The sequence below is a fragment of the Micromonospora sp. NPDC005205 genome, from assembly GCF_040608275.1.
Taxonomy (GTDB): Bacteria; Actinomycetota; Actinomycetes; order Mycobacteriales; family Micromonosporaceae; genus Micromonospora.
The window spans coordinates 200,788-286,567 of sequence record NZ_JBEXHV010000009.1 but is presented as its reverse complement, the minus strand read 5'-3'; the positions used below and the strand labels follow the sequence as shown (position 1 = coordinate 286,567).

Here is an 85,780-nt window from a genome sequence, read left to right as displayed (position 1 = left end):
CGGACCTACACCACCCTCACCCGAGCAGCCTGATCAACAACACATGACACATCTATCGGGACTTCCCCTTGACACATGTCTCGGGACACGACAGTCACGACCTGACGGAAAGTGTCCAAGATCTCTGGCCGGTGGGCCGCTCGCGTCTGCGGTCAGTCGCCGCGGGCGTCGTACCTCGGCCGTAGCGTGCCGGGTATGAACCGCACCGATCGCCTCTACGCGCTGGTCGAGGAGCTGCGGGCGGTGTCACCACGGCCGCGTAGCGCCCGCTGGCTGGCCGCGCGTTTCGAGGTGAGCAGCCGGACCATCGAACGGGACCTCGCCGCGTTGCAGGAGGCCGGGGTGCCGATCTGGGCTGAGCCCGGGCGCACCGGCGGCTACGTCCTGGACCGCGCCCGCACCCTGCCGCCGGTCAACCTGACCGCCGCCGAGGCGGTGGCGATGGCCGTGGCGCTGCACCGGCTTGCCGGCTCGCCGTTCGCCGGGCCGGCCGCCACCGCGCTGCGCAAGCTGGTGGCGGTGCTGCCGGCTGCCGATGCCGCCGAGGCACACCGCCTCGCCGACCGGGTGCACCTGATCGGCGACGGGCCGGCCGCGCCCGTCCCGGCCACCGTCGCCGACGCGGTCACCGCGCGGCGGGTGCTGCGCATCCGGTACGCCGACCGCGCCGGCGCCGACTCGACCCGTGACGTCGAGCCACTCGGCTACCTCGGCAACTCCCGACACTGGTACCTGGTCGCCTGGTGCCGTCTGCGCGACGAGCTGCGGTGCTTTCGTACCGACCGGATCCGGAGCGTCTGGGCGCTGCCCGACGTGGTGGCCCGGGAGCTACGCCTGACGGATCTCGACATCCCGCACGAGCGGGTCCGCCCGCTGAGCCTGGTCTGAAGGGGGCTCGGCGCTTCGGCCTGGTCTGGAACCGGCTCGGCGCTCGGCGGCCTGGTCTGAAGCGGGCTCGGCGTGGCGGCCTGGTCTGGAATGGGCTCGGCGTGGCGGCTGGTCCGAGACCCGTCCGCAGCGCGGCGGGCTGGGTGGGTCTCGTCACCGAGAAACCCGCCGGGTGATCCGGAAACACCGACAGGACGCTGTCGCCAACGGCCCTGAGACTGCTCCAGACGGCGGCAGAGCGGCCGGCACGAATCATTCTGGAGGCAGTAGATGTCCAGTTCCACCACGCCCATCACCTGGTTTGAGATCGGCACCGACCGGCCCGAGGACGCGGAGCGGTTCTACGGAGAGCTGTTCGGCTGGACCTTCGAGGAGCAGGGCTCGCCCAACGGCGGGTCCTACCGCGTGACCGGGGCCGGCGGGGACACCGGGATCGGTGGAGCGATCCGGGCGACCGACGGAACGTCGCCGAACTACGCGGTGTTCTACGCCGAAGTCGCCGACGTGGCAGAGACCTGCCGACAGGCCGAAGCTGCCGGCGGCCGGGTCCTGGTACCAGCCCGTACGGCACCGAGCGGTCTCCGGTTGGCCCACCTACTCGACCCGGCCGGCAACCACCTGGGCGTTTTCACGCCCCCGCCCCCGCAGCCCTGACCCCTTCCAAGGTCCCGCTGATGCCCCGGGGTTGGCCTTGTCCCCGGGTTTGGCCTTCCTCCCGGGCGGGTGCGATGGCCGGGCCAGCCTGGCAGCACCCACGCGCGTGATCCGCACGACAGGGTGGCGGGTCGGGCCGGGCACGGCAGGTCGGACCGGGGCCAGACCGGCCTGCCAGTGGCGTACCGAGCCCGGCCCCGGCCGCTGATGCCTGCCGGGGCCGGGCTCTTCGGACTACTTGCCGGGCGTACCAGCGCCGTGGTGGCCGCCCATGCCGCGGTGCCCGCCGGGGCCGGGGAAGACGCCGGCCTCGACGGCCTTGGTGATGGCGTCGGCCTGCTCCTGGGTGAGCTTGCCGTCCTTGACCGCCTGGTCCAGGCGCTGCTTGATCGCGGCCTGACGGTCCTCGGCGGACGGGCGCTGCGGTCGGTCGGCCGGCCGGTGCTGCTCGCGGATCTTCTCCAGTGCGGCGGTCACCTTGTCGGTGGGCACGCCAAGCTCCTTGGCGAGCTCCTCGGCGAACGCGCCCTGCCGGTCGGCCTTCGCACCTGGAGCCGTGTCGGGAGCCGGGGCGGTGCTGGCGCTCGGTGTCGGTGTGGGGGTGTCGGCGGCGAACGCGATCGTCGGGGCCGCGATCCCGACGCCGAGGACGCCGGCGGTGGCCAGGCCGGCCAGCAGGTGCTTCCTGCGGATGGTGCGGGACATGCTGTCCTCCAGAGGTTCGGTCATCCTGCGCTGTCATCACCGACAGTGACCGGGCCGTCTGGGCGGAAGCCGTGGCGAACCTGTCAGCGAGCTGAAAATCCCGGGCGGCGGTGGGCGAAATCGGTTGTGTGGTCGCTGGCCGAGCGGTCAGGGTGGACGATCCACCGACGGAAAGGACACTGCGGCATGACCGTCGAAATGCGGGAGATTCCACTCGTCGGGCCGGACGCCGGGCCGTACGGCATCACGCCTGGCCCGGACGGCGCGTTGTGGCTGACGTTGGCCCATGCCGGTGGCATCGCCCGGTTGTCGCCCGACGGCGCGGTCCGGACCTACCCGCTGGATCCGGCCGGCGGTCGTCCGTTGATCATTACGGCAGGGCCGGACGGGGCGCTCTGGTTCACCCGCTCAGGGGACGACCGGATCGGTCGGATCACCGTCGACGGTGAGCAGCGCACCATCGCCCTGCCGGCCGGCACCGGGCCGGGCGGCATCGCGGCTGGGCCTGATGGCGGGCTCTGGTACGCCGGGATGACCTCCGACACCATCGGCCGGGTGGGGATCGACGGCAGCCACACCGCCTTCCCGCTGCCGGTGACCGGCGGGTTCGCCTCGATGATCACTGCGGGCGCGGACCAGGCTCTCTGGTTCACCCTCAACCAGGCGAACGCTGTCGGCCGGATCGATCTCGATGGCAGGGTGACGCTGCATCCGCTGCCCACAGTGAAGGCGGGCCCGGTCGGCATCACCGTGGGCGTTGACGGCGCCATCTGGTTCGTGGAGATCGCCGCCGGTCAGCTCGGTCGCCTCGACCCGGATGGCGAGATCGTCGAGTTTCCGCTGCCGGACCGGGCGGCCCGCCCGCACGCGATCGTCGGCGACCCGGACGGCGGCGTGTGGTTCACCGAGTGGGGTGCCAACCGGATCGGTCACCTCGATCCCACCGGACGGTTCGAGGGCTACGCCCTACCTACCCCCAACGCCGAACCGCACGGCATCACCCGCACCCCCACCGGCATCTGGGCCGCCCTGGAAATCGGAGCAGTAGCCTACCTACCCCTCTGACCCCCGGTGATCATGAAGTTATCGCCGCGACACGCCGTGGCGAGTGACAACAACTTCATGATCACCGGGGAGTGCACCGGGGAGTGCACCAGGGAGTGCGCCGGTGAGTGCACCGGGGAGTGCACCGGGGAGTGCCCTGGGAGCGTCCCGGCCGCGCCCCGGGGTTAGTGGACTGCGGGGGTTGCGGTGAGGGTGGCTGTGGTGGTGTCGAGGGTTGCCTCGGTGCCGATGGGGACTGTGAGTTGGTTGGGGCCGTGGCCGATGGGGAGGCCGCCGAGGACCGGTACGCCCAGGTCGCCGAGGCGTTCGGTGAGTACGTCGACGATTGTGGTGTCCCACCCGTCGCCGCAGTCGGTGAACTGTCCGACCGCCACCCCGGCCAGTCCGTTCAGTGCGCCGGCCCGGCGCAGGTGGGTGAGCATCCGGTCGACCTTGTACGGGGGTTCCTGCACGTCCTCGATCAGCAGCACCGCACCGGTCAGGTCGGGCAGGTCGGGCGTGCCGATCGACGCGGCGATCATGCACAGGTTGCCGCCGAGCAGGGTGCCGGTGGCGCGACCCGGGACGCGTACGCCGAAGGTCTCCTCGGTGGGCACCGCGGTGATCGACACTGGTTCGGTGGTCATCAGCGCCGCGTGCAGGGATTCGGCGGAGCGCAGCGGCGTCCGCTCGTCGCGCCAGGCCGCCCCGGGGCCGTGCACCCCGGCCAGGCGGGCGCCCCGCCACAGTGCGAACTGCAACGCGGTGATGTCCGAGAAGCCGGCCACCACCTTCGGGTCGCGGCGGACGGCTGCCATGTCGATGGCGTCCACGATCCGTTGGGCCCCGTAGCCGCCGCGCGTGCAGATCACTCCCCGCACGTCAGGGTCGGCGAAGGCTGCGTTCAGGTCGGCGGCACGCAGGTCGTCGGTGCCGGCGAGATAGCCGTGACGGGCGTACGCGTTCGGTGCCGGCACCGGGCGCAGGCCCCAGCCGGTGAGCAGTTCCATGCCCCTGGCCACCCGCTCCGGCGAGGTCGGCCCGGACGGCGACACCAGCAGCACCGTGTCACCCGGGCGCAGCACGGGCGGGCGTACGGCGGCGGTGTCCTCGCTGATCACAACCGCAGAGCCTAACGACCCGGCCGAGGCGGGAACGCCACCCGGCCGCGCGGCCCGTGCCGGGGCGTGATGCCGTGCGGCGTACCGGCTAGCCTCGACGGGTGGCAACCGCGCTGGTGATCGAGAACGACCCGACGGACGACGCGCGCCGGCTGGGTGAGTGGCTGACCGAGGCTGGGCTGGAGCTGTGGGTGGTGCGTCCGCACGCCGGCGACGAACTCCCCGCCGACCTGGAGGGGTACGCGGCGCTGGTGGTGCTCGGCGGCGACCAACAGGCGTACCCGTTGCCGGACGGCTCGCCCGGCGCGCAGTGGTTTCCCGCGGTGGAGGGCCTGCTGCGCAAGGCGGTCCGGTACCGGGTGCCGACCCTGGCGGTCTGCCTGGGCGCGCAGCTGCTCGCCACCGCACACGCCGGGTTGGTGGAGCGCAGCCCGTCCGGGCCGGAGATCGGCCCCGGCGTGGTCGGGCGGCGCGACGCCGCCGAGAACGACCCGTTGTTCCGGTACGTGCCGTTGATCCCGGACGTGCTCCAGTGGCACGCCGACGAGATCACCGAGCTGCCTCGGGGCGCTACCCTGCTGGCCGCCTCCACCCGCTACCCGCATCAGGCGTTCCGCCTCGGTGACCGGGCGTGGGGGTTGCAGTTCCACATCGAGTGCGACGCCGCGATGATCGCCGGATGGGCCACCGACTCGGTCCAACTCGCCGAGCTGGGCTACGACCCGGAGCTGGTCGTCGCGGCCTGCGCCTCGGTGCTGGCCGACGTCGAGGAGGTCTGGCAGCCGTTCGCCGCGCGGTTCGCCGCGCTGGCCCTCGGCGAGTTGGACGACAGCACGACGCGGCGCGGCCTGCCGCTGCTCGGGCACTGATGAGCCGGCCGACCAGGGCATCGGGCCGACTGGCCCGGTACGGCTTCGGCACCGCCGAAGGCGATGGTGGCGCGCGCGCCGCGGACCTGCTCGGCCCGGAAGGGCTGCGACTGTGGCGGCCGGTCGAGCAGGAGCCGGTCGACGAGGCCGCAGCGGAGCTGCTCTCCGCGCTGTCCCGGGCCGCCGACCCGGACCTGGCGCTGCGCCAACTGCACCGCATCGTGGAGGCCGAGGGCCGTACACCCGCAGGCGGCGCCGACCGCCCCACGCCCGCAGGGGGCACCGACCGCCGCACGCCCGCAGGCGGTGCCGCAGGCCGCACGCCAGCAGGCAGCGCCGAGGGCCGCACGCCCGCAGGCGGTGCCGAGGCCAGTACCACCGAAGGCGGCACTGAATCGCCGCTGCTCGCGGACGTGCACGCCGATCCCGGGCTGCGGCGGCGGCTGATCGCGGTGCTCGGCGCGTCGGCGGCGCTCGGCGACCACCTGGTGGCCCACCCCGAGCACTACCGGGCCCTGCGGACCGCAGCGGACGGGCTCGCCCCGATCGCCGAGGGGCGGCTGGAGCCGGCCGACGGCGGTAACCCGGTGGCGGCGCTGCGGACCGCGTACCGCCTGGCGTTGTTGCGGATCGCGGCGGCCGACCTGACCGGCGGTCGCGGCCTGGAGCAGACGATGGCCGCGCTCTCCGCGCTGGCCGACGCGACGCTGTCCGCGGCGTACGAGATCGCGGTCGCGGAGCTGGCGGAGGGGACCGAGCGGCCCCGACTCGCGGTAGTGGCGATGGGCAAGTGCGGCGGCGGCGAACTGAACTACGTCTCCGACGTGGACGTCATCTTCGTGGCCGCCGAGGACGCCGACCTGCCCGCCGCGACCCAGGTGGCGACCCGACTGATCTACATCTGCGGGCTGGTCGCCTGGCCGGTGGACGCCGCGCTGCGCCCCGAGGGCAGCCGCGGCCCGCTGGTGCGGACCCTCGCCAGCCACCTGGCCTACTACCGGCGGTGGGCGCGCACCTGGGAGTTCCAGGCGCTGCTCAAGGCCCGCCCGGCCGCCGGGGACCTGCCGCTGGCCCAGGAGTGGATCGACCAGCTCGCGCCGCTGGTCTGGCGGGCGGCCGAGCGGCCCGAGGCGGTCGAGGACGTCCGCGCCATGCGCCGCCGGATCATCGACCACATCCCGCCAAAGGAGCTGGAGCGCGAGATCAAGCGCGGTCCGGGCGGGCTGCGCGACATCGAGTTCGCCGTCCAGTTGCTGCAACTCGTGCACGGTCGCGGCGACGAGACGCTGCGTCCGCCCGGCACCATCCCGGCGTTGCGCGCGCTCGTCGCCGGCGGCTACGTCGGGCGGGCCGACGGCGAGGCCCTGCTGCGCGGCTACCGCTTCCTGCGCAGCGTCGAGCACCGGTTGCAACTCCAGGGCCTGCGCCGTACGCACACGGTGCCCGCCGAGCCGGGCGCGCTGCGCTGGCTCGCCGCCGCGCTGGGTTTCACTGCCGCGCCGGGGCGCAGCGCCGTGGAGAGCTTCCGGGCGGAGTGGGTCACCCACGCCACCGAGGTACGCCGACTGCACGCCAAACTGCTCTACCGGCCGCTGCTGGAGTCGGTGGCCCGGGTGCCGGCCGACGGGTTGCGGCTCACCCCGGAGGCGGCCAGGAACCGCCTGGAGATCCTCGGCTTCGCCGACCCGGCCGGGGCGTTGCGCCACCTCCAGGCGCTCACCGGCGGGGTGAGCCGTACGGCGGCCATCCAGCGCACACTGCTGCCGGTGCTGCTCAGCGAGTTCGCCGACGCGCCGGAGCCGGACCGGGGGCTGCTGAACTACCGCAAGGTCTCCGACAAGCTGGGCAGCACCCCCTGGTATCTGCGGCTGCTGCGCGACGGCGGCCCGGTCGCCCGTCGGCTGGCCCGGGTCCTCGCCCTGTCCCGGTACGTCGCCGACCTGCTCGCCCGCGACCCGGAGGCGCTGCGGCTGCTGGCCGAGGAGAACGAGCTGGCGCCCCGCGCGTCCGAGGTGCTGCGGGAGGGGTTCCTGGCGGCGGCGGCCCGGCACACCGATCCAGTCGAGGCCACCAGCGCGGTGCGCGCGCTGCGACGTCGCGAGCTGGTCCGGGTGGCCTGCGCCGATCTGCTCTGCCGGGCCGGCGCGCTCGCGCCCAGCCCCACCCGGGCGGACGGCGCGAACCGGCCCGCCCGCAAACTGTCCGACATCACCGAGGTGGGTACGGCGCTCGCCGACGTCACCGACGCCACCCTGGCCGCCGCGCTGCGGGCCGCTCAGGCAAGTCAGCCGGCACCAGCGGGGCTGCGGTTCGCGGTGATCGGCATGGGTCGGCTCGGCGGGTACGAGTCGAACTACCTCTCCGACGCCGACGTGCTCTTCGTCTACGACCCCCCGCCGGGCACCAGCGAGAGCGCCGCCAGCGCTGCCGCGCACGCCGTCGCCGAGGAGCTGCGCCGGCTGCTCGGCGTACCCGCCCCCGACCCGCCGCTGGGCGTCGACGCCGACCTGCGCCCGGAGGGCCGCCAGGGCCCGCTGGTCCGCAGCCTCGCCGCGTACGCCGCGTACTACGCCCGCTGGTCGCGGGTGTGGGAGGCGCAGGCACTGCTGCGCGCCCGGTTCGTCTGCGGCGACGCCGACCTGGGCGCCGAGTTCGAGGCGATGATCGAGCCGGTGCGCTACCCGGCCGACGGGCTGACCCGCGAGCAGGTCGTCGAGATCCGGCGGATCAAGGCCCGGGTGGAGACCGAACGGCTGCCCCGTGGCGCCGACCCGGCCACCCACACCAAGCTGGGGCGCGGTGGGCTCGCCGACGTGGAGTGGGCTGTGCAACTCGTCCAGCTCCGGCACGCCGGCGCGATCCCGGAGCTGCGCGGCACGCGTACCCTCGACGCCCTCGCGGCGGCCGAGCGGGCCGGCCTGATCGACCCGGCGGAGGCCGCGGAGATGGCCGCCGGTTGGGCCCTTGCCGCGCAGGTCCGCAACGCGTTGATGCTGGTCCGGGGTCGGGCCGGCGACCAACTGCCCCGGCACGGGGTGGAGTTGGCCGGGGTGGCCCGGCTGCTCGGCCGCGACGACCCGGGGGAGTTCCTCGACGAGTACCTGCGCACCGGCCGCCGCTCCCGCGCCGCTGCCGAACGGGTCCTCGATGCCTGACGCGTCGCCGCCCCCGACCGGGCGGAGCGTCGCGGGCTGGGCGGCGGCGACCGGGGTGGCGGTGCTGCTCGCCGTCGCGTTCCTCCTCGCTCCACCGATGGGCACCGACCTCGCCGCCCAGGTGGCGCGTGCCGGGTTCACCGAGCGGTACGGGGCCGCGCCGGTCGATTTCGGCTGGTACGGCGGCGTCAACCAGTACGGCTACAGCCTCTTCACGGCCAGGTTGGGCACGCTGATCGGGGTGCGTCCGCTGGGGGCGGTCGCCGCCGTGGTCGGCGCGGCCGCGCTGGGTTGGCTGTTCAGCCGCAACCGGGCCCGACGACCGCTGCTGGCCGGCGTCCTCGGCGCGGTGGTGCTGGTCGGCAACCTGGCCAGCGGCCGGATCACCTTCGCGGTCGGGCTGGCGTTCGGGCTGCTGGCGCTCTGCGCGGTCAGCGCGGAACGCCCACCGCGCTGGCTCCGGCTGACGCTTGCCGCCGTCTGCGCCGCCCTGGCGACGGCGGCCAGCCCGGTCGCCGGCCTGTTCACCGGGCTGGCCGGCGCGGCGCTGCTGCTCAGCGCCCTGCGCACCGGTGACGGGCCGGGCCGCCCGCTGCCCGGAGGCTGGCGAGCCGACCGACCACTGGTCGAGGGGTTCGTCCTGGCTGTAGCGCCCGCCGTCACGCTCGCCCCGATGGCGTTCCTCTTCGGCAACGGCGGCACCCAGCCGTACTCGGCCGAGTCGATGCGCATCAACGTCGCGCTCGCGGTGCTGGTGGCGGTCGTGCTGCCGCGTCGCCGTCGGGTGCTGCGCATCGGCGCGGCGCTCACCGTGCTGCTGCTGATCGGGGCGTACTACGTGCCCAGCCCGATCGGTTCCAACGCGCTGCGACTGCCGATGCTGTTCGCCCTGCCCGTGCTGGCCGGGTACGCCGCCCTGCCGGGGCCGTGGCTGGCCGGTTTGCTCGCCGCGACCGTGTGGTGGCAGTCGCCGGTGATGATCAGCGACGTGACCCGGGCCGGCGCCCCGGAGAGCGCCGAGAGTTTCTACCAACCGCTCGTCGCCGAACTCGACAGGCGGCAGCCGGCCGGGCGGGTCGAGGTGGTGCCGCTGCGCGACCACTGGGAGTCCGCGTACCTGCCGCCGACCGTGCCACTGGCCCGGGGTTGGGAACGCCAGGTCGACAGCGACCGCAACGCGCTGTTCTACGACGGCAGCCTGAGCGCGCAGACGTACGAGAAATGGCTACGGCACGAGGCGGTGAGCTACGTGGTGCTCGCCCCGGACGCACCCGCCGACCGGTGGGGCCGCGACGAGGCCGCGCTGATCCGTGCCGGCCTGCCGTACCTGCGGGAGGTCTGGCGTGACCCGACCTGGCGGATGTACGCAGTGGTCGATCCGACCCCGCTGGTCGGTGCCCCGGGTCGACTCGTCACCGCCGACCGTGGCGCGGTCCGGCTGACCGCCACACCCGGGGACGTGCCGGTCCGGGTGCGCTGGTCGCGCTGGCTCACACTGAGCGGCCCGGACGGCTGTCTGCGACCGGGCGCGGACGGGTGGACCGAGGTGCGAATCCGCGCCGCCGGCGACTACTCGATCTCCAGTGGGCTGGCACCGACGCGCCACTGCTGACCGTGCCTGCCGTCGGCCTCCCACCGACGGGCTGGCAGCATGTCCGGCGTGCCTTCCCACCTCGCGCGCTGGACCGGCCTGGCCGGCTCGATGCTGCTCGCGCTGTCCGCCTTCCTCGGCGGCGCGTTTCCCGGCGGCCCCCTGCGCAGCACCCCGGTCAGCATCTGGCAGGGGCCCAACGGCCCGCTGATCCTCGCCGCCTGGCTGGTCGGCACCGGCCTGATGGCGTACGCCTGGTGGGCGCTACGTGACGGGGGACCCTCGACGCGCTGGGCCCTGGTCACCGTCGGGCTCTGGCTGCTGCCGTTGCTGATCGCACCGCCTTTCGGCAGCCGGGACGTGTACGCGTACGCCTGCCAGGGCGCCAGCTTCGTCGGCGGCATCAGCCCGTACGAGCAGGGTGTCTCCGCGCTGCCGTGCCCCTGGCTGGACACGGTCTCGGTCATCTGGCGCGACACCCCGGCGCCGTACGGGCCGCTGTTCGTGCTCGTGGCGGGCGCCGTGGTGAAGGCCACCGGGTCGCTGACCGCCAGCATCGTGCTGTTCCGTGCCCTGTCGCTGGTCGGCGTCGTCCTCACCGCGTGGGCACTGCCGGCGCTGGCGCGTCGGGCCGGTGTGCCGGCGAAGCGGGCGGTGTGGCTGGCGTTGGGTTCCCCGCTGGTCGCCGCGCACCTGATCGGTGGCCCGCACAACGACGTGCTGATGCTCGCCGCGTTGGTCGGTGGGCTGGCCGTGGTGGCGGCGCACCCGGGCCGGCGCGGAATGCTGCTGGTCGGCGGGTTGCTCCTCGGGGTCGCGGTGGCGATCAAGGTGACCGCCGTGGTGGTGGTGCCGTTCGCCGCGCTGGCGGCCACCGCCGGGCCGTACCGGATCCGCACGCTGATCCGCGACGGCGGCTGGGTGGTCGGCGGCACCCTCGCCACAGTGGTCGGCGTGACAGTCGTCGGTGGGCTGGACTTCGGTTGGATCGGCGGGCTGTCCCAGGGTGGCGCCGCCATCGCCTGGACGTCCCCGTCGACCGCCGTGGGACAGACTGTCGGCTACGTCGCGGCGCTGTTCGGTGGTCACATCGACGCGCTTCCGGTCACCCGCGGAATCGCCGTGGTCCTCCTGGCGGTACTACTCGTCTGGCTCTGGTGGCGGGCCCGCACCCGCGACCCGCTGTACCACGCCGGCCTCGCGCTCGCCCTCACCGTCGCGCTCGCCCCCGTCGTGCACCCCTGGTACTGGACCTGGCCGCTGTTCGTGCTCGCGGCCACCGCCCAGCGGACCAGATGGTTCACAGTGGTCGCACTGGTCGCGTCCTTCCTGGTGCTGCCCGACGGCACCGGGCTGCCCCGGTACACCAAGACGGTCGGGGCGCCGCTGATGACGCTGTTGGTGATCGTGCTGGTCATCCGGTTGGTACGGTCGGCTCGGGCGGCCCGCCAGCCGGTCGCCGCCGACTGAGGGAAGGTGCGCCGGTGACCGCTCCCGGTGCCTCTCTCTCCCGGTACGCCGGCCTGGTCGGGGCGGTTCTGCTCGCCGTGGCCGGATACCTCGGCGGGGCACTGCCCGACGCCCCGCTGGGCGTGACACCCGCGTCGATCTGGCGGACCCCGGACGGCCCGGCGACGCTCACCTGCTGGCTGATCGGCACCGTGCTGCTGGTCGGGGCATGGTGGTCACTGCGCGAGGGTGCGCCGTCGACCCGTTGGGCGTACGTCACCGCCGGGCTGTGGGCGCTACCGCTGCTGCTCGCGCCACCGCTGGGCAGCCGGGACGTCTACTCGTACGCCTGCCAGGGCTGGACGTACGCGCACGGCGTCGACCCGTACACAGTGGGGGTGGCGGCGGCGGGCTGCCCCTGGCTGGACACCGTGGCACCGATCTGGCGGGACACCCCGGCACCGTACGGTCCGGTCTTCGTCCTGCTCGCGGCCCTCGCCGTCGGCCTCGGCGGCGGGCTCACCGGAACCATCGTGGCGCTGCGCGTGATCGCCGTGGCAGGGCTGCTGCTGGCCGCGCTCTGCCTGCCCAAACTGGCCCGGGCGGCCGGGGTGCCGGCCCGGCGGGCGGTCTGGTTGGCGCTGGCCGGTCCGCTGGTCGGCGTGCACCTGGTGGCCGGCGCGCACAACGACGCCGTGATGCTGGGCCTGCTGCTGTGTGGACTGCTGGTAGTGGTCCGGCGACCAGGTCGGCCGGCGGCGCTGCTGCTGGCCGGAGCGCTGCTCGGGCTGGCCGTCACGGTGAAGGCCAGCGCCGCGGTGGTGGTGCCGTTCGCGGTGCTGGCCGGAATGCCCGACCAGCACACCGTTCGGGCACTGCTGCGCCACGCTGGATGGCTGGCCGGAGGGCTGCTCGCCGCACTGCTCGTCACCTCCGCGGTGTCCGGCCTCGGCTTCGGCTGGGTGGGCGGGCTGACCCACAGTGGCGACTCGGAACAGTGGACGTCGCCACCCACTGCCGTGGGCTTCGTGGTCGACTACGCCGGCGCGCTGGTCGGCCGGGACCCGCAGGCGGTGCCGGTGGTCCGAGCGGTCGCGCTGCTGCTGCTCGTCGGGGTGCTGCTGGTGCTCTGGTGGCGGGCCTGGCAGACCCTGCGCGGACTGAACGACGTCGCAGCTCATCGGGGTGGTTCCGTCGACGAGTTCCAGTGTCCCGAGGCGGGACGTTCCGGGGTCGCGGGTCACGAGGTGGCTGCTGGCATGGGGGCGTCTCCCGCTGGCACACCCTCGGGGCTCGCGCGCCCTGAGGTCGGGTGTCCTCCGGTGGTGCGGTCCCGGGTGGCGCTGCACGGCGCGGCGTTGGCACTGGTCGCCACCGTCGTCCTGTCCCCGGTCTTCCACCCCTGGTATGCGACCTGGCCGCTGGCGCTGCTCGCGCTCACCGCGGCCCGCACGACGTGGTTCGTGCTGCCCACCGCTGCGGCAGCCTTCCTCGCCCTGCCCGACGGCACCAACCTGGCCCGCGTCACGAAGGCACCCGGTGCCCTGGCGATGACCGCCCTGCTCCTGACCGTGCTCATCCGCACCCTCCGCGCCCGCCGTCAGCGGGGGCGGGGCGGGGCGGGCTGAGAAGGTGGGGGTTAGGCTCGCGCGCCGCAGGTGGGGCAGGGCTGGGTTGAGGGCTGGGGGTGGAGGCCCAGCGGGAGCGGAGCAGGACGGTCAGGAACAGTACGGCGGGACCGGCGAACGCGACGACGACAGCGGTCACTGCCAGCTCCGCGAAGGTGATGGCGCCCTGTGCCGCGCCGAAGTTGTCAGCCAGGCCGGGCACCGCCAGGAAGCCGGCGGGAGTGAGCAGTGTGACGAGCGCCCAGCCGCCGCGGGTGTCCCCGCCCAGTGCCAGCCCCATGGCCAACAGGGCCCCGACGACCAGCAACAGTCCGCCGACGGTGGGCAGGAAAACTTCCATGGTGTCGCCGTAGTAGATGAAGCTCGGGTCCAAGCCCACGAGGAATTGCGTCGCCAGCACCGCCAACAGTGCGGACAGCGCCGGCGCGAGGCGAATCGCCCGCGAGGGTCGATCGGGCAGGGCGAGCCCCAGCAGGCCCAGGACCACCTGCGGCAGCAGCACCATCAGCGGCGGTCGCAGTGTGTCGAGCGCCGCGGCCACCGGTGGCAGCGCGATCGTGAGCACCAGCGCGAAGGTGATGGCCGGCCGGGCGACCCGACTCGGCGCGACGGCGATCACCACCGCCGCCAGCAGCCATGCCGCCCACGCGACGACACCGAGCGAGACGAACGGGCCGACGTGGGGGACGCCCCACTCGGCGGGCGGTGGGTGCAGCTCTGCCGTACCCCAGACTCCGGCGAGCGCGCTCGCGGTGACCAGGGCCAGCAGCGCCGCGAGGCGTACCCCGGGGATCAGGCCGGTGACGCCCGCGGCCCGCAACCGCTGGCGGAGGCCGCCGCGCACCAGGTCCGCGGCGTCCGCCGGCGTCGGCCAGCGTTGGTCAAGGGCGGCCAGGTCGAGGTAGGTGCCGACGATTTCGGCGCTGCGGGCACGCCGGTAGTCGGCGGGGTACGCGCGCAGCAGCCGGAGGTAGCGGCGTTCCAGGTCGTTCATGCCAAGCCTCCGGCCGTGCGTGGGGTGGTCGGGAGGGCGGCGCGAGTCCGCTTGGACAGCCGAGCGGTGGCGGCTTCGACGTTGCGGCGCAGCCGCTCGGTCTCGGTGCTCAACGTGGTCTCACCGCCGGGGGAGAGGCGGTAGTAGCGGCGCAGTCGGCCGTCCACCACCTCCTCCCGGTCGACCTCGACGAGGCCGGCGTCGACCAGCCGGTCGAGCGCCCCGTAGAGCGTCCCGGGGCGTAGCGACACGCGGTTGTCGGAGAGGGCGGCGACCTCACCGATCAGCCCGTATCCGTGCATCGGCTGGGCGGCCAGCGCGGTCAGGATCAGGAAGGTCGGTTCGCGTAGAGGTGTGTCCACCGGAGCAATATATCGGACGCGAAGGTATGCCGGGGGTGGCGCACAGCGAGCCGGGCCGGCTCCGCGGTGAGCGGAGCCGGCCCGGCCGGTGTTTCGAGCGACTGCTCAGCAGTCGTAGTACATGGCGAACTCGTGCGGGGTCGGGCGCAGACGCACCGGGTCGACCTCGTTGGCGCGCTTCCAGTCGACCCAGGTGGAGATCAGGTCGGGGGTGAAGACGCCGCCGTCGAGCAGGTAGTCGTGGTCGGCCTCCAGCGAGTCGAGCACTGCCGACAGCGAGCCCGGCACCTGCTTGACGTCGCCCCACTCCTCCGGCGGGAGGTCGTAGAGGTCCTTGTCGATCGGCGTCGGCGGCTCCATCTTGCTCTTGATGCCGTCCAGGCCGGCCATCATCATGGCCGAGAAGGCCAGGTAGACGTTGGCCGACGGGTCCGGGACGCGGAACTCGACGCGCTTGGCCTTGGCGTTGCTGCCGGTCACCGGGATGCGGGTGCAGGCGGAGCGGTTGCGCTGCGAGTAGACCAGGTTGACCGGCGCCTCGTAGCCCGGCACCAGGCGACGGTACGAGTTGATCGTCGGGTTGGTGAAGGCCAGCAGCGACGGCGCGTGGTGCAGCAGACCGCCGATGTACCAGCGGGCCATGTCGGACAGGCCGGCGTAGCCGGTCTCGTCGTAGAACAGCGGCTCACCGTTGAGCCAGAGGCTCTGGTGGGTGTGCATGCCGGAGCCGTTGTCGCCGAACAGCGGCTTGGGCATGAACGTCGCGGTCTTGCCGTTGGCCCAGGCCTCGTTCTTCACGATGTACTTGAAGAGCTGAAGCTGGTCACCGGCGTGCAGCAGGGTGGAGAACCGGTAGTTGATCTCGGACTGGCCGGCGGTGCCCACCTCGTGGTGCGAGCGCTCCACGTTGAAGCCGGTGTCGACCAGGCGGCGCACGATCGAGTCACGCAGGTCGGCGTAGTGGTCGACCGGCGGGACGGGGAAGTAGCCGCCCTTGTACGCGGTCTTGTAACCGCGGTTGCCGCCCGGCTCTTCGCGACCGGTGTTCCAGGCGCCCTCGATCGAGTCGATGTAGTAGAACGACTGGTGCGCCGAGGTCTCGTGGCGGATCGAGTCGAAGATGTAGAACTCCGCCTCGGCGCCGAAGTAGGCGGTGTCGGCGATGCCGCTCGCCGCCAGGTACGCCTCGGCCTTCTTCGCCACGTTGCGCGGGTCGCGGCTGTAGGCCTCGCGGGTGAACGGGTCGTGGATGAAGAAGTTGAGCGCGAGCGTCTTCTGCGCGCGGAACGGGTCGATGAACGCGGTGGCGACATCCGGGAGCAGGAGCATGTCCGACTCGTGGATCGCCTGGAAACCGCGGATCGACGAACCGTCGAACGCGAGGCCGTCGGTGAAGAGGTCGTCGTTGACGGACTCGACCGGCAGGTTGAAGTGCTGCATCACGCCGGGCAGGTCACAGAAACGAACGTCGACGAACTTCACGTCCTCGTTCTTGAGGTATCGCAGCAGTTCCTCGGGATTGGCGAACACACATCCTCCTGGCACGTCCACGGGGTGGCTAGGCTTCTGGCGACGCTAGGGCCGGGGGGTTGCCCGGCCGTGTCTCCGTTGTTTCTGCCGTGTTACGTCCCTCGCGGAGCGTCAGTGGCGCCCCGTCCACGCCTCCGGCCCGCCAGGGACGCCGTACCGACTGTGCCAGTGTAATGACATCTGATCGCTTTGGCCTGAATCGGCACGCAGTGGCGGCGGCGCCCGGCAAGCCCCCATCCCGGCGCGGATACCCTTGACCGCTGTGACCAATCCGCACCTCCCGGCAGCGCCGGCCACCGACCCCACCTTCACCCCGCCGAGCCTCGGTCGGCGGTTCGGGGCGCTGATCATCGACTGGGTGCTCTGCCTGCTGGTGTCCAACTTCTTCGCCGACCCGGTACGCGACGGCTGGGCCCCGGTGCTGGTGTTGGTCCTGGTGTACGGCATCTTCCTCGGCCTGTTCGCCCAGACTCCGGGCATGTTCATCACCAAGATTCGCTGTGTGAGCTGGAACGACGGCGGCCGGATCGGCGTGCTCCGGGGGCTGATCCGTGGCCTCCTACTGGCCCTCGTCGTCCCCGCGCTGATCATGGACGAGCACCGACGCGGCCTGCACGACCGGATCGCCGGCTCGGTCATCGTCGACGCCCCCCGCGCCTGACCCAACCCTCTGCGCCCCCGAAGGTGGCTGAGCCCGCCTCAGCGATCCCAAGATCGTGCTCGATCATTGATGTAGTGGCATCGACGCGCCCGGAGACCACTACATCCAGGTTCGAGCACGATCTTGGCGCTGCTCGAGCCCGAGCCGCCCGCGCCAGGCGCGTCGTCGCCAAGATCGGCGCAACATCGGGGATGTTGGTGTCTCCCCGCATGGCGGAGGCAGCAACATCGGGGATGTTGTGAAGCTCTTGGGCGCGGGGCGCGGGGCGCGGGGCGCGGGGCGCGGGGCGCGGGGCGCGGGGCGCGGGGCGCGGGGCGCGTTCGACGCCACGACGCGAAAGAGCCGGGCCCGTGCGAGCCCGGCTCTTGTCGGCGTACGTCGAAGGGGGTCAGCGGCCCCGCGACTGGCGGAAGGCGCCTGGCGGCCGCATGTTCTTCGGGATCGCGCCCTTGGGCATCTGTGGCCGGGCGGTGAGCGCCTTGAGTCGCTTGTCCAGCGAGTTGACGTCCTTGCCGGAGAGGGCGCGGGGCAGGCGCAGCAGCGTGGTCCGCAGCTTGCGGATCGGCAGCTCGCCCTCCTCCTGCCCGATCACGTAGTCGTGCAGGGGAGCGGAGCCGATCACCTTGGACAGCCGCCGCTTCTCCTGGCCGAGCAGGCCGCGCACCCGCTGCGGGTTGCCCTCGGCCAGCAGGATCACGCCCGGGCGGCCGATCACCAGGTGGACCATGTCCATCTGGGTGGTCGAGCTGACCGCCGGGGTGACCCGCCAGTCGCCGCGCATGTTCTCCATGATCTGCGCCGCCGCGCCGGGTTGCCCCTCGGCGGCGTTCATCATCGCCTTGTTGGACCGCAGGTTGAGCACGATCAGCACCGCGAGCAGGATGAACAGGATGCCCAGCGGCAGCCAGATCCAGCCCCAGAGGATGACCGCGACCACGGTGAGCGCGAGCGGGAGCAGCACCGCTGCGGCGACCAACGGCGCGAACCACCGGTCCTGCTTGGCGGTGAACTGGAACACCATCCCGATCTGCTTCAGCCGCTGGCCGAACGAGACCTTCTCCTGGGGCTTTGCCATGCCGCAGAGTCTAGTGGTCGCCGCCGGCCCGGTTGATCCGCGTCCGGGTGCCGGGGCAGCTGAGTACCTTACGTCGCCGTGAGCGCCCTGAGTGGCCGGGTAAGGAGGCTGTGGGCGCGGAAGATGAGGCACCGTGCCCATGCCCGGGTGGGGCCTTCGCGCGAAGAGTCGTCAGCAGAAGACGACGACGCCACGAAGGAGCCCGACATGTTCGGCAACGACGCAGATTTCCTGCTCACCCTGCACCGTACCCACGCCGCCGAGCTGCGCGCCGACGCTGCCGCGGACCGGCTCGCCCGGTCCCTGTCCCGTCCGGTCAGCCGCGGGTGGTTGGGCCGGCGCAGGCAGGCCGGTCGCACCGGCGACGCCCGCCGGTGACCGCGCTCAGCGTGGCCGCCACGTCCACCGCGCCCGTAGTGGCCGCCACGTCCATGGCGCCCGTAGTGGCCGCCACGTCCACCGCGCCCGGCGGGGCTGCCACGTCCACCGCACCCGGTGTGGCCCTCACGGCTACCGCGCCCGGCGGGCTGGCCGCTCGACCCGATCCGACCCCGCCGCCCGGCCGCCGGCCGATCGGCGGGGCCGGCGGGGTGGGCCGCCATGGCATGCTCGAACACGTGACCGTACGCGCCGCCAGCTCCGTCCTCGTCGGGCGCCACCGCGAGACCGTGGCACTACGGGACGCGCTGGGTCGGGCGCGGGCCGGGGAGCCGACCGCCGTGCTGGTCGGCGGCGAGGCGGGGGTGGGTAAGACCCGGCTGCTGGAGGAGTTCGCGGGCTGGGCCACCGAGGGCGCGGCGCGGGTGCTCGTCGGCCAGTGTCTGGAGCTGGGCGAGGCGGGTCTGCCGTTCGCGCCGTTCGCCGCCGCGTTGCGGTCGGTGCTCCGCGCCGACGGCCCCGAGGTCTTCGCCGGTTACGAGGCGGAGTTCGCTCCGCTCCTGCCGGAGCTGGGCCGCGCCTCCGCGGCGCTGACCACCCCCCGCGCGGTCCTGCTCAGCGACGCCCCGCGCGGCTACCTGTTCGACCTGGTCGCCGAGCTGTTCCAGCGGCTGGCTGATGCCCGCCCGCTGGTCCTGATCATCGAGGACCTGCACTGGGCCGACCGTTCCACCCGCGACCTCATCGGTTTCCTCGTCCGGGCGGCGAGGCCGGGCCGGCTGCTGCTGGTCTGCACCTACCGCACCGACGAGTTGCAGCGCGGGCACCCGCTGCGCCCGTTCCTCGCCGAGCTGGATCGGGCCCGGGGTGTGGAGCGGGTCGAGCTGGCTCGTCTGGACCGCGACGGCACCGCCGCGATCCTCACCGACCTGCTCGGCGCCGAGCCGCCCGCCCGCGCCGTCGACGATGTCCATGGCCGTACCCAGGGCAACCCATTCTTCATCGAGGAGCTGGCCGTCGCCGGTGACCCGATCGGCTGCGCGGCGCTGCCCGAGACGCTGCGTGACCTGCTGCTGGCCCGGGTGGACCGGCTTCCGGAGCCGGCGCAGCGGGTGTTGCGGATCGCGGCCGCCGGCGGCACCCGGTTCGCCCACGACCTGCTCGCCGAGGTCGCCGGGCTGCCCGAAACCGAGCTGGAGGACGCCTTACGCGCCGCCGTCGCCGCCCAGTTGGTGGTGGCCGACCGGGACGGTGACTACGAGTTCCGACACGCGCTGGTCCGCGAGGCCGTCCACGACGAGTTGTTGCCCGGTGAGCACGCCCGGATGCACGCCCGCTTCGCCGCCGCCATCGAGGCCCAGCCGCATCTGGTCGCCGCCGGCCGGGCCCCGGCCGAGATCGCCCACCACTGGTACGCCGCGCACGACCACCCGCGCGCCCTCGTCGCCGCGCGAGCCGCCGCGTGCGCCGCCGCCGACCGCTACGCGTACGCCGAGCAGCGTCGACTGCTGGAGCGGGCGCTGGAGTTGTGGGAACTGGTGCCGGACGCCGCCGACCTGCTCGGCATGGACCATCTGGCGTTGCTGGAGCAGACTTTGGCCGCGGCGGTCACGGCCGGCGACTTCAGCCGGGCCATCACGTTGACCCGGGCCGGCCTGGCCGAGGTGGACACCGACGCCGCACCGCTGCGCGCCGCCCGCCTGCTCAACCAGCGGGGTCGCCTGATGGCCCTGCTCGGCAAGAGTGACGGCCGCCGGGAGCTGGATGAGGCGTACCGGCTGGCCGCCGGCGGCCCCCGTGACGTGGCGCGGGTCCGGCTGCTCGCCGACATCGCCGCGCACATGGTCAAGATCGACCCCGGACAGGCGGCCCGGGTGGCTGCCGAGGCTGCCGTGGACGGCAAGGCACTCGGTGAGGACCTGGCGCTGCTGCACACGCGGATCGCCCTGCTCTGCCACGGCGAGCGGGACCTGGAGCGGGGGTTGGCCGAGCTGAGCCAGGCTGAGGCCGTCGTCCGCGAGTCCGGGGACTCCACGGCCCTGGTGCTCGCCCGGGTGTACCAGTCGGACGTGCTCTGCGAGTTGGGCCGCTACGCCGAGTCCGCGGAGGCCGCCGAGGCCGGCGTGGCCGAGGCGCGACGGGTGGGGATCAGCCGCTCCACCGGGGCGTACCTGCTCTCCAACCGGGCCGAGGCGCTCATCGCGTTGGGTCGGTGGGACGAGGCCGAGGCGGTCTGCGGGGAGGCCGCCCGGATCGACCTGTCCGGTGTCACCAGTCTGCACTGGATCCAGTTGGGCGCCGGGCTGCGGCTGGCCCGCGCCCACCCGGGCGCCGACGAGCTGGTCGACCGGGCGCTCACCTTCCTCAACCGACCGTACCTGTGGCCGAACCACCGCCTGCCCCTGCACGAGCTGGCGATCGAGGCGGCGCTGGCCGCCGACGACAAGGTCGAGGCGGTACGGGCGGCCCGCGTCGCGGTGGCCGACGAGAGCCTGCCGCGCCTGCCCCGGGAGGGTTGGCCGGTGCTCAGCGCCGCCGCGCGTACCGCGGCGAGGGTGGGTGACCGGGAGTTGGCCACAGCGGTGGCGGCGCTCGCCACCGACCTGCCGGCGCGGCACCCGGCGGCCCGCGCGCACGCCGCCCAGGTCACCGCGCTGCTCGCGGTCGGCGACCAGGCGCTGCCGGCGTGGCGTGCGGCGGTCGACGCGTGGCGGGCCGACGGGCAGCCCTACCCGTTGGGCAGGGCACTGCTGGCGCTGGGCGAGGCGACGGCCGCAGCCGGGGAACGCGACGAGGCGGCGACGGCGGTCACCGAGGCCACCGAGATCGGCCGGCGGCTGGGCGCGACCCCGCTGGTCGAGGCGGCCGCCACCCTTGCGCGGCGGGTCGGCCTGCGCGCCGGGGGCGGGGCCGGAGCGGACCTCTTGACCGCCCGGGAGCGGGAGGTGCTGCGCCTGGTCGCTGAGGGGCACAGCAACAGCCGGATCGCCGAGCGGCTGTTCATCTCGCCGAAGACGGCGAGCGTGCACGTCTCCCGTATCATCGCGAAGCTGGGTGTGACCAACCGGGTGGAGGCCGCCGCCCTGGCCCACCGCCTCGGCCTGCTCACCGAGGCCGCCGGGCCGCGCTGACGCGCATCGAGGCCGCCGGGCCGCGCTGACGCGCATCGAGGCCGCCGGGCCGCACACCGGCGGCCCCGGTCGGCCGCGCTGGCGCGCACCGAGGCCGCCGGGCTGACGTGGGCAGCTGAGGTCAGCGCGGCAGGTAGATGCGCCAGCCCTCGATGGTGACCAGGTCGAGGCTGCCCGGCGTGACTCGCTGCCGCTCGTCAAGCACCTCCGCCAGGGGTGAGCCGGCCGGCGCGACCCAGGCCGGTGCCGCCGCTCTGTCCACCTCCCGCCGGTACGCGGGGTAGCGGTCGAAACCGGGGCGCAGGGTGTCGTCGACGACCGCGCAGACCACCTGCTCCGCGCTGGCGAAGGTGAGCCGGTTGCAGGTCCAGTAGCCGGCGCGCACGTGCCGTACGCCGAGCTGGCGCAGGGTGCTCACCAGCTCGGTCTGCCGGGCCTCGTCGGCCCGGGTGGCCGGGACGGTCTCCGCTGCCCGCCAGGTGGCGTGGGCCGCGGTGCCCAGCGTGGCAGCGAGCACCGCCACAGCGACCGACCGGGCCAGCGTCGACCCGACGCCGCGTCGGCCGGTCGCCGCCCGACGCAGCCCGTGCCGGGCCACCGTCCACACCGGCCAGAGCAGCGCCGGCAGGGAGATGAGCAGGCAGGACAGGTAGCGGGAGCTCTCCACGGGGGTGAGCCCGGCGGAACTGCTTACCGTGTACGCCCCGAGGGTGGCCACCGCGGCCAGCACGAGCGCCAGCCGTGCCGCCGCGGCCACCCGAGGCGACACCGCGTCGTTGCCCGCAGCGGCAGAGCCAGCAGGATCGGGTTCGCAGGTGCCCAGGGCCCGCCAGGCGGTCGCGGCGGCGATGGCCAGCAGCAGCGGCAGGGCGAGCGCCCACCACAGTTGCCAGGTGGCGCACTGCCCGGGAGCGCAGAAGCCCATGCCCAGCCCGGGGCCGAGCACCAGGCCACCGTGCAGCCGGTCCGGCCAGCCCGCGCTGGCGTTCGTACCGCTGGCCGCGAGCACGGCGTGCAGCGGGTTACGCCCGGTCAGCAGGCTGTGCAGCAGCAGTGGGGCCGCTCCCAGCACGGCCGCCGCTCCGAGCAGCGTCCCGGCGGCACCCCACAGCTCCCGGCGGCAGAACCCGACGAGGACCGCGCCGGTCGCCGCGACGTACGGCAGCACGAGCGGGTCGACCCAGACCATCAGCCCGGCCAGGAACCCCCACGCTGCCCAGCGCGCCAGCCGCCAACCGGGTCGCCCGGCGTCGGCCGTCCGCCCGTCGGGCCGCCAGGTGTCGGCCGTCCGCCGCCCCGGTCGACCGGTGGCGAGATCCACTGCGAGCAGGGCCAGCGCCGCCCCGGCCGTGTTCATCTCGGGGTAACCGCCGCCGGCGATCAGCTGGTTCTTGACGATCCGGTCGGAGCCGAGGGCCAGCAGCGCCACCATCAGCAACCCGAACCACCGGTCCCCGGTCAGCCGCAGCGTCAACCGCCAGGCCAGCAGCAGGAACAGCGCGTACAGGGCCAGCGTGGGCAACCGCAGACCGAGCAGCGACGGCCCACCGGCAAGGGCGAACACCGGCGCGGCCAGGTACGCCTCCAGCGTGCCCATGTACTGCTGGCCGTAGAACCAGACCGGGAAGCCCTCGCCCCGGGCGATGTGCAGCGCGGCCAGCCCCATGGTGGCCTCGTCGCTGTTCGTCGGCGGGGCGGCGTGCAGCAGAAGCCAGAGCCGGTAACCCACCCCGGCGAGCACCGCCAACCCGGTGAGCCACCCGACCAGGCCGGGACGCGCGCCGGATCGCGGGCGCGGCGAGTCCGCGCCGCGCGGCTGCTCGCGTACGCCGACGGTCATCACAGGATCATGACACCCGGACGCCGAACGGCCGTGCGGCGCTGCCGGCGGAGTCAGCTGGCGGTGGCGACCGAGGCGGCGGCGCGGGCGTCGATGGCCTGCTTGTAGAGCCGGCCGGCCCGGTACGACGAACGCACCAGCGGCCCGCTCATCACCCCGGCGAAGCCGATCTCCTCGGCCTCCTCGCGCAGCTCCACGAACTCCTCCGGCTTGACCCAGCGGGTCACCGGGTGGTGCCGGGGCGAGGGGCGCAGGTACTGGGTGATGGTGATCAGCTCGCAGCCGGACTCGTGCAGGTCACGCAGCGCCTGCGAAACCTCGGCCCGCTCCTCGCCCATGCCCAGGATCAGGTTGCTCTTGGTGACCAGGCCGTCGGCGCGGGCCTGCCGGATCACGTCCAGCGAGCGGTCGTAGCGGAACGCCGGCCTGATGCGCTTGAAGATGCGCGGCACCGTCTCCACGTTGTGGGCCAGCACCTCGGGACGGGAGCTGAAGACCTCGGCCAACTGCTCGGGGACGGCGTTGAAGTCCGGGATCAGCAGCTCGACGCCGCAGCCGGGCTGCAGGGCGTGGATCTGTCGGACGGTCTCGGCGTACAGCCAGGCACCGCCGTCTGGCAGGTCGTCACGGGCGACACCGGTGATGGTGGCGTAACGCAGCCCCATCGAGACCACCGACTCGGCGACCCGACGCGGCTCGTCGGCGTCGAACTCGGCCGGCTTGCCGGTGTCGATCTGGCAGAAGTCGCAGCGCCGGGTGCACTGGTCACCACCGATGAGGAAGGTGGCCTCCCGGTCTTCCCAACATTCGTAGATGTTGGGGCAGCCGGCCTCCTGGCAGACGGTGTGCAGCCCTTCGCGCGAGACGAGCCCGCGCAACTGGGTGTACTCCGGGCCCATCTTGGCCTTGACCTTGATCCATGGCGGTTTGCGCTCGATCGGCGTCTCGGCGTTACGCGCCTCGATCCGCAGCAGGCGCCGCCCCTCGGGGGCCGCCGTTGCGGTGCGCGCTGCCTGGCCGGTCGTCGGCGCGGAGTGCTCGATCGTCACGAAAATGAGCCTACGCCGGACGGCGGGTGTCTATGTGCGTCAGGCGACCGGCGTCACGCCCCGAACGTTGTGACGCCGGACACCGGGGTGTCGAAAATGTGCGTCACACGAGCGGGATTCGGGTGCTACGGTCACCGCCAACAGCGACGACGGAGCCGAGTAGCCCCCGGCCCGCCAGTGCAGAGAGCCGCCGGTGCTGAGAGGCGGTCTGGCACCGGGGCGCGAAGACCCTCCCGAGCTGCGGGAAGAACGGCCGCGGGTCCCCCGCGCCCAGTAGAGCCCGCCCGGCTGGCCCCGGTCATCAGGCGACGAACGAGGCCCCCGCTCCGGCGGGGGCGAAGGTGTGGTGGCACCGCGAGGTTCCCGCTCGCCCACACCTCCCTGGGGCTGATGCGACGCTTTCGCCACCCCAGGCGGCGACAGCGTGGCGATCGACCGAGGAGCAGCCCGCCATGCAACGAACCCTGTCCCAGCAACTGCCCGCCAGGATCGGCACGACAGTGCGGATCGCCGGCTGGGTGCACCGCCGCCGACTGCTCAAGTCGGTGGCCTTTCTGATCGTGCGGGACGCCACCGGCCTGGCCCAGGTGGTCGTCACCGACCCGGCCGTCCGCGCCGAGCTGGAGAAACTCACCGAAGAGACGGTCGTCGAGGTCACCGCGACGGCCACCGCGAACGGCACGGCGTCCGCCGGGGTCGAGCTGACCGACCCGACGGTACGTCTCCTCGGGTCGCCCGCCGAGTCCCCGCCGTTCGACCTGTACCGGCCGGCACTCACCGCGAGCCTGCCCACCCAGCTCGACAACGCGCCCACCGCGCTGCGGCACCCCACCCGTTCGGCCGCTCTGCGGATCTCGGCGGCCGCGGTGGCCGGGTTCCGGGCGGCACTCGACGCCCAGCACTTCGTGGAGGTCCACACGCCGAAGGTGGTCAGCTCCAGCACCGAGAGCGGTGCGAACGTGTTCGCGCTGGACTGGTTCGGTCGACCCGCCTACCTGGCCCAGTCACCGCAGTTCTACAAGCAGTTGATGGTCGGTGTCTTCGAACGTGTCTACGAGGTCGGGCCGGTCTTCCGGGCCGAGCCCCACGACACGGTCCGGCACCTCGCCCAGTACACGTCGCTCGACGCGGAGCTGGGCTTCATCGCCGACCACCGGGACGTGATGCGCGTACTACGCGACACGGTGGCCGGGATGCTCGGCACCGTGGACGAGCGGGCCGCCGGCGCACTGGCGACGCTCGGCGTCACGCCGCCGCAGGTGCCGGCGGAGATCCCGGCGGTGCACTTCACCGAGGCGCTGACGATCGCCGGCGCGCCCGCCGACGAGCCGGACCTCGCGCCCGCCCACGAACGGGCGCTGGGGGAGTGGGCCCGGCGCGAACACGGGTCGGACTTCCTCTTCGTCACCGGCTACCCGATGGCGAAGCGACCCTTCTACACCCACCCGGACCCGGCGCGGCCCGCGTACTCGAACGGGTTTGACCTGCTTTTTCGGGGTCTGGAGCTGGTCACCGGCGGGCAGCGGTTGCACCGGCACGCCGACTACCTGGCGGCGTTGGCGGCCCGGGGTGAGCCGGTCGAGCCGTACGCCGGCTACCTGGATGCGTTCCGGCACGGCATGCCGCCGCACGGTGGCTTCGCCATCGGCCTGGAACGGTTCGTGGCCCGGCTGGTCGGCGCGGCGAACGTCCGCGAGGTCACCGCGTTCCCCCGTGACCTGCACCGGCTGACCCCGTAGGTGGGAGTTCTGCCGGCCCACTCGATCCGTGGAGCGGGCCGGCAGCGCTCAGGCGGGGCCGAGGAGGTCCCAGAGGTTGCCGGCGACGTCGCGGAAGACGGCGACCCGACCGTACGGTTCGGTGCGCGGCGGTTTGACGAACTCGACGCGCTTTTCGACCATCCGGCGGTAGGTGGCGTCGAAGTCGTCGACCTGGAGGAAGAACCCCACCCGGCCGTGGGTCTGGTCGCCCACCGCGGCCTCCTGCCGCTCGCCGTCGGCACGGGCCAGCAGCAAGCCGGTTCCACCGCCCGGCGGACGGACCACCACCCAACGCTTCGGCCGCCCGTCATTGGTCAGCGACGGGGCGTCCTCGGCCAGTTCGAAGCCGAGCACCCCGGTGAAGAAGGCGATGGCCGGGTCGTACTCGGTGACGACGACGGTGACGAGATCAATCTGCACCGACCGAGGGTAAGCCGTCCGCCGGTCACCCGACGCGCGGCCGACTCTCAGATCGTGACAAGGGTGGAGAGCCGGCGCTCGACCACCGGCAGCACGTCGGCGACGCTGATCGGCCGACCAAGCTCGGCGGTGAGCGAGGTGACGCCCGCGTCCCGGATGCCGCACGGCACGATCCGGTCGAAGTACGTCAGGTCGCAGTCGCAGTTGATCGAGAAGCCGTGCAGGGTGACGCCCCGCGCCACCCGGATGCCGATGGCCGCCACCTTGCGGGCCGGCCCCCGGTCGTCCTCGGGCACCCAGACCCCGCTGCGCCCCTCGACCCGGCCGGCGGTCAGCCCGAACTCTGCGCACACGTCGATGAGCAGCTCTTCGGTCCGGCGCACGTAGGCGACCACGTCCACCGGGTCGGGCAGGCGCAGGATCGGGTAACCGACGAGCTGCCCCGGCCCATGCCAGGTGATCTTGCCGCCACGGTCCACGTCGACGACCGGGGTGCCGTCCATGGGCCGGTCCCACGGTTCGGTGCGCTTGCCCGCCGTGTAGACGCTCGGGTGCTCCAGCAGCAGCACTGTGTCGCCGCGCTCGCCAGCCACCACCGACTCGTGCAGGCTCCGCTGCTCGTCCCAGGCGGCCTGGTAGTCGAGCAGACCGGCACGGACGGCCGTTAGGCCGGGGGTCGTCGTTGTCACGGCAACAAGCCTAGTCCCGTCCGGGGCGATCATCCCTGGTGAGCCGCCTCACGAGGACCACGTCGGTGCCGCTCGGCGGCTCGTTGTCACGCCGGAGCAGGGCCCGTCGCAGCGCGGTGGCGGCGGACCCGGCGGACGACGAGAGCGATCACGAGCAGCGCCGGCACGGCCAGCGTCAGGTAGACCCAGAGCGGGGCGGCGAACGGTGACGGCCGGGGCTCTGACCCACCGAACGCGGCCCGGGTCAGCAGGTCGCCCGGCACCATCAGGTCGGTCGACCCGACCGGCGTGGTCACCAGCACCTCCCGACCGCCCTCGGGCGACAGCGCGGCGAGAGTGGCCTGCCGGTCCGTGTCCGCCTCCGTTCTGCTGACATAGCGCAGGAGCGGGTCGTCGCCGCGCCAGCCGACGATCCCGCTGACCGAGGTGCCGGCCGGCAGGGCCTGGCCGACCGCCTGACCGGTGGCCGCGTCCAGGAACTCGATTCGCCAGCTGCGCGCCGCCAGCTGCTCGGACGTGCACCTGGGCCCGGCGCAGCCGTCGAAGGCGAGCAGCGCGAGCCGCCGGCCGTCGGGATGCCAGGCGGCGGGGCCGGCCAGCATCCGCCGGTCGCCCAGGTCGACCTGCCAGCGAGGACCGCCGCCGGTCGGGTCCAGGACCACAAGTCGCTGGCGCTCGGCGAGCAGGGCAGGCACGTCCGGCGAGCCGGTGACCGCCACCAGGTCGCCACCGGGTGACCAGGCCGCCCCGGTGTGGGCGGCGAAAGTGCCCACGTCGAGCGTCCGCTCGGTGCCCCGGAACGGGTCGACGACGAGCAGGTCGTCGGGCTTCTCCGGATCGTTGAGCTGCTGATTGTCCGGTCCGTAACTGATCACACTGTCATCGTTGCTGCGGGTGCCCAGCACCTGCTGCCCGTCCGAAGACCAGGCCATCGGGTAGACGCCGGTGCTCATCGTGCGGCGCTGCCGTCCGGTGGTGAGGTCCAGCAGCTCGCCGGAGTCCGGCCGCAGGTAGTGCCGTCCATCCGGGGAGAGCAGTCCGTGCCCCTCCGCGATCCCGATCGGAATGAGCCGGTAGGCGCCGTCCCGGGCGACCAGCACGCCGGTCGACTCGAAATAGCGGGTGCGGTCGGTGAAGAACACCAACGCGGCCGGACCGGCCGGGCGTTGCCCCACGGTGGCCTGCCACAGCCACGGATCGCGCACCCGGCTCGGCACCACCCCGGCCGTGCCGTCGGTGACAGCGCCTCCGCCAGCCGTGCTGTCGGTGAGAGCGCTGCTCGCGGCCGTGGCGGCCGGCGCGCCGAGCGCCACGCTGTCAGCGGCCGTGGCCGCTGGCGCGCTGAGCGCGACGAGCCCCAGCGCGAGCCCGACAACGGTGGCACGCCGCAGTCGCCCGCCGGTCGATTCCATCGGCCCATTACACGCGATGACGGCCGGTCGTGATGCCCCGACCGGCCGTGTCGGGGACTACCGATCGGTGGGCGGGATGCGCCAGAGCCAGACGTCGTCGACCCGTTCCGGCTCGCCGAACAGGGCGGTGCCGGTACGCCGCAGCGCCTCCTCGTCGACCTCGAACTTCGCGCCGTGCACCTGGTCGGCGAGCACCACCGTCTCGATGCGCCAGTGCCGCAGGTCCGACCGGACCTCCCGGATCGTGCCGTCGGTGATGATGGGGACCAGCCCGGTGCGGCCGGCCTGGTCCATCAACGCGCTGAGCGTGCGCGGCACCGGACCGATCCGGCCCCTCCCGTCCGGCCCACCGGGGCCGAGAAAGAAGCCGCCGGGGATCTCGAACTCGCCCTGCCGGTGCGACAGCGCGTACGCCTGCCACCGCTGACCGTCCGGGTAGATGTCCACGGTCAGCGGCACCGGGGTCAGCACCCCGTCGGGCGAGACGTAGTCCCGCCAGGTGCCGGAGGTGATGAAACGCGGGATCGGCTCCCGCTCGTCGGTCAGCAGCGGGGTGGGCAGCAGCGGCACCAGGGCCGCCGCGAAGCCGAGCACCCAGGCCAGCTCCGTGGGGCGGTACCGGGGTGGCGCGGCGCGCAACTGGTCGACGGTGTACGCCAGCACCAGCCCGATCACCGGCGCGACCACCAGCGCCAGCCGGGCGGGCAGCGCGGCGTTCACCACCGGCAGTTGTCCGAGCAGGTCGAACGGCATGGGGAGGTCGGTGCGTCGCCCGTCGACCTTGGCGATCGGGCCGAAGGAGAGCACCGAGAAGATCAGCGCGAGGGCGCCCAGCGCCCAGAGGGTGGCCCGGCGGTGCGGGTCGGCCCGCCGCCAGAGCACGACGAAACAGACCACAGTGAGCACCAGCAGCGGAATGCCGAAGAACGAGTTCTCCTCGGTCGGGTTCGGCGCCAACGAGGTGCCCAACCCGGCCTCGCCGGCCAGCGAGCGGCGTGGGAAGGCGGCGAACGCCGCGATGTCCTCGGAGTGAATCGCCGGGTCGAAGCCGGTGCCGTGGAACCGCTGCGGCCCGGCGAAGTGCAACCACAGGGGGTACGACAGCAGCACGCCGGCGACCACGGCGGTCACCCCGAGCCCGCGCAGGAAATTGGGCAGCGCGGCGCGTGCCTCCGACCGGTTGGCCGGGTGCAGCGCCCAGATGGCGACGAACACCCCCAGCGCCAGCGCGGTGAAGAAGAGCCCTTCGGCGGCGATCGAGAAGGCCACCGCCACCAGCACGCCGAGGATCACCCCGTCGCGGAGCCAGTGCCCGGCTCGGCGCAGCGCGAACAGCCGCCAGATCAGCAACGGCACCAGCCAGCCGGCGGTCCAGTTCAGGTGCGCGTTGGCGTGCGAGACCATGCCGGGGGAGTAGGCGATGAACAGGGCGCCGATCCCGGCGGCCAGGCGGCTGCGGACCAGGTGGCGGGAGAGCAGCCAGTACCAGACCAGCGCGGTGGCGAGCAGGTTCAGGGTGAGGATCACCAGGAACGTCGCCGGTGGCCCGATCAGGTACGTGAGGGGGGCGAAGGCCACCGCGTACACAGTGATCGAGGTGTTGACCGCGAGGTTCACGCCGTCCGGGACGTTGATCAGGTACGTGAAGAGCGGGTTGTCCCAGTGGGTGACCGCGTGCCCGCCGAAGGCCAGCAGCCACTCGAACAGCGCCTGGTCACTGGAGTTGACGGTGATGGTCCGGGTGTTCGGGTCCCGCCACAGCCCACTGGTCACCCAGACGGCGAGCGCGAGCGCCACCAGCACGACGATCAGGTCGGCCCGGCGGTCCCGGACGGTGCGCTGCGGTGACGCGGGAGCGGGCCCGGTGGCCAGCGACGGGGAGGACGGCACGCAGCGGACGTTACCAACCGGACCTGGACGGTCCGGTCAGACCGGCGGTTGTCGTCGGTTCCGGTACGGCGGCGGCGGACGGGGTTCGGCGTACACAGCGTCCGTCGTGAATGTGTGAGTCCGCCCCATGTCATAGCGGCGACACATCGTCGTAACGTCTCGGCAACTCGACAGTGACCCAGTTCACAGTCTGCCCCTTCCAGGAGGCCGCCGTGCGCCGCTCCTCGTCCACCCTCACCAGGCTGCTCGGTGCGGTCGCCGGGCTCGCCCTCGCCGTCACGGGCGCGGTCGCCGTCGCCGCACCCGCCCAGGCCGCCACCCTCACCCAGGTCACCGGGTTCGGCTCCAACCCCGGCAACCTCGCCATGTACGCCTACCGGCCGGACAACCTGCCGGCCAACTCCCCGGCGGTCGTCCTCCTGCACGGGTGCACCCAGAACGCGTCCGGCTACTTCGCCAACTCCGGTTGGCAGAAGTACGCCGACCAGTGGAAGTTCTCCCTGATCGTCGCCCAGCAGCCGTCCGGCAACAACGCCAACTCCTGCTTCAACTTCTTCGAGTCGGGCGACACCACCCGCGGTCAGGGTGAGGCGCTGTCGATCAAGCAGATGGTCGACCACGCCAAGGCGAACTTCGGGGTTAACGGCTCCCGGGTCTACGTCAGCGGGCTCTCCGCGGGCGGGGCGATGAGCGCGGTCATGCTGGCCACCTACCCGGACGTCTTCGCCGCCGGATCGATCATCGCGGGGATCCCGTACCGCTGCGCCACCAGCATGGTCAACGCGTTCAGCTGCATGAACCCGGGTGCGGACAAGACCCCGGCCGCGTGGGGCGACCTGGTGCGGGGCGCGTACTCCGGTTACACCGGCCCGCGCCCCCGGGTGGCGATCTGGCACGGGACCTCGGACACCACAGTCACCCCGCTCAACGGCACCGAGTCCCGCGACCAGTGGACCAACGTGCGAGGCGTGTCGCAGACCCCGACCAGCACCTCGTCGCTGCCCGGCAACACCAGCCTGGAGGTGTACGGCAACGACGACGTACGCCTCTACCGGATCTCCGGTATGGGCCACGGCACCCCGGTCGACCCGGGCTCGGCGGCCGAGCAGTGCGGCACCGCGGGCGCGTACTTCCTGGACACCATCTGCTCGACGTACCGTGACGCGCTCTTCTTCGGTCTGAACGGCGGCGGGACCAACCCGACCCCGACCCCGACGGCCACCCCCACGCCGACGCCGACCGCCACGCCCACGCCGACCCCGACGGCCACCCCGACCACGCCGCCGACCTGCGTGACGGCCAGCAACTACGCGCACGTGGCGGCCGGTCGGGCGTACCAGTCCGGCGGCTACGCCTACGCCAACGGCTCCAACCAGCGGATGGGCCTCTACAACACGTTCTACACCAGCACCCTCAAGCAGACCGCCCCCAACCACTGGGTAATCGGCTGCTGACCCCACCCACCCACCCGCCTCTGTTGATCAAGAGGTTTGCGTCATCCGGAAGCCGGATCCTGACGCAAACCTCTTGATCAACATTGCGGTGGGCGAGGGCTCAGGTCAGGCGGGCCAGGACTGGCACAAGCGGATCCAGCGCGTCGCTGCGGACCACGAACCGGGTCACTCCCCAGCGCCGTTCGTGCTCGGCTACCGCCGTGATGATCTCGTCCACCGTGCCGATCAGCACGAACGGGGTGGCCAGGAGTTCGGCGGCGGTCATGCCGTTGCGCCGGGCCTGTTCCGCGGCGGCAGACTCGGCGTCGTCGGTGACCGCCACCGTCTGCACCAGCGCCTCCAGCGCCGGCGGGTCGGTCCGGCCGGCCGCGCCGGCGGCCACGCAGGCCAGTTGCGCCTCGATCTGGTCGGCCCGCCAGCGGGCCTCGTGCTGGTGGCCGTCGGCGAGGGTACGTCCGAACCCGGTCAGCCCGACCACGTCGGCGTGCGCGCCGGCCCAGCGCAGCAGCGTCGAGTTCGCCGTACCCATCGTCAGCGGGATCCGGTCCTGCACCGGCCGGGGTTCGTGCAGCACCGCCTCGCGCATCGTCAGCTCGGCCGAGTCGACAGTGACCGAGGCGCCGTCGAGCAGGGCGCGGACCGCCTCGGCGACGGCCACGCAACGGCGGACCCGGCCGGCCACGTCGGGGCGTTCCCGGCCGATCGCGCGCCACTCCGCCGGGGTGTGACCGGCGCCGACACCGAGCCGGGCCCGTCCACCGGAGATCAGGTCGAGGGTGGCCACGTCGGCCGCGAGCAGCATCGGTTCTCGAACACCGAGGTTCGACACGTACGAACCGAGCCCGATCGTCGAGGTGACCGGGGCGGCGGCGGCCAGCGCCACGAACGGTGACGTCACGTCGCCGGGATGGTCGGCGGCGAGCAGGGCGTCGAAGCCGGCGGTCTCGGCCCGCCGGGCGAGCTCGGCCCAGCTCGCCGCGTCGGTCGGGGTGGCCTGAAGGGAGAAGGTCGCCATCGGTCCAGCATCGGCCCACGCTGGTCCACCGACGACCCGCCGACCGCCGATTCTGCCAACGGCCGAACCGCGAGGAAGGGGGGTCAGGGGGTTAGGGCCGCTTTCAGGGCAGTGTCGAGGGTGGGGTGCTGGTAGGGGTAGGCGGCTCTGGTCAGGACTCCGGGGAGGACCCGGGTGCTGGTGAGGGCCTCGTGGGAGAAGCCGCCGAGGGCCACCTTGAGCGCCAGCGCGGGAATCGGGATGACCGCCGGCCGGTGCAGTTGCCGGGCCAGCTCGCGGGTGAACTCGGCGTTGGTGACCGGGTTCGGCCCCACCACGTTGACCGGGCCGGCGATGTCGTCGCTGTCGAGCAGGAAGCGGATCGCGTCCAGCCAGTCGGCCATCGAGATCCACGGCAGCCACTGCCGGCCACTGCCCAGCCGGCCGGCGATGCCGAGCTTGAACGGCAGCAGCTGCGGCTTGAGCAGGCCGCCATCGCGGTGCAGCGGCAGTCCGGTACGCAGCCGGACCACGCGTACGCCGGCGTCCTCGGCCGGACGGGTCGCGGCCTCCCACACCCGGCAGACGTCGGCCAGGAAACCTTCGCCGGCCGGGGCGTCCTCCTCGACCGCCCGGTCGCCCGTGTTGCCGTACCAGCCGACGGCGGACGAGTTGAGCAGCACCCGGGGTCGGCCCGTGGCGGGCAGCCCGGCGATTGTGGTCGCCAGCGTGGTGGTGGTGTCCACCCGGCTGGTGCGGATCAACCGCCGGTAGTCGTCGTTCCAGCGTTTGTCGCCGACGCCCGCGCCGGCCAGGTTGACCACGGCGTCGGCCTCGGCGACCACGGCCGGGTCGAGTTGCCCGGCGGCCGGGTCCCATCGCTGCTCCTGCGGCCCGCCCGGCGCTCGACGGACCAGCCGGGTGACCTCGTGTCCGTCGCGGACGAGCAGGTCGGCCAGCCGGGTGCCAAGGAAGCCGGACGCGCCGGCCAGAAGGATCCGCATACCCCCATCTTCGCCCAAACCCCCGCCCTCGGACGCACCTGCCGTCCCCCACCCCTCGCCGATCTTGCACTTCCGGTCGCCGTTCTACCCCGCTACGCCCCTTTTGTCGGGACAGGAAGTGCAAGATCGACGGGGCGAGGGCGGGCCGGGGGCGAGGGCGGGGTTAGGGGGTGCGGAGGTCGGTTAGGAGGCGCTCCACCTCGGCGTAGGACTCGGGGCTCAGGGGTCCCAGCTCCAGGGTGGCCAGGTTCTCGTCGGCCTGGGCGACCGTGCGCAGGCCGGGGATCGGCACGGTACGGGGGCTGCGCGCCAGCAGCCAGCCCAGCGCGCCCTGGGCCAGGGTGCGCCCATCGGCGGTGAGCGCCGCGCGGACCTGGTCGACCCGGGCCGCCCAGCGTGGCGTCGGCCGGCCGTCGGTGAACCATTCCAGCCACTCCGGTGCCCGTCCGCGCACATCGTCCGCCCCGACCGCCCGGGTCGACCCGGTGAGCAGCCCCATCGCCAGCGGGCCGCGGTTGAGGCTGGCCAGGTCGTGCTTGTCGCAGACCGCCAGCACCGCCGCGTTGTCGCGCAGCACCGACTCGTCGTGCTGGATCGCGGCGCAGTGCGGTCCGGCGGCCGCGAACGCCTCCGCCGAGGCTGGGTCGTCGGTGCTCCAGCCGTACGCCCGGATCTTGCCCTGGTCGACCAGGGCCTCCAGGGTGTCGACCAGATCGAGCGCGGCGGGCACCGGCAGTGCGTTGATGTGCAGTTGATAGAGGTCGACGTGGTCGGTGCCGAGCCGGCGCAGCGAGTCTTCCAGGCTGCGCACCGCGAAGGCCGGGCTGGCGTCGGTGCCGAGCGCCCGCCGGGTGCTCTCCTCGCTGACGTTGCCGAACTTGGTGGCGATCACCACGCTGTCCCGCCGCCCGTCCAGGGCTCGACCGAGGATCCGCTCGCTGTGCCCGGCGCCGTAGTTGCTGGCGGTGTCGAACAGGGTCACCCCGAGATCGAGCGCCCGGTGGATGGTGCGGATCGACTCGTCGTCGTCCACCTCGCCCCAGCCGAACGGCTGCCCGTCGTCACCCCAGAGCGGGCCGCCGATGGCCCAGCACCCCATTCCGATCGCGCTCACCGCGATGCCGCTGCGTCCCAGCGTCCGTGTCGTCGTCATGGTCACCAGCCTCCAACCTGGAGCGCGCTCCAGGTCAAGCGCTACCATCTCGCGAGATGAGCGGTTACGCCCCTTCGGAGGCCGCCCGCCGCAGCGGCTTCAGCCTGGACACCCTGCGGTACTACGAGAAGATCGGCCTGCTCGCGGACGTTGAGCGCACGGCGGGCGGGCAGCGGGTCTTCACCGACGACGACCTCGGCTGGCTGGTGCTGTTCCGCTGCCTGCGGGACACCGGGATGCCGATCGCGCAGATGCGCCGCTACGCGCAACTGGCCCGCGACGGCGAGCACACCACCGACGAGCGGCACGAGTTGCTGTGCCACCACGCGGCGCGGGTCGAGGAGCAGATGCGCCTGCTCCAGCGCCAGTACGACCACCTCCGGGAGAAGATCCGCTTCTACGAGCGACTACCCCCTGACGCCCCGGGCTCGGAGGCCGAGCAGGCCGGCTAGGGGGAACCGTGCGCGCTCAGGCCGAGCGGGCCGGAACCGTGCGCGCTCGACCTGAGCGGGCCGGTTAGGGGGGACCGGGCGCGGACAGGCCGAGCAGGTCCTCTGTCGTTCCGGGTCGACCGGTGAGCGCGTTCAGGGCGGTGACCAGCCGCTTCTCCTCGTAGCGGAAGTGCGACTCCAGCAGGGCGGCGAGCCCGGCCAGCTCGGCGCGTACCTCGGCGACCGGCACCGCCGCGTCGCCGCCCAGCAGTGCCTCGACCCGTTCCAGGATCCCCGCCACCACCTCGTGATCGGTGATCAGGTTGTCGATGACTGGGCGCAGCTCGGGGGCCTCCTCGGCCAGCAGCCGGAACGCGCCAGCGTCCTCACCGGTGTGGTGTCGGCCGAGCGCGGCGCAGAAGGTGAGGCAGTGTGCCCGCAGGTCCCGCGACGGGGTGTCGAGGCTTGCCTGCAGCCGGGCCAGCTCCGCGCTGAGCCAGAGGTGGATCTCGATCATCTGATTGCCGACGGCGGCGAGCCGGCCGGCCGGTGAACCGGTTGGGTGCACGTGTCGTCCCATGCTGTCCCCGCGCCTCCATGCCCACGGCGGCCTTCGGGCCGGGTGCACTGCGACGCTGGGCCGAAGTCTAGGGCCGGCCGGTCGCGCCCCCAAACGCGGGAATCACGGAGTGGTCGGTTCGTCGGTCTCCCGGACGTCGTGCCAGCGCGCCCGCCAGGCGGCCTCATGGGCCTCGTGGCTGGTCCGCTCCTGGAAGACGGCGGCCCGCAGGGCGTGCCGGGACTGTGCCATCACCACCACCTCCACGGCCACCAGCGCCACGCAGATCACTGTCGCGAGGATGAGCGCGCCCAGCGCCGGCAGGTGCTGGCCGACCGGAAGGGCCGCTGTGAGAACCACTATGACGCCGATGCGGGTCCAGGTGACGGTGTGCAGGGTGCGCAACTGGAAGAGCAGGTTGACGGCGAAGTAGCAGATCAGACCGCCGAAGAACATCGGTATCGCCGGTCCCTCGATCTTCTCGGCGATCCCGCCGGCCGGGTCGGTGATCTTGTGGAGGATCTCCTCGTTGCCGATCGAGAAGAGGATCACCCCGGCGATCATCGGCAGGTACGCGTACGCGTACGCGTCGCGGGCCATCGCCACCCGGGGGCCGCCCTCCGCCGCGTGCAGGGCGATCCGGGCGGCCGGCCCGATGAAGTCGAAGTGCGCCCACCAGAGGGCTGCGGTGACCACGATGCCGAGCGCGGCGGCGGCCACCGCCGGCCAGGTGACCGGCTTGCCGAGCAGGTTGCCGCCCACCCCCGTCGAAATGATCGACTCGCCCAGAGCGATGATCAGGATGAGGTCGTAGCGCTCGGTCCAGTGCTCGGCGCTGGTCACCCCCCAGCCCCAGGTCCCAACGATGAAGCCGGTGGCGTACTGCACCACCACCACGGCGATCCACAGCCCGTCGCGGACCAGGGCGGCCCGGTCGGGGTCGGTGATCTGCGGCGGGATGAGCGCGGCGGCCAGCAGCAGCACGATGCTCACCGCCAGCTCCGGAGCGAAGCGCCGCAGTTGCCGCCGCTCCTGCGGGCTGTCCCGCACCACGTGCTGATAGAGGATCCAGTGGATGCCGCGGACCACGACGTAACTGATCGCCACCAGCATCGGGCCGGCAGCGCTCCCCTTCGGGTCGGTGAACGCCTGTGGCAGCGCCAGCGCGAACGCGAACAGGGCGACCATCGCGATCACCATGAGCACCGGGACGTAACCCTCGCCCAGCCGGACCCGGGTGGCGACCAGGCTGTGTACCACCCAGATCCACCAGAGCACGGCGAGCACCAGGCCGGCGTGCAGCAGTTGCCGGCTGGAGATGTTCGCGGCGGTGGCCCGGGTGATGATGAAGAACGAGAAGACGAAGACCAGGTCGAAGAAGACCTCGAACTTGTCCACCCGGGCGCCCGGGGCGATCGGGACGGCCGGTCCCAGCTGTCCACCCCGCCGGTAGCCGCCCACGATCCCACTCTGGCAGCGTCCGGGCTGGTCGGAGGCCCGAACGGCGATGGCGACGGGCTCGGCGTTACCTCCGGCCCGGGTCGGGGAAACACCGGGGCCACGGCCTCCCGCAGCGGGCCGGTCGGTCCGCCCACCCCGGACAAGGATGGACAATGACGACCAACAACCCGATCACCACTTCGTTTGCCCATCACTCCACCGCGATGGACGTGATCCGGGGCGTGGACCTCGCCGGGCGGCGGGCAATCGTCACCGGCGGGTCCTCCGGAATCGGCGTGGAGACCGCCCGCGCCCTGGCCAGCGCAGGCGCGGAGGTCACAGTGGCCGTCCGGAACCCGGACGCGGGTCAGCAGGCCGCCAACGACATCACCGGCACCACCGGCAACGACCGGGTCCTGGTCGCCCCGCTCGACCTCGCCGACCAGGGTTCGATCGCCGACTTCGTGGCCAACTGGGACGGCCCCCTGCACATCCTGGTCAACAACGCCGGGATCATGGCGGCACCGCTGTCCCGCACACCGCAGGGCTGGGAGATGCAGTTCGCCACCAACCACCTGGGGCACTTCGCGCTCGCCAACGGGCTCCGCCCGGCACTCGCCGCCGGCGACGGGGCCAGGATCGTCTCGGTCAGCTCCGCCGCCCACCTGCGCTCGCCGGTGGTCTTCGAGGACATCCAGTACGACAAGCGGGAGTACGAGCCGTGGCAGGCGTACGGGCAGTCCAAGACGGCAAACGTGCTGTTCGCCGTGGAAGCGACCCGGCGCTGGTCCGACGACGGCATCTACACCAACTCGCTGATGCCCGGCGCGATCCAGACCAACCTGCAGCGCTACGTGAGCAAGGAGGAGCTGGACCGGATGCGGTCGGGCAACGCGGCGGCCTGGAAGACCGTCGAGCAGGGCGCCGCCACCTCCGTGCTGGTCGCCGCGTCACCGCTGCTCGACGAGGTGGGTGGGCGCTACTTCGAGGACTGCCAGGAGGCCGCCCCCGCCCAACCGGGCCAGCGGACCGGGGTCGCCGACTACGCGCTGGACCCGGAGGCCGCCGAGCGACTCTGGCAGGTCTCCACCGCCCTGCTCAAGAGCTGAGTACCAGAACGGGAAGGGCGCCCCGGTCGATGACCGGGGCGCCCTCTCGTCGTTCAGCGGATCAGGCCAGGCCCAGCTCCGACTCGAAGTTGCCGCCCTCCAGCCGCTCCTTGACCGCGGTCAGGAAGCGGGCCGCGTCGGCACCGTCGATCAGCCGGTGGTCGTACGACATGGCCAGGTAGACCATCGACCGAACCGCGATGACCTCGCCCAGCTCCGGGTCGTTCACCACGACCGGACGCTTCACCACGGCACCCGTGCCGAGCATCGCCGACTGCGGCGACGGCACGATCGGGGTGTCGAAGAGGGCACCACGGCTGCCGGTGTTGGTCAGCGTGAAGGTCGCCCCGGCCATCTCGTCCGGGGTGATCTTGTTGGCCCGGGTGCGCTCGGCAAGGTCGGCGATCCGCTTGGCGATGCCGCCCATGTTGAGGTCACCGGCGTTGTGGATGACCGGCACGAGCAGACCGCGCTCGGTGTCCACAGCGATGCCGAGGTGCTCGGCAGCCGGGTAGGTGATCGTGCCGCCCTCCAGGTCCATGCTGGCCTGGATGATCGGGTGGGTCTGCAGCGCCTCGATGGCGGCGAGGGCGAAGAACGGCAGGAAGGACAGCTTCACGCCGTGCTTGGCCAGGAACGAGTCCTTGGCCTTCGTCCGCAGCTTGGCGACCTTGGTGACGTCGACCTCGACGACAGTGGTCAGCTGCGCCGTCTCGTGCAGCGACTGCTGCATCCGCTTGGCGATGGTCGCCCGGATCCGCGGCAGCTTCTCCGTGGTGCCCCGCTTCGCGCTGGGCTCCGGCTTGACGGCCGGCTTCGCCGCAGCGGCCGACGGCGCGGCACTCGGCTGAGCAGCCTGGGCCGGCGCGGCCTTGGCGGCCTTCACCTTCTCGGCCGCCTCCAGCACGTCCTGCTTGCGGATCCGACCTCCCACGCCGGTGCCGTTGAGCGCGGCCAGGTCGACGCCGTGCTCACTGGCCAGCTTGCGCACCAGCGGGGTCACGTACCCGGCGGCCTCCTCGCCGGCACCCGGCGCCGGAGCGGACGGACGTGCCGGCGCCGAGGTCGACGCGGCAGGCTGCGCGGCCTGCTCGGTCTTCGCCGGCTGCGCCGAGCTCTCGGTCTCCGCGGCGGGCTCGCTGTACGAGGCGCCCTGCGTCGGCTCCTCGACCTTCGGCTCCGGCTTCGGCTCGGCCTTCGGCGCCGGCTTGGCCTCCGCCTTCGGCTCGGGCTTCGGCTCGGGCTGCGCCTGGGCGGGGGCCCCGCCGGCAGCGCCGATGATCGCCAGGTCGGCGCCGACCGCTGCGGTCTCGTCCTCGGCGACCTTGATCTCCAGCACCGTGCCGGCGACCGGCGACGGGATCTCGGTGTCCACCTTGTCGGTGGAGACCTCCAGCAGCGGCTCGTCGACGTCGATGGTCTCGCCGACCTGCTTCAGCCAGCGGGTGACCGTACCCTCGGTGACGCTCTCGCCCAGGGCGGGCATCTTCACCGCGGTGCCCTCGCCCGACGAGGCGGCGGCCGGAGCCGGCGCCTCGGCCGGGGCCTCGTCCTGGGCCACCTCGTCGGCGGTGCCCTCGGCGGCGGCCGTCGGCTCGGCGGCCGGCTCGACCGACTCGGCCGGGGCCTGCTCCTGCGGGGCCGCCTCGCCGCCGCCGGTCGACTCGCCCTCACCGGCGATGACGGCCAGCTCGCTGCCGACCTCGGCGGTCTCGTCCTCGCCGACCACGATCCGGCTCAGCACGCCGGCAGCGGGTGACGGGATCTCGGTGTCGACCTTGTCGGTGGAGACCTCAAGCAGGGGCTCGTCGACCTCGACCGTGTCGCCCTCCTGCTTGAGCCAGCGAGTGACGGTGCCCTCGGTGACGCTCTCGCCGAGCCGGGGCATGGTGACCGATACCGGCATGTTCTGAGACTCCTTCATTCCCCTGGTGGGATCTTCGCCCGTCGCCGGACGCCGCGGTTTTGGATGATCAGGCGTGCGCGTGCAGCGGCTTGCCGGCGAGGGCCAGGTGCGCCTCGCCCAGGGCCTCGTTCTGGGTCGGGTGGGCGTGCACGAGCTGGGCGACCTCCGCCGGGTACGCCTCCCAGTTGTAGATGAGCTGCGCCTCACCGATCAGCTCACCCACCCGGGCGCCGATCATGTGTACGCCGACGACCGGGCCGTCCTCGACCCGGACCAGCTTCACGAAGCCGGTGGTCTTGAGGATCTGGCTCTTTCCGTTGCCACCCAGGTTGTAGTTGTACGTCTTGACCTTGTCAGCGCCGTACTGCTCCTTGGCCTTGGCCTCGGTGAGGCCCACCGACGCCAGCTCCGGGTCGCAGTACGTGACGCGCGGGATGCCGACCTCGTCGATCACGGCGGGGTTCTGGCCGGCGATCTCCTCGGCGACGAAGATGCCCTGCTGGAAGCCGCGGTGCGCGAGCTGGAGGCCGGGCACGATGTCGCCGACCGCGTAGACGTTCGGCACGCTGGTGCGCAGCCGCTCGTCGGTCAGCACGAAGCCGCGGTCCATCTTGACGCCCTGCTCCTCGTACCCGAGGTTGGCGGTGTTCGGGCCGCGACCCACGGCGACCAGCAGCAGCTCCGCCTCGACGGTCTCGCCGCCCTGGATGGTCAGCTTGACGCCGCCCTCGGTCTTCTCGACCTTCTCGAACGGCTTGCCGACCTTGAAGTTGATCTTCCGCTTGCGGAACGCCCGCTCCAGCGCCTTGGACGACTCCTCGTCCTCGGCGGCGACCAGCCGGGGCAGCGCCTCGACGATCGTCACGTCCACGCCGAAGGACTTCCACACGCTGGCGAACTCGACGCCGATCACGCCGCCACCGAGCACGATCACCGACGACGGCACCCGGTCCATCGTGAGGGCGTGGTCGCTGGTGATGATCCGCTCGCCGTCGACCTCCAGGCCGGGCAGGCTCTTCGCGTACGAGCCGGAGGCCAGGACGATGTTGCGGCCGGTGTAGCGCTTGCCGTCCACCTCGACCACGTTCTTGCCGACCAGCTTGCCGGCACCCTCGACGATCGTGATGCCCTTGTTGCCCTTCAACATGCCCTGCAGGCCCTTGTACAGGCGGGCGATCACGCCGTCCTTGTACGAGTTGACCCCGGCCATGTCGATGCCGATCAGCTCGGCCTTGACCCCGAACTGCTCCGACTCGCGGGCCTGGTCGGCGATCTCGGCGGCGTGCAGCAGAGCCTTCGTCGGGATGCAGCCGTTGTGCAGGCAGGTGCCGCCGAGTTTGCCCTTCTCGACCAGCGCGACCTTCAGGCCCAGCTGGACGGCGCGCAGCGCGGTCGCGTAGCCGCCGCTGCCACCTCCGAGAATGACAATGTCGAAGGTCGCTTCGTTCGGCTCGCTCACGTCCAACTCCCAGGTCGCGTCGCTGCATCGGGGGTCACAGAGGTGTAACACGGACACACCCCACCTCGGTCATCTTGTCACCACTGGGCACAGGGTGCGTACCGAGGTGCCCAACGACACGTCATCGACACGTACCCTTGGCACCGTTGTCGATGACGCTCGGTGGGGGAGAGAACCGGTGGGCTTGTTCCGGCGCCGCAAACAGGCGGCTGTGCCGAGCCATGACCGTGCTGCCAGTCGTGGGGATCTGGACCATTTGGAGAACTTCATCCGGAGTCGGCGCGGCGTCGAGGCGTACATCGAACCCCGTACGACGGTGACCGAGACCACCGTCATCCTGATCGCCGACGACGGGGAGTGGACCCGTCGGCGCATCGACGGCCCGGACGGAGCCCGGCGCTTCGCGTACCGGATGGGCATCCCGGTCTACGACGTCCGGCTGATGGGCTACCCGCAGCGGATGCGCGACTTCAACGAACGCCGCAAACGTCGCCCCGAGCGGTAGTGAGCAACGCGAAAGGGGCCCCCGGCGGCGACCGGGGGCCCCTCGCTTTCCGTTCCGTCAGCCGTTGGCGGCGACATCCTCGACGAGCTGCACCAGCGTGCGGACCGGAACGCCGGTGCCGCCCTTGGTCCAGTAGCCGGTCGGCTCGCCCGAGTGGTAGCCCGGCCCAGCGATGTCGATGTGCGCCCACGCCACGTCGTCGGTCACGAACTCGCGCAGGAACACGCCGCCCTGCAGCATGTGACCGGCCCGGTCCATCCCGGCGTTGACCTGCGAGATGTCCGCCACATCCGACTCCATGCCCTTACGGACGTCGTCGGGCAGCGGCATCGGCCAGGCCGGCTCGCCGACGGCGTCGCCGGCCACCTTCACCCGGTCGCACAGCTGCGGGGTGCCCATCACGCCGGCCATCCGCTTGCCCAGCGAGATGACCTGGCCGCCGGTCAGGGTGGAGGTCTCGAACAGGTAGTCGGTGCCGTCCGCGCAGGCACGGGCCATGGCGTCGCCCAGGATCATCCGGCCCTCGGCGTCGGTGTTGAGCACCTCGACCCGCTTGCCGTTGAACATGGTGATCACGTCACCCGGCCGGTAGCTGGTGCCCGACGGCATGTTCTCCGCCATCGGCAGGTACGCGCTGACCGCCACCGTCGGCTTCAGCGCGGCGATCGCCAGCATGGCCGCGCCCACCGCGGCGGCGCCCGCCATGTCGGACTTCATCTCCCACATGCCCTGCGCCGGCTTGATCGAGATGCCGCCGGTGTCGAAGGTGATGCCCTTACCGACTAGCGCGACCCGCTTGCCGTTGCCGCCGCCCTGCGGGGTGTAGGTCAGCTTCACCAGCCGCGGCGGGGCCTCCGAGCCCTGCCCGACCGCGACGATGCCGCCGTACCCGCCAGCGGCCAGCGCCGCCTCGTCGAGCACCTCGACGCCGAGGCCCGCCTCGCGCGCCGCGCTGGCGACCGCGTCGGCGAACGACGGCGGACGCAGCTCGTTCGGCGCGGTGTTCACCCAGTCCCGGCTGAGCCGGACCGCGCCCGCCACCGCCTGCGCCCGGACGACCTCCGCCTGGGCTGCCGCGTCGGTGGCGTCCGGCACCGCGATGAGCACCTCGGCCACCGGCTCGCGCCGGGTCGGCTGGGGCCGGGTCTTGTAACCGGGGAACCGGTACCCACCCAGCAGCGCGCCCTCGGCGACCGCGCGCAGCTCGGCCGACGCGTCCGCGTCGTCCGGCAGCGGCAGCGCCAGCGCGACAGTGGGTGCGCCCGCCAGGGCACGGATCGCCGCACCCGCGGCCCGGCGCAGCGTCTCCGGGGCCGGGGCGGCACCCGACGGCTCCGGGCCGAGCCCGACCGCGGTGACCAGCGGGGCGGTCACGGTGCCCAGCGTGGCCAGCTTGATCACCTCACCCGGCCCGCCGGTCGCGCCGAGCAGCGCGAGGGTCTCGGTCAGCTTGCCGTCGAACGCGGCAGCGATGCTCTCGGCGCCGCTGGCGAGCAGCAGGGTGCCGGCGAGGCCGCTGGTGGCGCCCTGCTCTCCGGTCTGGCTGTGCACGCCGATCACGATCGCGTCGACGGCGAGCTCCGCCGGGTCGGTGTCGACCAGGCTCAGGTTGGTGGTGCGGGGTGAAGTCACTGAAGCTACTCCGGGCGGGCCGGGCCGGTCGCGGCGTCGCGTACCAGCGGTGAAGGTCTCCGGCGGAACCTACCCGCCGGACGTCATGGCTGTCCCGCCGACAGCGCCAGCGGGCTCCCGCCGATGCTAACCAGCGACGTTGCCCCCGGTAAGTTGCCACCCATGACCGACGTGACCTCCGACGCTGCCGCGACCCGGCTGCGCCGTTCCCCGCTGCACGAGCGGCACACCGCCGCCGGAGCCAAGTTCGCCCCCTTCGGGGGCTGGGAAATGCCCCTGGAGTACGCCGGCGGCGGGGTGCTCAAGGAGCACACCGCTGTGCGTACGGCGGTCGGGGTCTTCGACGTGTCACACCTGGGCAAGGCCCGGGTGAGCGGCCCCGGAGCGGCCGACTTCGTCAACTCCTGCCTCAGCAACGACCTGGGCCGGATCGGCCCGGGCCGGGCGCAGTACACGCTCTGCTGCGACGACGCCACCGGCGGTGTGGTGGACGACATCATCGCCTACCTCTACGCCGACGACCACGTCTTCCTCATTCCGAACGCGGCGAACACCGCCGAGGTGGTGCGCCGGTTGCGCGCCGCCGCTCCCGCACAGGTGACAGTCACCGACGAGCACGAGGCGTACGCGGTGCTGGCCGTGCAGGGTCCCCGCTCGGCCGAGTTGCTGGCCGCCCTGGACCTGCCCACCGAGCACGGCTACATGAGCTTCTCCGCCGCGACCCTCGCCGGGGTGGAGCTGACCGTCTGCCGCACCGGCTACACGGGTGAGCTGGGCTACGAACTGGTGGTGCCGGCGGAGGACGCGGTCAGCGTCTGGGATGCGCTCTTCGCCGCCGGTGCGGCGTTCGAGCTGCGGGCCTGCGGGCTGGCCGCCCGGGACACGCTGCGGACCGAGATGGGGTACCCGCTGCACGGGCAGGACCTCTCCCTGGACATCAGCCCGGTGCAGGCCCGCTCCGGCTGGGCGGTCGGCTGGGACAAGCCGGCCTTCTGGGGCCGCGACGCGCTGCTCGCCGAGAAGGCCGCCGGCCCCCGGCGTACGCTGCGCGGCCTGGTGGCCGTCGACCGGGCGATCCCGCGGCCCGGCATGACCCTGCACGTGGGCGACACCCAGGTCGGCACCGTGACCAGCGGCACCTTCAGCCCGACGAGGAAGCAGGGCATCGCGCTGGCCCTGCTGAACACCGACGCCAACCTGACCGACGGCGACGAGGTCGAGATCGACATCCGAGGCCGCCGAGCCCCCCTGACCCTGACCAAACCCCCCTTCGTAACCCCCTCAGTGAAGTAACCCCCCGCCCGGGGCCCCAGCCCTGGTTGATCATGAAGTTATTGCCACGACACGCCGACGGCGGTGGCAATAACTTCATGATCAACGCGCCCGGAGGGGCCCGGAGGGGGGTTGGGGTTAGGGGGTTTTGGGGGTTGGGGGTTCGCCGGAGTCCAGGACTGCCTGGGTCCAGCCGCCTTCGATGACGCCTGTGGCGTCCAGGACGGCCCAGTCGACCACGTCGGACGTCTCCACGACCACGGGGGCGCCGATGCGGACGCTCTGGTCGGTGTTGGCGTCGCTGGCGCTCACGCCGACGATGCGTTCCGGGGTCTCCCACGAGGTGACGCCCGCCCAGACGTACTCCGGGCCGTCGTCTCCGGGCAGGCCGTACTTCACCACCAGTTGCGACTCGGTGGGGAGTTGCCCTGCGACGAACCGGGCCCGAGCGTCATCCAGCGCGGCCCGGGCGGTGGCGACCGCACGGCTCATCGCGTCACCGGAGCGGGCGTAACGCACGTCCGGCTGGATGCCGGAGAACAGGGTCGCGCAGGCGGCGGCGTAGTAGCGCCCGTCCGGGCCGGGGTGCCCGGCCGGCGGGCGCAGGCTGAGGAACGAGTCGGCCTCCGGGTCGGTCGCCGGGTCCAGTTCGAGGCGCAGCAGCACCGGGGCGGTGGCGCCGTGCTGCTCCGGGTTGCCGTACGCCACAGCGATGTCGTGCCCGGTGACCGTGGCCAGCACCGGGAGCTGCACGAACGCCGGCACCTCCTCGCCGGTGAGCCCGTCGGTCCAGTCCCGCAGCAGTCGGCGGGCCGCCCCGGTCATCACCGCACCCCAGGCCCGGGTGAGGTGGTCGGGCACCCCCTGGGTCTGCAACTCCAGCAGACCGAAGCGGCGCAGCCCCTTGGTGGTGAACCACAGGCCCTCGGTGTCCGACGAGTACGGCACCAGCACCCAGTCGACAAGTCGGATCCGGCCCTGCTCGTCGGGGAGGGAGCGCAGCGCGGTCGCCGGGTCGAGGAACTGGAGGCCGAAGACGTCCACCACGTCGCTGTCGACGGATTCCGCCACGGCTGCCGCGACCGCCCGCGCGGCCCACTCGTGCGCGGGTGGCCAACCGGGCCGGTACTCGGCCTGTACGACCACCAGGTGCGTCGCCGCCGCCAGCCGGTCCAGTTGCTCCTTGGTGGCACCGAACGCGGTGAGCAGGTCCGGTGGCAGTTCGGGGAACTCGGCGATCGGCCGGGTGTCGACGCTCATCAGCGGGCTGTCGAGCATCTGCCGGGCCAGCCCGTGCACCGGCTCGGCCAGCCGGCCGGTCAGGGCCGCCACCGCGGTCTTCGCACTGACCTTCGGTAGCCCCGCCATCGGCACCAGGTAGGTCGCGCTGAGCGACTCCGGCACCGGAACGGGCAGGAAGTCGTCCGTGATGAGCATTGTGGGTTCCCCCGGTGGCCGCGCCGGTGTTGTCGAGCCGAACGCTACCCGGCCCGCCGGGCCCGGTTCAGCCGGACAGCACCAGACCCAGGTAGACCAGCGTGGTGACCACCTCGACGGTCGCGCCGAGGACGTCGCCGGTGATCCCGCCGAGGCGGCGTACCACGTGGTTGAGCAGCGGTAGCGCGACGGCGGTCGCGGCGACGACGGCCAGCGGCCCCTGCCATGGACGGCCCGGCACCGCGGGCACCGCCAGCAGCACGACGGCGACCGCGCCGGCGGCCAACGCCACCGGGCCGACTGTGCCGGCGACCAGCGCGCCCAGCCCGTCGGGCCGGGCCGCCGGCACGCCCCGCCGGCAAGCCATCGTGACACCGAGCCGCCCGGCCGCGGTCGCCGCGACCACCGCCGCGAGGCAAGCCGGCCAGGACCGCCCGGCGAGGTCGGCGAGCGCCGCCGCCTGCACCAGGAGTACGACCACCAGGGCGACCACCCCGAACGGGCCGACGTCCGGCTTCTTCATGATCTCCAGGGCCGCCGCGCCCCGCCGGTAGGAGCCGAGCGCGTCAACTGTGTCGGCCAGCCCGTCCAGGTGCAGTCCTCGGGTGAGCAGCGCGGCGACGCCGACGGTCACACCGGCCGCCACCAGCGGCGGTGCGAGCGCCCCGGCCAGCAGCAGCACACCGGCCAGCAGGGCGCCGAGCAGCGCACCGACCACCGGGGCGAGGGCCATCGCCGTGCCCGCGACGGGTCGGTCGATGCGCCCGGCCCGCACCGGCAGCGTGGTGAACGTGGTGACCGCCAGCCGGACTCCCGCGAGCAGCCGTGGCTCAGCCGGCACGCCAGCCCGACGCCGGCTGCTCGTCCACCCCGGTGCTGGCCGGGCCCGGCCCGGCCGGCACCGGCTCGGCGAAGTCGGGCTCGGTCGAGTCGGGCTCGGTGAGATCCGGGTCCGCGTAGCTCGGGTCGGTGGACTCCGGCTCGTCGGCGGGCGGGTCGGTGTCGTCGGTGCCGCCCAGCGACGGGTGCACCGGCAACGCGGCGGACAACGCCAGCACCGAGCGCAGCAGCGGCAGCGCGACCAGCGCGTTGGCGCCCTCGCCGAGATCCATCCGCAGGTCGAGCAGCGGGGTGAGGCCCAGCACGTCGGCGGCGAGCCGCACGGCCGGGTGCCCACCGTGGTCGGCCAGCAGGCACCAGTGCCGGGCCTGCCCGGCCAGGTCACGGCTCACCATGGCGGCGGCCAACCCGACCGGACCGTCGAGCAGCACCGGCACCCGGCGGGCGGTGGCGCCGAGCAGCACGCCGGTGGCCACCGCCACGTCGCCGCCGCCCAGCTCGGCCAGGATGTCCTTGGCGCCGCGAGACGAGCGTCGGGTGCGGTGCAGCGCGTCGCGCACCGCCGCGCAGCGGATCATCCACGCCGCGTCGTCGATCTCGCCGGAGTCGGTGATCACCCGACCCAGCACGGCGGGCGGCTCAGCGCCCGCGGTCGCCGCGAGCACCGCCGCGGCCGCCGCCTCGGTGCCGGCACCGCACGCGGCGAGCACCAGCAGTTGTACGCCGGCGTCGGCGGCCTGCTCGGCCAACCGCCAGCCGTAACGCAGCGCGGACTCCACCTGCTCAGGCGCGAGGGCCTGCTGGTCTTCGATCGGCGCGGAGGCCGGGGTGTCCACCACCTGGAGACTCGCGCCGCTCTCGGCGGCCAGCCGTGCCAACGCGCCCTGACCGGCGCGGGCCTGTGCGGCGCGGCGTGCCGACTCACCGGCGACGGTGCCGGCCGCCGCCCCGCCGGCGTGGTCGCCGTGCAGCAGCAGCACCCGCGCTGAGCCCCAGGCGGCGGGGGTCGAGGTGCCCTGGGTGGCGGCGGCGAAGCCCACCACCCGGTCCAACACGCCCAGCCCGGCGCCCGGTACGTCCAGCGTGGCCAGCCGGTCGACCGCCTGTGGGCCGGCGTACTCGTCGGGCATCGGCAGCTCCATGCCGGGCTGGATGACCAGCCCGGTGGACACCATCGGCAGCGCCATTGTCGGCGCGGCCCACGGGTTGCCCGGTTCCGCGGTCGGGGCGGCCGGCGGCGTGGGGGTCAGCACGTCGGGGAGCTGCACCTCGGGGGTGGGCTCGGTGTCGGCCAGGCTCGCCACGACCGGTGCTGCGGCGGCGGCCGGCGACGCGGTCACGGGGGCGGGAGCGGACGGTTCGGTGACGGGCGACTTGAGCCAGACCGGCTGACCGGCGACGACCAGTACGACCGCGTCGCAGGCGTCCGCGACCGCACGGTTGGCCGCGCCCAACGCGTCGGTGAACGCCCGGCCCAGCGGGGTGGTCGGCACCAGCGACAGCCCCACCTCGGGGCTCACCAGCACCACCCGCGCGGCACACCCGCGGATCGCCTCGGCCAGCTCGGCGATGGTCGCCACGTCGTCGGCGGGCTGGTGGTCCGGGTCGAGCAGCACCGTCACCCAGCCGCCCAGGTCGTCGACCAGCAACAACTCGTTGGGCTCGGCGGACTCGAGCACGTCGGCCAGCCGGCGCGGGTCCTCGGTGGTCTCCTCGGTGGTCCAGCTGCCCGGCCGTCGGGCGCGGTGCGCCGCCAGCCGGGTCGCCCACTCGGTGTCCTCCGGGTCGCCCTCGGGCGCGGTGGCGACGTAGCGGACCACCGGCGCGTCGCTGACCAGGGACTCGGCGAACTCGGACTTGCCGGACCGGATACCGCCGAGCACCAGGACCGTGTTCCACCCGTCTACGGACATGCCCGTACCTTAGTTCTCATCCTTCGGGCCCGGGCACGTCGCCCCGACCCTGCCGAAGATCGAAAGTCCGTTCCGCCTTCATTGCGGGGAAGCGCCCAGTTCCCCCACCCGAATGCGGCACGACCCCGGTCCGCTGCACCCGCCGCCACGGCGGTCAGTCGCAGTGTTCGAACCCGCTGCCGTAACTGACGCCGCCGGTGGTGCCGCCCCACTTGACGCACGTCCCGGCGGCGGTGGCCCGCACCGGCCCGGCGTAATAGTCGAAGGACCCGCTGTCAGTGCTGCGGGCCCTGCCCTGCACCTCCAGGTACGCCGACGCGGCGGACTTCGCGCCGACCGCGGTGTCCTTGAGGGTGACCACACAGTTGGTCCCGGTGCCCCCGTGGTACAGCAGGAAGACCCGGCCCTTGCGCTGCCCGTCCCCGCCGGTCAGCGTCGCCGAGTCGATCACCTGGTAGCCGCTGCCGCACGCCTGGGCGGCCGTGTACGGGTTGGGCCGGCTGGACGGGGTGCGGCTGGGCGTCGGTCGGCTGCTGGTCGTACCGGTCGGCGTACCGCCCGGCATTGCGGCGCCGGTGGGTTCGCCGCTGGTCGTCGCGTCGGCGGGAGACCCGGTCGGGTCGGCCGTCGCGGTGCGATCGACCCGCGGCGTTGCGCTGGGCCCGGGCCCGGTGGTGGTCGCGTCCCCGGGCGGCAGCGGTGCGTCGGTGACCGCCGCCGACTCGCCGGCCAGCGCGGGTGGCTGGTCCGCCGAACCAGGCTTCGCTTCGGGTCGAAGCGCCACCACAGCCACCGCGACGACGAGCGCGACGAGAACGACAGCACCTGCCCCGACCAGCAGCGGACGGCGTCGGCCCGGCGGCCCGCTCCCGAGCGCGTCCTCCCGGGTCGGCTTCGGCTCGGTCGTCGCTTCGACCGCCACGCTCGCCGGTGGGCGTAGAGCCGACATCGACCCGGCGGGCGGCGTCGCCGCGACCGACGGTGCGGAAGCCAGGCCGGCTGCCGGAAAAGGAGTCGGGCCGGCCGGCGGTACGGAAGTCGGGACGGCGGGAGCCGCGACGCCCGGGGTGGGAGCGGCCAGCGCCCACGGTGGGCGGGCAGAGACCGGAATGCTCGCCACTGTCGCGTCGCGGGCATCGGCGGCGGCAGCGGCCAACTCAGCGGCGCTGCCGAACCGATCCTCCGGACGCTTGGCCAGCGCGCGGGCCACCACTGCGGCAACCGCCGGTGGGGTGTCCGCCGGCAGCGCCGCCGGGTCCTCCTGGGCGTGCCGCAGCGCCACCGCGAGCGGGTTGTCACCGTGGAAGGGCGGCTGCCCGGAGAGGCAGAAGTACGCCACCGCGCCGAGCGCGTAGATGTCGGTGGCGGCCGAGACCGGCTGCCCGGTGGCCTGCTCCGGAGACATGTACGAGGCTGTGCCGAGCACCATGTTCGCGGCGGTGAGCCCGGCCATGTCGCGGGACCGGGCGATGCCGAAGTCGACGAGCACCACGGTGCCATCGCCCTTGACCAGCAGGTTGCCCGGCTTCACGTCCCGGTGCACGATGCCGGCGAGGTGTGCGGTGTGCAGCGCGTCGGCGGCCTGGGCCAGCACCGACATGGTGGTGGCCGGATCCAGCCGCCCCACCGCGCGCACCCGGGCGGACAACGGCTCGCCCTCGACGTACTCCATCACCAGGTAGTCGACCTGGCTGCCGTCGTCGAGCACTGCCTGCCCGACGTCGTGCACCGGCACCACGCCGGGGTGCCGCAGCGCGGCCAGCATCCGCGCCTCGGCCCGGAACCGGGCGGTGAACTCCGGATCGGCGACCAGCGACGGCAGCAGCACCTTCACGGCGACCTCGCGTTCCAGCAGGACGTCGGTGCCGCGCCAGACCGCTCCCATCCCACCCGTCGCCACCCGCTCGCCCAGCCGGTACCGGCCGTCGAGCAGCACTCCCCGTGTCAGCACCGAGCCACCGTACCGGCCGACGTCGATCGGATTGATCCACCCCGTCGGCGCGGGGGCGAGCGAGCGGCCGTTGCGCGCCGGGCCGACTACGCTGGCGAGGGTTCGTCCCACGGGGACTTCAGCGGCGAGGGGAGACGCGGCATGGCGTGGAGCTGGCGGTACGAGGGCACGGACGGCCAGACGGTCGAGGGACCGGCGGAGTCGTTCGGCAGCCAGGCCGACGCCGAATCCTGGATCGGTCAGACCTGGCGGGAGCTCGCGGCGTCCGGCGTCACCTCGGTCGCGCTCTTGGAGGACGACCGGGTGGACTACCGGATGAGCCTGCTGCCCACGGCCGAGTGATGGCCTACGACCGCCCGGGCGGTGACGGGCTGGTCCTCGGCGTGCCCAAAGCGGCGTTCCGGCCCAGCCCGGTCTTCCTCGGTCTGGTCGCGCTCTTCGCGGTCAGCGGGGTGCTGACCTGGAACGGGTACGGCAACGTCCGGTTCAACGTGTTCCTCTTCGTGGTGTCCGGCTGGCTGGTGTCGCTCTGCCTGCACGAGTACGCCCACGCGGTGGTGGCCTACCGGGCCGGCGACCGGGACATCGCCCATCGCGGCTACCTGACGCTCAACCCGTTGAAGTACACCCACCCGTTGCTGTCGATCGTGCTGCCGGTGGTGGTGGTGCTGCTCGGCGGCATCGGCCTGCCGGGTGGCGCGGTCTGGGTGGACCGGCACGCCATCCCGGGTCGACTGCGGCACACCCTGGTCAGTCTCGCCGGCCCGGCGACGAACGTGCTGTTCACGCTGGTGTTGGTGGCGGCGGTGCAGGTCGGCACCCGGTCGGATGGTCCGGTGGAGTTCTGGGCCGGGGTGGCGCTGCTCGCCTTCCTCCAGCTCACCGCCAGTGTGCTGAACCTGCTGCCGGTGCCCGGCCTGGACGGCGGCAACATGATCCAGCCGTGGCTCACCCCGCAGTGGCGCAAGATGTACGACCTGTTCGCGCCGTACGGCTTCATCCTGCTCTTCGCGCTGCTATGGAACCCGCGCATCGGCGGCTGGTTCTTCGACGCCGTCTTCGCGGTCGGTGACCTGCTCGGTCTGCCGTCGTGGCTCTACGCCACCGGCCTGGAGCTGATCCGCTTCTGGCAGACCTGACCCGGCCCGGCGACCGGGCGAAGCTGACCCGGCCCGGCGACCGGGCGAAGCTGACCCGGCCCGGCGACCGGGCGAAGCTGACCCGGCCCGGCGACCGGGCGGAGCTGACCCGGCCCGGTCGGCGCGAGGGATTCGCGCCGGCCGGGCCGGAACAACGTCAGGGACGCTGCGCGGGGGACTCGGTCTTCGCCGCGTCCCGCTCGACGATCGGCTCGACGATGTCGTCGATCGCCGTGAGCAGGTCGGCGTCGAGCTTCACCCCGGCGGCCTTCACGTTGTCGTGCACCTGCTCGGGGCGGGACGCGCCGATGATCGCCGACGAGACGTTCGGGTTCTGCAGCACCCACGCCACGGCGAGCTGGGCCATGCTGAGCCCGGCCTGCTCGGCGAGGGGCTTGAGCTGCTGGACCCGGGTCAGCACGTCGTCGTTCATGAACCGGGAGATGAAGCCCGCGCCCGACTTCTCGTCGGTGGCCCGGGAACCGGCCGGCGGCGGCTGGCCCGGCAGGTACTTGCCGGAGAGCACGCCCTGCGCCATCGGCGACCAGACGATCTGCCCGATGCCCAGCTCCTCGCTGGCCGGCACGACCTCGGTCTCGATGACCCGCCAGAGCAGCGAGTACTGCGGCTGGTTGGACACCAGCGGGACGTGCAGCTCCCGGGCGAGCGGGTGAGCGGCGCGCAGCTGGGCGGCGGTCCACTCGGAGACGCCGATGTAGTGCGCCTTGCCGGAGTGGACGACGTCGGCGAACGCCTCCATCGTCTCCTCCAGCGGGGTGCTGTAGTCGTAGCGGTGGGCCTGGTAGAGGTCCACGTAGTCGGTGCGCAGTCGGCGCAGCGAGCCGTTGATCGACTCCATGATGTGCTTGCGGGACAGGCCACGGTCGTTGCGGCCGGGCCCGGTCGGCCAGTAGACCTTGGTGAAGATCTCCAGGCCCTCACGGCGCTCGTTCTGCAACGCCCGGCCGAGCACGTCCTCGGCCCGGGTGCCGGCGTACACGTCGGCGGTGTCGAAGGTGGTGATCCCCGCGTCGAGAGCGGCCCGGACGCAGGCGAACGCCGCGTCCTCCTCGACCTGCGAACCGTGGGTGATCCAGTTGCCGTACGAGATCTCGCTGACCATCAGGCCGGAACGGCCCAGGTGTCGGAATTCCATGTACCGACCCTAGCCCCAGTGGATCAACACCGGCGACCGGCGACTCAGAGCACCGGGTTGGCGTCGGTGAGTAGCCGGTCGATCTCCTCCAGCACCTCGGCGCGATCGCGGTGCACCGGATCGATGAGCGGCACACCGCGCCGGTCCAGCGCGCCCCACCGCCCGTTGTCGCTCTCGACCAGGAACGCCACCGGGTGGATGACCAGCATCGGGTGCGCCGGCGGGACCAGCACCGTGCCGGTACGGTCCACCACGCCCCGCCGACCCGCCACGTCGACCACGGCGAGCCCCTCGTCGGTGAAACCGTCGATCTTCTGGCCGTCGGCCAACTCGGTGACGAAGCCGTGGTAGCGGGTGGGCACGATGACCCGACCGGTCCGGTCGACCGCCCCCCAACCCTCGCGCCGCACCGCGGCCAGCCCACGCCGGAACGGTCGTACCTCGGCGAAGTTCGGCGCGACCTGCACCGCCCCGGTCGCGTCGATCGCCGTCCAACCACCCTCGCTGACCACCCACGCCAGGCCGTCGCTGAACGGCTGCGCGGCCCGGAAGGACGGCGGGATCACCGTCGTACCGAGCAGGTTGATCAGCGACCAGCGGTCGCTGTCCGGCCGGCGGACCCAGGCCAGCCCGTCGTGGAAGGGCTGCGCCTCGGCGTACCGGGCGGGGACGACCACGTCGCCGTCCTGGCTGGTGTAACCCCACAGCGACCCGTCCCGGTCCGGCAACGGGGGCCGGTCCCGGTCGAGCACCTCGTCCCGACCCCGGGGGTACGCCCCGAAGCCATCCGCCTCGGCCCGGACGGTGACCGCGTCGAGGGCGACCCGGACCCGGGCCAGCAGTTCGGCGTCGCCCGCGCCGCGCAGGTCGAGCGCCTTCTCGAAGTGCTCGCACGCCTCCATGAGCCGCCCCTGGTCGTAACAGGACCGCCCGGCGTGCTCGTGCAGCGCGGCCCGTAGCCGGTCGGGCAACTCGACCGAGTTGGCCTGGGCGAAGAGCTGGTCGGCCTCGGCGAAATTGCCACGCCATCGCAGCACGTGGGCCAGCCGGGCCTGGGCCAGCGCGGTCCGGCGCAGCTCGCCGGTGGCCTCGGCGTAGGTGAGGGCGAGTCGACCGTCGGCCAGCGCGTCGTCCAGGTCGCCGAGGATCCGCGAGGCCACCGCCCGCAGGCTGAGCAGCCGGGCCCGGGCACGGTTGTCGACCGCCGAGCCCAACTTCTCGGTCAGCCGCCGACGGATGGCCCGCAGGTCGTCCGGCTCCGTCAGCTCCTCGCGCAGGGTGACCGGGTCCAACCGCCACCGGTACGCGGCCAGCACCTGCTCCGGGTCGCCCGGGTCCGCCAGCGACGGGCGGGTCACCACCGGCGGTGCTTCTTCGGGTGGTACGGACGCCTGCTCGTGCTCCCCGTCCGAGCCGTTCCTCGGGCCGGGTACGGCCGACGCTGGCGGCGCGGACGTCGGTGCCACCGACGCTGGCGGTCCGGAGGTCGGTGCCACCGACGCCGGCGGTCCGGAGACCGGCGCTGCGACGGGCGGTGGTGTCGAGGCCGGTGGCGCGGAGGCGGGCTCTGCTGCGGGTGCCGGCGGTGCGGAGACCGGTTCTCCGGAGTACGGCTGTGCCGGCGCGGGTGGCGCGGATACGGGCGCTACGGAGTACTGCTGCGGTGAGGCGGGTGGTGCGGACACCGGAGCTGCGGTCGATGCCGGCGGTGCGGAGACGGGCGCGGAGGAGAGAGGCGGTGCGGAGACGGGTGCCGCGGGTGGCGCCGATACCGGCGGGGCCGGAGGAACGGAGACCGGCGTGACCGAGGCGGGTGGTGCGGAGACCGGTGTGACCGAGGCGGGCGGTGCGGAAAACGGCGGTGCCGGGACGGGAGGTGCCGAGACGGGCGGGCTCGTGTCGTCCGCAGCCGTGACATGCGTCGCCGCGTCGCCCCGCCACTCGTCGACTGGCGAGCCGTCCGCCGGGCTCGCGCTCGGGTTGTCGATCGCGTCCGTCGGCTCGGCGGGTGGCACGAGTTCGTCCGTCGGGTCGTGCTCGACCGGCTCGGTGTCCGCGCTGGGCGACGCGGCAAAGGGCTGCTGGTCGGCGTCGACGTCGGCTTCGGTCCGCTGGTGGGGCATCGCGACGACAGGTACGCCGGAGACCGGCTGGTCGCCATCCACAGTTTCCGTGTCGAAGCCGGGCTGCGGGTCGTCGTCCAGGTCGTCCGCCCAGAGCCGCGGGGCACCGGAGACCGGGTGGGCGGGCGGCGCGGAGACCGGGTCGAACGCGTCATCTGGTGCCGACCCGCTGGCGTGCTCGTCGGCCACACCGAGATGGGTGTCGGCTGCCGGCGTCGACGTGTGCGCGTCCGGTGTCGCGGAGCGGTCGGGGTCGCCGGCCTCGTCGTCGACCGGGTCGAACGGACGCTGGTCCGTCGCAGGCTCGGCCTGGTCGGATTCGGCGGGCTGAGCGGGGCTGAACCACGCCTCCGGTCCGCGGGTGCCCGGGACGTCGTCCGGCTCGTGAACGGGCGCCACCGGCTCTTCCGCAGGCGGCGGGGGTACGTAGCGGCGCGGCGTACCGGGGGCCGGCGGGAGCACCGGCTCGACCTCCGCCGCCGGTGGCTGCGGGGCCGCCGGAGGCGGAGCCACCGGGCTCGGGTCGGCCGGGGGCGGGTCGGCCGGGGGTGGGTCGGACCGGGTCGCCGGCGGCGGCGGTGCCTGCCAGGTGGGTGGCGGGGCCACCGACGGGCGGGCGTCCGCCGTCGGTGCCAGTCGCTCCGGTGGGTACGGGCGCTGCTGCGCGGCCGGTCGATCCGGCGCGGCCGGTCGATCGGCGGGGTGCGGCCGCTCCGCCGAGGGCGAGCGGTCCGGGGAGGTCGGGCGGCGGTCGGTCGGTGGGGCGCCGGCCAACGGGTCGCCGACCCGACGGCGGTCCGGGCCGGGCTCCTCGCCGCGCCGCTGGTCCGCCGGACGGTCCCGGCTGTCCGGGCCGGAGTAACGCGGCGGCGGAGCGGGATGCGGTCCGGATGCCGGTGGCGGTTCGGCCAGCGGCCGGCGTCCCGATGCCGACGGGGCGTCCGAGCGCTCGTCGGCACCGGGCGGGTCCACCGGCGCGGGCAGGTACTCCAACCGCAGGCGCGCGGCGGGTGGCCCCGAGACCGGCCGGTCGGAGGCGGGAGAGACCGGGACGGCCGACACCGGTCGGTCCCAACCGCGGCTGGTGGGGGAGTCGGGTGCTGGCGACACGGGTCGTTGCGGGGAAGCTGGGGCGGCTGACACCGGTCGGTCCCAAGCGGGGGAGACGGGTGCTGGCGACACGGGCCGCTCCGGGGAGACCGGCATGGCGCGGTCGGAGGCGGGCGGCGCCGTGGCGGCCGGGCGTACCTGTCGTTCGTCGTACCGTGCCGGAGTGGCCGCCGGGCGTTCGTCAGGCCGGGACGGCGTGGCCGCCGGCCGGTCGGGCCGGGCGGCCGGGCGCGACGAGACGCCCGGCTCGGTGCCGCGGTACGGGTCGGCGCCGCGGTACGGGTCCGTGGTGCGGTGCGGCTCCGTGGTGCGGTGTGGGTCGGTGCGGTGCGGGTCCGTGGTGCGGTGGCCGGGCTCCCGGGTGCGGTCCGAGGTGCGGTCCTGGCGCACCGGACCCGGTGCTGGCCAGGGCAGACTGCCGTCCGACCGTTGGCCCGGCTGCGGCCGGAACTCGCGGTACGCGTCCTCACGGGGGGCGTCCTCGCGGTACCCGTTGTCGCGGTACCCGTCCGGGCGGGCCTGCTCGCGGGGTCGCCGGTCCGGGTACGCCTCGGCCCGGGCCGCCGCCTCACGGGGCTGCTGCCGGTGCGGGTCGGTGTCGGGCCGCCGCCGGTCGTCGTCGGGCCGCCGCCGGTCGTCGTCGGGCCGCCGCCGGTCGTCGTCGAGGCGCGGTTGGTCGGTCAGGTCCGGCTCGGGACGACGCCGTCGCCCACCGTTGGGTGAGGGCGCTGCGCCGATCCCCTCGTCCGCGCGGTAGCGCAACTCCGGGCGGCGCAGGTCGTCGGCGGCCCGGTCCGGGTACCCGTCGGCGCGGTATCGCGTGCGGCCGTCCACTGATGCCCACGGGTCGACCCCGTCGGCGACGCGGCCGTCGTGGTCGCGCGTGGGTCGGACGCCGTACCCGTCGGCGGTGTGCCGTTCGTGACCAGCGGCGGGCCGTTCCGGCGTGCCGCGCCGACGTGGTGTGTCGTCCGGCTCGGGCACCCAGCCGGGTTCGGGTCGGGGCGCGGGGGAGACCGGCGGGGATCCCCGGTAACCCCGATCCCGCTCGGCGGGCTCCTGCCGGGGGCCGCGGCTGTCGTACCGCTCGGGGTGGGGCTGGTCCCGATGCCAGGCGGCTTCCCGAGCGGGACCTCGCTCGTCGGCGGGGCGTCGGTCGGACCAGGCGGTACGTCGGTCCGACTCGGGCGAGCGGCGGTCGTCGCGGCGGGGTGGCTCGGGCAGCGGACGACGGTACGGCTCGTGGTCGTAGTGGCGGGAGTCAGCGCTGTCGGGCCGGCCGTAGGCGGACGCGTCGGCCGCGAGTTCGTCGCTGCGGAGTCGGCTGTAGGCCGACGCCTCGCCCGGCTCGTCGTCGGCCCAGGAACGGCCGTGAGGTGCCTGTTCCGCCGGTGATTCATCGGACCAGGACCGGCCGAGGTAGGTGCCGTCCGGGCGGGTGGGCGCCAGCGGCGGCACCTCGGCGCGACCGGACACCGTCGCGCGTCCGCGCGGTGGTGGCTGGTGCGGCATGCCGATGTCGCCGGCGTAACGCTGGCCGGGGAACTGGGGGTGCCACTCGGTGGTCGGCTCGACCACCCAGGACGGTTCGTTCGGGTCTGACCACCGGTCGGTGTAGCGGCCGTTCATCCGTCGAGCCCGTCGCCACACCCGGCCGCTCGGCCGATCCTCGCCGGGGGTGAGGTGTCCGCAGCCGCCGTCGGGTGACCGCTGGGCGTCCGGTCGCCGCCTGCCACGCCCCGGTGGCCGGCTCGCGTCCGCTCGCTCACGCGTTGTCACCTCGTTGCAAATTGTCGCGCTGGGGCCGCACGCGCCGGTCAGATCGCCGCTCCGGCAGGCCGTGGCTGCGGATGGAGGGTAACGGCGTGGGCTCGCTCACCGCCACTGTGCTGCCGCCCACCGGCGCAAACGTTATCCCATTGGTTTCGGACATTTGGTCCTATAAGCGAATCTGGACTCCGACCTTACCGCACTCAAGGATCACCTGGCTGCGGCGGGATCGCCCACGTCGCTCAGGGGTGCTCCATGACGAGGACGGCGAACGTACCGGGAGCGAGCGCCTCGTAACGGTGCGGGGCGTCGCCGGGGAACGTGGCGTAGTCGCCGGGTTCGAGTTCGACAGGTGCCGCCTCGGGCCCCACCCGCAGCCGGCCGGCGGCGACCACCACGTGCTCGATACTGCGCGGGGTGTGTCCGGGCCCGGCCCGCACCGCGCCGGGTTCGAGCCTGATCAGGTAGACGTCCCGGCGCAGGTGCGCCGCACCGGCGCTGAGCAGCGTTCCGCTGAAGTCGGCCTGCTCCGAGCGGACGTCCGGCCCGTCCCCGGCCCGGATGACCCGTACGCCGTCGTCGACGGGCTCCACCAGCCGGCTGAACGGCACACCGAGGGCGACGCCCAGCGCCCAGAGTGTCTCCACACTCGGGTTTCCGGTGCCCGACTCCAGTTGGGAGAGGGTGGACTTGGCCACCCCCGCTCGGCGGGCCAGCTCGGTCAGCGAGATGCCGACCCGTTCCCGCTCCCGGCGCAGGGCGGCGGCGATGGTGGCCAGGGGGGCAGCCGGTTCCGAAGGCATGCCTTCGCTCCATTGGTCACATGTTCGGTCTGTCGAACAACGACCCGTTCAGCATGAAGAACGCACGACAAGATCCGCGCAGTTACGGCGAAACTGCTGCCTCGCAGATATCTGAGGCAGCAGTTTCGCTGATGGTGCGCAGATCTTGGAGGTGTGGGACAGCCCGCCTTCGGGTCAGACCTTGTCGCCCAGCTTGACCTGGGGCGCCGGAGCGCGCATCCGGCGGAAGGTGATCGACCGCATGACCGCGTAGAGGAAGAGCGAGCCCATCCGCTGGTCGGTCTTCGGGAAGCGCTCCCGGACCAACTTGCTGATCTTGCGGCAGATCAGCACCGAGTCGACGACCACACCCAGCGCCAGCGCTCCCCAGAGCACGTTGGAGATCAGCCGGACCACCGGCGGCATGGCCGCGTTCGACCCGACCAGCACGATCAGCGCGCCGCCGAAGAACCAGGTGCCGACGGTACGCCGGGAGTCGACCACGTTGCGGGCCAGCAGCCGCTCCGGGCCACGGTCGCGGGGGCCACCCTCGCGGCGGAACTCCGACGCCGCCTCGGCGCGCAGTTGCCGGCGGCGCTCCCGCTCCTCCTCCTTGGTGAGGGGACGCGTGGGGCCGGCCGGCCGACGGCCGACGGTCGGCCGCTTGGGCGTCTCCCGACCCTTGGCCGGGGTGTAACCCCGGGAGCGCTCAGCGGTCTCCTCGGGGGTCACCGAGGTGACGGCCTCGTCGACGAGGTCGGTGGACTTGCGGCGAAAGAGCGACGGCACGCGGCAAGGGTAGCCAACGGTCCGCGCCCGGTGCACATCGCGGTACAGCGACCGACGGCTCCAGGTCGCAGCGCGACCTGGAGCCGTCGTAGCCGAACGATGGGTGAGCGACGTTACGGACGCTCGGCGTGCGCGCCCAGGTCGGCGAGCTTCGCCTCGAAGTCCTCGTAGCCCCGGTTGATCAGGTCCACGCCGTACACCCGGGAGGTGCCCTCGGCCGCGAGCGCCGCGATCAGGTGGCTGAACCCGGCCCGCAGGTCCGGGATGACCAGGTCGGCGGCGTGCAGCTTGCTCGGCCCGGCGATCACCGCGGAGTGCTTGAAGTTGCGCCGGCCGAAGCGGCACGGCGTGCCGCCGAGGCAGTCCCGGTAGACCTGGATGTTGGCGCCCATCGAGTTGAGCGCCTCGGTGTAGCCCAACCGCTGCTCGTAGACCGTCTCGTGGACGATCGACAGGCCGCGCGCCTGGGTCAGCGCCACGACCAGCGGCTGCTGCCAGTCGGTCATGAAGCCGGGGTGCACGTCGGTCTCCAGCGCCACCGCGTTCAGCTCGCCACCCGGGTGCCAGAAGCGGATGCCGCCCTCCTGACCCGGGTCGCCCAGCTTCGGCGCGCGGGCGTCGGTGACCTCGTACTCGCCGCCGACCGAGCGGAAGATGTTCAGGAAGGTCATCATGTCGGCCTGCTGAGCGCCCAGCACCTCGACGTGACCACGGGTGGCCAGGGCGGCGGCGGCCCAGCTCGCCGCCTCGATCCGGTCCGGGATCGGCCGGTGGGTGTAGCCGTGCAGCTTGGGCACGCCCTGAATCTCGATCACCCGGTCGGTGTGGACCTTGATGATCGCGCCCATCTTCTGCAGGATGCAGATCAGGTCGATGATCTCCGGCTCCACCGCGGCGTTACGCAGCTCGGTGACGCCCTCGGCCATCACGGCGGTCAGCAGCACCTGCTCGGTGGCGCCGACGCTCGGGTACGGCAGGGCGAACTTGGTGCCGTGCAGCCCGTTCGGCGCGGAGAGGTGCAACCCCTCGGGCCGCTTCTCGACAGTGGCGCCGAACTCGCGCAGCGCCTGGAGGTGGAAGTCGATCGGACGCGGGCCGATGTGGCAGCCGCCCAGATCCGGGATGAACGCGTGCCCGAGGCGGTGCAGCAGCGGGCCGCAGAACAGGATCGGGATCCGGCTGGAACCGGCGTGCACGTTGATCTGGTCGGTGCTGGCGCTCTCCACGTTCGCCGGGTCGAAGACGAGCTCGCCGTCCTCGGCGCCGTCGGTGACCTTGACGCCGTGCAGGCCGAGCAGCCCTCGCACCACCTCGACATCGCGGATCTTCGGCACGTCGAACAGCCGGCTCGGGCTGTCGCCGAGCAACGCGGCGACCATCGCCTTCGAAACGAGGTTCTTCGCGCCGCGCACGCGGATCCGCCCTTCGAGCGGAGTACCTCCGTGCACAACCAGGACGTCGTCGGTCAACGCAACCTCCAGCGCGTCGGTGCTGCTGTGTTGATGGTGGGGTGCCTGAACGTCGTCGCTACCCCGAATGCGGCCACATCGAAACGGCTCGCGTGTGTCGTCGCTTGGGCAGCATAGCCCTCGGTGACGAAAAAGGACTCGGTCACATCGGCGTGTGTGGCATTAATCGGTGATCCGGCACTTTTGCGTACCAAGAGCGCTACGGATCGTGATCAGGACACCGTCGGCGGCGGGGTGTCCGCGCCGGGCAACGCGAGCATCTGATCAAGCGCCACCCGGGCGTGGTGAGCGGTGTCGGCGTCCACCGTGATCTGGTTGACCACCCGGCCCGCGACCAGCTCCTCCAGGGCCCAGACCAGGTGCGGCAGATCGATCCGGTTCATCGTCGAGCAGTAGCAGACGGCCTTGTCCAGGAACATGATCTGCTTGTCCGGGTGCGCCAGCGCGAGCCGGCGGACCAGGTTGAGCTCGGTGCCGAGCGCCCACGCCGAGCCGGCCGGAGCCGCCTCGATGGTCTTGATGATGTATTCGGTGGACCCGACGTAGTCGGAGGCTGTGACCACCTCGTGCCGGCACTCCGGGTGGACCAGGACGTTGACCCCGGGCACCCGCTCCCGTACGTCGTTGACGCTCTCCAGGGTGAACCGGCCGTGCACCGAGCAGTGCCCCCGCCACAGGATCATCTTGGCGTCGCGCAGCTGCTCCGGGGTGAGCCCACCACCGGGCTTGTGCGGGTCGTAGAGCACGCAGTCGTCCAGCGACAGGCCCATCTCCAGCACAGCGGTGTTACGGCCCAGGTGCTGATCCGGCAGGAAGAGCACCTTCGACCCCTGCTCGAAGGCCCAGTCCAGGGCGCGCTTGGCGTTGGAGGAGGTGCAGACCACGCCGCCGTTGCGGCCCACGAAACCCTTGATGTCGGCCGAGGAGTTCATGTACGTCACCGGGACCGTGTCGCCGGCGATGCCCAGCTCGGTCAGCGTGTCCCACGCGGCCTCTACCTGGCCCAGCACGGCCATGTCGGCCATCGAGCAACCCGCCGCGAGGTCCGGCAGGATCACCCGCTGGGTGCTCGTGGTGAGGATGTCCGCGCTCTCGGCCATGAAGTGCACGCCGCAGAAGACGATGTAATCCGCGTCCGGGCGGGCCGCGGCCTCCCGGGCCAGCTTGAACGAGTCGCCCGTCACATCGGCGAACTGGATCACCTCGTCGCGCTGGTAGTGGTGCCCCAGCACGAAGACCTTGCTGCCCAGCTTCGCCTTCGCGGCTGTGGCACGGGCCACCAGATCCGGATCGCTGGGCGCCGGCAGGTCGCCCGGACACTCGACACCGCGCTCGGTGTCGGGGTCGCTGCCCCGGCCGAGCAGCAGCAGAGCCGTCGCCGTGTTGGAGGGTTCCACCCAGGTCGAAGTCACGTAGCCCATGGTCCCACAGCGCGAGCGCGACGCAGGCTCGCTCGGTGTGGGCTGCCACACTGCTCGGCATGCGCGTGCTGCTCTGCCCGGACAAGTTCGCCGGCACCCTGTCCGCACCGGAGGTGGCCGCCGCCGTCGCCGCCGGTTGGCGCACCGTCACCGACGGAGACGATCTGCTGATCCGACCGCTCGCCGACGGCGGACCGGGCTTCGTGGAGGTGCTCGCCGAGGCCCTCGGTGGCCGGCGGGTACCGGTGTCGACGGTCGATCCGCTGGGCCGGCCGGCGGCCGGTGAGATCCTGCTCACCGCCGACGGCTCGACCGCCTACCTGGAGAGCGCGCAGGCGTGCGGGCTGCACCTGCTCTCCCCGGCCGAGCGCGACCCGAAGACCACCACCTCGTACGGGCTGGGTCTGTTGGTGGCCGCCGCCGTGGAGAGCGGTGCCCGCACCGTGGTGATCGGGCTGGGTGGCTCCGCCACCAACGATGCCGGAGCGGGAATGCTCGCCGCGCTGGGCGTGACCCCCCTCGACCAGGGTGGCACCGCTCTGCCGTACGGCGGGGCGGCGCTCGCCGCCGTCGACGCGCTGGACGGCGCGCCCCGGCTGCGTGGCGTCCGGCTGGTCGCGGCCACCGACGTGGACAACCCCCTGCTCGGCCTGCACGGCGCCAGCAACGTGTTCGGCCCGCAGAAGGGCGCCGACCGCGCCGACGTTCTACTGCTCGACGCGGCCCTGGAGCGTTTCGCGGCGGTGCTGGAAGAGGACCTGGCCGGCTGCCCGGCGGGGCTCGGCGCGCTGCCCGGGGGCGGGGCCGCCGGCGGCATCGGCGCGGCGCTCCTCGCCCTGGGCGGCGACTGCGAGTCGGGGATCGGCCTGGTCACCCGGGCCACCCGTCTCGACGCCGCGCTGGACACCGCCGACCTGGTGATCACCGGCGAGGGGTCGTTCGACCACCAGTCGCTGCGTGGCAAGGTCGTCGCCGGGGTGGCCGGCGCCGCCCGCGACCGGGGAGTGCCCTGCGTGGTGGTGGCCGGGCAGGTGAGCACCGGCCGGCGGGAGGCTGCCTCGGCCGGGGTGACCGACGCGTACAGCCTGGTGGAGCACTTCGGCGGCGAGGAGACCGGCGGGCTCGACGCGGCGCTGAGCCGGCCCGCCGAGGGGCTGCGCGAGCTGGGGGCCCGGCTGGCCCGGCAGTGGAGCCGCTGAGCGTTCCGGCCGCCCGTGCGCCCGCCTCGACCGGGGCCGACCTGCGGCGGGGGTCACGCCACGCGGGTGGGCCCGGCCAAGGCGGCGTACGATCGGTTGAGGACCACAACCGGGAATCACTGGACGGCGCGCGACGTTGGCCAGTGCGTCCGGACCCAAACCGCGCAGGGAGACTTCCACGTGACCACGCCAGCGCAGACCGAGTCGACCGAGGCCAAGGCCCCTACTTCCGTCGTCCTCACCGACGTCGCAGCGCAGAAGGTCAAGGCCCTGATCGAGCAGGAGGGCCGCGACGACCTGCGGCTCCGCGTCGCCGTGCAGCCGGGCGGCTGCTCCGGCCTGCGGTACCAGCTCTTCTTCGACGAGCGTTCGCTCGACGGTGACGTCGTGACCGACTTCGGTGGTGTCGAGGTCGTCGTCGACCGGATGAGCGCCCCGTACCTTTCCGGCGCGACGATCGACTTCGCCGACCGGATCGACGCCCAGGGCTTCACCATCGACAACCCCAACGCGGGCAGCTCCTGCGCCTGCGGTGACTCGTTCAACTGAGTCACACCACACGTCAGCGACGATGGGGCCGTTCTTCGGGACGGCCCCATCGCCGTACCGGTCGGCTGTCGCACCGGTCCGGGAGCGGGCCGTGGCGGGCTGGTTGCCGGTGACCATCGCGCTGCCGTCCCGGTAGGCTGACCGCGCCCTGCTCCCGACCCTGAGGGTTGACATGAAGATCGCCGTCACCGGCTCGATCGCCACCGATCACCTGATGAGTTTCCCCGGTCGCTTCGCCGACCAGCTCATCGCCGATCAACTGCACAAGGTGTCCCTCTCCTTCCTGGTGGACGACCTGGTGCTCCGCCGCGGCGGCGTGGCGGCGAACATCTCCTTCGGGATGGGTCAGCTCGGGCTGCGCCCGGTGCTGCTCGGCGCGGTCGGCGCCGACTTCGCCGACTACCGCTCCTGGCTGGAGCGCCACGGTGTGGACTGCGACTCGGTGCACATCAGCGAGGTGGCGCACACCGCCCGCTTCGTCTGCACCACCGACACCGACATGTGCCAGATCGCGTCGTTCTACGCAGGTGCGATGAGCGAGGCCCGCAACATCGAGCTGGCCCCGGTCGCCGACCGGCTCGGCGGTCTGGACCTGGTGCTGGTCGGCGCGAACGACCCCGAGGCGATGCTGCGCCACTCGGCCGAGTGCCGCACCCGCGGGTACGCCTTCGCCGCCGACCCGTCCCAGCAGCTCGCCCGGATGCCCGGCGAGGACGTGGTGGCGCTGATCGAAGGCGCCGAGTACCTGATGACCAACGACTACGAGAAGTCGCTGCTGCAGAGCAAGGCGCAGCTCAGCGACGACCAACTGCTGGACCTGGTCAAGGTGCGGGTCACCACGCTGGGCAAGCACGGTGTGGAGATCGCCGGGCGCGGCATCGACCCGATCCACGTACCGATCGCGCGGGAGATCCGGGCGGTCGACCCGACCGGCGTCGGCGACGGCTTCCGGGCCGGCTTCTTCACCGCGCTCTCCTGGGGCCTGGGCCTGGAACGCGCCGCCCAGGTCGGCTCGCTGCTGGCCACGCTGGTCCTGGAGACCGTCGGCACCCAGGAGTACGACGTCCGCCGTGACCTGTTCGTCAAGCGCCTCGCCGAGTCCTACGGCGACGCTGCGGCAGAAGAGGTCCGCCCCCACCTCCTCCCGGCCTAGCCGCCCCGCCCTCGCCCCCTCGCCCCGGCCCTCGGCCCCGCGATCTTGCACTTTCTGTTGCCGTTTCGCGGCTTCGGTGCGCGTTTGTCCGCGCAGAAACTGCAAGATCGCGAGGGTGAGGTAGGGCGGGGTGTAGGGACGAAGCCTCAGCCCGCGCCGCCCCGCCGTTACCCGGCGTCGATCATGGAGTTGCGGTGGCTGGATAGTCGCCTTATGTGGCTTTTGTCCACCACCACAACTCCATGATCGACGCCGGGTGCCGGGTGCCGGTGCCGGGTGCGGGGTGCCGGGTGTGGGGGAGCGGGGTAGGGGTGCGGCGGAGGGTGGGGTTACTGGGTTCGGCGGATGTCGTAGGCGGGGCCGTCCGGGCCGGTGACCGAGCCGAGGAACTCCTGGCCGCGCATCCGGCACCAGGCGGGGATGTCGACAGCCGCCGCCGGGTCGTCGGCCAGTACGCGGACCACAGTGCCGACCGGCACCTCGGGCATCCGTCGCGCCGCAGCGATCACCGGCAGCGGGCAGCGTTGCCCCCGGCAGTCGATCACCTCGTCGGGCGGTGTCACAGCCCCATCACCCCGGCCTCGGCGCGCAGCCCGGCGACGATCCCCGGCAGCTCGGTAAGGAACCGCTCCACGTCCGCCTCGGTCGTCTCCCGGTGCAGGCTGACCCGCACGTTGCCGTGCGAGAGCACTCCCATCGCCTCCAACACGTGCGACGGACGCAACGTGGACGAGGTGCAGGACGAACCGGACGACACGGCGAAGCCCCGCCGGTCCAGGGCGTGCAGCAACGCCTCCCCGTCCACGTACAGGCAGGAGAAGGTGACCAGGTGCGGGAGCCGGAGCACCGGATCGCCGACCACCTCCACGTCGGGCACCTCCGCCGCGACCCGCTCCCGGACCCGCTCCACCAGGGCCGTCAACCGGGTCGCCTCGGCCGCCGCGTCGGCCGCCGCCGCCCGCAGGCTCGCCGCCGCCGCCACGACCGCCGGCAAATTCACCACCCCGGGGGTACGTCCGCTCTCCCGCTCGTCGGCCGGCCAGGGTGACTCCCAGCGAGTGCCCTTCCGGACCGCCAGCACCCCCACGCCGGGTGGGCCACCCCACTTGTGTGCGCTCGCCGTGAGCACCGACCAGCCGGTCGGCAGAGGCACCCGGCCCACCGACTGTGCCGCGTCCACGTACAGCGGCACACCCACGTCGGCGCAGGCCGCCGCCGCCTCGGCGACCGGCTGCACCGTCCCCACCTCGTGACTGGCGCTGATCAACACGGCCAGCGCGACCCCAGGGGCCCGAACGGCGGTCGACCACGCGGTCAGGTCCAGCCGGCCCAACCGGTCGACCGGCACCGCGGCGGCCGTCCCGCCAGCGCCGACGTGCCGTTCCGCAGCGTGCAACACCGCCGAGTGCTCGATCGCCGAGTGCACCAGCGTCGACCCGACCCGGCGTCGCCCCGCCAGGCCGCCGAGGACCGCGCCGTGGGCCGCGGTCGTACCGCTGGGGGTGAAGGAGACCTCATCGGCGCGGACGCCGAGCGTCACCGCGGTGGCCTCGCGGGCGGCGTCGAGCAGTTGCCGGGCCCGGCGGGCCTGCGTATACAGCTTGCCCGGATCGGCCCAGCCGTCGTCGAGCGCGGCCAGCAGAGCCTGCCGCGCGACCGGATGCATCGGCGCGGCGGTCGCCGCGTCCAGGTAGACCGGGGATGCGCTCACAGACCCGCCTTCGTTCGCGACTGCGGGGCTCGCAACCCCGGCTCACTCCTCGCGCTCACAGACCCGCCTTCGTTCGCGACTGCGGGGCTCGCGACCCCGGCTCGCTCCTCGCGCTCACAGACCCGCCTTCGTTCGCGGCTGCGGGGCTCGCAACCCCGGCTCACTCCTCGCGCTCACAGACCAAGACGCTATCGCGGCGGTATGCCTAGGATCCCCCCGATGGGGGTCGGACAGTGACCCCACCACGGCCGAGTCCGTCATGGTCGAGTAATCTGCGACCGTCGGTGACGCCTTTGCCGCGGGTGCTGAGGAAAGACGCACCGCGGCGCGCTAGGGAGGCAGGACCAGGTGGTCGCAAGGAGTTCGGAGGTACGGCCGTCGGCCGTACGGCACAGCGCTTCCCCAGGGGTTGGTGGACGCCGGGGGCGTGGTGCTGGTCGCCTGGCCGGGCTCGGTCTCGGTGGCGTGGCGTTGCTGGTTCTGCTCACGGGCTGTGACGTCGGTCAGACGTTCCACGGCTTCGGCTGGCCGCAGGGCGGCATCTCGCCGGAGTCCAAGCGGATGTACGACCTGTGGATCGCCTCCTGCATCGCCGCGCTCGCGGTCGGCGTCTTCGTGTGGGGCCTGATCTTCTGGTGCGTCGTGCGCTACCGCAAGCGTGGCAACGCGCTGCCGGTGCAGACCCGTTACAACATGCCGATGGAGTTCCTCTACACCATCGCGCCGATCCTGATCGTCTCCGTGCTCTTCTACTACACGGCGATCGTGCAGACCGACGTCGACAAGTTGTCGAAGAACCCGGACGTCACGGTCGAGGTCGTCGCGTTCAAGTGGAACTGGCAGTTCAACTACCGGGACGGCCAGGGCACGGAAGCCCGCACCACCGCGTCGACGCTCGGCACCAGCGAGGTCATCCCGGTGCTGGTGCTGCCGACCAACCGGTCCATCCGGTTCGAGGAGACCAGCCGCGACGTCATCCACTCGTTCTGGGTGCCGGAGCTGCTCTTCAAGCGGGACGTCATGCCGGGCAAGATCCGCAACGTGTTCGAGGTCTCGAGCCTGGACGCCGAGGGCGCCTACGTCGGGCGCTGCGCCGAACTGTGCGGCAGCTACCACGCGTTCATGAACTTCGAGCTGCGGGTGGTCTCGCCGGAGAAGTACGACCAGTTCCTCGCGGCCAAGCAGAGCGGCAAGTCCACCCAGGATGCGCTGTCGGCGATCGGTGAGCAGCCGTACGCGACGACCACGCAGCCGTTCGACACGCGGCGGACGCAGGACAACTTCAACCCGGACGACGTTCCGGCCCGCACGGGAAGCTGAGGCAGCCGCATGAAGACCGAGTGGCGTATCTTCCTGATCATCGCCGGGTTCCTCTTCGGCGCCACGATCCTCTACGGTGCCTGGACTAACGGTGCGTCGGGCGGCATCGAGTGGGTCGGCACCGTCGCCCTGCTGCTGTCGTTCCTGCTCTGCTCGATGTGCGGTGGCTTCTTCTGGTTCGTCTCCCGCCGCATCGACCTGCGCCCGGAGGACCGCCCGGACGCCGAGATCGCCGACGGCGCTGGTGAGGTCGGTTTCTTCAGCCCGGGCAGCTACTGGCCGTTCGGTCTGGCGCTGGCCGCCGCGATCGCCGCGCTCGGCTTGGTGTTCTGGCAGTACTGGCTGATCGGTGCCGGCCTGCTGGCCGTCGTCTTCTCCGCCTGTGGGCTCCTGTTCGAGTACTACAGCGGCACCCGGCGTACCGCCGAGCACTGACCCACCCGGTCGCCGTCGCGACCGACCCGCACGACGAAGGCCCGTTCCCCGAGTGGGGGAGCGGGCCTTCGGTCATGCGCCACCCCGCCCGGGGTGGGCCTGCGGTGCTGCGCTCGGGCGGTGCCTGCGGTCAGGCGGCGCGGCGGTGGACGGGCTGGCGGCGGCGGGCGGCCAACCGGGTGACCGGGACGGCGAACGCGCTGACCACCACGGCGCTGCCGCAGCCGGTGCAGATCAGCTCGGGACAGTCGGTGCCGTGGCCGTCGACGCAGGGCGGCGGCTCGAACGGCGCCACGCCCTCACAGACGTCGCAGTAGAGATCGCGGTGCGACACGGGCGTCTCCTCTCACGTCAGGCGAACCGCCCCCGGATGCGACAGTGACACACCGACGGCAGCAGAAAACTACTCAGCTGTAGTTTCCCAGACGGGTCCGACAAATCTCCGCGCACCGTCGTCCGCTAGCCAGCATCCGCGCGTGATCCACACGACTTCGATGAAGTCGGGGCATTGGAGCGGCCCTGACACCACGGATTCGAGGAATCCGAGTTGATCACGCCCAAGGCTCCGCCTGCGGACGGCGCCGCCGGGTCCGGTGGTGCTGAGGTCAGACGGCGGCGTTGGCGGTGGCGATCCATCGGTCCAGGGTGGCGGCGGCCGCGCCGGAGTCGATCGACTCGGCGGCACGGGCCAGGCCGGCGCCCAACGCCTCGGTCAGGTCGCCGTCCAGCGGGCCCTGGGTGGCCAGCGCCGCCGCCGCGTTGACCAGCACCGCGTCCCGGACCGGGCCCTTCTCGCCGGCCAGCAGGCGACGAGCCACGCCCGCGTTGTACGCGGCGTCACCGCCGCGCAGGTCCGCCAGGGTGGACCGGGGTACCCCCAGCTCCGTCGCGTCCAGCACGACCTCGCGTACGGTGCCGCCCTGGGCCGCCCAGATCCGGGTGGGGGCGGCAGTGGTGAACTCGTCCAGCCCGTCCTCGCCGCGCATCACGATCGCCGAGTCGCCACGGGCCGCGAACACGCTGGCCATGACCGGGGCCATCCGCAGGTCGAAGCAACCGACCGCGCCGGCCCGGGGGCGGGCCGGGTTGGTCAGCGGGCCGAGGAAGTTGAAGAAGGTGGGCACGCCCACCTCGCGGCGGACCGGGCCGGCGTGCCGCATCCCGGGGTGGAAGCGGGCCGCGAAGCAGAACCCGATGCCGGCCTCCTCGACACAGCGGGCGACCTGCTCCGGGCCGAGATCCAGCGGGATGCCGAGGAACTCCAGCAGGTCGGCGGTGCCGCACAGGGAGGAGGCGGCCCGGTTGCCGTGCTTCACGACACGGACGCCCGTGCCGGCGACCACCAGCGCCGTCATCGTGGAGATGTTCACCGTGTGGGCGAGGTCACCGCCGGTGCCGACCACGTCGAGCGCGGTGCGGCGCAGCTCCTCGGGGAGCGCCACCGGGACCGCGCGACCGAGCATCGCCTCCACCAGGCCGGCCAGCTCGGCGGGCGTCTCACCCTTGGCCCGCAGCGCTACGGCGAAGGCGGCGATCTGCGCCGCGCTCGCCGAGCCGGTCATGATCTCGTCCATCGCCCAGGCGGTGTCGGCGGTGGAGAGTTCGTCACCGCGCAGCAGCGCGTTGAGCAGGTGCGGCCAGGTCCGATCGCCCATGGCGGGCCTCCCGAGCATGCGAAGTGCGGGTGGGCTGGAACCGGCGCCGACGAGATCCGGCGCCGTGGGGGTGCCGGAGGAGCGGGGGACGTCAGGCGGGTGCGTGCGTCCGCAGCAGCTCGGCCACCGTGCCGCCGGTGGTCACCGGGTCGAGCGGGTGCACCAGCGTCGCGTCGACCTCGGCGTACGCGGCGAGCCATCGGTCGGCGGCGCGGGCGATCACCAGGCAGGTCGGGGGAGCGTCGTCCCGGTCGTCCTTGACCTGCCGGGCGATGCCGATGCCGCCGCCCGGGCTCGCCTCACCGTCGAGCAGCAGCAGGTCGATCTCGTAGTCGTCGACCAGTCGGATGGTCTCCGCGTAGGTCGACGCCTCGACGAACTCGATCTGCAGACCGGGAGCGGGCCGGGTGCCGACGGCCATCCGCATCCGATCACGGACCTGCGGGTCGTCGCTGTAGAGCAACACGGTGCAAAGACGATCGGTCATGCCGGAACTCCCACCTCGTAGCTGCCCGCAGATCGTACCGGTCGGCGTGACGTAGCCGACATCCCGCCCGACGTCGCGCGTCGGGCGTACCGTCCGGGCAGCTCAGGCGGGCGCGGCGTCGGCGGCGCGTTCGCGGGCCTCCTGGCGGTCCAGCTCGCGGTCCACCCGCCGGGCCTCCCGCTCGGACTGCTTGACCCACTGCACCACCAGCACCGCGAGCATGGTCACACTGACGAATTCGCCACCGGCCCAGAGGATGCCGCCGGCGACCACCTGGTCCTGCCACGGGTCGGACCAACCGAGGTTGAGCGACGGGTACCAGTCGCCGCCGAAGAGCGTGCTGCTCTGCATGATGGTGAGGCCGAGCACTGTGTGGAACGGCACGGAGAGCAGCATCAGCAGCGCACGCGCCGGGTACGGCCAGCGGCCGGGCAGCGGGTCGAGGCCGAGCAGCGGCCAGAAGAACACGCAGCCGGTCATGATGAAGTGCGCGTGCACCAGCTCGTGCGCCCAGGCGTGTTCGAGGGTGTAGCGGTACAGGTCACTGAAGTACAGCACGAACGGGTTGACCACGAAGATGGCGAACGCCACCAGCGGGAAGCTGTAGACCCGGGCGACACGGCTGTGCACGATCGCGAGCAGGCGCTTGCGCGGCCCGACCGGCAGGGTGCGCAGGGCCAGGGTCATCGGCGCGCCCAGGGCCAGGAAGATCGGCGCCACCATGGACAGCACCATGTGCTGGATCATGTGCACGGACAGCAGCGCGGTGTCGTACGCGTGCAGTCCGCTGACCGTGACGAGCGCGATGCCGCCCAGGCCGGGGCCGAGGAAGAACACGGTACGGGTGATCGGCCAGCGGTCGCCGCGTAGGCGCAGCCGGTACACCCCGTAGAGGTACAGGCCGGCGGCGAGCACCAGGCCGAGGGCCAGCCAGCTGTCCAGCCGGGTCTCGGTCAGCACCGCGCCGACGGTGAACGGCGGCGGGGCCGAGGTGGCGGCGAAGATCGGATCGACGTGCAGCACGCTTTTCAGGCTAGGCCAGGCGAACCGGACCCTGACGCTCGGGCCACGGAAGGCGCAGGTTTGCCACCCCGCTGATCGGCGGCCCCGGTCAGGGGCAATAATGACGGCGTGACTGCGGCCCCAGCCATTGACAAGAGCCGGATCCACTCTCTGACGCGACCAAACATGGTCAGCGTCGGGACGATCGTGTGGCTCTCCAGTGAACTCATGTTCTTCGCGGCGTTGTTCGCGATGTACTTCTCCATCCGCGCGGCTGCGCCGGAGCAATGGGAGAAGCACACCGAAGCGCTGAACATCCCGTACGCGACCACCTTCACGGTGATCCTGGTGCTGTCCTCGGTGACGTGCCAGCTCGGCGTCTTCGCGGCGGAAAAGGGTGACGTGCACGCGCTGCGGCGCTGGTTCACCGTCACCTTCGTGATGGGCCTGATCTTCGTCCTCGGCCAGCTGAACGAGTACCGGCACCTGGTCGCCGACGGCATCAAGATCAACGGAGACGGGTACGGGTCGGTGTTCTACCTGACCACCGGCTTCCACGGCCTGCACGTGACCGGCGGTCTGATCGCCTTCATCATCTTCATGGTCCGTACGACCATGGGCCGGTTCACTCCGGCGCAGGCGACCTCGGCGATCGTCGTGTCGTACTACTGGCACTTCGTCGACGTCGTGTGGATCGGGCTGTACGCCATGATCTACTGGCTCCAGTGATCTTGCGCGTCACATTCCGCGCTGCTGCTCCGTCCCCTGAGACAGGTCCAACCGGTTAAGGACACCGCTCATGACTTCTGACAACGACCGCCGACGCGGTCTGCTCGCGCGGTTGCGCGAGCGGCCCGCCGCGCGCAGCAGGGGCCGCCGCCGGCTGGGCGCCGCGGTCCGGCTGATCGCCGCGTTGATGCTCGCCGGTGGCGCGTACACCGTCTTCGCTCCGGGCGCCCAGGCGCAGGACAACCCGCAGCTGACCGGCGCCGCCGCCGAGGGCAAGGCGCTGTTCGACGTGAGCTGCGTGACCTGCCACGGCCGCAACGCCCAGGGCGTCGAGGGCCGCGGGCCGAGCCTGATCGGCGTCGGCGCGGCATCGGTCGAGTTCCAGGTCAGCTCCGGGCGGATGCCGCTGGCCCGCCAGGAGGCCCAGGCGCACCGCAAGCCCCCGGTCTTCACCGACGAGCAGACCCGTCAGCTGGCCCAGTACATCCAGGAGCTTGGCGGCGGCCCGGTCGTGCCCGAGGGCGACGACCTCCGCGAGGACGGCAACATCGCCGCCGGCGGTGAGCTGTTCCGGATCAACTGCTCGCAGTGCCACGCCTTCGGTGGCGGCGGTGGTGCGCTCTCCTCGGGCAAGTTCGCCCCGAGCCTGCACCCCGCGACCGACCGCCAGATCTACGCGGCGATGTTGAGCGGCCCGCAGAACATGCCGGTGTTCGGCGACAACCAGCTCCGGCCGGAGCAGAAGGCCGACATCATCGCCTACATCCAGGAGTCGCTGAAGCACGACCAGGACCCGGGTGGGTTGAACCTCGGACGGTACGGCCCGTCCACCGAGGGTTTGGCGATCTTCCTGGTCGGCATCGTCGCGCTCGTCTTCGCCAGCCTGTGGATCGCGGGGAAGTCGTGATCGAGCAGGCCATCCGATTCAGTGCTGTGGTGCCGCTCGGCGCCACCCGTAGCGAGGTGACGGCATGAGCACCCACCCCGAGCACCAGGCCTCAGAGGGCCCGGAGCCGCTCGATGTGAACGACCCCAGGCTGACCCGGTTCGACATCGTTCGTGAGGGCGCTCGCCGGGACGACATCGAGATCGTCCACTACGAGCCGCAGGTGCTGCCGGGCACCAAGGCGGAGCGTCGGCTGACCCGAGTGGTCGCCGGCTTCTTCCTGATCACCGGCCTGGCCGCGACCGCCTTCCTGGCCATCTACATCTGGTGGCCGTGGCAGTACGAGGCGGGACGGGGCGGCGACAAGTTCTACACTCCGCTGCTCGGCTTCACCCTCGGCGTAGCCCTGCTCGCCGTCGGCTTCGGCATCCTGACCTGGGGCAAGAAGTTGCTGCCCAAGGAGGTCTCGATCCAGGACCGGCACGAGGGCCAGGTGGACTCCGAAGGCCGCACCATCACCGGCCAGACCATGCTCTACATGGCGGACGAGCTGGGCGTGAAGCGTCGGCCCCTGCTCGGCATCTCGCTGCTGGCCGGTCTCGCGCCGGTCGCCGCGGTCGCCGCGGCGCCGCTGGTCGGCGGCCTGATCTCGCAGCCGCACAAGAACAACCAGATGTTCACCACCGGGTTCGCCACGGCCGAGGGCGGCGAGCGGATCCGCCTGGTCCGCGAGGACGGCCGTCCGGTCCGTCCGGCGGACGTCAGCACCGGTGGGCAGATCACCGTCTTCCCCGGCATCGACCACGGTGTGAGCAACAAGCACGCCGACTCGCCGACGCTGTTGATCCACCTCCGCGACTCGGACGCGCAGGAGTCGCGCCGGGCCAACGAGAAGATCGGCCACGGCGACTACATGTGGGGCAACTACGCGGCGTTCTCCAAGATCTGCACGCACGCGGGATGCCCGGCCAGCCTGTACGAGCAGCAGACGAACCGGCTGCTCTGCCCGTGCCACCAGTCCCAGTTCCTGATCACCGACAACGCCCGGCCAGTCTTCGGCCCCGCCAGCCGGCGGCTGCCGCAGCTGCCGATCGAGGTGGACTCCGAGGGCTTCTTCGTGGCGAAGTCCGACTTCACCGAGACCGTCGGGCCTGATTTCTGGGAGCGGCCATGAAGCGTCGAAAGTTTGACCTTGCGGCGACGCCGGGCAAGGCAGCGGTGGGAGTGGACGACCGCTTCCAGGTGGCCACCCCGCTGCGCAAGCTGCTGAACAAGGTCTTCCCGGACCACTGGTCCTTCCTGCTCGGCGAGATCGCGCTGTTCTCGTTCGTCGTGCTGCTGCTGACCGGTGTGTTCCTCACCTTCTTCTTCGAGCCGGCTATGACCGAGGTGGTCTACGACGGCAGCTATGCGCCGTTGCAGGGCACCCCGATGTCCGCCGCGTACGCCTCCAGCCTGGACATCTCGTTCGATGTCCGGGGCGGTCTGGTGATGCGGCAGATGCACCACTGGTCGGCGCTGCTGTTCATGGCCGCGATCGTCGTGCACATGCTGCGGGTCTTCTTCACCGGTGCCTTCCGCAAGCCGCGTGAGACCAACTGGATCATCGGTTCGCTGCTCTTCTGGGTGGGCTTCCTGGCCGGCTTCAGCGGCTACTCGCTGCCGGACGACGGTCTGTCCGGCACCGGTCTGCGGATCGCCTCGGCGATCATGCTGTCCATCCCGGTCGTCGGTTCGTGGGTCACCTCGTCGATCTTCGGCGGCGAGTTCCCGGGCACGATCATCATCAGCCGGTTCTTCATCGCCCACGTGCTGCTCATCCCGGGTCTGCTGGTCGCGCTGATCAGCGTCCACCTGGGTCTGGTCTTCAAGCAGAAGCACACCCAGTGGCCCGGCCCCGGCCGGACCAACAACAACGTGGTCGGCGAGCGGATGTTCCCGCGGTACGCGCTGAAGCAGGGCGGCTTCTTCATGGTCGTCTTCGGCGTCATCGCGCTGATGGGCGGTCTGTTCCAGATCAACCCGATCTGGTTGTTCGGCCCGTACGAGGCGTGGGTGGTCTCGGCCGCCAGCCAGCCCGACTGGTACGTCATGTTCCTCGACGGGTCGACCCGACTCATGCCGGCCTGGGAAATCAACATCCCGCTCGGCGACGGGTACGTCATCCCGCCGCTGTTCTGGCCGACTGTCGTGCTGCCCGGCATCCTGGTGGGCCTGTCGACGATGTACCCGTTCCTGGAAGCCCGGCACCTCAAGGACCGCAAGAGCCACAACCTGCTCCAGCGGCCTCGGGACGTCCCGGCCCGGACCGCCGTCGGCGCCATGGCCGTCTCGTTCTACATCGTGCTGACGCTCTCCGGCGCCAACGACGTGATCGCTGACAAGTTCCAGATCAGTTTGAACGCGATGACCTGGGCGGGCCGCATCGGCCTGCTGGTGGTCCCGCCGCTGGCGTACTACGTCACCTACCGGCTCTGCCTGGGTCTGCAGCAGCACGACCGGGAGGTGCTCGCGCACGGCGTGGAGACCGGCATCATCCGGCGCCTGCCGGACGGCCGGTTCGTCGAGGTGCACCAGCCGCTCAGCGCGTCCAACGGGCACGCGGACGGTCACGGCCAACTCGACTACGTCGGCTGGGTCGTACCCAAGAAGATGAACCGGCTGGGGGCCCTCGGCCCGGCCATCCGGGGCTTCTTCTACCCGATCGAGAAGCCGGTCGAGGCACCGGTCTCGCCGGGGCACCCGCCGGTCGAGGCCCGACCCGAGCGCGAGGAGATCGGCAGCGGCGAGAGCCGCCGCTGACCGCCCAGTCACACCATTGAGGGGCGCCCGCCGGATTCCGGCGGGCGCCCCAACGTATCCACCCCTCCCGACCCATCCGGCCAGGAGTCGGACGGCTCTGACGGGACCGGTCGACGCCGCGCGACGGGCGATCGCAGGAATAACCCCGGTCAGCCGGGTATGCGTGCGGTCCAACGTCTCAAGGGGGGGAAGCATGTTGGGTATCAAACGCCTCGGCCTGTTGGCCGCGCTGGTACTTGTCGGTGTCGCGCCGGCCGCGGCCGCGCAGGCCGCGGCACAGCCGTCAACGCAGGACACCCAGTACCTGCAGGCGGTACACCAGGTCAACCTGTTCGAGATCACCGCTGGTGACCTGGCTCAGCAGAAGGGTCAGGACCAGGGGGTCAAGGACCTGGGCGCGATGCTGAAGACCGACCACACCCAGCTCGACCAGACGGTGCAGCAGACCGCGTCGCAGCTCGGGGTGGAACTGCCGAACGAGCCCAGCGCCGATCAGCAGGCGGTCATCGACAAGCTGAACAACGCCAGCGGCGCGGAGTTCGACCGGCTCTGGGTGACCAGTGAGCTGGCCGGTCACGTCCAGGCCATCCAGGCCACCCAGACGGAGATCTCGCAGGGCTCCGAGCAGTCGGTGGTGCAGTTGGCGCAGACGGCGCTTCCGACGCTGCAGACGCACTACGACGAGTTGGTGGCGCTCGCCAACAAGCTGGGCATCCCGGTTCCGCAGACCAGCGCCAGCGGTACGCCCAGCCCGGGCGGCACCGGCACCGAGTCGCCGGCTCCGGGCGGCACCGGCACCGAGTCGCCGGCTCCGGGCGGTGGCAGCACCGAGGTACCGGCTCCCAGCGAGAGCTGACGTAGCCACAAGCAGACGGCCGGCCCACCCTCGCGGTGGGCCGGCCGCCCTGTGCGCGCCACGCGCCGCCGTGCTGCCGGCACCGGCCCCGAAACGGCGAGCGGGTCAGTCGGCGCTGGCCAGACCGATCGCGAACGTCTCCTCCAGGTCGTGCTGGGAGTACGCCCGGAAGGCGATGTGGGACTCGGTGTTGAGCACCCCCGGGGCCTTGGAGATGCTGCCCGCGATGACCTGGGCGATCTGGTCGAACTCGCGGACCCGGACGATGGCGATGAGGTCGACGTGCCCGGCCACCGAGTAGACCTCGCTGACACCGGGAAGGTTGGCCAGGTTCTCCGCCACCTCGGGGATCGCATCGGTGGCGCAGTCGATCAGCACGATGGCGGTGATCACGGGGCATTTCTCCGTTCGTCGGCGTCGTCGCCCATGCTAGATGTTCCGGTCCGGGACCGGAGGCGGGAGCATGTTCCGGTCCGGGACCGGAGGCGGGAGCATGTTCCGGTCCGGGACCGGAGGCGGGAGCCGTCGGTGCTCAGCCCTGGGCGGGGCAGGGCACGGTCAGGTTGCTGCCGGCCCGGATGACGTTTCGCAGCCGCTCGCCGGCCCGCACTGTCGCGCCCGGCCACACCACGGTGCGGGACACGTCACCGTCCACCCGCGCTCCCGCGCCGACGACCGACTCCACGCAGTGGCCGGTCACCGTCGCGGACTCCTCGACGAGAACGCCGCCGGCCGCGGCGTGCAGGTTGGCCGCCAGGTAGTCGGCCGGGGTGCCGGTGTCGAAGAAGGTGCCCGGGTAGGGCACCACGGTCAGGGCGCCCGCGGCCTCGGCCGGACGCCACACGGCGCGAACCAGGTCCGAGAAGACCACCGGCAGGTCCCGGACCAGCCGCCAGGGCAGCAGCGAGAAGCCGGTGAAGCAGTGCCCGGCGAAGGTGCCCGGCGCCGCCGGGTCCGCGGCGGGCTGGCCGAGCAGGCGTACGGTGTGCCCGTCCCAGGCGTCGAGCAGGGCGGCCACGTCCGGGCCCGGGGGAGCAGCCGGATCGGCGAGGTACGCGTCGGCGTTGCCGACCAGCACCGAACGCCCGTCGATCCAGTCCCGCAGGTTGGCCACGCCGCCGGCGGTGCCCAGCGGGTCGCCCGGCTCCACCGACAGGTGTGCGCGGTCGCCGACGTGCGCCACCACCTGGTCGCCGAGGTAGCAGGCGTTCACAGCGACCCGATCGGCACCGGTCAGGCCCAGGCCGGCCAGCCGCGCCAACGCCCGATCCAGCAGAGGCACGTTGCCCACCGGGCAGAGCGCCTTGGGCAGCCGTTCGGTGAGCGGGCGCAGCCGCGTGCCCTCGCCGGCGGCCAGCACCACCGCGCACAACTCGGCCGGCACAGCGACCGCGCCGGTCACGGGGTCTCGTCGGGCACCGGCGGCGGGAACTGCCCGGCGAGTGGCCCGATGTCGTAGTAGGCGAGCAGCCGGGCCGTCGGCCAGGTCAGCTTGGGCAGGTCGTCCAGGGGGTGCCAGGCGGCCTCGAAGACCTCCCCGCCGTCGACGGTCAGCTGGGTGCTGGACGCCGGCACCTCGGCCTCGAAGACCATGTCCACCCAGCCCTTGGCGTGCACTATCGCGTTCGGCACCGCCGGGCGCAGCCGGGACGGTGGAAGCCGGACGCCGGACTCCTCGAACAGCTCACGGGCCGCGCCCACCACCGGGGCCTCACCCCGGTTGAGCAGGCCGGCGGGGAGTGACCAACCCTTGCCGGGAGGCTGGCGGAGCATGAGCAACCGACCCGCGCCCGTCGCCTCGGTGTCCCGGACCAGGGTCACCGCGCCGACGATGTACTTGGGCACCGCCAACCGGACCAGGCGCCGACGCACCGGCAGCGGCAGCCGGTAGAAGGCCTGGTAGAAGAGGGCCCGAGCGGTGGCGCGGGAGCGGGGGATCATGACTCCAGGCTAGTGGTCACGAATGTCCTTCGTACGCGCTGGGGCCCGCCGGGTCACTGTCGATGGTCGACCAGGTCGATGAGCTGGCGGACCACGGTGTCCGGTTCGATCACCCGGTCGAAGACCGCGACCAACAGGGTTTCCAGGTCGGGGTAGCCCAACTCCTCGGAGAGGCGCAGTAATGGCAGGTCACTGGCGAGGCCACGGTTGTGCTGGCGCAGTGCGAGCCCGATGGTGGCCCGACCGAGGCGCACCTTGTCGCTGATCGTGATGCCCGGCTCGGTGTGCTCGGCGAACCATCTGTTGATCTGCATCTGCGCGTGCGGCGACTTGACGAAGGTCAGCCACTCCCGCCGGGGGCCGCGCGGCGCCACACCGGCCTCGAAGCCGTTGTCGCCGTCGTTCTCGGTGAAGATCTCCACGACGTCGCCCTCGTCCAGCTCCGAACTGAGCGGGGCCAGCCGACCGTTGATGCGTGCGGCGAGGCAGTGGTCGCCCCGGTCGTTGCCCAGCTCGTACGCGAGGTCGACAGGCGTGGCACCGGCCGGCAGCACGACCTGCCGCCCGTCGGCGAAGACCTGGATCTGCCCCTCGGCCAGGTCGCAGCGCAGCGACTCGTAGAACTGTGCCGGGTCGGCGGCGTCCGGCTCCCAGTCGAGCACCCGGCGCAGCCAGTCCAACTGCTCGGCGCGGGCCCCCGCGGTGTTGCTGCCGGAGTTGGGGAACCGGAAGTCGGCGGCGATGCCGTACTCGGCCGAGCGGTGCATCTCCTCGGTGCGGATCAGCACCTCCACGGTGCGGTCCTGGGGGCCGCAGACGCTGGTGTGCAGCGAACGGTAGAGGTTGTTCTTCGGCGAGGCGATGAAGTCCTTGAAGCGGCCGGGCACCGGTCGCCAGGTGCCGTGGATCGCGCCCAGCGCGGCGTAACAGTCGGTGGCCGGGCCGTCGACCACCACCACGATGCGGGGCAGGTCGTACGGGGCGGTGTGGCCGCCGGCGATGGTGTCCTTCCAGATCGAGTAGAGGTGCCGGGGACGGGGGCTCACCTCGGCGTCGACCCGGCTGCGGCGCAGCGCCACCCGGGCCCGGGTGACCACCGAGTCGAGGTACGAATCCCAACCCGGCCGATCGTGCACGTGCCGGGCCAGCCGGGCGTGCTCGTCGGGCTCGAGGTGCAGCAGCACCACGTCGTCCAGCTCGCGTTTGAGGGTCTGGATGCCCAGCCGGTCGCAGAGCGGGACCAGCACCTCCTGGGTCTTGCGGGCGATCCGTTCCCGCGACGACGCGGAGCGCACCCCGAGCGTCCGCATGTTGTGCAGCCGGTCGGCCAGTTTGATGATCAGCACCCGGACGTCCTTGGCGGCCGCGACGATCATCTTGCGGACCGTCTCCGCCTCGGCGGCCTTGCCGTAGAACGCCTTGTCGAACTTGGTCACCCCGTCGACCAGGTGGGCCACCTCGCCGCCGAAGTCCTCGGAGAGCGCCTGGAGGGTGTAGCGGGTGTCCTCCACGGTGTCGTGCAGCAGCGCCGCGACCAGGGTGGTGGTGTCCATCCCCAGCTCGGCGCAGATCTGCGCCACCGCGAGGGGATGGGTGATGTACGGTTCCCCGCTCTTGCGGAACTGCCCGCGGTGCATGTTCTCCGCGATCGTGTAGGCACGGCGCAGCACCGCGGGGTCGGTGCCGGCGTGGATGCCCCGGTGGGTGCGGACCAGTTGGGTGACCGGGTCCGAGTCGGTGGTCGGCCAGCTGAGCAGCGACCGCAGCCGGCGGGCGAGCGGCAGCTCAACCGGCTGTGTCGGCAGGGCGCCCCCCAGGGCGGCGCCGTGTCCGGCGTCGACGTCCACGAGGGACACCTCCTCACCCCGGCTCCACACCGCCGGATCCCGGCGGGGGAGCAGGCCCACGAATCGGGCAGGACTGCACTTCTCTAACAGCCTAAGCGAGTCGACGTAGTCCGATCGGTCAGTTGGTCATGAGCGTTCGGTCGAGAGTTGGTGGGACGCACCGCTCTCGGCCTTCGCCAGCAGGTCACGGAACCGGGCCGCGCCACTCGCCGGTGAGGACCAACCGGAGGACATCTCGACGAGTCGGGTCTCCGGTCGCTCCAACCAGGACAGGATGCGCTCGGACTCCTCGGCGGTCGCCGCCGGCACCGGACCATGCCCGCCGGACACCGTCTCGGCGGTGGCCCGGATCGTGGTCAACGTGGGACGCGGGTGCACGCCCGGCGGGGACACCCCCGCACCGGCCAGTCGGCCGTGCCGGACCAACGCCAACTCCCAGCCGCCCCGGGCGGCCGGTCGGGCCGCGGCCAGCTCGACGATCCCGGTCAGCGCGGCCAGCCGCTGCATCCGCACCGTGGCCCGTAGCACCGCGGCCAGCCGGGACCGCACCACGGCGGCCTCCTCGTAGCGCTGGTCGGCCGAGAGCACGTCGATCCGCGCGAGCAGCGCGTCCACCACCGGCTGAGGGTCGCTGGCCGTCGCGGTGCGGAAGGGCGCGGCGGCGCTGTCGTCGTACTCCTCGGGGGTGATCTTGTGTTCGCAGGGCGCCGGGCAGCGACCCAGCTCGGCCAGCGCGCAGGCCGGCGTGACGGTGCGCAGCGAGAGCCGGTGCGTGCACTGGCGCAGTGGCACCGCGTCGTGGAAACCGGCGGCGGCCAGCTCGGCGGCCCGTCGGGAGGTGAACGGCCCGAGGTACGCGGTGTCGGTGGGGGAGAGGTCGCGGACGATCGACAACCGAGGGTACGGACCGTCGGTCAGCTTGAGCCAGACCATCCGTTCCGGGTATTTGGACCGGCGGTTGTACGGCGGCGCGTGCGCGGCGATCAACCGCAGCTCACGGACCTCCGCCTCCAACGAGTGGGCGCACTCCACCGCCTCGACCCGTTCGGCGGCGCCCAGCATCTCCGAGATCCGGGCGCGCTTCTCGCCGGCGGTGAAGTAGCTGCGCACCCGGGTGGCGATGTCGACAGAGGTGCCCACGTAGAGCGGTCGGTCGTCGGCGGCCCGGAAGATGTAGACGCCGGGGACCTTGGGCAACCCCTCGGCCAGGTGCCGCTTGCGGCGCTGGGTCGGGGTGACCGCGCGGGCGAACTCGATGGCGTCGCCGACCGTGTCCACCCGGTGCCCGCCGAGCCGACCGATCAGCCCGTGCAGCACGTCGACGGTGGCCTTCGCGTCGTCCAACGCCCGGTGGGTGGGCTGGGTGGCGGTGCGGAAGTAGGCGGCCAGGGTGCCCAGCTTGCGGTTGGGCACCTCGTCGCGGGTCAGCACCCGGCGGGCGAGCGCCGCCGTGTCCAGGACCCGGGGGTTGGGCCAGCGGTAGCCGTGCCTGGCGCAGGCGGCCTTGAGGAAGCCCACGTCGTACGGGGCGTTGTGGGCCACCAGCACCGCGTCGTCGATGAACTCCAGGAAGCTCGGCAGCACCTGCTCGATCGGTGGCGCCGGCACCAGCATGGCCTGGGTGATGCCGGTCAGCACCGTGATGAACGGCGGAATCGGCTGGCCCGGGTTGACCAGGGTCGCCAGCACCCCCAACTGCTCGCCACCGCGCACCTTGACCGCGCCGATCTCGGTGATGCCGCCGCCGTCCGGTGCGCCGCCGGTGGTCTCCAGGTCGACCACCACGAAGGTCGTCGCGTAGAGCGGCAGCGCCGGGTCCACCCCGCCCACCGCCGGGTCGAGACCGGCCAGTGACTCCTGGACGTACTCCGCCTGTGCCATCGGCGGCACGCTAGCGCCCCGGTCCGACACTCCCGTCGCAGCCGTCCCATCCGTCACCATGGGGCTAGGATGAGAGATCGGCTCACTCACCGGGCGGTGGGCCCGGTCGCGGTGGGAGACTTGCCACATGCCCCTCACCGAGCCGTACGACGACCACCTCCCGCAGGAGGATCCGGTCGCGCTCGACGGTGCTCTGGGCAACCCGGACGACAACGTAGTCAACGGCACATTGGACGCGTCGGACCCGACAATGGTCGACGGCCCCGCCGCCGAGCCGGAGCCGACCCTGCCCGAGCCGGTCCGGCAGCGGATCGTGACGCTGACCGCCGCGGTGCTGCCCACCCTCCCCACCGACGAGGTCCCGGTGCCGTTGCGCCGGGTGGCCAAGTTCGCCCCCAACCGACGCGCCCGGCTCGGCGCGCCGGTCATCGCCGCCCAGCTCACCGCAGACCCGCTGTTCCGGCAGCGGGTCACCGCGCGGGTCCTGGCCGACGCCGGTGACCTCGGTGCGGCGGTGGTCGAGGGCACCGCGCCGGCCGCCGCCGACCCGGTCGAGGTGGCCGCGTTGGCCTACCTGGCCCGGCCCCGTGGCTGGCGGGAGCTGATCGACGCCAGCGGCGCGGCAGTGCGCGCCGAGGCGGACAGCGCCGTCGTCGCCGAGTTGGTCCGCGAGGCCGAGCAGCGGGCAACCCGGGCCGAGCACGACCGTGCGGTGGCCCGGGTCGAGGCCGAGAAGCTGCGCGACGAGTTGGCCCGCGTCCGGGAGGAGCTGGGTCAGCTCCGCGAGGAGTCCCGACAGGTGGCCCGCACCCTGCGCGAGACCCAGGCCCGCGAGCGCAAGGCCACCGAGCTGTTGGCCACCGAGCGCGGCCGCGCGGCCCGCGCCAGCGCCGACGTGGATGCCGAACTCCGTCGCGCCCGGGCCCGGCTGGCTGAGGCCGAGGCCTCCGCCGGGGTGGCCCGCGCCAGCGCCAAGGAGGCGCGCTCGGTCGACGACGCCCGGCTCTGGCTGCTCCTGGAGACCATCGGCCAGGCCGCCGTCGGGCTGCGCCGGGAGCTGGCGCTCGACCCGGTGGACAAACTCCCGGCCGACTTCGTCGCCGACGCGTTCGCCGAGCAGCCGGGCACCGCCCCGGCCGGCCCCGCCGCCCGCGCCCGCGACACCGACGACCCGGCCCGGCTCGACCAGTTGCTCGCCCTGCCCCGGGCGCACCTCGTGGTGGACGGCTACAACGTCACCAAGCGTGGCTTCGGCGAGATGTCCCTTGAGCAGCAGCGCAAACGCCTGATCACCGGGCTGGGCGGGATCGCCGCGCAGACCGGCGACGAGGTCACTGTGGTCTTCGACGGCGCCGAGCGGATGCACGGGCTACCGCCCGCGCCGCGCGGCGTACGGGTGCTCTTCTCCCGTAAGGGTGAGACCGCCGACGAGCTGATCCGGCGACTGGTCCGTGCCGAGCCGGCGGGCCGGCCGGTGGTCGTGGTCTCGTCGGACCGCGAGGTCGCCGACGGGGTACGCCGCCACGGCGCGTACCCGCTGGGCGCGGACTCGCTGCTGCGGCGGCTCGCCCGCTCCTGAGGGGGACACGTCCTGCTGCCGCACCGCTGCGTGGCCGCGCAGGCTGTCGCACCGGGGCGTTAGCATCGCCGCGACCGCCGAGGGACGGGAGTCGTGATGGCTCGGGATGAGGTCAAGGTCTTCGTCGACGAGGATCTGCGGGGTGCGCGTTTCGACAGATCGACGCTGGCCGGCGCGGTGATGCGCGGCGTCGACGTGAGTGGCCTGGACATCGACGCGCCGTGGTTGGCCGAGACCGCGCTGCTGGTCAACGGTGTCGATGTGGTGCCGCTCGTCGAGGCTGAACTCGACCGGCGGTTCCCCGGCCGCGATCTCAGGCGGGCCAGCGAACCCGCCGATCTGAGGGCGGGGTGGGCGGCGGCCGAGCGAGCCTGGGCGGCGGCGGTCGACCGGGTCCTCGGCATGCCCGAGGGCGCTGTCGACGTCTCGATCCACGGCGAGTGGTCGTTCGCGCAGACGCTGCGTCACCTCGTGTTCGCCGCCGACGCGTGGCTGGGCAAGGCGATCCTGCGCCTGCCGCGGCCGTTCCATCCGCTCGGCCAGTCGCATGTCGAGTACGAGACCGACGGCTTCGACATGTCGGTCTTCGCCACGGAGCAGCCGACCTTCGAGGTGGTCCTCCGGGTGCGGGCCGA

General features: G+C 72.6%; 71 protein-coding genes and 1 pseudogene (1 of these 72 cut by a window edge). 31 read left to right on the top strand and 41 right to left on the bottom strand.

Going from position 1 to position 85,780, the window contains the following annotated elements; all coding sequences use genetic code 11:
- Positions 1–195: 195 nt before the first annotated feature.
- Together ABZU43_RS19020 and ABZU43_RS19015 are read left to right on the top strand one after the other, a co-directional pair.
- Complete coding sequence (locus ABZU43_RS19020; protein ID WP_355007792.1) at positions 196–888, top strand: WYL domain-containing protein; 693 nt, start codon at positions 196–198, stop codon at positions 886–888.
- Positions 889–1,158: 270 nt separating this feature from the next.
- Complete coding sequence (locus tag ABZU43_RS19015; RefSeq protein WP_355007791.1) at positions 1,159–1,542, top strand: VOC family protein; 384 nt, start codon at positions 1,159–1,161, stop codon at positions 1,540–1,542.
- A 234-nt stretch (positions 1,543–1,776) separates the two neighbouring features.
- Here ABZU43_RS19015 and ABZU43_RS19010 read toward each other — a convergent pair whose 3' ends face one another.
- Positions 1,777–2,247, bottom strand: a complete 471-nt coding sequence (locus tag ABZU43_RS19010) for a hypothetical protein (protein WP_355007811.1) — start codon at positions 2,245–2,247, stop codon at positions 1,777–1,779.
- A 186-nt stretch (positions 2,248–2,433) separates the two neighbouring features.
- Here ABZU43_RS19010 and ABZU43_RS19005 point away from each other — a divergent pair, with 186 nt between their 5' ends.
- The gene (locus ABZU43_RS19005; RefSeq protein ID WP_355007790.1) at positions 2,434–3,312 is read left to right on the top strand and encodes a virginiamycin B lyase; all 879 of its coding nucleotides are present in this window, start codon (positions 2,434–2,436) and stop codon (positions 3,310–3,312) included.
- Between the two features lie 164 nt (positions 3,313–3,476).
- Here ABZU43_RS19005 and ABZU43_RS19000 read toward each other — a convergent pair whose 3' ends face one another.
- Positions 3,477–4,412 carry an LD-carboxypeptidase gene (locus ABZU43_RS19000; RefSeq protein WP_355007789.1) on the bottom strand — a complete coding sequence of 312 codons (936 nt, stop codon included), beginning with the start codon at positions 4,410–4,412 and terminating at the stop codon, positions 3,477–3,479.
- A 101-nt stretch (positions 4,413–4,513) separates the two neighbouring features.
- Between ABZU43_RS19000 and ABZU43_RS18995 the strand changes: the two genes are divergently transcribed.
- Genes ABZU43_RS18995 through mptB (ABZU43_RS18975) form a run of 5 tightly spaced genes read left to right on the top strand, consistent with a single transcriptional unit; the run spans position 4,514 to position 13,104 of the window.
- The gene (locus ABZU43_RS18995) at positions 4,514–5,281 is read left to right on the top strand and encodes a type 1 glutamine amidotransferase (protein WP_355007788.1); all 768 of its coding nucleotides are present in this window, start codon (positions 4,514–4,516) and stop codon (positions 5,279–5,281) included.
- Positions 5,281–8,436, top strand: coding sequence for a bifunctional [glutamine synthetase] adenylyltransferase/[glutamine synthetase]-adenylyl-L-tyrosine phosphorylase (locus ABZU43_RS18990; RefSeq protein ID WP_355007787.1), 3,156 nt, complete (start codon positions 5,281–5,283; stop codon positions 8,434–8,436). The genes ABZU43_RS18995 and ABZU43_RS18990 overlap by 1 nt, the downstream gene beginning before the upstream one ends.
- Positions 8,429–10,048, top strand: a complete 1,620-nt coding sequence (locus tag ABZU43_RS18985) for a hypothetical protein (RefSeq protein WP_355007786.1) — start codon at positions 8,429–8,431, stop codon at positions 10,046–10,048. Before ABZU43_RS18990 ends, ABZU43_RS18985 begins: the two co-directional genes overlap by 8 nt.
- A gap of 48 nt (positions 10,049–10,096) precedes the next feature.
- Positions 10,097–11,497: a polyprenol phosphomannose-dependent alpha 1,6 mannosyltransferase MptB gene (mptB, locus tag ABZU43_RS18980; protein ID WP_355007785.1), complete on the top strand. Its 1,401-nt coding sequence runs from the start codon at positions 10,097–10,099 to the stop codon at positions 11,495–11,497.
- Positions 11,498–11,511: 14 nt separating this feature from the next.
- Positions 11,512–13,104 carry a polyprenol phosphomannose-dependent alpha 1,6 mannosyltransferase MptB gene (mptB, locus tag ABZU43_RS18975; protein ID WP_355007784.1) on the top strand — a complete coding sequence of 531 codons (1,593 nt, stop codon included), beginning with the start codon at positions 11,512–11,514 and terminating at the stop codon, positions 13,102–13,104.
- Here mptB (ABZU43_RS18975) and ABZU43_RS18970 read toward each other — a convergent pair.
- The 3 genes from ABZU43_RS18970 to glnA form a co-directional block, all read right to left on the bottom strand.
- Complete coding sequence (locus tag ABZU43_RS18970; protein ID WP_355007783.1) at positions 13,052–14,098, bottom strand: hypothetical protein; 1,047 nt, start codon at positions 14,096–14,098, stop codon at positions 13,052–13,054. The two genes, mptB (ABZU43_RS18975) and ABZU43_RS18970, sit on opposite strands and share 53 nt — an antisense overlap.
- Entirely contained in the window at positions 14,095–14,460 is a 366-nt protein-coding gene (locus ABZU43_RS18965) for a PadR family transcriptional regulator (protein ID WP_355007782.1), read from the bottom strand. The genes ABZU43_RS18970 and ABZU43_RS18965 overlap by 4 nt, the downstream gene beginning before the upstream one ends.
- 105 nt (positions 14,461–14,565) lie before the next feature.
- On the bottom strand, positions 14,566–15,990 hold the full coding sequence (glnA, locus tag ABZU43_RS18960) for a type I glutamate--ammonia ligase (RefSeq protein ID WP_355007781.1): 1,425 nt from the start codon (positions 15,988–15,990) through the stop codon (positions 14,566–14,568).
- A gap of 262 nt (positions 15,991–16,252) precedes the next feature.
- On the opposite strand from glnA, the gene ABZU43_RS18955 reads away from it, so the two are divergent.
- Positions 16,253–16,651 (top strand): RDD family protein, encoded by a 399-nt coding sequence (locus ABZU43_RS18955; RefSeq protein WP_355007780.1) that lies wholly within the window; start codon positions 16,253–16,255, stop codon positions 16,649–16,651.
- 388 nt (positions 16,652–17,039) lie between these two features.
- Here ABZU43_RS18955 and ABZU43_RS18950 read toward each other — a convergent pair whose 3' ends face one another.
- Positions 17,040–17,726, bottom strand: a complete 687-nt coding sequence (locus ABZU43_RS18950; RefSeq protein ID WP_145779624.1) for a DUF4191 domain-containing protein — start codon at positions 17,724–17,726, stop codon at positions 17,040–17,042.
- A 207-nt stretch (positions 17,727–17,933) separates the two neighbouring features.
- Between ABZU43_RS18950 and ABZU43_RS18945 the strand changes: the two genes are divergently transcribed.
- Together ABZU43_RS18945 and ABZU43_RS18940 are read left to right on the top strand one after the other, a co-directional pair.
- Positions 17,934–18,104, top strand: a complete 171-nt coding sequence (locus ABZU43_RS18945) for a hypothetical protein (protein WP_167362519.1) — start codon at positions 17,934–17,936, stop codon at positions 18,102–18,104.
- On the top strand, positions 18,101–21,235 hold the full coding sequence (locus tag ABZU43_RS18940) for an AAA family ATPase (RefSeq protein ID WP_355007779.1): 3,135 nt from the start codon (positions 18,101–18,103) through the stop codon (positions 21,233–21,235). Before ABZU43_RS18945 ends, ABZU43_RS18940 begins: the two co-directional genes overlap by 4 nt.
- Before the next feature lie 121 nt (positions 21,236–21,356).
- On the opposite strand, the gene ABZU43_RS18935 is transcribed toward ABZU43_RS18940, so the two are convergent.
- Both ABZU43_RS18935 and lipA read right to left on the bottom strand, forming a co-directional pair.
- Positions 21,357–23,075: a hypothetical protein gene (locus ABZU43_RS18935; protein ID WP_355007778.1), complete on the bottom strand. Its 1,719-nt coding sequence runs from the start codon at positions 23,073–23,075 to the stop codon at positions 21,357–21,359.
- Positions 23,076–23,128: 53 nt separating this feature from the next.
- On the bottom strand, positions 23,129–24,124 hold the full coding sequence (gene lipA, locus ABZU43_RS18930; RefSeq protein WP_355007777.1) for a lipoyl synthase: 996 nt from the start codon (positions 24,122–24,124) through the stop codon (positions 23,129–23,131).
- A gap of 452 nt (positions 24,125–24,576) precedes the next feature.
- Here lipA and aspS point away from each other — a divergent pair, with 452 nt between their 5' ends.
- Positions 24,577–25,863, top strand: coding sequence for an aspartate--tRNA(Asn) ligase (gene aspS / locus ABZU43_RS18925; RefSeq protein WP_355007776.1), 1,287 nt, complete (start codon positions 24,577–24,579; stop codon positions 25,861–25,863).
- 48 nt (positions 25,864–25,911) lie between these two features.
- On the opposite strand, the gene ABZU43_RS18920 is transcribed toward aspS, so the two are convergent.
- The 4 genes from ABZU43_RS18920 to ABZU43_RS18905 all read right to left on the bottom strand — a co-directional run bounded on the left by ABZU43_RS18920 (position 25,912) and on the right by ABZU43_RS18905 (position 30,295).
- Complete coding sequence (locus tag ABZU43_RS18920) at positions 25,912–26,304, bottom strand: VOC family protein (protein WP_355007775.1); 393 nt, start codon at positions 26,302–26,304, stop codon at positions 25,912–25,914.
- 47 nt (positions 26,305–26,351) lie between these two features.
- Positions 26,352–26,993: a lipoyl(octanoyl) transferase LipB gene (lipB, locus tag ABZU43_RS18915; protein WP_355007774.1), complete on the bottom strand. Its 642-nt coding sequence runs from the start codon at positions 26,991–26,993 to the stop codon at positions 26,352–26,354.
- An 86-nt stretch (positions 26,994–27,079) separates the two neighbouring features.
- Positions 27,080–28,405 (bottom strand): hypothetical protein, encoded by a 1,326-nt coding sequence (locus ABZU43_RS18910; RefSeq protein ID WP_355007773.1) that lies wholly within the window; start codon positions 28,403–28,405, stop codon positions 27,080–27,082.
- A 57-nt stretch (positions 28,406–28,462) separates the two neighbouring features.
- Complete coding sequence (locus tag ABZU43_RS18905) at positions 28,463–30,295, bottom strand: DUF2079 domain-containing protein (protein ID WP_355007772.1); 1,833 nt, start codon at positions 30,293–30,295, stop codon at positions 28,463–28,465.
- A 212-nt stretch (positions 30,296–30,507) separates the two neighbouring features.
- Here ABZU43_RS18905 and ABZU43_RS18900 point away from each other — a divergent pair, with 212 nt between their 5' ends.
- Positions 30,508–31,749: a PHB depolymerase family esterase gene (locus ABZU43_RS18900; protein WP_355007771.1), complete on the top strand. Its 1,242-nt coding sequence runs from the start codon at positions 30,508–30,510 to the stop codon at positions 31,747–31,749.
- A 100-nt stretch (positions 31,750–31,849) separates the two neighbouring features.
- Here ABZU43_RS18900 and ABZU43_RS18895 read toward each other — a convergent pair whose 3' ends face one another.
- From ABZU43_RS18895 to ABZU43_RS18885, 3 genes are all read right to left on the bottom strand, one after another.
- Complete coding sequence (locus tag ABZU43_RS18895; RefSeq protein WP_355007770.1) at positions 31,850–32,764, bottom strand: LLM class flavin-dependent oxidoreductase; 915 nt, start codon at positions 32,762–32,764, stop codon at positions 31,850–31,852.
- An 83-nt stretch (positions 32,765–32,847) separates the two neighbouring features.
- Positions 32,848–33,747 carry a TIGR01777 family oxidoreductase gene (locus ABZU43_RS18890; RefSeq protein ID WP_355007769.1) on the bottom strand — a complete coding sequence of 300 codons (900 nt, stop codon included), beginning with the start codon at positions 33,745–33,747 and terminating at the stop codon, positions 32,848–32,850.
- A 163-nt stretch (positions 33,748–33,910) separates the two neighbouring features.
- Entirely contained in the window at positions 33,911–34,900 is a 990-nt protein-coding gene (locus ABZU43_RS18885; protein WP_355007768.1) for an aldo/keto reductase, read from the bottom strand.
- Between the two features lie 56 nt (positions 34,901–34,956).
- Between ABZU43_RS18885 and ABZU43_RS18880 the strand changes: the two genes are divergently transcribed.
- Positions 34,957–35,352, top strand: coding sequence for a MerR family transcriptional regulator (locus ABZU43_RS18880; protein WP_355007767.1), 396 nt, complete (start codon positions 34,957–34,959; stop codon positions 35,350–35,352).
- A gap of 64 nt (positions 35,353–35,416) precedes the next feature.
- On the opposite strand, the gene ABZU43_RS18875 is transcribed toward ABZU43_RS18880, so the two are convergent.
- Entirely contained in the window at positions 35,417–35,911 is a 495-nt protein-coding gene (locus ABZU43_RS18875) for a hemerythrin domain-containing protein (protein WP_355007766.1), read from the bottom strand.
- Positions 35,912–36,013: 102 nt separating this feature from the next.
- Positions 36,014–37,351, bottom strand: coding sequence for a low temperature requirement protein A (locus ABZU43_RS18870; RefSeq protein ID WP_355007765.1), 1,338 nt, complete (start codon positions 37,349–37,351; stop codon positions 36,014–36,016).
- A 152-nt stretch (positions 37,352–37,503) separates the two neighbouring features.
- Here ABZU43_RS18870 and ABZU43_RS18865 point away from each other — a divergent pair, with 152 nt between their 5' ends.
- A complete protein-coding gene (locus tag ABZU43_RS18865; RefSeq protein WP_355007764.1) occupies positions 37,504–38,439 on the top strand; it encodes an SDR family NAD(P)-dependent oxidoreductase in 936 nt (311 codons plus the stop codon).
- 61 nt (positions 38,440–38,500) lie between these two features.
- Here ABZU43_RS18865 and sucB read toward each other — a convergent pair whose 3' ends face one another.
- A complete protein-coding gene (gene sucB / locus ABZU43_RS18860; protein WP_355007763.1) occupies positions 38,501–40,345 on the bottom strand; it encodes a 2-oxoglutarate dehydrogenase, E2 component, dihydrolipoamide succinyltransferase in 1,845 nt (614 codons plus the stop codon).
- 67 nt (positions 40,346–40,412) lie between these two features.
- On the bottom strand, positions 40,413–41,804 hold the full coding sequence (gene lpdA, locus ABZU43_RS18855) for a dihydrolipoyl dehydrogenase (protein WP_355007762.1): 1,392 nt from the start codon (positions 41,802–41,804) through the stop codon (positions 40,413–40,415).
- Between the two features lie 178 nt (positions 41,805–41,982).
- On the opposite strand from lpdA, the gene ABZU43_RS18850 reads away from it, so the two are divergent.
- On the top strand, positions 41,983–42,309 hold the full coding sequence (locus ABZU43_RS18850; protein ID WP_355007761.1) for a hypothetical protein: 327 nt from the start codon (positions 41,983–41,985) through the stop codon (positions 42,307–42,309).
- Positions 42,310–42,366: 57 nt separating this feature from the next.
- On the opposite strand, the gene ABZU43_RS18845 is transcribed toward ABZU43_RS18850, so the two are convergent.
- Positions 42,367–43,941: a leucyl aminopeptidase gene (locus ABZU43_RS18845; protein WP_355007760.1), complete on the bottom strand. Its 1,575-nt coding sequence runs from the start codon at positions 43,939–43,941 to the stop codon at positions 42,367–42,369.
- Between the two features lie 162 nt (positions 43,942–44,103).
- On the opposite strand from ABZU43_RS18845, the gene gcvT reads away from it, so the two are divergent.
- Entirely contained in the window at positions 44,104–45,234 is a 1,131-nt protein-coding gene (gene gcvT, locus ABZU43_RS18840; RefSeq protein ID WP_355007759.1) for a glycine cleavage system aminomethyltransferase GcvT, read from the top strand.
- A 117-nt stretch (positions 45,235–45,351) separates the two neighbouring features.
- On the opposite strand, the gene ABZU43_RS18835 is transcribed toward gcvT, so the two are convergent.
- From ABZU43_RS18835 to ABZU43_RS18820, 4 genes and pseudogenes are all read right to left on the bottom strand, one after another.
- Complete coding sequence (locus ABZU43_RS18835) at positions 45,352–46,650, bottom strand: DUF2314 domain-containing protein (RefSeq protein ID WP_355007758.1); 1,299 nt, start codon at positions 46,648–46,650, stop codon at positions 45,352–45,354.
- A gap of 67 nt (positions 46,651–46,717) precedes the next feature.
- A complete protein-coding gene (locus ABZU43_RS18830; protein ID WP_355007757.1) occupies positions 46,718–47,491 on the bottom strand; it encodes an adenosylcobinamide-GDP ribazoletransferase in 774 nt (257 codons plus the stop codon).
- Positions 47,481–49,403, bottom strand: a complete 1,923-nt coding sequence (locus ABZU43_RS18825) for a bifunctional adenosylcobinamide kinase/adenosylcobinamide-phosphate guanylyltransferase (RefSeq protein ID WP_355007756.1) — start codon at positions 49,401–49,403, stop codon at positions 47,481–47,483. The genes ABZU43_RS18830 and ABZU43_RS18825 overlap by 11 nt, the downstream gene beginning before the upstream one ends.
- Before the next feature lie 508 nt (positions 49,404–49,911).
- A pseudogene (locus ABZU43_RS18820) lies at positions 49,912–51,354 on the bottom strand (protein kinase); the annotation flags it as partial.
- A 141-nt stretch (positions 51,355–51,495) separates the two neighbouring features.
- Here ABZU43_RS18820 and ABZU43_RS18815 point away from each other — a divergent pair.
- Entirely contained in the window at positions 51,496–51,696 is a 201-nt protein-coding gene (locus ABZU43_RS18815) for a hypothetical protein (protein ID WP_354942506.1), read from the top strand.
- Positions 51,696–52,493, top strand: a complete 798-nt coding sequence (locus ABZU43_RS18810; RefSeq protein WP_355007755.1) for a site-2 protease family protein — start codon at positions 51,696–51,698, stop codon at positions 52,491–52,493. Before ABZU43_RS18815 ends, ABZU43_RS18810 begins: the two co-directional genes overlap by 1 nt.
- Before the next feature lie 157 nt (positions 52,494–52,650).
- On the opposite strand, the gene ABZU43_RS18805 is transcribed toward ABZU43_RS18810, so the two are convergent.
- The 6 genes from ABZU43_RS18805 to nadA all read right to left on the bottom strand — a co-directional run bounded on the left by ABZU43_RS18805 (position 52,651) and on the right by nadA (position 63,104).
- A complete protein-coding gene (locus ABZU43_RS18805) occupies positions 52,651–53,649 on the bottom strand; it encodes an aldo/keto reductase family protein (RefSeq protein WP_355007754.1) in 999 nt (332 codons plus the stop codon).
- Positions 53,650–53,693: 44 nt separating this feature from the next.
- On the bottom strand, positions 53,694–58,511 hold the full coding sequence (locus ABZU43_RS18800) for a WG repeat-containing protein (protein ID WP_355007753.1): 4,818 nt from the start codon (positions 58,509–58,511) through the stop codon (positions 53,694–53,696).
- A gap of 383 nt (positions 58,512–58,894) precedes the next feature.
- Positions 58,895–59,455 (bottom strand): XRE family transcriptional regulator, encoded by a 561-nt coding sequence (locus tag ABZU43_RS18795; protein ID WP_355007752.1) that lies wholly within the window; start codon positions 59,453–59,455, stop codon positions 58,895–58,897.
- 174 nt (positions 59,456–59,629) lie between these two features.
- A complete protein-coding gene (locus ABZU43_RS18790) occupies positions 59,630–60,223 on the bottom strand; it encodes a DUF3043 domain-containing protein (protein WP_355007751.1) in 594 nt (197 codons plus the stop codon).
- Between the two features lie 113 nt (positions 60,224–60,336).
- A complete protein-coding gene (gene murA / locus ABZU43_RS18785) occupies positions 60,337–61,692 on the bottom strand; it encodes a UDP-N-acetylglucosamine 1-carboxyvinyltransferase (RefSeq protein WP_124820727.1) in 1,356 nt (451 codons plus the stop codon).
- 212 nt (positions 61,693–61,904) lie between these two features.
- Entirely contained in the window at positions 61,905–63,104 is a 1,200-nt protein-coding gene (gene nadA, locus ABZU43_RS18780) for a quinolinate synthase NadA (RefSeq protein WP_355007750.1), read from the bottom strand.
- Positions 63,105–63,172: 68 nt separating this feature from the next.
- Between nadA and ABZU43_RS18775 the strand changes: the two genes are divergently transcribed.
- The 3 genes from ABZU43_RS18775 to ABZU43_RS18765 all read left to right on the top strand — a co-directional run bounded on the left by ABZU43_RS18775 (position 63,173) and on the right by ABZU43_RS18765 (position 66,014).
- Positions 63,173–64,312 carry a glycerate kinase gene (locus ABZU43_RS18775; RefSeq protein WP_355007810.1) on the top strand — a complete coding sequence of 380 codons (1,140 nt, stop codon included), beginning with the start codon at positions 63,173–63,175 and terminating at the stop codon, positions 64,310–64,312.
- 180 nt (positions 64,313–64,492) lie between these two features.
- Positions 64,493–64,861 (top strand): iron-sulfur cluster insertion protein ErpA, encoded by a 369-nt coding sequence (gene erpA / locus ABZU43_RS18770; protein ID WP_091407494.1) that lies wholly within the window; start codon positions 64,493–64,495, stop codon positions 64,859–64,861.
- Positions 64,862–65,033: 172 nt separating this feature from the next.
- Positions 65,034–66,014, top strand: coding sequence for a carbohydrate kinase family protein (locus ABZU43_RS18765; protein WP_355007749.1), 981 nt, complete (start codon positions 65,034–65,036; stop codon positions 66,012–66,014).
- A 329-nt stretch (positions 66,015–66,343) separates the two neighbouring features.
- Here the strand turns inward: ABZU43_RS18765 and ABZU43_RS18760 are convergent, their stop codons facing one another.
- Positions 66,344–66,577, bottom strand: a complete 234-nt coding sequence (locus tag ABZU43_RS18760; RefSeq protein WP_355007748.1) for a sulfurtransferase TusA family protein — start codon at positions 66,575–66,577, stop codon at positions 66,344–66,346.
- Positions 66,574–67,725: an aminotransferase class V-fold PLP-dependent enzyme gene (locus ABZU43_RS18755; protein WP_355007747.1), complete on the bottom strand. Its 1,152-nt coding sequence runs from the start codon at positions 67,723–67,725 to the stop codon at positions 66,574–66,576. The genes ABZU43_RS18760 and ABZU43_RS18755 overlap by 4 nt, the downstream gene beginning before the upstream one ends.
- A gap of 348 nt (positions 67,726–68,073) precedes the next feature.
- Between ABZU43_RS18755 and coxB the strand changes: the two genes are divergently transcribed.
- Both coxB and ABZU43_RS18745 read left to right on the top strand, forming a co-directional pair.
- On the top strand, positions 68,074–69,045 hold the full coding sequence (gene coxB, locus ABZU43_RS18750) for a cytochrome c oxidase subunit II (protein WP_266304854.1): 972 nt from the start codon (positions 68,074–68,076) through the stop codon (positions 69,043–69,045).
- Positions 69,046–69,054: 9 nt separating this feature from the next.
- Positions 69,055–69,480, top strand: a complete 426-nt coding sequence (locus ABZU43_RS18745) for a cytochrome c oxidase subunit 4 (protein ID WP_355007746.1) — start codon at positions 69,055–69,057, stop codon at positions 69,478–69,480.
- A gap of 130 nt (positions 69,481–69,610) precedes the next feature.
- Here the strand turns inward: ABZU43_RS18745 and ABZU43_RS18740 are convergent, their stop codons facing one another.
- From ABZU43_RS18740 to ABZU43_RS18725, 4 genes are all read right to left on the bottom strand, one after another.
- Positions 69,611–69,814: a hypothetical protein gene (locus tag ABZU43_RS18740; protein WP_355007745.1), complete on the bottom strand. Its 204-nt coding sequence runs from the start codon at positions 69,812–69,814 to the stop codon at positions 69,611–69,613.
- Between the two features lie 271 nt (positions 69,815–70,085).
- Positions 70,086–71,135: an anthranilate phosphoribosyltransferase gene (trpD, locus tag ABZU43_RS18735; RefSeq protein WP_355007744.1), complete on the bottom strand. Its 1,050-nt coding sequence runs from the start codon at positions 71,133–71,135 to the stop codon at positions 70,086–70,088.
- Positions 71,136–71,226: 91 nt separating this feature from the next.
- The gene (locus ABZU43_RS18730; protein ID WP_091407513.1) at positions 71,227–71,622 is read right to left on the bottom strand and encodes a hypothetical protein; all 396 of its coding nucleotides are present in this window, start codon (positions 71,620–71,622) and stop codon (positions 71,227–71,229) included.
- Between the two features lie 102 nt (positions 71,623–71,724).
- On the bottom strand, positions 71,725–72,654 hold the full coding sequence (locus ABZU43_RS18725; protein WP_355007809.1) for a cytochrome c oxidase assembly protein: 930 nt from the start codon (positions 72,652–72,654) through the stop codon (positions 71,725–71,727).
- Between the two features lie 99 nt (positions 72,655–72,753).
- Between ABZU43_RS18725 and ABZU43_RS18720 the strand changes: the two genes are divergently transcribed.
- From ABZU43_RS18720 to ABZU43_RS18700, 5 genes are all read left to right on the top strand, one after another.
- A complete protein-coding gene (locus ABZU43_RS18720) occupies positions 72,754–73,353 on the top strand; it encodes a heme-copper oxidase subunit III (RefSeq protein WP_091408043.1) in 600 nt (199 codons plus the stop codon).
- Positions 73,354–73,423: 70 nt separating this feature from the next.
- The gene (locus ABZU43_RS18715; RefSeq protein ID WP_355007743.1) at positions 73,424–74,260 is read left to right on the top strand and encodes a cytochrome c; all 837 of its coding nucleotides are present in this window, start codon (positions 73,424–73,426) and stop codon (positions 74,258–74,260) included.
- A gap of 64 nt (positions 74,261–74,324) precedes the next feature.
- The gene (locus ABZU43_RS18710) at positions 74,325–75,413 is read left to right on the top strand and encodes a Rieske 2Fe-2S domain-containing protein (RefSeq protein WP_355007742.1); all 1,089 of its coding nucleotides are present in this window, start codon (positions 74,325–74,327) and stop codon (positions 75,411–75,413) included.
- Positions 75,410–77,041 (top strand): cytochrome b N-terminal domain-containing protein, encoded by a 1,632-nt coding sequence (locus tag ABZU43_RS18705; RefSeq protein ID WP_355007741.1) that lies wholly within the window; start codon positions 75,410–75,412, stop codon positions 77,039–77,041. Before ABZU43_RS18710 ends, ABZU43_RS18705 begins: the two co-directional genes overlap by 4 nt.
- A gap of 193 nt (positions 77,042–77,234) precedes the next feature.
- Entirely contained in the window at positions 77,235–77,897 is a 663-nt protein-coding gene (locus tag ABZU43_RS18700; RefSeq protein ID WP_355007740.1) for a DUF4142 domain-containing protein, read from the top strand.
- Positions 77,898–78,002: 105 nt separating this feature from the next.
- On the opposite strand, the gene ABZU43_RS18695 is transcribed toward ABZU43_RS18700, so the two are convergent.
- From ABZU43_RS18695 to ABZU43_RS18675, 5 genes are all read right to left on the bottom strand, one after another.
- On the bottom strand, positions 78,003–78,290 hold the full coding sequence (locus ABZU43_RS18695; RefSeq protein ID WP_355007739.1) for an Lrp/AsnC ligand binding domain-containing protein: 288 nt from the start codon (positions 78,288–78,290) through the stop codon (positions 78,003–78,005).
- Between the two features lie 139 nt (positions 78,291–78,429).
- The gene (locus tag ABZU43_RS18690; protein ID WP_355007738.1) at positions 78,430–79,299 is read right to left on the bottom strand and encodes a sugar phosphate nucleotidyltransferase; all 870 of its coding nucleotides are present in this window, start codon (positions 79,297–79,299) and stop codon (positions 78,430–78,432) included.
- Entirely contained in the window at positions 79,296–79,838 is a 543-nt protein-coding gene (locus ABZU43_RS18685) for an NUDIX domain-containing protein (RefSeq protein WP_355007737.1), read from the bottom strand. Before ABZU43_RS18685 ends, ABZU43_RS18690 begins: the two co-directional genes overlap by 4 nt.
- Before the next feature lie 53 nt (positions 79,839–79,891).
- On the bottom strand, positions 79,892–81,685 hold the full coding sequence (locus ABZU43_RS18680) for an HD domain-containing protein (protein ID WP_355007808.1): 1,794 nt from the start codon (positions 81,683–81,685) through the stop codon (positions 79,892–79,894).
- A 126-nt stretch (positions 81,686–81,811) separates the two neighbouring features.
- On the bottom strand, positions 81,812–83,566 hold the full coding sequence (locus tag ABZU43_RS18675; protein WP_355007736.1) for a DEDD exonuclease domain-containing protein: 1,755 nt from the start codon (positions 83,564–83,566) through the stop codon (positions 81,812–81,814).
- Between the two features lie 127 nt (positions 83,567–83,693).
- Between ABZU43_RS18675 and ABZU43_RS18670 the strand changes: the two genes are divergently transcribed.
- Together ABZU43_RS18670 and ABZU43_RS18665 are read left to right on the top strand one after the other, a co-directional pair.
- Positions 83,694–85,145 carry an NYN domain-containing protein gene (locus ABZU43_RS18670; RefSeq protein ID WP_355007735.1) on the top strand — a complete coding sequence of 484 codons (1,452 nt, stop codon included), beginning with the start codon at positions 83,694–83,696 and terminating at the stop codon, positions 85,143–85,145.
- A 96-nt stretch (positions 85,146–85,241) separates the two neighbouring features.
- Positions 85,242–85,780, top strand: partial view of a DinB family protein gene (locus ABZU43_RS18665; RefSeq protein ID WP_355007734.1) — the 5' portion only. 181 nt of this gene lie beyond the right edge of the window; the window shows 539 of its 720 coding nt (coding positions 1–539); the start codon lies at positions 85,242–85,244; the stop codon falls past the right edge of the window.

Coding starts and splice junctions, on each gene's coding strand:
- ABZU43_RS19020 (WP_355007792.1), top strand. CDS start 196: ATGAACCGCACCGATCGCCTCTACGCGCTGGTCGAGGAGCTGCGGGCG.
- ABZU43_RS19015 (WP_355007791.1), top strand. CDS start 1,159: ATGTCCAGTTCCACCACGCCCATCACCTGGTTTGAGATCGGCACCGAC.
- ABZU43_RS19010 (WP_355007811.1), bottom strand. CDS start 2,247: ATGTCCCGCACCATCCGCAGGAAGCACCTGCTGGCCGGCCTGGCCACC.
- ABZU43_RS19005 (WP_355007790.1), top strand. CDS start 2,434: ATGACCGTCGAAATGCGGGAGATTCCACTCGTCGGGCCGGACGCCGGG.
- ABZU43_RS18990 (WP_355007787.1), top strand. CDS start 5,281: ATGAGCCGGCCGACCAGGGCATCGGGCCGACTGGCCCGGTACGGCTTC.
- ABZU43_RS18985 (WP_355007786.1), top strand. CDS start 8,429: ATGCCTGACGCGTCGCCGCCCCCGACCGGGCGGAGCGTCGCGGGCTGG.
- ABZU43_RS18970 (WP_355007783.1), bottom strand. CDS start 14,098: ATGAACGACCTGGAACGCCGCTACCTCCGGCTGCTGCGCGCGTACCCC.
- ABZU43_RS18950 (WP_145779624.1), bottom strand. CDS start 17,726: ATGGCAAAGCCCCAGGAGAAGGTCTCGTTCGGCCAGCGGCTGAAGCAG.
- ABZU43_RS18945 (WP_167362519.1), top strand. CDS start 17,934: ATGTTCGGCAACGACGCAGATTTCCTGCTCACCCTGCACCGTACCCAC.
- ABZU43_RS18935 (WP_355007778.1), bottom strand. CDS start 23,075: ATGACCGTCGGCGTACGCGAGCAGCCGCGCGGCGCGGACTCGCCGCGC.
- aspS (WP_355007776.1), top strand. CDS start 24,577: ATGCAACGAACCCTGTCCCAGCAACTGCCCGCCAGGATCGGCACGACA.
- ABZU43_RS18910 (WP_355007773.1), bottom strand. CDS start 28,405: ATGGAATCGACCGGCGGGCGACTGCGGCGTGCCACCGTTGTCGGGCTC.
- ABZU43_RS18895 (WP_355007770.1), bottom strand. CDS start 32,764: ATGGCGACCTTCTCCCTTCAGGCCACCCCGACCGACGCGGCGAGCTGG.
- ABZU43_RS18890 (WP_355007769.1), bottom strand. CDS start 33,747: ATGCGGATCCTTCTGGCCGGCGCGTCCGGCTTCCTTGGCACCCGGCTG.
- ABZU43_RS18885 (WP_355007768.1), bottom strand. CDS start 34,900: ATGACGACGACACGGACGCTGGGACGCAGCGGCATCGCGGTGAGCGCG.
- ABZU43_RS18880 (WP_355007767.1), top strand. CDS start 34,957: ATGAGCGGTTACGCCCCTTCGGAGGCCGCCCGCCGCAGCGGCTTCAGC.
- ABZU43_RS18875 (WP_355007766.1), bottom strand. CDS start 35,911: ATGGGACGACACGTGCACCCAACCGGTTCACCGGCCGGCCGGCTCGCC.
- ABZU43_RS18865 (WP_355007764.1), top strand. CDS start 37,504: ATGACGACCAACAACCCGATCACCACTTCGTTTGCCCATCACTCCACC.
- sucB (WP_355007763.1), bottom strand. CDS start 40,345: ATGCCGGTATCGGTCACCATGCCCCGGCTCGGCGAGAGCGTCACCGAG.
- gcvT (WP_355007759.1), top strand. CDS start 44,104: ATGACCGACGTGACCTCCGACGCTGCCGCGACCCGGCTGCGCCGTTCC.
- ABZU43_RS18835 (WP_355007758.1), bottom strand. CDS start 46,650: ATGCTCATCACGGACGACTTCCTGCCCGTTCCGGTGCCGGAGTCGCTC.
- ABZU43_RS18825 (WP_355007756.1), bottom strand. CDS start 49,403: ATGTCCGTAGACGGGTGGAACACGGTCCTGGTGCTCGGCGGTATCCGG.
- ABZU43_RS18815 (WP_354942506.1), top strand. CDS start 51,496: ATGGCGTGGAGCTGGCGGTACGAGGGCACGGACGGCCAGACGGTCGAG.
- ABZU43_RS18810 (WP_355007755.1), top strand. CDS start 51,696: ATGGCCTACGACCGCCCGGGCGGTGACGGGCTGGTCCTCGGCGTGCCC.
- ABZU43_RS18805 (WP_355007754.1), bottom strand. CDS start 53,649: ATGGAATTCCGACACCTGGGCCGTTCCGGCCTGATGGTCAGCGAGATC.
- ABZU43_RS18800 (WP_355007753.1), bottom strand. CDS start 58,511: ATGAACGGCCGCTACACCGACCGGTGGTCAGACCCGAACGAACCGTCC.
- ABZU43_RS18795 (WP_355007752.1), bottom strand. CDS start 59,455: ATGCCTTCGGAACCGGCTGCCCCCCTGGCCACCATCGCCGCCGCCCTG.
- ABZU43_RS18775 (WP_355007810.1), top strand. CDS start 63,173: ATGCGCGTGCTGCTCTGCCCGGACAAGTTCGCCGGCACCCTGTCCGCA.
- ABZU43_RS18765 (WP_355007749.1), top strand. CDS start 65,034: ATGAAGATCGCCGTCACCGGCTCGATCGCCACCGATCACCTGATGAGT.
- ABZU43_RS18745 (WP_355007746.1), top strand. CDS start 69,055: ATGAAGACCGAGTGGCGTATCTTCCTGATCATCGCCGGGTTCCTCTTC.
- trpD (WP_355007744.1), bottom strand. CDS start 71,135: ATGGGCGATCGGACCTGGCCGCACCTGCTCAACGCGCTGCTGCGCGGT.
- ABZU43_RS18730 (WP_091407513.1), bottom strand. CDS start 71,622: ATGACCGATCGTCTTTGCACCGTGTTGCTCTACAGCGACGACCCGCAG.
- ABZU43_RS18715 (WP_355007743.1), top strand. CDS start 73,424: ATGACTTCTGACAACGACCGCCGACGCGGTCTGCTCGCGCGGTTGCGC.
- ABZU43_RS18710 (WP_355007742.1), top strand. CDS start 74,325: ATGAGCACCCACCCCGAGCACCAGGCCTCAGAGGGCCCGGAGCCGCTC.
- ABZU43_RS18705 (WP_355007741.1), top strand. CDS start 75,410: ATGAAGCGTCGAAAGTTTGACCTTGCGGCGACGCCGGGCAAGGCAGCG.
- ABZU43_RS18700 (WP_355007740.1), top strand. CDS start 77,235: ATGTTGGGTATCAAACGCCTCGGCCTGTTGGCCGCGCTGGTACTTGTC.
- ABZU43_RS18685 (WP_355007737.1), bottom strand. CDS start 79,838: ATGATCCCCCGCTCCCGCGCCACCGCTCGGGCCCTCTTCTACCAGGCC.
- ABZU43_RS18675 (WP_355007736.1), bottom strand. CDS start 83,566: ATGGCACAGGCGGAGTACGTCCAGGAGTCACTGGCCGGTCTCGACCCG.
- ABZU43_RS18670 (WP_355007735.1), top strand. CDS start 83,694: ATGCCCCTCACCGAGCCGTACGACGACCACCTCCCGCAGGAGGATCCG.